99 protein-coding genes and 2 tRNA genes (2 of these 101 running past the window's edge) are annotated in these 115,343 nt (G+C 41.6%); 64 read left to right on the top strand and 37 right to left on the bottom strand.

Annotation, left to right across the window (positions count from 1 at the left end; translation table 11 throughout):
• Window positions 1-574 carry the end of an MFS transporter gene (locus tag GSQ19_RS04370; protein WP_011321573.1) on the top strand. The gene continues 686 nt to the left of window position 1, outside the view, so the window shows 574 of its 1,260 coding nt (coding positions 687-1,260); its start codon lies off the left edge, out of view; the stop codon is at window positions 572-574.
• A 50-nt stretch (window positions 575-624) separates the two neighbouring features.
• Here GSQ19_RS04370 and hisIE read toward each other — a convergent pair whose 3' ends face one another.
• Together hisIE and GSQ19_RS04380 are read right to left on the bottom strand one after the other, a co-directional pair.
• Window positions 625-1,275, bottom strand: a complete 651-nt coding sequence (hisIE, locus tag GSQ19_RS04375) for a bifunctional phosphoribosyl-AMP cyclohydrolase/phosphoribosyl-ATP diphosphatase HisIE (protein WP_011321574.1) — start codon at window positions 1,273-1,275, stop codon at window positions 625-627.
• Between the two features lie 88 nt (window positions 1,276-1,363).
• Window positions 1,364-1,558, bottom strand: coding sequence for a ChaB family protein (locus tag GSQ19_RS04380; protein ID WP_011321575.1), 195 nt, complete (start codon window positions 1,556-1,558; stop codon window positions 1,364-1,366).
• 109 nt (window positions 1,559-1,667) lie between these two features.
• On the opposite strand from GSQ19_RS04380, the gene hemL reads away from it, so the two are divergent.
• Both hemL and GSQ19_RS30505 read left to right on the top strand, forming a co-directional pair.
• Window positions 1,668-2,966, top strand: coding sequence for a glutamate-1-semialdehyde 2,1-aminomutase (gene hemL / locus GSQ19_RS04385; RefSeq protein ID WP_011321576.1), 1,299 nt, complete (start codon window positions 1,668-1,670; stop codon window positions 2,964-2,966).
• 10 nt (window positions 2,967-2,976) lie between these two features.
• Window positions 2,977-3,210 (top strand): hypothetical protein, encoded by a 234-nt coding sequence (locus GSQ19_RS30505; RefSeq protein ID WP_011321577.1) that lies wholly within the window; start codon window positions 2,977-2,979, stop codon window positions 3,208-3,210.
• Between the two features lie 92 nt (window positions 3,211-3,302).
• On the opposite strand, the gene GSQ19_RS04395 is transcribed toward GSQ19_RS30505, so the two are convergent.
• Entirely contained in the window at window positions 3,303-3,776 is a 474-nt protein-coding gene (locus tag GSQ19_RS04395; RefSeq protein WP_236577845.1) for a hypothetical protein, read from the bottom strand.
• Between the two features lie 431 nt (window positions 3,777-4,207).
• Between GSQ19_RS04395 and GSQ19_RS04400 the strand changes: the two genes are divergently transcribed.
• A complete protein-coding gene (locus GSQ19_RS04400; RefSeq protein WP_011321579.1) occupies window positions 4,208-5,782 on the top strand; it encodes a serine/threonine-protein kinase in 1,575 nt (524 codons plus the stop codon).
• A 342-nt stretch (window positions 5,783-6,124) separates the two neighbouring features.
• Entirely contained in the window at window positions 6,125-6,829 is a 705-nt protein-coding gene (locus tag GSQ19_RS04405; protein WP_011321580.1) for an FHA domain-containing protein, read from the top strand.
• A 369-nt stretch (window positions 6,830-7,198) separates the two neighbouring features.
• Here GSQ19_RS04405 and recA read toward each other — a convergent pair whose 3' ends face one another.
• Window positions 7,199-8,275 carry a recombinase RecA gene (gene recA / locus GSQ19_RS04410; RefSeq protein ID WP_011321581.1) on the bottom strand — a complete coding sequence of 359 codons (1,077 nt, stop codon included), beginning with the start codon at window positions 8,273-8,275 and terminating at the stop codon, window positions 7,199-7,201.
• 384 nt (window positions 8,276-8,659) lie between these two features.
• Here recA and GSQ19_RS04415 point away from each other — a divergent pair, with 384 nt between their 5' ends.
• Complete coding sequence (locus GSQ19_RS04415) at window positions 8,660-9,745, top strand: S66 peptidase family protein (protein ID WP_011321582.1); 1,086 nt, start codon at window positions 8,660-8,662, stop codon at window positions 9,743-9,745.
• 95 nt (window positions 9,746-9,840) lie between these two features.
• On the opposite strand, the gene GSQ19_RS04420 is transcribed toward GSQ19_RS04415, so the two are convergent.
• Window positions 9,841-10,722, bottom strand: coding sequence for a UTP--glucose-1-phosphate uridylyltransferase (locus GSQ19_RS04420; protein ID WP_011321583.1), 882 nt, complete (start codon window positions 10,720-10,722; stop codon window positions 9,841-9,843).
• 12 nt (window positions 10,723-10,734) lie between these two features.
• Window positions 10,735-13,404, bottom strand: a complete 2,670-nt coding sequence (locus GSQ19_RS04425; protein ID WP_011321584.1) for an MASE1 domain-containing protein — start codon at window positions 13,402-13,404, stop codon at window positions 10,735-10,737.
• A gap of 426 nt (window positions 13,405-13,830) precedes the next feature.
• Between GSQ19_RS04425 and GSQ19_RS04430 the strand changes: the two genes are divergently transcribed.
• Window positions 13,831-14,769 (top strand): M23 family metallopeptidase, encoded by a 939-nt coding sequence (locus tag GSQ19_RS04430; protein ID WP_011321585.1) that lies wholly within the window; start codon window positions 13,831-13,833, stop codon window positions 14,767-14,769.
• Window positions 14,770-14,897: 128 nt separating this feature from the next.
• Entirely contained in the window at window positions 14,898-15,437 is a 540-nt protein-coding gene (locus tag GSQ19_RS04435; protein WP_010997428.1) for a late competence development ComFB family protein, read from the top strand.
• A 70-nt stretch (window positions 15,438-15,507) separates the two neighbouring features.
• Here the strand turns inward: GSQ19_RS04435 and GSQ19_RS04440 are convergent, their stop codons facing one another.
• Complete coding sequence (locus GSQ19_RS04440; RefSeq protein ID WP_011321587.1) at window positions 15,508-16,326, bottom strand: L,D-transpeptidase; 819 nt, start codon at window positions 16,324-16,326, stop codon at window positions 15,508-15,510.
• Window positions 16,327-16,556: 230 nt separating this feature from the next.
• Between GSQ19_RS04440 and GSQ19_RS04445 the strand changes: the two genes are divergently transcribed.
• The 3 genes from GSQ19_RS04445 to GSQ19_RS04455 all read left to right on the top strand — a co-directional run bounded on the left by GSQ19_RS04445 (window position 16,557) and on the right by GSQ19_RS04455 (window position 18,969).
• A complete protein-coding gene (locus tag GSQ19_RS04445; protein WP_011321588.1) occupies window positions 16,557-16,751 on the top strand; it encodes a hypothetical protein in 195 nt (64 codons plus the stop codon).
• 800 nt (window positions 16,752-17,551) lie between these two features.
• Window positions 17,552-18,208 carry a sigma-70 family RNA polymerase sigma factor gene (locus GSQ19_RS04450; protein ID WP_011321589.1) on the top strand — a complete coding sequence of 219 codons (657 nt, stop codon included), beginning with the start codon at window positions 17,552-17,554 and terminating at the stop codon, window positions 18,206-18,208.
• Between the two features lie 155 nt (window positions 18,209-18,363).
• Window positions 18,364-18,969: an anti-sigma factor family protein gene (locus GSQ19_RS04455; RefSeq protein ID WP_011321590.1), complete on the top strand. Its 606-nt coding sequence runs from the start codon at window positions 18,364-18,366 to the stop codon at window positions 18,967-18,969.
• Here the strand turns inward: GSQ19_RS04455 and GSQ19_RS04460 are convergent.
• A complete protein-coding gene (locus tag GSQ19_RS04460; protein ID WP_041456514.1) occupies window positions 18,966-19,433 on the bottom strand; it encodes a gamma-glutamylcyclotransferase family protein in 468 nt (155 codons plus the stop codon). The genes GSQ19_RS04455 and GSQ19_RS04460 overlap by 4 nt on opposite strands.
• An 87-nt stretch (window positions 19,434-19,520) precedes the next feature.
• On the opposite strand from GSQ19_RS04460, the gene leuS reads away from it, so the two are divergent.
• On the top strand, window positions 19,521-22,139 hold the full coding sequence (gene leuS, locus GSQ19_RS04465; RefSeq protein ID WP_011321592.1) for a leucine--tRNA ligase: 2,619 nt from the start codon (window positions 19,521-19,523) through the stop codon (window positions 22,137-22,139).
• Window positions 22,140-22,316: 177 nt separating this feature from the next.
• On the opposite strand, the gene GSQ19_RS04470 is transcribed toward leuS, so the two are convergent.
• Window positions 22,317-22,748, bottom strand: a complete 432-nt coding sequence (locus tag GSQ19_RS04470; protein WP_011321593.1) for a nucleoside deaminase — start codon at window positions 22,746-22,748, stop codon at window positions 22,317-22,319.
• A 16-nt stretch (window positions 22,749-22,764) separates the two neighbouring features.
• Between GSQ19_RS04470 and GSQ19_RS04475 the strand changes: the two genes are divergently transcribed.
• Window positions 22,765-23,688 carry a nucleoside hydrolase gene (locus GSQ19_RS04475; protein WP_011321594.1) on the top strand — a complete coding sequence of 308 codons (924 nt, stop codon included), beginning with the start codon at window positions 22,765-22,767 and terminating at the stop codon, window positions 23,686-23,688.
• A 264-nt stretch (window positions 23,689-23,952) separates the two neighbouring features.
• Here the strand turns inward: GSQ19_RS04475 and GSQ19_RS04480 are convergent, their stop codons facing one another.
• Entirely contained in the window at window positions 23,953-24,825 is an 873-nt protein-coding gene (locus GSQ19_RS04480; protein WP_011321595.1) for an N-acetylmuramoyl-L-alanine amidase, read from the bottom strand.
• A gap of 666 nt (window positions 24,826-25,491) precedes the next feature.
• Here GSQ19_RS04480 and GSQ19_RS04485 point away from each other — a divergent pair.
• On the top strand, window positions 25,492-26,064 hold the full coding sequence (locus GSQ19_RS04485; RefSeq protein WP_011321596.1) for an ABC transporter permease: 573 nt from the start codon (window positions 25,492-25,494) through the stop codon (window positions 26,062-26,064).
• A gap of 3 nt (window positions 26,065-26,067) precedes the next feature.
• On the opposite strand, the gene GSQ19_RS04490 is transcribed toward GSQ19_RS04485, so the two are convergent.
• The 5 genes from GSQ19_RS04490 to GSQ19_RS04510 all read right to left on the bottom strand — a co-directional run bounded on the left by GSQ19_RS04490 (window position 26,068) and on the right by GSQ19_RS04510 (window position 38,014).
• Entirely contained in the window at window positions 26,068-29,229 is a 3,162-nt protein-coding gene (locus tag GSQ19_RS04490; protein WP_153228336.1) for a DUF11 domain-containing protein, read from the bottom strand.
• Between the two features lie 66 nt (window positions 29,230-29,295).
• Complete coding sequence (locus tag GSQ19_RS04495; RefSeq protein WP_011321599.1) at window positions 29,296-33,132, bottom strand: TonB-dependent receptor; 3,837 nt, start codon at window positions 33,130-33,132, stop codon at window positions 29,296-29,298.
• Entirely contained in the window at window positions 33,129-34,658 is a 1,530-nt protein-coding gene (locus tag GSQ19_RS04500) for a DUF11 domain-containing protein (RefSeq protein WP_011321600.1), read from the bottom strand. Before GSQ19_RS04500 ends, GSQ19_RS04495 begins: the two co-directional genes overlap by 4 nt.
• Window positions 34,659-34,812: 154 nt before the next feature.
• Window positions 34,813-35,355 (bottom strand): DUF11 domain-containing protein, encoded by a 543-nt coding sequence (locus GSQ19_RS04505; RefSeq protein ID WP_011321601.1) that lies wholly within the window; start codon window positions 35,353-35,355, stop codon window positions 34,813-34,815.
• An 85-nt stretch (window positions 35,356-35,440) separates the two neighbouring features.
• A complete protein-coding gene (locus tag GSQ19_RS04510; protein WP_011321602.1) occupies window positions 35,441-38,014 on the bottom strand; it encodes a DUF7925 domain-containing protein in 2,574 nt (857 codons plus the stop codon).
• Window positions 38,015-38,612: 598 nt separating this feature from the next.
• Between GSQ19_RS04510 and thrC the strand changes: the two genes are divergently transcribed.
• Window positions 38,613-39,917 carry a threonine synthase gene (gene thrC, locus GSQ19_RS04515; RefSeq protein WP_041457108.1) on the top strand — a complete coding sequence of 435 codons (1,305 nt, stop codon included), beginning with the start codon at window positions 38,613-38,615 and terminating at the stop codon, window positions 39,915-39,917.
• Between the two features lie 73 nt (window positions 39,918-39,990).
• Window positions 39,991-40,266: a MoaD/ThiS family protein gene (locus GSQ19_RS04520; RefSeq protein WP_010997445.1), complete on the top strand. Its 276-nt coding sequence runs from the start codon at window positions 39,991-39,993 to the stop codon at window positions 40,264-40,266.
• Between the two features lie 56 nt (window positions 40,267-40,322).
• Here the strand turns inward: GSQ19_RS04520 and GSQ19_RS04525 are convergent, their stop codons facing one another.
• The gene (locus GSQ19_RS04525) at window positions 40,323-40,667 is read right to left on the bottom strand and encodes a hypothetical protein (RefSeq protein ID WP_011321604.1); all 345 of its coding nucleotides are present in this window, start codon (window positions 40,665-40,667) and stop codon (window positions 40,323-40,325) included.
• 150 nt (window positions 40,668-40,817) lie between these two features.
• Here GSQ19_RS04525 and GSQ19_RS04530 point away from each other — a divergent pair, with 150 nt between their 5' ends.
• Window positions 40,818-41,855 carry a threonine aldolase family protein gene (locus GSQ19_RS04530; protein ID WP_041457111.1) on the top strand — a complete coding sequence of 346 codons (1,038 nt, stop codon included), beginning with the start codon at window positions 40,818-40,820 and terminating at the stop codon, window positions 41,853-41,855.
• 212 nt (window positions 41,856-42,067) lie between these two features.
• Window positions 42,068-42,685 (top strand): DUF2996 domain-containing protein, encoded by a 618-nt coding sequence (locus tag GSQ19_RS04535; protein WP_011321606.1) that lies wholly within the window; start codon window positions 42,068-42,070, stop codon window positions 42,683-42,685.
• Between the two features lie 46 nt (window positions 42,686-42,731).
• On the opposite strand, the gene GSQ19_RS04540 is transcribed toward GSQ19_RS04535, so the two are convergent.
• A complete protein-coding gene (locus GSQ19_RS04540; RefSeq protein ID WP_011321607.1) occupies window positions 42,732-43,226 on the bottom strand; it encodes an NINE protein in 495 nt (164 codons plus the stop codon).
• Between the two features lie 433 nt (window positions 43,227-43,659).
• On the opposite strand from GSQ19_RS04540, the gene acsF reads away from it, so the two are divergent.
• The 6 genes from acsF to GSQ19_RS04570 all read left to right on the top strand — a co-directional run bounded on the left by acsF (window position 43,660) and on the right by GSQ19_RS04570 (window position 49,761).
• Entirely contained in the window at window positions 43,660-44,736 is a 1,077-nt protein-coding gene (acsF, locus tag GSQ19_RS04545; protein WP_011321608.1) for a magnesium-protoporphyrin IX monomethyl ester (oxidative) cyclase, read from the top strand.
• Window positions 44,737-44,946: 210 nt separating this feature from the next.
• Window positions 44,947-45,780, top strand: coding sequence for a hypothetical protein (locus tag GSQ19_RS04550; RefSeq protein ID WP_011321609.1), 834 nt, complete (start codon window positions 44,947-44,949; stop codon window positions 45,778-45,780).
• Window positions 45,781-45,791: 11 nt separating this feature from the next.
• Window positions 45,792-46,499, top strand: a complete 708-nt coding sequence (locus GSQ19_RS04555; protein ID WP_011321610.1) for a hypothetical protein — start codon at window positions 45,792-45,794, stop codon at window positions 46,497-46,499.
• Window positions 46,493-47,479, top strand: coding sequence for an ATP-grasp domain-containing protein (locus GSQ19_RS04560; protein ID WP_011321611.1), 987 nt, complete (start codon window positions 46,493-46,495; stop codon window positions 47,477-47,479). Before GSQ19_RS04555 ends, GSQ19_RS04560 begins: the two co-directional genes overlap by 7 nt.
• A 22-nt stretch (window positions 47,480-47,501) precedes the next feature.
• Window positions 47,502-48,884 (top strand): hypothetical protein, encoded by a 1,383-nt coding sequence (locus GSQ19_RS04565; RefSeq protein ID WP_011321612.1) that lies wholly within the window; start codon window positions 47,502-47,504, stop codon window positions 48,882-48,884.
• Between the two features lie 613 nt (window positions 48,885-49,497).
• A complete protein-coding gene (locus GSQ19_RS04570) occupies window positions 49,498-49,761 on the top strand; it encodes a hypothetical protein (protein ID WP_041456516.1) in 264 nt (87 codons plus the stop codon).
• Between the two features lie 17 nt (window positions 49,762-49,778).
• Here the strand turns inward: GSQ19_RS04570 and GSQ19_RS04575 are convergent, their stop codons facing one another.
• Both GSQ19_RS04575 and GSQ19_RS04580 read right to left on the bottom strand, forming a co-directional pair.
• On the bottom strand, window positions 49,779-51,248 hold the full coding sequence (locus tag GSQ19_RS04575; protein ID WP_011321613.1) for a pentapeptide repeat-containing protein: 1,470 nt from the start codon (window positions 51,246-51,248) through the stop codon (window positions 49,779-49,781).
• Between the two features lie 249 nt (window positions 51,249-51,497).
• Entirely contained in the window at window positions 51,498-52,250 is a 753-nt protein-coding gene (locus tag GSQ19_RS04580) for a pentapeptide repeat-containing protein (protein WP_011321614.1), read from the bottom strand.
• A gap of 331 nt (window positions 52,251-52,581) precedes the next feature.
• On the opposite strand from GSQ19_RS04580, the gene GSQ19_RS04585 reads away from it, so the two are divergent.
• Window positions 52,582-53,766 carry an FAD-dependent oxidoreductase gene (locus tag GSQ19_RS04585; protein WP_011321615.1) on the top strand — a complete coding sequence of 395 codons (1,185 nt, stop codon included), beginning with the start codon at window positions 52,582-52,584 and terminating at the stop codon, window positions 53,764-53,766.
• 205 nt (window positions 53,767-53,971) lie between these two features.
• Entirely contained in the window at window positions 53,972-54,268 is a 297-nt protein-coding gene (locus GSQ19_RS04590) for a hypothetical protein (RefSeq protein WP_010997459.1), read from the top strand.
• Window positions 54,269-54,385: 117 nt separating this feature from the next.
• Here the strand turns inward: GSQ19_RS04590 and GSQ19_RS04595 are convergent, their stop codons facing one another.
• From GSQ19_RS04595 to GSQ19_RS04605, 3 genes are all read right to left on the bottom strand, one after another.
• Window positions 54,386-56,482: a TonB-dependent receptor plug domain-containing protein gene (locus tag GSQ19_RS04595; RefSeq protein ID WP_011321617.1), complete on the bottom strand. Its 2,097-nt coding sequence runs from the start codon at window positions 56,480-56,482 to the stop codon at window positions 54,386-54,388.
• A gap of 335 nt (window positions 56,483-56,817) precedes the next feature.
• Window positions 56,818-58,185, bottom strand: coding sequence for a DUF2330 domain-containing protein (locus GSQ19_RS04600; protein ID WP_011321618.1), 1,368 nt, complete (start codon window positions 58,183-58,185; stop codon window positions 56,818-56,820).
• The gene (locus GSQ19_RS04605; RefSeq protein ID WP_011321619.1) at window positions 58,182-59,060 is read right to left on the bottom strand and encodes a Na+-translocating NADH-quinone reductase subunit B; all 879 of its coding nucleotides are present in this window, start codon (window positions 59,058-59,060) and stop codon (window positions 58,182-58,184) included. The genes GSQ19_RS04600 and GSQ19_RS04605 overlap by 4 nt, the downstream gene beginning before the upstream one ends.
• Before the next feature lie 484 nt (window positions 59,061-59,544).
• Between GSQ19_RS04605 and GSQ19_RS04610 the strand changes: the two genes are divergently transcribed.
• The 4 genes from GSQ19_RS04610 (at window position 59,545) to GSQ19_RS04625 (ending at window position 63,313) form a co-directional block, all read left to right on the top strand.
• Window positions 59,545-60,234: a phosphoribosyltransferase gene (locus GSQ19_RS04610; protein WP_011321620.1), complete on the top strand. Its 690-nt coding sequence runs from the start codon at window positions 59,545-59,547 to the stop codon at window positions 60,232-60,234.
• Window positions 60,235-60,258: 24 nt separating this feature from the next.
• Window positions 60,259-60,468: a hypothetical protein gene (locus GSQ19_RS04615; RefSeq protein ID WP_011321621.1), complete on the top strand. Its 210-nt coding sequence runs from the start codon at window positions 60,259-60,261 to the stop codon at window positions 60,466-60,468.
• Window positions 60,469-60,761: 293 nt separating this feature from the next.
• The gene (locus GSQ19_RS04620) at window positions 60,762-61,970 is read left to right on the top strand and encodes an RNA-guided endonuclease InsQ/TnpB family protein (RefSeq protein ID WP_011321622.1); all 1,209 of its coding nucleotides are present in this window, start codon (window positions 60,762-60,764) and stop codon (window positions 61,968-61,970) included.
• A gap of 512 nt (window positions 61,971-62,482) precedes the next feature.
• Window positions 62,483-63,313, top strand: a complete 831-nt coding sequence (locus tag GSQ19_RS04625; protein WP_011321623.1) for a DUF4114 domain-containing protein — start codon at window positions 62,483-62,485, stop codon at window positions 63,311-63,313.
• A gap of 216 nt (window positions 63,314-63,529) precedes the next feature.
• On the opposite strand, the gene GSQ19_RS04630 is transcribed toward GSQ19_RS04625, so the two are convergent.
• Window positions 63,530-64,798, bottom strand: coding sequence for a tetratricopeptide repeat protein (locus tag GSQ19_RS04630; RefSeq protein WP_011321624.1), 1,269 nt, complete (start codon window positions 64,796-64,798; stop codon window positions 63,530-63,532).
• Between the two features lie 315 nt (window positions 64,799-65,113).
• On the opposite strand from GSQ19_RS04630, the gene GSQ19_RS04635 reads away from it, so the two are divergent.
• The 6 genes from GSQ19_RS04635 (at window position 65,114) to GSQ19_RS04660 (ending at window position 69,825) form a co-directional block, all read left to right on the top strand.
• Entirely contained in the window at window positions 65,114-65,548 is a 435-nt protein-coding gene (locus GSQ19_RS04635) for a DM13 domain-containing protein (protein WP_011321625.1), read from the top strand.
• Window positions 65,549-65,623: 75 nt separating this feature from the next.
• Window positions 65,624-66,343 carry a DUF4079 domain-containing protein gene (locus GSQ19_RS04640; RefSeq protein WP_011321626.1) on the top strand — a complete coding sequence of 240 codons (720 nt, stop codon included), beginning with the start codon at window positions 65,624-65,626 and terminating at the stop codon, window positions 66,341-66,343.
• A gap of 325 nt (window positions 66,344-66,668) precedes the next feature.
• Window positions 66,669-67,844 carry a GNAT family N-acetyltransferase gene (locus GSQ19_RS04645; RefSeq protein ID WP_041457114.1) on the top strand — a complete coding sequence of 392 codons (1,176 nt, stop codon included), beginning with the start codon at window positions 66,669-66,671 and terminating at the stop codon, window positions 67,842-67,844.
• 72 nt (window positions 67,845-67,916) lie between these two features.
• Window positions 67,917-68,834 (top strand): DMT family transporter, encoded by a 918-nt coding sequence (locus GSQ19_RS04650; protein WP_011321628.1) that lies wholly within the window; start codon window positions 67,917-67,919, stop codon window positions 68,832-68,834.
• A gap of 41 nt (window positions 68,835-68,875) precedes the next feature.
• Window positions 68,876-69,343: a cupin domain-containing protein gene (locus GSQ19_RS04655; RefSeq protein ID WP_011321629.1), complete on the top strand. Its 468-nt coding sequence runs from the start codon at window positions 68,876-68,878 to the stop codon at window positions 69,341-69,343.
• A 95-nt stretch (window positions 69,344-69,438) separates the two neighbouring features.
• A complete protein-coding gene (locus GSQ19_RS04660) occupies window positions 69,439-69,825 on the top strand; it encodes a peptidoglycan-binding domain-containing protein (protein ID WP_011321630.1) in 387 nt (128 codons plus the stop codon).
• Window positions 69,826-69,984: 159 nt separating this feature from the next.
• On the opposite strand, the gene GSQ19_RS04665 is transcribed toward GSQ19_RS04660, so the two are convergent.
• Together GSQ19_RS04665 and GSQ19_RS04670 are read right to left on the bottom strand one after the other, a co-directional pair.
• A complete protein-coding gene (locus tag GSQ19_RS04665; protein WP_011321631.1) occupies window positions 69,985-70,740 on the bottom strand; it encodes a glutathione peroxidase in 756 nt (251 codons plus the stop codon).
• Window positions 70,741-70,943: 203 nt separating this feature from the next.
• Complete coding sequence (locus GSQ19_RS04670; protein ID WP_011321632.1) at window positions 70,944-71,315, bottom strand: hypothetical protein; 372 nt, start codon at window positions 71,313-71,315, stop codon at window positions 70,944-70,946.
• 121 nt (window positions 71,316-71,436) lie between these two features.
• Here GSQ19_RS04670 and truB point away from each other — a divergent pair, with 121 nt between their 5' ends.
• The 4 genes from truB to GSQ19_RS04690 all read left to right on the top strand — a co-directional run bounded on the left by truB (window position 71,437) and on the right by GSQ19_RS04690 (window position 74,638).
• The gene (gene truB / locus GSQ19_RS04675) at window positions 71,437-72,318 is read left to right on the top strand and encodes a tRNA pseudouridine(55) synthase TruB (protein WP_011321633.1); all 882 of its coding nucleotides are present in this window, start codon (window positions 71,437-71,439) and stop codon (window positions 72,316-72,318) included.
• A 178-nt stretch (window positions 72,319-72,496) separates the two neighbouring features.
• On the top strand, window positions 72,497-72,865 hold the full coding sequence (locus GSQ19_RS04680; protein ID WP_011321634.1) for a Lin0512 family protein: 369 nt from the start codon (window positions 72,497-72,499) through the stop codon (window positions 72,863-72,865).
• Between the two features lie 142 nt (window positions 72,866-73,007).
• A complete protein-coding gene (locus GSQ19_RS04685) occupies window positions 73,008-73,391 on the top strand; it encodes a nuclear transport factor 2 family protein (protein ID WP_011321635.1) in 384 nt (127 codons plus the stop codon).
• 734 nt (window positions 73,392-74,125) lie between these two features.
• The gene (locus GSQ19_RS04690) at window positions 74,126-74,638 is read left to right on the top strand and encodes a hypothetical protein (protein WP_011321636.1); all 513 of its coding nucleotides are present in this window, start codon (window positions 74,126-74,128) and stop codon (window positions 74,636-74,638) included.
• 68 nt (window positions 74,639-74,706) lie between these two features.
• Here GSQ19_RS04690 and GSQ19_RS04695 read toward each other — a convergent pair whose 3' ends face one another.
• The gene (locus tag GSQ19_RS04695) at window positions 74,707-75,381 is read right to left on the bottom strand and encodes an ABC transporter ATP-binding protein (RefSeq protein WP_011321637.1); all 675 of its coding nucleotides are present in this window, start codon (window positions 75,379-75,381) and stop codon (window positions 74,707-74,709) included.
• Window positions 75,382-75,701: 320 nt separating this feature from the next.
• On the opposite strand from GSQ19_RS04695, the gene GSQ19_RS04700 reads away from it, so the two are divergent.
• Complete coding sequence (locus tag GSQ19_RS04700) at window positions 75,702-76,640, top strand: Sll0314/Alr1548 family TPR repeat-containing protein (RefSeq protein ID WP_011321638.1); 939 nt, start codon at window positions 75,702-75,704, stop codon at window positions 76,638-76,640.
• Window positions 76,641-76,743: 103 nt separating this feature from the next.
• Here the strand turns inward: GSQ19_RS04700 and GSQ19_RS04705 are convergent, their stop codons facing one another.
• Entirely contained in the window at window positions 76,744-78,999 is a 2,256-nt protein-coding gene (locus GSQ19_RS04705) for a RelA/SpoT family protein (protein ID WP_011321639.1), read from the bottom strand.
• 285 nt (window positions 79,000-79,284) lie between these two features.
• On the opposite strand from GSQ19_RS04705, the gene patD reads away from it, so the two are divergent.
• From patD to GSQ19_RS04725, 4 genes are all read left to right on the top strand, one after another.
• Window positions 79,285-79,644 carry a heterocyst frequency control protein PatD gene (gene patD, locus GSQ19_RS04710; protein ID WP_011321640.1) on the top strand — a complete coding sequence of 120 codons (360 nt, stop codon included), beginning with the start codon at window positions 79,285-79,287 and terminating at the stop codon, window positions 79,642-79,644.
• A 260-nt stretch (window positions 79,645-79,904) separates the two neighbouring features.
• Window positions 79,905-80,168, top strand: coding sequence for a hypothetical protein (locus GSQ19_RS04715; protein WP_041457116.1), 264 nt, complete (start codon window positions 79,905-79,907; stop codon window positions 80,166-80,168).
• Window positions 80,169-80,633 carry a type II toxin-antitoxin system VapC family toxin gene (locus GSQ19_RS04720; RefSeq protein WP_011321642.1) on the top strand — a complete coding sequence of 155 codons (465 nt, stop codon included), beginning with the start codon at window positions 80,169-80,171 and terminating at the stop codon, window positions 80,631-80,633.
• A gap of 118 nt (window positions 80,634-80,751) precedes the next feature.
• Window positions 80,752-82,404, top strand: a complete 1,653-nt coding sequence (locus GSQ19_RS04725) for a dipeptide ABC transporter ATP-binding protein (protein ID WP_011321643.1) — start codon at window positions 80,752-80,754, stop codon at window positions 82,402-82,404.
• Between the two features lie 113 nt (window positions 82,405-82,517).
• Here GSQ19_RS04725 and GSQ19_RS04730 read toward each other — a convergent pair whose 3' ends face one another.
• Entirely contained in the window at window positions 82,518-83,837 is a 1,320-nt protein-coding gene (locus tag GSQ19_RS04730) for an NAD(P)/FAD-dependent oxidoreductase (RefSeq protein ID WP_011321644.1), read from the bottom strand.
• Window positions 83,838-84,127: 290 nt separating this feature from the next.
• Between GSQ19_RS04730 and GSQ19_RS04735 the strand changes: the two genes are divergently transcribed.
• From GSQ19_RS04735 to GSQ19_RS04745, 3 genes are all read left to right on the top strand, one after another.
• A complete protein-coding gene (locus tag GSQ19_RS04735; protein WP_011321645.1) occupies window positions 84,128-85,945 on the top strand; it encodes an ABC transporter ATP-binding protein in 1,818 nt (605 codons plus the stop codon).
• 226 nt (window positions 85,946-86,171) lie between these two features.
• Window positions 86,172-86,254 (top strand) — tRNA-Tyr (locus GSQ19_RS04740).
• Window positions 86,255-86,314: 60 nt separating this feature from the next.
• A tRNA-Thr gene (locus GSQ19_RS04745) sits at window positions 86,315-86,386 on the top strand.
• A 561-nt stretch (window positions 86,387-86,947) separates the two neighbouring features.
• On the opposite strand, the gene hemF is transcribed toward GSQ19_RS04745, so the two are convergent.
• The 3 genes from hemF to GSQ19_RS04760 all read right to left on the bottom strand — a co-directional run bounded on the left by hemF (window position 86,948) and on the right by GSQ19_RS04760 (window position 90,434).
• Window positions 86,948-87,991, bottom strand: coding sequence for an oxygen-dependent coproporphyrinogen oxidase (gene hemF, locus GSQ19_RS04750; RefSeq protein WP_011321646.1), 1,044 nt, complete (start codon window positions 87,989-87,991; stop codon window positions 86,948-86,950).
• Window positions 87,992-88,441: 450 nt separating this feature from the next.
• On the bottom strand, window positions 88,442-89,116 hold the full coding sequence (locus tag GSQ19_RS04755; RefSeq protein WP_011321647.1) for a cadmium resistance transporter: 675 nt from the start codon (window positions 89,114-89,116) through the stop codon (window positions 88,442-88,444).
• Between the two features lie 646 nt (window positions 89,117-89,762).
• Window positions 89,763-90,434 (bottom strand): glutathione S-transferase family protein, encoded by a 672-nt coding sequence (locus tag GSQ19_RS04760; RefSeq protein ID WP_011321648.1) that lies wholly within the window; start codon window positions 90,432-90,434, stop codon window positions 89,763-89,765.
• Between the two features lie 273 nt (window positions 90,435-90,707).
• Here GSQ19_RS04760 and GSQ19_RS04765 point away from each other — a divergent pair, with 273 nt between their 5' ends.
• On the top strand, window positions 90,708-91,460 hold the full coding sequence (locus tag GSQ19_RS04765; RefSeq protein WP_158647778.1) for a maleate cis-trans isomerase family protein: 753 nt from the start codon (window positions 90,708-90,710) through the stop codon (window positions 91,458-91,460).
• A gap of 305 nt (window positions 91,461-91,765) precedes the next feature.
• Here GSQ19_RS04765 and GSQ19_RS04770 read toward each other — a convergent pair whose 3' ends face one another.
• Window positions 91,766-93,373, bottom strand: coding sequence for an FAD-dependent oxidoreductase (locus GSQ19_RS04770; RefSeq protein WP_011321650.1), 1,608 nt, complete (start codon window positions 93,371-93,373; stop codon window positions 91,766-91,768).
• Window positions 93,374-93,407: 34 nt separating this feature from the next.
• Complete coding sequence (locus GSQ19_RS04775; protein WP_011321651.1) at window positions 93,408-93,704, bottom strand: 4Fe-4S binding protein; 297 nt, start codon at window positions 93,702-93,704, stop codon at window positions 93,408-93,410.
• Between the two features lie 1,083 nt (window positions 93,705-94,787).
• Here GSQ19_RS04775 and GSQ19_RS04780 point away from each other — a divergent pair.
• The 7 genes from GSQ19_RS04780 to GSQ19_RS04810 all read left to right on the top strand — a co-directional run bounded on the left by GSQ19_RS04780 (window position 94,788) and on the right by GSQ19_RS04810 (window position 103,150).
• The gene (locus GSQ19_RS04780; protein WP_011321652.1) at window positions 94,788-95,831 is read left to right on the top strand and encodes a sulfonate ABC transporter substrate-binding protein; all 1,044 of its coding nucleotides are present in this window, start codon (window positions 94,788-94,790) and stop codon (window positions 95,829-95,831) included.
• Window positions 95,832-95,902: 71 nt separating this feature from the next.
• On the top strand, window positions 95,903-96,946 hold the full coding sequence (locus GSQ19_RS04785) for an aliphatic sulfonate ABC transporter substrate-binding protein (protein ID WP_011321653.1): 1,044 nt from the start codon (window positions 95,903-95,905) through the stop codon (window positions 96,944-96,946).
• Window positions 96,947-97,145: 199 nt separating this feature from the next.
• Window positions 97,146-98,966, top strand: a complete 1,821-nt coding sequence (locus GSQ19_RS04790; protein WP_011321654.1) for a vanadium-dependent haloperoxidase — start codon at window positions 97,146-97,148, stop codon at window positions 98,964-98,966.
• A 192-nt stretch (window positions 98,967-99,158) separates the two neighbouring features.
• Window positions 99,159-99,815, top strand: coding sequence for a class I SAM-dependent methyltransferase family protein (locus tag GSQ19_RS04795; protein ID WP_011321655.1), 657 nt, complete (start codon window positions 99,159-99,161; stop codon window positions 99,813-99,815).
• A 2-nt stretch (window positions 99,816-99,817) separates the two neighbouring features.
• Complete coding sequence (locus GSQ19_RS04800) at window positions 99,818-101,041, top strand: glutathione S-transferase family protein (RefSeq protein WP_011321656.1); 1,224 nt, start codon at window positions 99,818-99,820, stop codon at window positions 101,039-101,041.
• 63 nt (window positions 101,042-101,104) lie between these two features.
• Window positions 101,105-102,796, top strand: a complete 1,692-nt coding sequence (locus GSQ19_RS04805) for an FAD-dependent oxidoreductase (protein ID WP_011321657.1) — start codon at window positions 101,105-101,107, stop codon at window positions 102,794-102,796.
• 12 nt (window positions 102,797-102,808) lie between these two features.
• A complete protein-coding gene (locus tag GSQ19_RS04810; RefSeq protein ID WP_011321658.1) occupies window positions 102,809-103,150 on the top strand; it encodes a 4Fe-4S binding protein in 342 nt (113 codons plus the stop codon).
• A gap of 36 nt (window positions 103,151-103,186) precedes the next feature.
• Here the strand turns inward: GSQ19_RS04810 and GSQ19_RS04815 are convergent, their stop codons facing one another.
• A complete protein-coding gene (locus GSQ19_RS04815) occupies window positions 103,187-104,179 on the bottom strand; it encodes an isopenicillin N synthase family dioxygenase (protein ID WP_011321659.1) in 993 nt (330 codons plus the stop codon).
• Window positions 104,180-104,447: 268 nt separating this feature from the next.
• Between GSQ19_RS04815 and GSQ19_RS04820 the strand changes: the two genes are divergently transcribed.
• Together GSQ19_RS04820 and GSQ19_RS04825 are read left to right on the top strand one after the other, a co-directional pair.
• The gene (locus GSQ19_RS04820) at window positions 104,448-105,485 is read left to right on the top strand and encodes an NADP(H)-dependent aldo-keto reductase (RefSeq protein WP_011321660.1); all 1,038 of its coding nucleotides are present in this window, start codon (window positions 104,448-104,450) and stop codon (window positions 105,483-105,485) included.
• 113 nt (window positions 105,486-105,598) lie between these two features.
• The gene (locus GSQ19_RS04825; protein ID WP_011321661.1) at window positions 105,599-106,264 is read left to right on the top strand and encodes a glutathione S-transferase family protein; all 666 of its coding nucleotides are present in this window, start codon (window positions 105,599-105,601) and stop codon (window positions 106,262-106,264) included.
• A gap of 165 nt (window positions 106,265-106,429) precedes the next feature.
• Here GSQ19_RS04825 and GSQ19_RS04830 read toward each other — a convergent pair whose 3' ends face one another.
• Window positions 106,430-106,843 carry a four-helix bundle copper-binding protein gene (locus tag GSQ19_RS04830; protein WP_224311576.1) on the bottom strand — a complete coding sequence of 138 codons (414 nt, stop codon included), beginning with the start codon at window positions 106,841-106,843 and terminating at the stop codon, window positions 106,430-106,432.
• An 835-nt stretch (window positions 106,844-107,678) separates the two neighbouring features.
• Between GSQ19_RS04830 and GSQ19_RS04835 the strand changes: the two genes are divergently transcribed.
• From GSQ19_RS04835 to GSQ19_RS04845, 3 genes are all read left to right on the top strand, one after another.
• Window positions 107,679-108,788, top strand: a complete 1,110-nt coding sequence (locus tag GSQ19_RS04835; RefSeq protein WP_011321662.1) for an aliphatic sulfonate ABC transporter substrate-binding protein — start codon at window positions 107,679-107,681, stop codon at window positions 108,786-108,788.
• Between the two features lie 379 nt (window positions 108,789-109,167).
• A complete protein-coding gene (locus GSQ19_RS04840; RefSeq protein WP_041456524.1) occupies window positions 109,168-109,410 on the top strand; it encodes a hypothetical protein in 243 nt (80 codons plus the stop codon).
• Complete coding sequence (locus tag GSQ19_RS04845) at window positions 109,407-110,207, top strand: phosphate/phosphite/phosphonate ABC transporter substrate-binding protein (protein ID WP_011321664.1); 801 nt, start codon at window positions 109,407-109,409, stop codon at window positions 110,205-110,207. The genes GSQ19_RS04840 and GSQ19_RS04845 overlap by 4 nt, the downstream gene beginning before the upstream one ends.
• Before the next feature lie 38 nt (window positions 110,208-110,245).
• Here GSQ19_RS04845 and GSQ19_RS04850 read toward each other — a convergent pair whose 3' ends face one another.
• Window positions 110,246-111,496 (bottom strand): tetratricopeptide repeat protein, encoded by a 1,251-nt coding sequence (locus GSQ19_RS04850; protein WP_011321665.1) that lies wholly within the window; start codon window positions 111,494-111,496, stop codon window positions 110,246-110,248.
• Window positions 111,497-111,791: 295 nt separating this feature from the next.
• On the opposite strand from GSQ19_RS04850, the gene ssuD reads away from it, so the two are divergent.
• A complete protein-coding gene (ssuD, locus tag GSQ19_RS04855; protein WP_011321666.1) occupies window positions 111,792-112,937 on the top strand; it encodes an FMNH2-dependent alkanesulfonate monooxygenase in 1,146 nt (381 codons plus the stop codon).
• A 117-nt stretch (window positions 112,938-113,054) separates the two neighbouring features.
• Here the strand turns inward: ssuD and cysE are convergent, their stop codons facing one another.
• Entirely contained in the window at window positions 113,055-113,774 is a 720-nt protein-coding gene (gene cysE, locus GSQ19_RS04860) for a serine O-acetyltransferase (RefSeq protein ID WP_011321667.1), read from the bottom strand.
• A gap of 257 nt (window positions 113,775-114,031) precedes the next feature.
• Between cysE and GSQ19_RS04865 the strand changes: the two genes are divergently transcribed.
• Window positions 114,032-114,499, top strand: coding sequence for an RrF2 family transcriptional regulator (locus GSQ19_RS04865; RefSeq protein ID WP_041456525.1), 468 nt, complete (start codon window positions 114,032-114,034; stop codon window positions 114,497-114,499).
• 18 nt (window positions 114,500-114,517) lie between these two features.
• On the top strand, window positions 114,518-115,343 hold the 5' portion of the coding sequence (gene cysK / locus GSQ19_RS04870) for a cysteine synthase A (protein WP_011321669.1). The gene runs 137 nt beyond the window's last position; only the first 826 of its 963 coding nucleotides appear in the window; its start codon is at window positions 114,518-114,520; the stop codon falls past the right edge of the window.

Below are 115,343 nucleotides of genomic sequence, written 5' to 3' on the forward strand. Positions count from 1 at the left end.
AGTCAATGTCTTCTTCACCATTTATATTTCGCAAATACACAATGTTCTCCCCATCTACTTAAAAAACTTCCTCAATCTGGGAGAAACAGGGAAAGGATTTGATGAAGCTACTATTAGCGCCTTATTTGCTTGGCATCTTGTGTTGGCTATCATTTGTCAAATGCCTGTGACCAGTATTCTCAAGCGCTCTTCCCATACCCTAGCGCTGACTATTTCGGCTGTGTTTTGGGCAATTGGTTTTAGTCTTATTTGGATTACCAGCACCACCTCATCCCACCAATTGATTTGGGTGATCTTAGCCTTAGCCATATTTGCCATAGCAGGTGTTTCCTACACACCCTCTGCTGCCTCTCTAGTCAGCGACTTAAGCCCAGAATCACAACGTGGGGTGTATTTCTCCATTAACTCCCTTTGCTGGGCTGCTGGTTCCTTTATCGGTTCCCCTCTTGGTGGTTGGGCATTAGATCAACCCCAAGCAATTACCCAAAACCTATGGTTAGGTTTTGTCTTGAGTGTAGCGATCGCCCTGACAATCCTGCAATACCTCAATCATGTTTTGGGGAATGGCCAGTAGAAAAGTTAATTTTCGTTCTTTGTCATCTCCCAATCCCCAGTCCCCAATCCCTAACGCCTACGTTCTTGTAACTTCCGATAAACTGCCTTGATATCTACTTGATGGTGAGCTAAAGCCACCAAAGTGTGGTATAGCAAATCTGCCACCTCACCAGCGATCGCCTCTTGGTCATCATCCTTACAAGCCATCACTACTTCAGCCGATTCCTCACCAATCTTCTTTAAAATCTTATTATCGCCGCCTGCAAATAACTTGCTGGTATAGGAACTTTCGCTGGGGTGATTTTGGCGATCGCAAATTACCTGAAATACCTGAGATAACGTATCCCCTGGCGGGGCCACGATTTTCCCTTCCACCTGATGGAAGCAACTACGTTCACCAGTATGGCAAGCAATATCTCCAATTTGCTCCACCCCAACTAGCAGCGCATCACTGTCACAGTCATAACGTATACTTTGTACCTTTTGGGTATGGCCAGAAGTTCCGCCCTTATGCCATAATTCCTGTCGGGAACGACTCCAAAACCAAGTTTCCCCTGTATCTAAAGTCTTTTGTAAAGACTCTCGATTCATCCACGCCATCATGAGGACTGTGCCATCCAAATAATCTTGCACAATTGCTGGCACTAAACCCCGTTCATCGTAGCGGATTTCTTCGACGGGGACAACATTTTGTGGTGAGTGTGAATCGATGAAGGACATACCAGCTAAATTTAATGAGAATGATTCATGGTTTCACGATACCATTCTGTATAGAGCAGCTGGCATGATTTTTTCGAGTAATATTTTTTCATCCTTGTAAAACAACAGTCCTATCCATAGCCGACTGCATCCTGACAGCACTTAAGGCAACGTGATGAGCTTTGGCAACTTCTCCATACCAATGGATTGCCGAGTTAAAAGCTGCTCGATAAAGGTCTTGATGGGACTGCGATAGTTGAGAGCGGACTTCTAAAGGCAAGTCTTCGTTGGACTTGTATAACATATTGTTATTTTTTTGGTTCTGCTTATTTTATACGATAGAAGTTCTAGGCGATTTTTAACCCTATCCTGAGATAGAGCTTTTTTTCGTTGCCCATTGTTAGGAGAGACCCTTGGTAAATACCACTATTAAAACCACAAAATCACAAGAAATCTTCGCTGCCGCCCAAAACCTGATGCCAGGTGGTGTCAGCTCCCCTGTGCGCGCTTTTAAATCTGTAGGGGGGCAACCCATCGTATTTGATCATGTAAAGGGTGCATACATCTGGGATGTAGATGGCAACCAATACATTGACTATGTAGGCACTTGGGGGCCTGCCATTTGCGGTCATGCTCATCCAGATGTCATCGGGGCGTTGCATGAAGCTTTAGAAAAAGGTACTAGTTTTGGTGCGCCTTCATTCTTGGAAAATGTTTTGGCGGAAATGGTCATCGCTGCTGTTCCCAGCATCGAAATGGTACGATTCGTCAACTCAGGGACAGAAGCTTGTATGGCTGTATTGCGGCTGATGCGAGCTTTTACTAACCGGGAGAAAGTCATCAAGTTTGAAGGCTGTTACCACGGACACGCTGATATGTTTCTGGTCAAAGCCGGCTCTGGTGTAGCCACACTAGGTTTACCCGATTCCCCAGGTGTGCCAAAATCCGCAACCAGCAGCACTCTCACAGCCCCATACAATGACCTCGAAGCTGTTAAGGCATTATTTGCAGAAAACCGCGATCAAATCGCTGGTGTCATTCTCGAACCAGTTGTTGGTAATGCTGGGTTTATTACTCCTGATGCCGGCTTTTTGGAAGGACTACGGGAACTAACTCACGAACATGGAGCTTTACTCGTGTTTGATGAAGTGATGACTGGTTTCCGTATTGCTTATGGTGGCGCTCAAGAAAAGTTTGGCGTTACACCCGATTTGACGACTTTAGGGAAAGTTATCGGTGGTGGATTACCCGTGGGTGCTTATGGTGGTCGTCGGGATATTATGTCAATGATTGCGCCTGCGGGTCCCGTGTATCAAGCAGGAACGCTTTCTGGTAATCCTTTAGCCATGACAGCCGGGATTAAAACTCTGGAGTTATTGCAAAAGCCCGGTGCTTATGAGTATCTAGAGCGGATTACTAAAAAGTTAGCAGATGGGTTACTGCAAGTTGCCCAGGAAACAGGTCATGCAGCTTGCGGTGGTCATATTAGCGCCATGTTCGGCTTATTCTTTACCTCTGGCCCTGTGCATAACTATGAAGATGCCAAAAATTCTGACACAGCTAAATTTGGTCGCTTCCATCGCGGTATGTTAGAGCGGGGTGTTTATTTAGCACCTTCCCAATTTGAGGCTGGCTTTACATCTTTAGCTCACACTGACGAAGATATTGACCAGACAATTGCGATCGCCCGCGAAGTGCTATCTAGTATCTAAATACTAAGTAATGAGTGCTGAGTATCATAACTCAGCACTCAAAAATCAGAACTTTTTAACAGCCACAGCCATTATGGTTACAGCCTTTTATAGTTTTGTGACCTTCGGCACAGCCTTCAGAACAATAGTATTTACCCTCTTTATTGATGGCATCTTCTACGGAAATGATACACAAGCAACTCGGACAGGCACATTTCATTTGAGTTACGGTTGTCATAATTATTTCCTCCGTTTTCACTTGTGATTACACTACAATATCTGAACAAATGTTCAAGTATTGCTTAATAAAATGTAATAATTTTAGGTTATATAATACGTTTGGACACTCTCAGCAATTCAAAGAGTCGGTACAACATCCAGTATGGGAGACTCTACACTATAGCTCTTACCATGAAATTCATAGGTGAATACAGCTTTAACTTTTTTTGCACCACTAAAGCCTTGAGCATTAGTTAAATAAAAGCCTTGTTCAAAAATTTGTAGTCCAGCTAAATTAAATGGTTGCACTACCTGAGAAATCAAAATTTTATTATTATCTGCTTGTTTAAGTTCGACTTTCTGCGCGTTGATATTTAGATGATTGAGCGTCGAATTCTCTAGTCTCAACCTGACAACAGCGTGACCAACTGGGTAATTTTCTACCGCACCAGGAGGTGGTATCAATGTTTCATATACCTCTAAAAGATTAACATTCAAACTTAGAGCAGGTTGTTGGGTATTTTGCACCATAATGGTTGTTTGGATGGGTGATTCAGTTTTGGGCAAAGATGTCAGTGTAATAGAGGCTATCAAAAAAAGATAATCAAACACCCTAACCTCCATCCTTTTTATGGCTATTTTTGGAATTTTCAGTATAGCTTACTACTCCAATTGCCAACGCATCAAAGGCTAAAAGATAGTATTTCTAGTTAGTATTACTGATTTACTCATCTTATTGCAAATAATCTTGAGTAGAATGACTGAAAAAATCAAATTTTAAAATACATTTATGTATAAAAAAGAGAAATCTCAATTCTTAAAAAGTTCCACGGGAAAATATTTAGTCTCGACACTATTTGTTAGCATAAGTATAATAAATCATTCAATGATGAGAATCGCTTTACGTAACCCAGGTACAACTTTAGGAATTCTTTAAAGGAGTTCCAGCAAAAATTACCTAGTAAGAGTTGATTTTATATCTCAATAATTGAAACAGAGCATAACGCTTTCTATTATTTATTCGTGCAGCGAGTTGACAGTGCATGAGCTACTGCATTAATCCTACCTGTCCAAATCCAGAAAATGTAGCATATAGCCAAAGGTGTGAGGCTTGTGGCTCACGGCTACTGTTGCGCGATCGCTATCGGGTGCTGAAACCATTGGGTCAGGGTGGCTTCGGTGCAACCTTTTTAGCCCATGATCAAATATTGCCAGGGGAACCAAGTTGTGTAATTAAACAATTACGTCCTTCAGGAACAGCACCACACGTTTTGCAGATGGCGCGAGAACTATTTGAGCGAGAAGCCAAAACCTTAGGCACAATTGGCAATCATCCCCAAGTACCACGATTGCTAGACTACTTTGAAGAGCAAGAACAATTCTACCTAGTTCAGGAATATATCAGTGGTTCCACTCTTCAACAGGAAGTCAAACTTAATGGCACTCTGAGCGAAGCAGGTGTAAAGCAATTTTTAAGTGAAATTTTGCCGTTACTGCAATACATCCATGAGCATAAAGTAATTCACCGTGATATCAAACCAGCCAACTTAATTCGCCGTTCTCAAGATGCCAGAATGGTATTGATTGACTTTGGTGCGGTCAAAAACCAAGTCAGCCAAGCAATTACAAACCAATCGGCAAACACAGCACTAACGGCCTATGCAATTGGCACTCCTGGTTTTGCACCTCCAGAGCAAATGGCAATGCGTCCAGTTTATGCCAGCGATATCTATGCCTTGGGGGTAACGTGTGTATATCTATTAACAGGTAAAACACCTAAAGATTTAGATTACAATCCCACAACAGGTGAAGTCATGTGGGAACATTTGGTACAAGTAAGTGACCACCTGATTGGTGTGCTGCGGAAGATGTTGGAAGTATCAGTACGCAGTCGTTACCAATCAGCCACAGATGTACTTAAAGCCTTGGAAATCGAGCCATATTTGGAAAGTTTGGCTCAGGGATTGCTAGTGAAATCAGAGAAAGAGCAAACATCCCAACGTCCAGAAAATTCTGCGGTTTTATCTAGCAGTTCTCCTGTCGCAGCGACTAGTGTAGGTGGTGTAGCACAGGTAGCCGCCGCAATTAGAGCCAGAAGAGCTAAAGATGCAGCAGCCAAGCTAGCCATATTACCTAATAGCAACAGTAATGGTAACGGATTGCCAACTCAACAATCCAAAGCTGGACGTAGACTAGATAGCCAAACTTTAATAAAAGCTTATCTTAAAGGGAGACGCGACTTTGCTCTTCATAATTTAAATTTCCTTAATCTCCAAGGAGTTGACTTATCAGAAACAAATTTTCATTCAGCTCAGCTACAAAGCACTAATCTCCAAGGAGCAAACCTTCATAACAGTGATTTTGGCAGAGCTAGCCTGACACGCGCCAACCTTAAAGACGCTAATTTAAGTAAAGCTTATTTCAATCATGCCGATTTAGAAGGAGCAGACCTACGTGGTGCAGACCTGAGTCATGCCTATCTCAGTAATGCTAATCTTCGTGGCACTAATTTGTGTGGTGCTAATCTTACAGGTGCAAAAATTACTGATGAGCAACTAGCATTGGCGAAAACTAACTGGATGACGATACGTCCTAATGGTAAAAGAGGTTTATTGTAACTGGAAAATTTAGGACAGCGAATTTTGGTTCCTATTGATTTTTATGAATCATATCTTTTGTCCAAGATATCACGTTAGAATTTAGATTTTTCAATGCCAATAACTTCTAAAAAAATTGAATATAAATCAGCATTGAATCATAAATTCTCATAGCTAGAGAAAATAATTGGATTAATCTTAATTAATGAGTCATAATAAGTTTATTTGCAATAGAATACAATAGATAAAGACACATTAAGCTGATGAAATGTCTGGTTACACAAAGTAGCTGAAGAGAAGATATAAACTCCTCTGACCATTTCCTGAAATCACATATAATTAGCCGAAATTTCCTATTAACATATGTTAAAAGACCAAGATAGAGGCATAGGATTCCAGTTAAAAAACCAGGATATAGAACGGCGCTTAAGTTTATATCAGATATTTATTTCTCTGTATGAACAGCATAGTCATCTTTTGAATGATATCCTTCAATTAGACAATCTATCTCAGTCATCCTGGGCTAATGCAAAACCTTACTATATACAAGGGGTAATCGATGAATCAGCTATATATGTGATTACCAACTTATGTAATAATCAAACACAAACCCTACAGCAACCACAGTTAACTTGGACGATAGGGCGCGATCGCAATAATGGTATTTCCACCTACGATAAACTGTTGTCTCGTCACCATGCGGCAGTTCAATATATTGACAATCAAGGCTTTTATTTAATTGATTTCAATAGTACAAATGGTTCTTTTGTCAATGGAGAGCAAATATATCAGCCTGTGAGACTTAAAGATGGTGATATTATACGCTTAGGAAGTTTAACGTTTAATTTCTTCTTGAATTATAGCCGCCGTCTTCTACCAACAGTAACAACAGATTTTCTGAAGCCAACGATACCTCAAACACAGAACCATCGAAGTGAAAACTCAGAAGATACCGTACAAATTTTCATAGGGACTGATTCTCTAGAAAGTTTAAAATATGAACATCAGGATTTAAAGCCTGAGCATAAATCGGAGATTTTAGACTGTTTTTTTCAGAGACAGATATAATTTGATTCTGGTGAAACAAGATTAAGACAATCTGGTTTTGTTTCACCAATCATCCCTTTACTTATAATTTAGAATAGGAATTTATTTCAGTTTCATAGAACTTACATAAGTGTTACATAATGTATGTCGTGCAGGATGCGTCAGATATCAAAAACTTGTTTATTGACAACATCTGATCTGTCTGACACACCCTACTAATATACAAGTTGCGTAAGTCCTGTTTTATTAAAAAATCCATAAATTAAAAGATTACCCCATATGGAGTAATCTTCAGATGAATCATATCATTTTATAGATAGTTGCGGATTGCGGTAGTGTGATTACGTAGTTTAAGGAATGATATTTACCTAGTTCATCACACTATCAATATTATTCTTCCTCGTCTAAGTCAACATCTTCTTCATCTTCTTCGTTAGCTTTGGCTACCGAGTTTGCAGAAACAACAGCGCCCTTGTCCAATTTTTCACGCACTTGTTGTTTAATCTGTTCAGCAAATTCTGGTTTTTCTTCCAGATACTTGATAGCGTTATCTCGACCTTGAGAAATATTATCGCCATTGTAACTATACCATGCTCCCTTACGGAGTAAGATACCAGTTTCTTCAGCTAAATCTACTAAACAACCTAGAGTGGAAACACCTTTACCAAAAATAATGTCAAATTCCGCAATTCTAAAAGGCGGTGCAACTTTATTTTTCGCAACTTTAACTTTAACTCGGTTACCAAATTCATCAGTACCTTTTTTCAAGGTTTGAATCCGACGAATATCTAAACGCACTGAAGCATAGAACTTTAAGGCGTTACCACCAGTGGTTGTTTCCGGGCTACCGTAGGTAACACCAATTTTTTGCCGCAACTGGTTAATGAAAATTACTGTACAACCAGATTTACCAATATTGCCAGTAATTTTACGTAGAGCTTGGCTCATTAATCTCGCTTGTAAACCAACATGGGCATCACCCATATCGCCTTCGATTTCTGCACGGGGAACCAACGCTGCTACTGAGTCAATAACTACAATATCAACGGCGGCGGAGCGTACCAGCTGATCAACAATTTCCAACGCGGATTCACCTGTGTCTGGTTGGGAGACCAGCAAGTTTTGAATATCTACACCTAAGGCTGAGGCGTAGGTGGGGTCAAGGGCGTGTTCAGCATCCACAAAAGCAGCAATTCCGCCTTCTTTTTGTACTTCGGCGATCGCGTGGAGTGCTACTGTTGTTTTACCGGAACTTTCCGGGCCATAAATCTCAATCACCCGCCCCTTGGGCAAACCGCCACCCAATGCTAAATCCAAGGTGAGCGCTCCTGTGGAAATCGTTTCTACCCGCATCCGGGTAGCATCGCCCAGGCGCATGATTGCTCCTTTACCGAAGCTGCGCTCAATCTGGTTGAGTACCATTGTTAGCGCTTTTTGCTTGCCTGAAGTATCGGTATTGATAGCCATTACTGCCTCTAAAAATGTATGGATTTAAGGAGTGTGGGGTTTGGAGTTTGAGTAGAACAGATATACTATTTTAGCCGGAAAATTCTAGTATAGGGCTTCTCAAATTAAAAAGTAACTTTGACAAGATCGTAACCCAATATTCCGCAGGTGCGATCAGAAATATCTTCATGTACTTGCCAAAATTTTTACTGGCGCTACTGAACAGTATGCTACTCCATCCTGATGACTGAATTGTCTCACCACTCCTTATTCCCTACTCCCCAGTTTTGTCTCTCATGCTTCCCATCCGGACACAAACTTTTTATATTAGTGGGCGTTAGACCGACAACTAAAGTTTTCATTAATACTTTTTTCCTGTGCGCCTTTGTAAGTTAAACTCCCTTCATGAATATCAAGCGTCGGCAATTTCTGAAAACTTGCGGATTAGCTACTGTAGCTACTCAGATTCCTCTACTTACTGCTCAAGGTGAGCAATGGTCTTCTCTACAAGACACTACACCTAGCTTGCGTCTCCGGAGGAGTACGAGCAACGCTCGGTCATTGTCAAACACTATCATCAAGCCACAACGCTTACAAGTAGGCGATACGGTGGGGTTAATTGCGCCGGCTGGTACTTTTGAACCTCGATATATAGAAGTAGTCCAGCAACATCTGACTAATTTGGGATTAAAAGCTAAGGTGGGAAGACATATTTTAGACCGTTATGGTTATTTAGCAGGTAGAGATGCTGACCGCGCCCAAGATGTAAATGATATGTTTGTAGATGATTCGGTTCAAGCAATTCTGGCTATGCGTGGGGGTTGGGGTTGCAATCGGATTTTACCCTTACTCAATTACCCCTTAATTCGTTCCCATGCCAAAATTCTCATGGGTTATAGCGATATTACTTCTTTGTTATTAGCGATTAATGCCCGTAGTCGCATTCTCACTTTTCACGGGCCTGTGGCTACATCCACCTGGACACCCTTTATGCTGGAGTACCTGAAGCGTATTTTATTTAATGCAGAAGCAGTAACATTAGAAAATACCGATTCTCCTGAGGGAAAAGTACAAACAATCACACCAGGAAAAGCGCAAGGTCAACTTGTAGGCGGTAATTTGTCAGTTTTATCTGCAATGGTTGGTTCACCCTATTTACCTGGTTGGCAAAATAGAATTTTATTTTTGGAAGATGTGAACGAGGATGTTTATCGCGTAGATAGGATGTTGACGCAGTTAAAAAATGCTGGAATACTATATCGAATTTCCGGTTTTATCTTTGGTCAATGTACTGACTGTAAGCCAACTAATGAAAAATCTCAGACGTTAATAGAAGTATTACAAGACCATATCACTCCTTTAAAAATACCCTCTTGGTATGGTGCAATGATTGGTCATATTCAAGATAAATTTATCTTACCAATTGGCGCAAATGTGGAAATCGACGCTGATGCTGGAACAATAGAATTATTAGAGGCGGCGGTCAATTGAAAAATGCTAACTTGTAATTAATTGATACTATTTATAGTACGAATTAAACAGTATTTTCTACAATGAACACAAATGTACAGATGTTCAAACGCAAGCTATATAAAATCAATCAATGTCTGGCGATAAGTATTTGGTAGCCCCGTATCAAAACATTGCCCTTGCATCACATATCCTGTCATCCCTTCTGCTTGACACAATTTATCTAAACAAGTTGTTAATTGAAATTCACCGCGATCGCGTAAATTTTGGTTTATACTTTCTTCTAGAAAATCAAAGATTTTTGGTGTGAGGACATACAAACCAAAAACACATAAAAACTCATCTTCTGCCATATATTCTACCCGCAAATGCTCACGCGCATAATCAATACTGGGTTTTTCTGCAAGTTGCGTTAGTTCCAAAATGGAATTAAACTCTTGCCACAATCCTGTAACACATCCAGCTTTGTTAATTATCGCTGCTGGCATAGTAGTTAAGCCAACAACACTTTGATGAACTTGTGCGTAAATCTCTACAACTTGTTGCGCGCAAGTTTTTTTTATGTCGGATTTATAAACATGATCACCCAACATTAATAAAAACGGTTCATTCCCTACCCAATCTTTGGCACAAAACACTGCGTGGCCATAACCTTCTTGTTCTGATTGTGTCAACAAAACAACTTTCTGTCCCAACTCTTGCAAGTATTGACTATATTCTTGATTGTGTGGCGAAAGTTTCTGTAAAAGTTCTGGCGCGGGTGGATTTTTAAATAAATCAGCAAAAACTCCTATATCATCAGGCTGTACAACAATACCAATTTCTGTGATTCCTGCATTAATAGCTTCTTCCACAATGGCTAAAATTACAGGCTTTGCTCTACCATCTTGATCAATAATTGGGAATAGTTCTTTTTTCACAACTTTAGTAGCTGGAAATAATCTAGTACCAAAACCAGCAGCCGGAATCACGGCTTTTCTTACTTTATGAATTTGCATAAATTACTATTTTTAATTTTCTACGGAAACGTAACTAAATTCTGGCGGTGAAGCAGCTAAAACCTCTGATATACCCTGAAGTAACTTTTCTGCTTCTACGGGTTTAACTAAATGCAGTTGAAAGCCAGCAGCTAGTGCCTGTTTTTGGTTGATTTCTCCAGCATAAGCAGTTAGGGCGATCGCTGGAATTTTACCACCTTTTGCTGAAGGCATGGCTCGAATTAACTGCATCAACATATAACCATCTATTCCTGGCATTCCGATATCACTTAAGAGCAAATCGACTTTAGTTCTCGCTATTACCTCTAAAGCCTCACCTGCTGATGTCACGGCTGTTACTTCGGCTCCAGATTGTTCTAACATTAATGTCAGGAATTCGCCTGTATCAACATCATCATCTACTACCAAAATATACAGTCCAGCTAAACCCCAAGTATTATCTGGTTGCCCCACTTGTGGAACTATCTGCGGCGCGTTAAGCATTAATGGTAAATTGACTGTAAATGTTGCACCCATTCCTTCCCCTGCGCTTTCTGCTTTTACTGTGCCACCATGTAGTTCTGTGAGATGCTTAACAATAGCCAACCCTAATCCTAAACCGCCAAATTGTCTTGTTATTGTGCCATCTGCTTGACGAAAATACTCAAAGACATAAGGTAGAAATTCTGAACTTATCCCCTTGCCATTATCTTGAATTTGAATTTGGGCAGAATTATTAACTCTTTCTAAAGCTACCTGTATTTGTCCTGCGGGAGGAGTGAATTTAATGGCATTAGCAAGCAGGTTCCAGATAATTTGTTGTAAACGAGCAGCATCACCTGCAACCATACAAACATTGACATTTAGTGCAGTTTTAACATCAATATTTTTCGCCTCTATTGCTAGACTTACGGTCTCCAAAGCCTCTTCAATCGTATTAACTAAATTCACCGACTGGATATTTAAATTTAATTTCCCTTGCTGAATGCGAGAGACATCTAATAAATCTTCAATAAGTTGAATTTGTAATTTAGCATTCCGCTCAATTGTTTCTATCCCCCGTCGGCGCGTAGCTTCTTCCAAATTCCGCTTTTTCAGTAGAGTTGCCCAACCTAAAATCGGGTTAAGTGGAGTACGCAATTCGTGAGAAAGAACTGCCAGAAAATCATCCTTTAAACGATTAGCTCTCTCAGCTTCGCTTCTAGCAATTTGCTCACGCATCAGCAGATATTCCCGTTCTTGTTCTGCTTGTTTGCGTTCAGTAATATTCCGAAAAAATATCCCTAAGCCATCTTCAGCCGGATAGGCGTGGACTTCAAACCACATATCCCATAGTTCGTACAATACCTCAAAATGGACTGGAATATTTTCAGCTAGCGATCGCCTATATTCTCGCTCAAAGTCTGTACCTTTAGTTCTCGCCCACTGTTCCCAGTAGTTCTTACCAATCAAGTCTTCTGGTTCTAAATGTTGAATTTTTGCCGCTTGGTGATTGCAATATGTAATATCCCAATCTCGATTCACAGCAATAAAAGCATCAGTCATACTTGACAAAATATTGCTCAACCGACTGCGGAGCGCTTGTTCACGCCGAAGTAATTCATCCTTTTCTCGATGAGATTCTTCTAAACAATCATTGATTTCCACCAGTGATTCATTGAGTTGGATAAGTTTTTCTGATAATTCTGCGCGGCTTTGGTATTCCCCACGACGCACTTTTTCTACTGCTAACTCTACTTGAATACTTGACCTTTCAGTAATAGCAATGCCCACAAATAAACTCACAGCACACTGTACCAATAAGCTCAATTTGTGGACGTGTAAAACTTCTGCTTGTACTGGAAAAGTGGCTAAATACATTGCTTTAGGGTAAGCAACTAAGTAAGCAAATAGCGTTACTAATACACAGAAACTTGAAGTTAACATCCCACTAGTTACGCCAAAGCGGGTTGCAGCCCATAAAACTGGAACAAAGCCTAAAAAAGACAACTGTTGTAACTTAAATCCGTTTTGATTAGTTTCAGCCACTGTTAAGGTTGCTATAGCTAAACAAAGTAGTAATATGGCGCTGAATTCTAATAAGAGGTGCAAAGAAGGACGGAAATTTCGAGAAACAAATCCAGAATTTAGTGGTTCGGTACGGTGTAACCAGCCTTGAGATTGAAAATAGGGTGTAAAAACTAATAAGGCAGTAGGCGCAATCGCCATGATTCCAATTGCATTACCTAACCACCAATGGGGTATGTTATGACTCAAACCAGCGAGAGGCATTTTGCCTATAGCGACAAGAGATAAACTACCAATTGTCGCCAAAGTAGCGCAGGCGACGAGGGGGGCGCTAACAGTAAAAAGAGTGGCATCCTTGAGGGTATTAATGGTTCGGGAACCCTTCCAGAGACGGCGGTACAGTAACCAAGCGCTCAGAGGCTCGATGATATCGACAAAAGCTATTAATCGCTCCCAACCATGTAAACCCCAAAACGGCGACATGAGAAAAGAAGCCAATCCGGTGAGAATAATACCACAAGGGCCGAACCAAAAAGTTAAAGCGATCGCCACACCTGATGGAGGAAACCACAAAGACACTCCCGGCTGAATGCGGTAAATCAGCGCCATCCCATGAGCAATAACCAGAGCGAATAAGCCCAAAAGTGAAATCATCAGCCATCTACGCATAATGGCAATTTTCATAGAGTCTGTCATGAGTTACATCATCGAAGGGTGCTTTGTGCTTCAGCTCATGCAGTCAAGACTTTACCAGTAGGCATTATGAACTGCTACACCAGTACATATGAAAACACTTTTTCTCGTCTTTTCCATTTAGACTGGGGAGTAATACAATATGCAGCCATATCAGACTAGCGTAGGAGATCAGATATAGTTAGTCAAAGACAATCACATACTGTCAGACTACCAATATCTCATCCAATTTTCGCATTTTGCAAGTGCTTGATAGTTAAGATAATTATCATTTGCAATTTTATACATTACGCTTAGTATAGTTTAGTCCATAGAGAATTTCTAAAGACCGTAACCTTATGGTCAAAAAAATTTGCCTCTGCCAGGAAACTCTAGCAACTATCAGCTAGTCTGTTTCTCAACAGAAGTAAAAAATCTTTATTGAGTTATATGATTACCAAGATTCCGAATAGTAATTATCAACAAAACAAATGCAGTTTTGATATTAGAGGAGATAAACGCAATCATTTTTTGCCAGGCAATTTATTTATAGGTTTATGTGCTGCCTTGCCTATTACCTTGGCATTACCGGTAGAAGCTTTGCAAGTACAGGTAAATCCCAAGAATCCCCGCCTGGGGGACACAGTTTCTGTAGTGATCAATTTAGATAATCCAGACAATACCAATAACCCAACCGTATCTGTTGGCGAGAAAACTTACCCAGCTTTTGAAGTAGCACCCAATAAGTATCGGGCATTTATCCCCACGACACCCCTAGAAAAGCCAGGCACTAGAAAAATTAGAGTATTTGGTGATGGTCAAGTTCAAGAATTATCTGTACCAGTAGCTACTCGTAAGTTCCCTGTACAGCGCATCACTTTACCACCAGGGAAATCTGCTGATGGTGCGACTGAATACGAACTCAACCGTGTTGCAGCCTTTAAAGCGTTACAAACATCACAAAAGTATTGGAATGGGCCATTCCTGAGACCAAATACAGGACGACTCAGCACACTTTATGGTGTACGTCGCTACTACAACGGGAAATTTGCCAATGACTACTACCATCGCGGTCTTGACTATGCTGGTGCAGCCGGTTCGCGTGTAGTTGCCCCGGCTGCTGGTAAGGTAGCTTTAGTAGGCAGGGTAGCCCAAGGATTTAGAGTTCATGGTAACGTAGTTGGCATTGACCACGGCCAAGGAGTTGTCAGTATTTTCATGCACCTGAGTCGAATTAATGTCAAAGAAGGTGACTTGGTAAAAGCTGGACAATTAATTGGCGCAGTGGGTTCTACAGGGGCTTCTACCGGGCCGCACCTACACTGGGGTCTGTATGTTAACGGTCAGTCTATTGACCCAACCTCATGGAAAAACAAAACTTTTGAATAATAGAGGCGTAATTAATCGTTTCTATTGTTGACTTTGTATATTTTTTGTCGATAATGAGTTAGACAAAATAAGTTTGAATCGGTTCCGTCCTTACCTTGCTTGGGTGGCTTAAATTTAAGATGAGCGTTATGAGTATCGAGAAAATTGTAGAACAAGCTCTCCAGGATGGTTATCTTACGCCAGCAATGGAAGCAGAAGTTGGACGCATCTGTGATAACGCCTCAGAACTCTCGATAGAAGAGTATATGGCGTTGGATAGGTTGATGGGAGCGTTATTGACTGGTGAGGTAGTGGCGGTTCCTCGCAAGCAGTTCATTAACGTGATGGAAGAGTTGGTATTAACCGAAGCGATCGCCAGAGTAGCAGAAATTGAAGCTACTAGCGAGAGTTCCATCGATGTCGGGGATATTGCCGCTTATGCCCTCAACCGCTTACCCCCCTTATACGCCACCACAGAAGAAGGTGCTAGCTACCAGCGCATACGCGCCAAAGCAGAACTTCAGGAATTAATCGCCCAGCAGGTAAGTGAGGCAATCAACCTTAATCTTGATCAGCCAAACGACAACAGAACACCTGTGTCCACAAAAACCACTGGCAATGAAGTCTTGCGTCAAGTTAGCAGTTTATTACAAGTCTACGCCCCTAGTTTTGAGCAGAAATCTTCATAATTAGTCAGTTGTCAGTTGTTAGTCGTTACTTTTTTGGTTTTACCACTGACCAATGACTACTTACAACTGACTAATCCTGTACTATCACAGGTGTCCCCACTTCTACTTGGTCATAAAGCAAACGGACATCAGAATTACGCATCCTCAAACAGCCGTGAGAAATAGCTGTTCCCAGAAGATGAGTGTCTGGTGTGCCGTGAAAGCCGATTTTATTACGTCCATCAGACCAAAAACCAATCCATCTTTCCCCTAAAGGACTATCAACACCAGCAGGGAACACTTTGCCTGTGATGGGGTGTCGCCAGATGGGATCATGTTCCATATGTGACACATTGAAAGTACCCGTAGGTGTTTCCCAACCCCTCTTACCTACAGCAATTGGGTAACTAGCTATCACTACATCTCCAGAATAAACATAAGTGCGGCGATCGCTTAAATCAACCACCACTTCCTTCTTGGCATTTTCTAGCTTATTAGATGTTTTTCTATGTGCCGCAGGTTGAGATAATCGTAACTGGCTTTGATCTGATAAATCGGCGTTTTTTCTTGACTCTGGTGTTAATAACTGTGTTTTTTTAGGTGAGTTAGTCGCTAAAGCTACATTTTGGCTAACAGTATCCGACTTATTATGAGATTTAATAGCCGAAGACTGCGGTTGAGATAGTTTATCTGGAGTAGTGGCACCAAAAGGTGCAGGTGCGCCAAAAGCGGTTTCGCCTAAACCCCCCTTATAAACCTCTCCAGGGCGGTTTGTTGTGGTGGAGACTGGCTTTTTAAACTGACCCTGCGCTGTAGTAATGCGCCAATGCACAGCTAACGATAATATGGCTGTGCCAAAGCAAAGAAACATTACCATACGCCCTACAGATTCATTTCTTACCATTGCCATCGCCTATTGTTTATCCCTGACATATTCAGCAGACTAATTGAATATTTTTATTCTCTAATTATCAAGAATTTATAAATTCTTATCTGTTCCCTCATAACTATGCCTATACACTTGGGCAGACTAAGGATATATAGGCATTACAAATAGACAAATTCTGGAGCAGAAATTTGTTTCGCTGAAGTGTCGAGGAGAGAATTTTTAACATCGAACTTATCGGCGGCACTTTCCAAGTGCAGCAATCAATCTTTAGTGGTGTGGGTGGGAGAAAGACCATGTTAGAAAAACTATGGCTAGCAGTCACGATTACATTTGCCCTCAATTTATTTTTTCAGGTTCACGTCCCTGATCAAACCAATTCTGGTGCTATTTATCAACAAAATATAGATACATCAACAACAATTTTGGTCAAAATACCGGAAAAATGACACTTTCCAGTTACTACAGTCCCAGAAATTTCTGATACTATGTTTTCCCAGTATCCGACTGAAAAGCATTAGCGAGGTAGTTTTTTAATTTGAGTTGAGAATTACTTTTTGTATCTAGATGATGTGCATCACTCTACCTCATTATTTTTTTAGGTTGGTATTATTACTAATAATAGAGTCTAATAGAGCTAGTTTCTGTCAGCCAAATAACTAAGTTTTCTATTTCATCATAATCAACATGGCTATTGCCCAAGCAAGAAAATCGGACATATCTCCTAGATTCTAGAAGACAAACTTGTACAGTTTCTGATGTCATAAATTCATATTTATATTGGGTTTGAAAGGTACTGAAATTATGACTTATTTTTCACTAAATTAAGATGCTTTAGAAATAGTAAAGTCAATCTGGTAAAATCGCCACAAAAATTATATAAAAATTACTTTCCTCCCTTTTTATCTTTCTTATACATAGATAATTTTCTATGAAAACCAGTTGCACAGTTACTTAATTAGTAGATAACAATCTGCATATTGATTAAATAGCCTTAATCATATATTTATGATTATGTCAACTATAATCAGTCACTTGGCATTAGCTCCACAACCATATGTAATATAGCCTTGACTGGGCAGATGAACAAAAATAATCCCCAAGAACAAGATTGACCTTGTGCGTCAGACCAAATGCACCCAATATCGCAGAAGTCAGTGTTACAGTCTTAAATCCGTCACGTAATTCAGGAACAAGCGGCCCATTAGCAGGTCTAATAGATAGGGATGAATTAACGCCAGTACGATCTATGAGTCAATCGATTACTGTATCCTGGTCAACGGTTGATGCGAGGTGTTCAGAAGCATCGGTGCAAGTTGACAAACTCTCTAACCACGATTTAATTTTGCGCTGTCAATTAGGGCTGCGTCCTGATCGTGTTGCGTTTGCCGAGCTATTGCGCCGCTATCAAACCCAGGTTGATAGAGTTTTGTATCACTTAGCCCCTGATTGGTCAGACAGAGCCGACTTGGCTCAAGAAGTTTGGATTCGCGTGTATCGGAATATTAACCGATTGCAAGAACCATCTAAGTTTAGGGGCTGGTTAAGCCGGATTGCCACTAATTTGTTTTATGACGAATTGCGTAAACGCAAGCGGGTTGTAAGTCCTTTGTCATTAGATGCTCCCCGTTCTGTAGATGATGGCGAAATGGATTGGGAAATTGCTGGAGATACACCAGGGCCAGAGGAAGAACTGACAACTAGAGAATTTTACGAACAACTGCGAGAGGCGATCGCGGATTTACCAGAAGTATTTCGCACTACCATTGTTCTGAGAGAAATCGAGGGTATGGCATACGAAGAAATCGCCGAAATCACAGGTGTATCCTTGGGAACAGTCAAGTCGAGAATTGCTAGAGCTAGATCCAGATTGCAAACTCAATTGCAAACTTATCTTGATGCCTAATTTACAATATCCTTAATCTATCCTGTGGGAGAATTTAACTATTGATTAAGAATTGTGAGGAACCTGTATCATGCCCTTGCCATCATTAAAAGAATTAATAAACCTCTCAAGGTTGTCCCCCTTCTGCCCGTGGATGAATTGGTAATAATGTTAGTATGACTACTGATTCTAATTTTAATGACCGTTGTCGGCGGCAATTTTCGAGAGATTTACCACAAAAGATGGCTAGGCATACCAACGAAGCAACGGGTGCTATGGATATGGTGAAGCGCGATCGCTTTGAATTATTGAGTGCTTACCTTGATGGAGAGGTGACAGCCGCAGAACGTCGGCAAGTCGAAGACTGGTTAGCCAACGATGTGGCAGTACAGCGCCTCTATTCCCGACTATTAAAGCTAAGGCAAGGCATACGAACTATGCCCATACCAACAGCCCAACAATCACCAGAAACAACAGCAGAGCAAGTATTTGCCAAAGTTAACCGCCGTTCTCGATTAGCTTGGAAATTAGGTGGTGCGGCTGTTGCAGCTTGTGTGATTGGTGCTGTTACTAACTGGCTACCAGGGCGGCAAACTGGCATACCCCAACTAGCCCAACAACCCCAAGAACAGCCTACTCAAGCTGTCACCACGCCAGATGCACTGCCCATGATAGCCTTGAACAACCCAGTAATTGAAATTCCTAAAGCGGCTGTAGCCTCACCTACCAAATTTATACAGCCGCAGCCACAACTAGGAGAGATTCCCCCAGATATCAACTAATCTCCAAATGTGTAGTCGGCAGTTTGGTCCCGACATCTATTGTGTCTACTCCACCAACCATCAGGTAAGTGAGTACCCTTTAGCATCTCCACTTTGGCTGGGTTCATTAAGTATACCCAAGCCCATCCGAGAGACAAACCCAGGGGATTTTTTACTTTAACCTCCAGGCGATTGTAAAGATTCTCTGACATTTCTCGCTCAGGCTGATAATCTTCTAGCGTGTCTAAAGCATCTAGAATCCTTACATCAGCAAAAGAAAGTAAATATCCATGAACGGTACTTTCCCCCGTCGTCATGGCTGGATAGCCCATTGGCAAAGCAAATAACTGGCCTAGTGTAGTTGCTTTTTCGGCTGACACTACCTTGCCAGCACAATATCTTTGATAATTTACTTCACCTGGTTTGAGAGTGCCGTAAACAAAAACCCGCACTCCGCCGGAAAATTTTGTTTTTAATTGTGTCATCCCTTTTTTAACCGACTGATTCCTTTGCCTACCATCATCTACAATATGTAGGCAAACAAGATTACAGAGCCAGTAGGAGAATTTTTGGTGGACTCCCGATACAACCCCGCAATACTTGAGGAAAAATGGCAAAAAACATGGGTAGAACTTGGTTTAGATAAGACCCAAACACAAAGCAATAAACCAAAATTCTACGCTCTATCCATGTTTCCCTATCCATCGGGCAGCCTACACATGGGTCACGTCCGTAATTACACAATTACAGATGTGATTGCCCGCCTCAAACGAATGCAAGGGTATCGGGTACTGCATCCAATGGGATGGGATGCCTTTGGCTTACCAGCAGAAAACGCCGCCATTGACCGTGGTGTACCTCCTGCCAACTGGACTTATCAAAACATTACCCAAATGCGGCAACAATTGCAGCGTCTTGGTTTATCTATTGACTGGGATAGCGAAGTTGCCACCTGTTCGCCAGACTATTACAAATGGACACAGTGGATTTTCTTACAGTTCTTGCAAGCGGGGTTAGCTTACCAAAAAGAAGCAGCCGTCAACTGGGACCCCATTGACCAAACCGTATTGGCAAACGAGCAGGTTGATAACGAAGGTCGTTCTTGGCGCAGTGGCGCGATCGTTGAGCGTAAATTGCTCAGGCAGTGGTTTTTAAAGATTACCGACTACGCTGAAGAATTATTAAACGACTTAGATAAATTGACCGGTTGGCCAGAACGCGTCAAATTGATGCAGGCGAACTGGATAGGGAAATCTGTAGGCGCATATTTAGAATTTCCCATTGTCGGCAGCACTGAGAAAATTGCTGTGTATACCACCCGGCCTGATACAGTTTACGGTGTTAGCTATGTAGTATTGGCACCAGAACACCCCCTCACCAAACAAGTCACCAGCAAAACTCAACAAGCAGTAGTAGACACCTTTATTCAAGAGGTGACAAATCAAAGCGAGTTGGAACGTACCGCCGAAGATAAACCTAAACGCGGTGTAGCAACCGGCGGTAAGGCAATCAACCCGTTTACAGGGGAAGAAGTACCCATTTGGATTGCCGACTATGTACTGTACGAGTATGGTACTGGGGCTGTGATGGGTGTACCTGCCCATGATGTACGGGATTTTAAATTTGCTCAGAGATATGATTTACCCATTGATTTTGTCATTGCAGCCCCTGATGATGTAGCAGGTTTTGACTTAAGCCCGACATCAGAGACAGAAGAAGTCACACAAGTCGTGCAAATAGAATATAACCAAGCATACACAGAGCCAGGAATCTTAATTAATTCCGGGGCTTTTACTGGTATGACTTCCACAGATGCCAAGCAAGCGATTGTGAAATATGCCACAGAAAAAGGTTTTGGCAAAGAACGTATTCAATATCGCTTGCGGGACTGGTTGATTTCTCGGCAACGTTATTGGGGCGCACCAATTCCTGTAATTCATTGTCCCAACTGTGGGATAGTACCAGTGCCAGACAAAGATTTGCCAGTTATCTTACCAGAAGAAGTGGAATTTACTGGACGTGGTGGTTCACCGTTGGCACAGTTGGAAAGCTGGGTAAATGTGCCTTGTCCTACCTGTGGTAGTCCTGCCAAACGGGAAACTGACACGATGGATACCTTTATTGATTCCTCGTGGTATTTCTTGCGGTTTACTGATGCTAGGAACGAAGCACAGGTATTTGAATCAGCAAAAACCAATGACTGGATGCCCGTAGACCAATATGTAGGCGGTATTGAACACGCGATTTTACACTTATTGTATTCCCGGTTTTTTACTAAAGTGCTGCGCGATCGCGGCTTGTTGAACTTTGATGAACCTTTTGAACGTTTGTTAACTCAAGGGATGGTACAAGGTTTAACTTACTTCAATCCGAACAAGGGGGGGAAAGATAAGTGGGTTCCTTCCCATTTAGTTAACCCCAATGACCCTCGTGACCCCCAAACAGGTGAACCATTGCAACGGCTTTATGCCACCATGTCCAAATCTAAAGGCAACGGTGTCGCACCAGAAGATGTGATTGCTAAATATGGTGTAGACACAGCACGGATGTTCATCTTATTTAAAGCGCCGCCAGAAAAAGATTTGGAATGGGATGAAGCTGATGTAGAAGGACAATTCCGCTTTTTAAATCGGGTTTGGCGTTTGGTGACAGATTATGTTGCATCTGGGGTCAACCCTAAAAATAAATCTGGTGAATTGAGCAAGTCAGAAAAAGATTTACGGCGGGCAATTCACAGTGCAATTCAGTCGGTGACAGAAGATTTAGAGGATGAGTATCAGTTTAATACTGCTATTTCTGAGTTGATGAAGTTAAGCAATGCCCTTACTGATGCTAACGGCAAAGATTCACGGGTCTATGCTGAAGGTATCCACACATTAGTGGTGTTGCTGGCTCCCTTTGCGCCACATATTGCTGAAGAATTGTGGCAACTATTGGGTAATAGCGAATCAGTGCATACGCAAACCTGGCCTGCTTTTGACCCAGCCGCTTTAGTTGCCGATGAAATCACTTTGGTGATTCAAGTGAATGGTAAGAAGCGTGCTGATATTCAAGTTCCGTCACAAGCTGATAAAGCTGAGTTGGAGAAATACGCCCGCGAATCAGAAGTTGTGCAGCGTCACCTGGAAGGTAAGGAAATTAAAAAGGTAATTGTCGTACCTGGAAAGTTAGTTAATTTTGTCGTTGGTTAACTATTTGTTTGTTTCTGGAGAAAAGCATGAACTTTAGAGGTCGGCGTACTAAAGTTGTCTTTTCCTCAGTCAGTTCATCATGACTGCCGTAATACCCACCAAGGGATTACGGCATTTTTTTATTGTTAAACACAGAGGTTTGACGAAAGCTCCGTGTTTTGTGGTTATGAAAAACATCTAATTGCCGATATCCTCATTCCATAGTTCAGAATTGGCTTGAATAAACTCACTCATCATCTGTTCGCATTCATCTAAATTTAAATCAATAACTTCCACACCGTGAGACACCATAAAATCTTTAGCGCCAGGAAAAGTTCTAGATTCACCGACGATGACTTTCTTAATACCAAATTGCACCACAGCCCCAGCGCATAAATAACACGGCATTAAGGTTGAATATAATGTGGTACCTCTGTAACTGCCAATTCTGCCAGCATTACGGAGACAATCGATTTCGGCATGAGTAACAGGGTCACGGTCTTGTACACGTTTATTATGTCCTCTGCCGAGAATTTTGCCATCTTTGACAAGCACGGAACCAATGGGAATACCTCCTTCTTGTCTACCTTGTGTTGCTTCTTGAATGGCGACCTGCATAAACTCATCCATTTTTTATCTTCCTTATATGACAAAACAACTAGTGTTAATGGATCATGATGGTGGTGTAGATGATTATCTAGCAACCATGCTCCTGTTGACGATGGAGCATATTCAACTCCTGGGTGTTGTCGTTACTCCTGCTGATTGTTATGTCCAGCCTGCGGTGAGTGCTACGCGTAAAATTATAGATTTGATGGGATTTTCTCATATCCCAGTGGCAGAAAGTACTGTACGCGGGATTAATCCTTTTCCTCGGCTGTATCGGCGTGATTCGTTTATTGTTGACCATCTGCCTATTCTCAATCAAAATGAATTGATTCATACACCTTTGGTTGAGGAAACTGGTCAAGATTTTATGATCAGAGTATTGCGAGAAGCGCTGGAACCCGTAACACTAATGGTGACAGGCCCACTCACAACAGTTGCAGTTGCTTTAGACAAAGCACCAGACATTGAAGCCAAGATTGACAAGATTGTGTGGATGGGTGGCGCTTTGAATGTTCCCGGTAATGTGGAAAAAAGTTTAGAGGCTGGACAAGACGGGTCTGCTGAATGGAATGTTTATTGGGATGCAGTTTCAGCTGTACGAGTATGGCAAAGCGAAATTAATATAATTATGTGTCCCTTAGATTTGACTAACAATGTACCAGTAACATCGGAGTTAGTATACAAAGTGGGGCGACAGCGCCATTATCCCGTATCTGATTTAGCTGGACAATGTTATGCCTTAGTTATCCCACAAGATTATTATTTTTGGGATGTGCTAGCAACGGCTTATTTAGGACAACCAGAATTTTATCAACTCCGTGAATGGGAGACAGAAATTATTACTAGTGGTTTGAGTCAGGGACGGACTAAAGTTGTCGCTGGTGGGCGCAGGATTTTAGCTATGGATAAAGTGGATAAGGATGCTTTTTATGCTTATATTTTGCAGCAGTGGGCAAGGTAATACAAATTCAAAATACCCTACGGGAAGCTGAAGCTACAAAATTCAAAAAAATGGATAGTTGAGAAATTGACATCCTAAAAAAAGTCCGCTTAAGCAGGCTTCATGAATGGAAATTAAGGGAACAAAAAAATGAATTGTCCGAAATTGATAATTTGGTAGGGTGCGTCAGTGCCATAGAACCTAACTATACTCAGAAATTGTTCATACTGATGCGCCCTACATTTTGGATATTTTTTTATCTGGAAGTCTCTAAGTTGTTTGGAATTATTTTTGCGCTCTATAAACTGGACTTACTTGACGATAAGTATTGAGTAATTCTAAGAATTTATCAAAATCAAAACTTAAGGGGTCAACTCTCTGGCTCGAACGGTCTACTGCTTTGTGTGTAGTGATGCGATCTTCTGGTACTTGGCTTTGAGCAATTAACCAAGCTAAGGAGTTATACTGCTCTGGGGTATAGCCACTATGAGATTTTAGGAAATTATTACCGCGTCCATCTGGTGGTGTTTCTAGAGAAACGTGATAGGCAAAATTATTGACAGATGGTGGTAATTTAGGATTAGTTTGCACAGTTTCAATACCGTCTGCGCCATCAAAAACTGAGTTAGCAGCGCCAAATGCTCGCTTTTCTGGCGGGACTAAATATAAAACAGTGCCATCTAATTTAATTATGGCATGGTAACTTGCTTGGACGTTTTCATCTGTATGGGGCGTTTGGAAAAAGTTAACTGCGCTAGTAGCAGAGTTACTAGTTTCATGGAGAACGATAATTGGTTGATTTTTTATCGGTAAACCATTAATATCTTGGGCATAACGTTCACCATAATTACTTGGATGTACAGCCGCAATTTCTAATTTTGGTTTGTATTCAGCAAACGCTTGAGTAGTTATATATCTATCAGAAGACTGATTAGTTATAACTGGAAAATTGCCAATATCTTGGGCTTTGCTACCTTGGTTTATTCCGGACTGGATTTGTATCTGAGGATATTGTCTCCAAGTAGCTATATCTGAGTTTGATGGTGTTGCTGTATTTTGCTGTAACTGTGTAGATTTTCCTGCTAATAACGCCAATATCAAAGCGGCTAACATCAGAAAAATTAGCGTAACTCTGGTAGCCCAGTCACGGAAATTCATTTTTTTATAATTAATAATGCTGCCTTAATCAATCTTAATATACTTCTCTTGTTACAGAATAGGTTATAAGTAGAATTTTTTTGGCAATAAAAAGTATTTCTCCAGGGAGATAAATACGGAGATTTAATATTGTTTAATTGTAGTTTTTTATTTTGAATTGCCCATTTATTTACATCCCGCATCGAATCTCTTGACGATAGGCTCATTATTACAGACAGGCAAATTACTAAATGAGATGGTAAAGAGCTATTTTGGACTGCTCTGGTTTTGTTGGTTATCGAAGGTATTGCTCTCTCAACAGTAATTCGATGTATGTCTGCCTCTATAACGGTTAGCGCATCTTCGCTTTGTATCGTTGGGGACAAAAGCAAGAAATTTTTCAAGATGTACCGAAGTGAATTTCGTATTTTGGATACAACCTTATTTTATATGAAATCGAGTCTTATAAAAAGCAAATTACTGTATATTAGCTAACGAAAATTATAATACTAAATATAGTATCTACCGCAAAACAAATAAATCCTTGAGATTTTATTTATTTTTTGAGTTTTAATTGAATTTACTGATATATTTAAATCAACACTTTAATTTATCTTGATTGTTCATCTATTAGCCATTTTTTGCTTGCCGCAGTATTTCTCAGACGTTTCAAATAAGCACTGAGGCATGGATCAAAGTATATTTTTAGATGTCTTAACTAGCTTGCAAAAATTATTTGTAGGTTACATTCCCGCCGCTATATTCGGCAGTTTCATTGGATATCTTATAGGTATAAATGTTGCTGTATATCAATTGATGCGGCGGATTTTTCAGATCCCTAATAGTATTCCTCCTATTGCCGTTCTCCCCCTGACATTGGTTATTTTTCAAGAGAGTGAATCAGCTATAGCAGTAGTAATTTTTATGGCTAGCCTTTGGACGATTACTATTAATACTGCTATGGGAATTCAACATTTCCGTAGACAAAATAATAACTTTCGCGCCGTTATCTTTCATACATCTCATGCACTGAAAGTAGGAATTTGGGTAGCGTGGTTTACTGTGATCGCTATAGAAATGTTACTCGCATCTAAAGGACTTGGTGCTTTGTTGTGGAATAGTTATAAATCAGGTAATAGCAACTACATAATTGAGGGCATACTCTACATTGGTATTATTGGATTTTTGCTAGATCAGTTTATAGATTACACAGGTTATCTTCTAGCCCAAATGGTAACAGATAGCAAGAAATCTTCCTGAAGTTTACTTTACTTTGCCTCGAAAGCGTACGAATCCGTAAGATTCTGGTGGATTCCCACTACTAGTTGCAGGGGGTAGGTTAGGTAAAATAGAATTGCGAGTAATCTCTACTACCAAAGCCCCATTAGTATTGCTACCAATATTGTTGCAAAAACTGGGTGTATTAGGATCATTAGCTGGGTAGAAAGTGGCGCGATCGCTATCACCAATACTACTAAAATATACAGTAGGGTTACTAGAACCCACAGCCATCGCCATACCCTGATCTGAACCTGTTAAACCACCATCATTAGGACTCAAACCATTAAAAGCATTAGCAAGAAAAGCTACGTTATTGGGTACTAAATCACAAAATTGCACTTTCGTAGCATTACTTTGACCATTAGATAGGAAGTAAATAGTGTACTCTAACTCATCTCCCGGCTTGACAGTCCCAGCATTAATTAATCCTCGTAAATACCCAACTGGCCATTTAGAATCATTATCATCAGTGTCTCCTGGTGCAGCTACATAATTAGTAGCAGTCGTAGCCACACTACTCATCCCATCTACAATATCAGTTAAATCTTGGTTATTAATGCGAGTAATGCGTTTCACCAAAATTAAACTCGGAGCATTGTTATTACCAATAATATTTGTCTGGTCATCATCAGTATTATTACCAGGAGTAATATCCCCACCACCGGCAACAGTAGCGGTGTTAATTAAAGTAGATGGTGCATTATTAGCCACATCCACTGTTAAGGTAATTGCCGGATAACTCGCGCCTGGATTGAGTACATCGCTACGGCTACAAGTTACAGTTTGTCCGGAAATACTACAGTTCCAACCCGTACCACTAACTGCTGTGGGAGTTAAACCCGCAGGTAAGTTATCCGTTACGGTAACAGTATTGCCATCAGTTGCACCAGCCCCACTAGCATTACTAACAATAAGAGTATAAATTTGCCCTGTATCGCCCTGGTTAAAATTCCCTGTGTGGGTTTTAGTGATACTCAAATCTGGAGGAGTAATAATATTCGCAATATCAGGGGGACTAGTATTATTCGTATTATCACCGTCACCACCACCAGATACAGTTGCTGTGTTAGTCACACTAGTAGCAGTAATGCCAGAATCAATCGTCACATCGATGCTGATATTAGGATAATTCGCACCTGGATTAAGTACATCACTGCGACTACAAGTTACCGTTTGTCCAGAAATTGTACAAGTCCAACCATTACCTATTGCGGCGGTAGGAATAATTCCAGTTGGAAGAGTATCTGTGACTATAACTTGAGTACCATCAGTAACATCACCACCAGAATTAGGCACAGATATCACATAAGTACCTGTACTACCCTTAACAAAATCAGTTGGTGTATGGGTTTTACTAATTTTTAAATCAGGACTAACAATATTTAAGAAATTATTAGCCACATTACTAGGAAAGAATGTCCATTGGTCTAAACCTTTCGTATCCCCAAATGAGCCATTACAGACAGTATTGGCGTTACCTAAGTTACCACTTTGACCAAAAGCACGTTGATTTGTAGTAGTATCAAAGCCTGTAATTTGATTACTGAATCTAATAGTAGGCGCGCCCACACCACAAAGAGGATTATTATTATCAATATCAGTTTGTGTTGCTGTTGAATGAACAATAGAACCATTCTTAGTTCTATACACCCGGTCATCATAAAAACCCGTGGTGGGGCCAAAACCTGGTAAATCAGTAGGGTATGAAGCTGGAGGATTAAGTAAAGTGACTGTTGGACCACCAAAGAAATTATTTTCTGCGTCTAATACCGGAAAGTGATATTCTCCAGCATTAATTCTGATATTAAACTGATAATTAGTACCAATAGGAAAGAAATTACGCACATTATCCCTACCATCCCAACTAACAGTTTGTGTACCTGATGAGTTCATATAACCCCTTAAAACTCGGTTCTTGGGGTTTTTGGGGTCAAAATCAGTGCTACCACTACCTCTAACTACAATTTCATAAGTTCCTGTAACAGTGCTATTAAAGCTAAAAGTACCACCATTACCAACTTTGCTATTGTTACCCGAAAGATTACCCGTAAAACTGGGATTACTGACACTGGGAGGAATTGGACTAGTGGTAATACCCACACCTTGAAAATTGCCAAAGCGGTCATAACGATTAATCAAACCTAAAGCATTAGGATCAAGCAGATTAAAAAATGTGGGAAATTGCGGACGTGCTAAAGATGCACCACCTTGGATGTTAGATACGTTACCATTACTACCAACAACGTTACGGTATAAAGTTGAGACACCATCACTATCAAAAAAACCGACTTCATTACCATAAAGAACAAAACCGTTGGGGTCTAAACCTCTAATTTCTGTTCTATATCTATAACCGTCTGTGGTGACAGGATAAACAGTTGAATAGACTGGTCTGCCATTACCTGCTGTAAATAATGCTAAATAATAAGAAAATAAACGTCCGGTTGAGTCTGTAGTGGAACTGGTACTACTACGAACAGTTACATCCCAAGCTGCTACACTACTTCCTTGGCTAGAGTCAAAATTAGTACTACTAGTTAAATTTATCTCTGCTGTTACCCCACCATCACCACTAGCATTAAATCCTGCGGGGCCAAAGATAACAACATCATAAATGCCAGTAGAGGGAGCTTGATAGTAGCAAGCTGTATATCCGCTAGTATTCCCTGTACCATTAATACTTTTTGGCCCCGCTAATTCCTCGGTTCTGCTATTAATCTTGCCTCGTCCAGCTTGAGAAGTACATTGAAAACTGGGTATACTAGGAAAAGTTTCACTACCTACCTGACCTGTAACTAAATTAGGGTTATAAACATAGATATCACCAGTGGTTGTGACATTATTACTAGTGCGAGTGACACCCACAGCACTAGAACCTAGTAGGATGTATTCACCAGCCTGGGCATAAACTTTTAATAGTGTTCTTCTTGTAATTAAGTTACCTGTCTGTTCTGTCCGCCATTCTAAGTTAGCTCGATATGCAGTCCCAGGGGAAGAAGCAGGATATAAATTGCGGCTGCCTTCGGCTTGGACGGGTTGGATACCAATAGCTACAATACCTATACAAAGAGATGCAATTGTACTAAAAGATTTGATATTTTCTATTTTTTTTGATGCTTTCTGATTAGTTGGGCTGCGATTCATAATTTTATAGTTTTAACTGTTAATTGCTGTTGGTGATAACCCAGATAAAGATATAATTTTGCTGTATTATTTTTTAGCTGCTGTTACAGGTTTTTGTAAGCCAAAGCCATCAAATAATTCGTTAAGTTTTAGCGTCAAACCCAAATATAATCCCCCCGCAGAACGAGTACCGGAAAAATCTTGGTCATCAACTTTACCAAAGGCGTAACCAGCCGAAAGCCGCAGATTAGGACTTAAATAATACCCAGCCTCCACTACAAAACCCGTCTCAGTATAGTTGGCTTGACCAATCACCCGCGCCTCACCAACTAAATCCCAACTATATCCCAGGCGATAAGTAGCACGTAATTGTCCCAAGTTCACCGTACTAGTACCTACTAGATCATTTGCTAAATAAGAAGTACTGTTACGCAGTGCATACTTACCATAAAATTCCCATTGCCAATTAGGCGCATAAATCGCTTCTACAGCGAAGGTATGGTCTTGAGAACCTGTACCACTACCTAAAAGAATCGTGTCAGGAATAGTCGCCGGATTTTGGCGATACTCATAACGCAACAAGGCGTTAAATTTATCGTTGTTGGGGTCGCGGTAAGCTAAACCCAGCTTCAAATTCGCTGTATCTCCTAGTCCTGAGAGTTTTTGATTGGAAGAGTTGGCTTGTTGATATCTCACCAAAGCTGTGAGTGCAGGAGAAATTTTCCCTAAGGCGGCGGCTGTAATCACTGTGTTAGAACCACCAGAAGAAGTCCGATGTTCATAACGCGCGCTGGCTTGGAATTGAGGATTATCAGAGTATTCCAAACCTATGCTGTAACTATCACCCCCATTAAATCCAATAGAAGAAGCACTTTGACCAACAGCAAAGGGTTGGGCAAATTGTTGACCTGCGGCGGTACGGTTGAAGAAGTTACCAAAAACGTGTTCATAAGCCAAATTCAACCGCAAACCAGAAGCAATCAGCCAACGGTTATTTAACCCAATAGCACCTTGAGTAGTCAGTTCATTAGCCCCACCAATGATTGAGTAACGACCAGTAAGGGTAGTATCAGAACCGAGTTTATGCTCACCGTTAACACTTAAACTGGTGATGGAGTTACTGTAAGACTGACCGCTACTGTAAAACTGTTGAGCCAGACTGATATTCACACCAGGAACAACAGCCCAATTGAGACCGAAGATAGTGCGGTCTGGGTAGACAGTATCTTTTTGGGAAGATAGGGTGAGTTCGTTTTGGGCTTGGAATGTCAGGTTGTTTGTCAGGGGATATGTTAGACGGGAACGTAATTGATTTGATGTACTTTCTAGACCATTTGTCGCTATCCGGTCTTCCCGATTACGGTGAATCCAATCTACATCTACAGTGGCTTTACCAAAACGTTGTTGAATCCCCGCCGAAATTGTTGTCAGGGAATTATCGACTTGGCTACCTGGAATTGCTTGTGAACGTGGAGAAAATAATTCTTCAAATGTATCTAGTGGTTGAGGTGCAATACCAAAGTTGTCTTCATGGTCATACTGGACACGAATATTTGTAGTTTGGGAAAGTCGCCCTGTTAACTGTCCACCATAGCGAGTTTGACCAGGGACAAAACTAATAGTGGCGTTATTGGCAAAACCTGTATCAGCATAGCGATAATAAGCCCGACCTTGTAAACCTGAAAAAATCTGTCCTTGGGCTTCTAGACGGTAGGCTTCGCCACGTACTCGCCCCATAATGTCAGAATCATTACGAGAATGAGCATATTCGGCAATTAGCTGGTTTTGAGAACCGAGAGAGATTTTGGCATCTGCACCATAAAGTTCAAAACCACGTAGTCCTTGATTCTCTCTGACATAGGTTGCAGCGATCCAACTCTCTTGGTTGAGGGTGCGGGAAAAGTTGTATTGCAAACGACCTGCATAGATATTGCTATCAGAATTGTTGCTGTCATATTGATAGGTGACAACAATCCGCCGCACCAGAACCTGTCCCGTTGCATCAATATCAGTACGTAAGACTGGTTCACGGAAAATTACAGTACCGCGATCGTAGTCTATTTCGTAATCTGGGCCGCGACTTAATTGTTTACGTTCCAGCACTGTACCAGGACGGTTGAGTTCTTCTAATTCAATAAAAAGGTTTTCACTACCAGGAACAACTAACCGCCGGGAAAGGAAGTAATAACCACTGGTTCCATCAGGTGCAATGGTGTCTCTTTGAAAGGCTTCTAAGTTATTGCCATAGAAACCTGTAATTTGCAGATTACCTAAGTTGTAGTTGGCTTTAAAGCCGTGGAGTTGGCGGGTAACGGCAGTGAATTGCTGAGAAGACCGAGCAAATTCCTCTGTGTTGTAGTCGCCCCACATAGCATAATCAGGCGCAGTACCTGGAATACCTGTAGAACGTTCAAAACGCAGATATACACTGTCAATGGAGGGTGTAACTACGTCTACTTTAGAACTATCGCCGTAAACAGGATAGTTTTGTTCGCTAAATTGGTATGACCTAAACAGACGATTGTCACAGTTACAATCTTCGTTGAGGCTACGAGAACTATTGTATGCACCAGTAAACAACCACTCACCGATCGCACCCGTGGCAAATATGGCTGAGTTAAACTCTAATTGGGTACCATTATTTCTATCAGAGGGGAGGAAATCACGGAACCTGCTGTAATAATTTGTTCCTCTTGCTCCCAACCGCACATCTATCACCCCAGTCACCAAACTAGGGCGTAGTGCTGTGGCAAACTCCAGTTGGGTGAAGGCTTCTAAATCGTTAGCTACAGCCCGAATCCTGCCTGTTTGGGCTTGGAGAGGCGATCGCCATACCGCAGTAAATTCTCCCTTTTTCGCCTCTACCTGAAACCCTGGTTGTTCTGGTTTCAAGTCAGTTCCTACCAACTCTCCCACCGTGGGAATTAAGGTAATAATGGCATCTTGATTTGAGCGATTGCCATTTTCATCGAGGAGTTGACCGCGAATTGTCGCCGTTGAACGTCCATCAGCCGGGACACGAGATTCAACGGTTTCTACTGTGAGTTTTTTGGCTGTTCCCCTAACAACTACCCGTAGGGTTACAGGTGCTTCTGTCCCTCCTACTATTTGTGCAGCTAGAGTATTTTCCCCTTCCTTGAGACCAACGCCATACCATGTCTGCGTTACTAAGTTAGTATCAGCATCAGTTTCTGTACGTCCCAACAAAGAAGAGTCTACTAGTACCCCATTTACCCGCAACTCTACTTGACTACCAGATGGGAATTGCACTGCTACGGTAGTTGCTGGCACATCAATCACACCGTCAGGACTGGGAGTCAAGATTTTCACTCCTGTTGCAGTTGTTGGAGTATTTTCCCTCCGTCCATTACCCTTATCTGTTTCTGCAACTAATTTGCGTAAACTTCTAGGTATGGGTGTATCTGTTGCTGGTTGAAAGGTGGGAATTTCCTTTGGGGTAGTTGGCGCTGGTTCTGCAAGCCTACTTAAACCTCTGGGTAATGGGTCATCTGCTGGTTGGAATGGTGAGATAGCATTTGTTGGTGCGTTGGATGTAGGTGTTTCCTCTTGTACTTCATTGGTCTGAGTTGTGCGACCTAATCCCCTAACCCCTTTCTCTACAGGGGAAGTGGAAATATTCAAAGCCTCTGGGGCGGGAGAGGGGTTTTCTATTTCATCCTGGGTTAACTGAGTGGTTAATTCAGTTGTGCGACCTAATCCCCTAATCTCTTTCTCTAGTGGGAAAAGGGGAATATTCAAAGCCTCTCTCTTGATAGAGAGGTCAGGAGAGGGGTTTTCTAAATCAGGTGAAAATTCTGGATTTTCTGGAACCTCTGCATGAACTATTGCTGGATATAAGACAAAGCTGAAAGCCCCAGCCATTGCGCCCATCAATCGTAAATTGAAAATAGTTACAGGTTTCATGGCTTGATTACCTCCTGTGGGGTGGGAGTAACCGCAAAGTTCATCCTTACCAAACCACCAGGTTCGAGACGTACCCAACGAGATTGGCTATTGCGTTCGCGAAATTTCTCGTTGGGAGCTAGTTTGTAACCAGGAACGCTACTTAGGTCTAATACTCCCGTGTGGCTTCCGGGTAAAACGTTGGCGAGGGAGAATAAACCGTTGGGATCTGTGGTGATGCGGTTACCGTCTTGGAGGAAAATCACAGCGTTGGCAATTCCCGCTTCTCCTGGTTGTTGTTCACCGTCAAAGTTTTTGTCATCAAAGACCCGACCAATAATAGTGCCGCAGTCAGAAACTATACCTGGACGAATTTTCAGCTGGTGCGTTGCTGGGCCATCCTTAATCCTAAATCTGTTATCAGCCCGTTCAGCATTAACGATCGCACTATTTCGACCACTACCACGCAAAGAATCGGTCGTGAGTTGAGCCGCATAGGCAATGTTAATGACTTTACCAACGGGAACATCCACGTTAGAGCGAAATGTAATAGTATTACCATTACTAACAGGAGTGACAGTGACTGACTCCCCATCAATTTCACCCCGCACAGACTTAGGAATAAAATTAAAACCTAAAGGTAAAGTATCCGTAATTTCCACATTACTTAAAGCTGCATCAGATAAATTTCGTACTGATAAACGATAGATCACAGTATCTCCAGGTTCAGCCGTAGCGCGATCGCCTGTTTTGATCAGCTGTGCTTGAGTTGCCTGACACATATTTGTGGTGAACTCAAAAGCCAATAAATCTAGTCCCACTACCTCGGCATTAGGAACTAAAACCACAGTGCTTTCTACCCTAGAGTCACCAGTTAAACTGATTGGTTGACCATCTAAAGAAGTCGCAACATAACGCACGATACTGTTATTAATTGCGCCTGTACTATTGAGAATTTCAATTTTAATCCGCCGTTGTCGATAAACAGAATTAGCCGGAGGGTTAACTACAAAAATATAGGTTCTGCCCGGTTCAATTTGACCACGATTAGGGTCGAGAAGAAAATTATAAACACCAGCCGGATTATTAGTAATGAAATAAGGATTACTGTTCTCAGAATTTGGTCTTAACCCACCAGGGATATTGTTATTGGGAATATCAGGAACTTCTGTGGGTGTGAGAGAAACCAACTGCCCTAATTCTGTACCAGTGGGGTCACTGGGATTAGGTTCATAGACGCTAACAGAAAAACCAGTATAGTCTGGTAATAGCGTTCCTGCACAACCTAAAATCCTGCCTAACGGGTCAACCAAAGGACTAGGATTGACATTAGTCTTAATAGTTAATCCTTGATATCGATTATTACTAGCTCTATCTTGATAAGTGTATGTAGCTTGGTTTGTGATATTGACGACGGGAGTATTTTGCGCGGTCACTGGTGTCGTTATGGTAGTATGCAATAAGCTTCCGAAAAGAAAAGTGGCAGTTAACCTTTGATACCAGTTACTGCGGAAGTAAATTGAAGTTGTTTTACAAGGACGAATCACTGAATTTCTCCCCTCAGAAGCGCCCTGTTATTTATGAATAAAGGCATTTTATTGATACAAATATGAGCCGTCGTCATTGAAATTTGGAACAACGGCTAACTATTAATTAGATGTTTTCTAGTAGTGCTAATTCGTAGTTAAGAATTAGAATTAATTAACGCACCTGGGTTAAATAGGTCGCCTTAACCGTAGTTTTAGCTGCTACTAATGGCAGTTGCAAACGAATGTTTGTATAAGCAGTAGCTGGAGCTGGTTTAATTTCAGCTTTACCGCCAGGGAGGATAACTTTAACTGTGGGGTTCTCAACAAAACTGCGACCGCCATCAATGCTGTAAGTAATTTTGGCTTCTGTATTGGAAATATCAACTGATTTCAGCACATATACCATGCCTTTGGGAATCGGTTGGTTGAGAGTCAAATTTTTGATTGAGCGATCGCTTTTATTTTCGCCATTTAAGGTATAACGCAGCACATCTCCAGGCTGTACTACAGCTTGACCTTGTAATGCTTGCCAAGCAACCTTCTGTTTCCCCTGCTGATCCTTGCTAATAACCTGTTTTTCCGCCCCTAAGCGCAATTGCAACTGTGGTTGATTTTTAATACTTTGAGCAACTACACTTCCTGGTAAGTGATCGATAAATGGTGCGGTAGCAATCAGCGCAAATGCACCCACACCAGCGATAAGAACACCCTTCATGACAAATAACCCCGAAAAACTATTAGATATATGATTCCCATGTTTGTAATCAGGACTTAAGTCCTGACTACAAACTGTGCAGAACTTAGTTAACCTTGCGTCGGAAAGTAAACGTTCTTTGTTGACCTGGTGCTACTTGACCAGTCACACTGTTGACATACCGAGTCACATCAGTGTTGACAGTAGTTCCAGTCTGATCACTACCTGAGGTAGTAGCAGGATTACCATTGAAGAATTGGATAGTACCATTGGGGTCAGTAGCTGAACCAATTATGTTGCTGGTATCAATCTGATTATTTCCATCATTGTCTAATGCCCAGTTATTAGGCGCAGTCACACCATTTTCATTGATGACTACATTGCTGGCGTTCAGGATGATGTTACCGTTACCAGATTGTGGCTCAGAAATGTTGCTGTATTGAATCTGGTACTCAATAATGTTTCCAGGTACAGGACTCTTGTTACTATCACTCAGTTGACCATCAGGCCCAGCTACTGGTTGTCCGTTTTGATCTAGGATTCTGGAGAGTTTCCGCAGTTTCAGGAAGCCAGTATATACACGGTTGATTGTGGTGTTGCGGACGGTTTCTGTACCTAAGCCAGGAGTTCCATCATCCACAAAGGCAGTAATTGGAACTGGGAAACCTCTATCAATATCTGTAGATAATTGAGTGGGATCAGGTAGATCAATTTCCACACCGTAGTTGATGTTTGTTCCTGGTGCGACGTTGGGAATAGTTATGTATTCGCTGGCGAGATCAATAGGGGATTGATCTCCTGTTGTAGCCGGATTGCGATCGCTATCAAAGAGGAACTCAGATCCAGTCCAGACATAGGATCTCGATTCAGAAGCATAAGTAATCGTTACTAATGTACCAACAGGTAAATCAGCATTGTTTCCAGCTGGTGTATTACTTGCCGGTGGGATGGGTACTAAAGAGTAGTTACTAGGAGCGCTACCACTATTTCTGATGGTGTTGGTAAAGGCTACTGGCTGTGGATTTAATGTAGAGTTTGGTTGTGTGCCGAAAGGTACTAAAGAAGATTTGTTAGTAAAGTCGTCATTAGTTCCACCGGAGGGACCAATGGCATTAGGAGCATTGACTGGACCATTGAGAACGGCTGAAGCCACGGGAACTTCTAGCGTGAAGATGTTAGCTTCACCACCTGTACCCACACCAGTGTTATCGTTATTGCCGTCAACTCCTGTTTCTGGGGTAGCTGGACTATCAACGAAACCATCATCGACATCAGCATCAAGTAACCTATCAGGCACACCGTCATTATTGGTATCTGTACCTGGGGGTGGTGTCATGTTGCCCACTTGTCCATCAAAATTGCTGGGGTTTTGGTCTCCAGACTCATCGTATACAGGGAAGTTATTCCCAGGGGTTTGACCAAACAATTGAGCAATGTTGGCAACATTTAAAGATGTACCAGCAAAGTTGGATTCGACTCTTAAATTAATAATAAAATTATTAACGGTTTGATTGGGTGCAACAGATGTAACTGTAGCAGTGTTGTTGATAAAACCAACACGGGTGACTGTACTCAAGTTTGCTGGTGCTGTTGTCGTCCACGCCGCAGCATTAGCATCTGTTGTAATTGGTGATGTCGTATATACGGCTGTCCATCCGTTGGGAGCGCTTACTGATGCCAAATCTGTGCCGGTAGGAATGGCATCGGAAACTAAGATGTGCGGAACATTAGGTATTCCATCAAGATTAATACCTCTACCTTCCAAGGCGGCTGGAGTGATACCCTGTCCTGTAGGGTCATTGCCTTCAACTCGCAAACTCAACCCATAGGTAAGTGTGTCATCTGTAATTGAGTTAGTTGTCCCCCCATTGTTGTAAGCAGTACGTGTCTTGAGAACTGTGGCTAAAGAGTAGGTTTTAACGCCTCCACCTACTTGAACATTAATAGATGTATCACTAGCTTCCCTAGTGCCGTTCACAGGTGCGCCATCTACTTCATCAGTCACACTACCGTTGGGATTATCTACAGTGTAAACGTCACCACCATCAGGACTACGCAAAACGTTTTGAGCATTAGCAGGGGTATTACCTAACTTAACCGTAATAACGTCACCGCTTTGAGCGCCTGGCTGTACAGTAACGGGGACTCTAACTAATACCTGACCGCCGACAGCAATGTTGGGAACAATGGCCTCAGAACCAGTGATGTTAACCCAGGTTACGCCGTTGTCGATACTATATTGCAGATTGTTGAGTGTACCGTTGTTAGGTAATGTCCCGGAAACTGTGGCTGGCCCCGTTGTTGTTGCCAAGTTGGGTATACGGAACTGGGTGGGGTCGTTACCGACGTTGGTGATGGTGTAATTGAAGATTAAGAGATCATTTTCTTCAATCGTACCGCCGTTGTTGTCTACTAAACCTGTGTAGTCTACTGTAATACCTGCCACTTCTGCCACTGTTACAGTTACAGTGTTGGAAGTTGTATTCAGGGGTACATTGGGATTGTTGGGGTCTTCGTAAGTAGCAGTCGCTTCGTTTCTGATAGATGTACCCGCCTTAGTTCCTTCTGCTAGTGCAGGCGTAGTAAATGGGAAAATGCCGCTTGCTAAAAATGCCGTGGCGACTAAAGCACGGTAAATTTTTGACTTTCCAGTCTTGTGAGCCTTTTGGTGGAAATTCATTTGATTTGGTTATTTGGTTGAGTGCTGCCTGATAAATTTCGAGAACAAGTGAATCTAAGATATGCCTGAGATAAGGAAACTATCGGTGTAATTTGTATCGCAGTCACCCGGCGATACGAACTAATCTCAAAGTAATAAAGATTACCCAAATCTTTCTAGTCTAGTTCCTATAAGAAAGTGTGTTTACAGATGTAAACGGAAGTCTTATGTAGGGCGTTAACTGTAACTAGTTCTACTTAAATTTAGTTCTATTGGCTGAATTAGAGTTGAATGATGGCCGCAGAGCGATCGCTCAATAGTAAAAACTTAAGACAATCGCCTCAGATTTTAAAACAGTTAAACTACTGGGATTAAATAATATAAGTTCCCAAAAGCCAGTTTTTTACTTAAGTAATTACGGAAAAACATCTCTGTATTTATAACCAATCAAATGGTCTTAAATTAGTAATATTTTTGACTCAAAAATATAATAACTGCTTTTTCCGGAACATAAGCCCCCGGCAGATACCCGACAAAAATTATCGGGTATGTTTGACTAGTGTTTTTACCCGTGTTACTATCAACGGCAGTTGACGGACAAACAGGGAAAGCTAGTTATATGACGCAGGCAACATCTACACCCACCCAAACAAGCAATGCCACTCTTTCAGCTTTGAAGTGTAAGGAATGTGGCGCAGAATATGAACTGAAGGCTACTCATGTGTGTGAGTACTGCTTTGGGCCGTTGGAAGTGAAGTATGACTACAATGCCTTGCGTCTCTCTGTGACCCGTGAAAAAATCCAAGCTGGGCCAAACTCAATTTGGCGTTATCGCCCCTTCCTACCCGTCACAACTGACAATGTAATTGATGTGGGAACGGGTATGACTCCCCTGGTACGTTCCCATCGTCTTGCCCGTCGCCTGGGTCTAAACAAGCTTTACATCAAAAATGATGCGGTGAATATGCCCACCCTCAGCTTTAAGGATCGGGTGGTGTCCGTCGCCCTTTCTCGCGCTAGAGAGTTGGGATTTACCACAGTTTCTTGTGCTAGCACGGGTAACTTAGCAAATTCTACAGCTGCGATCGCCGCCCATGCCGGTTTAGATTGCTGCGTGTTCATCCCCGCAGACTTAGAAGCAGGGAAAATTCTGGGTAGCTTAATCTACAGTCCTACCCTCATGGCAGTGAAAGGTAACTACGACCAAGTAAATCGCCTCTGCTCGGAAGTGGCTAATACACATGGTTGGGGCTTTGTCAATATCAACTTGCGCCCATACTATTCCGAAGGTTCCAAAACTTTGGGCTTTGAAGTGGCTGAACAACTAGGCTGGGAACTACCTGATCATGTTGTTGCACCTTTGGCTTCTGGTTCATTGTTCACCAAAATCTATAAAGGCTTCCAAGAGTTTGTGGAAGTTGGTTTAGTGGAAGGTAAGAAAGTCCGCTTTAGTGGCGCGCAGGCGGAAGGTTGTTCACCCATTGCTCAAGCCTTTAAAGAAGACAGAGACTTTATTAAACCCGTGAAACCGAATACAATTGCCAAATCAATTGCGATCGGTAATCCAGCAGATGGCGTTTATGCTGTTGATATCGCTAAGAAAACTGGCGGTAATATTGAATCAGTAAATGATGCAGAAATTATCGAAGGCATCAAATTACTGGCAGAAACAGAAGGCATATTTACAGAAACAGCTGGTGGTACAACCGTTGCTGTGCTGAAAAAATTGGTAGAAGCCGGCAAAATTGATCCAGATGAAACTACCGTGGTTTACATTACTGGCAATGGTTTGAAAACCCAAGAAGCTGTACAAGGCTATGTTGGCGAACCTTTGACAATTGATGCCAAGCTCGATAGTTTTGAGCGTGCTTTAGAGCGTTCACGTACCCTCGACCGCTTAGAATGGCAACAAGTCCTCGTTTAGTAATTAGTCAGTGGTCATTAGCAACTAACAACTGACCACTGTCAACTATCAACTGACCAATCATTTATTAACTATGGCTGTAAAAGTTTTAGTCCCCACCGCTCTGCAAAATTTCACAAATAATCAAGCTGCTTTAGAATCTAGTGGTAGCAGTATTGCAGAACTCCTAGATTCTTTAGAAAAAAGCTTTCCCGGTATTAAAGCGCGGTTGTGCGATGACAATGGACAGCCACGGCGTTTTTTGAATTTATACGTCAACAGCGAAGATATCCGCTTTTTAGATGGGACAGCTACACCGTTGAAAGATGGTGATGAAGTCAGTATTGTCCCTGCTGTAGCGGGTGGTTGAGGTTTATCCATACTTTTTCCCCTAATTGTGGGGGAGAAAGTTATATATTATTAATATTAAACTTGAGTAAGTTTTTGTAACCAGTAACTATTATCATCAATGGTGAGGATGATTCTTTCGTAAGATTCATTCTGTAGCTCGATATTTAAATAGCTATCATCTCGATTTACATACCAAAACTCTTTACCTCGTTCAGTATAATAAGTACCCGCTTTGATTATCCCCGGAATAAAGCTACCTGGTGCGCGTAGTTCTTTCCAACTACTTTGAGGTTTAGCGATTGTCACTTGCTTGATATTCGCTAAGGGTATTAGCCAAAGTTTTTGGAACCGAACAGCCAGTAATTGCTCTTGCCATGTAAATTCTAGTCGTAATTTGTCCTCAACTATATTCAACAGCATTTCCACCCCTTCCTGACTATTTTTACTTCTATTGTTATCCCAAGACCTTTGTTTGTGGATATATTCAATGAAATTATTCCCGAATTTTGACTGAATATAAATTGATTAGCCAAACTTGGTAGTTGTAGTAGATAAATAAATTGAAAAATGATTAATAGCAACTTAGAACAGTTTGCCAGTGACAATTACGCGGGTATTTGTCCAGAAGCAATGGACTACATGATTAAAGCTAATCAAGGTAGTGCGCCAGCTTATGGAAATGATGAATGGACACAAAAAGCAGCAGACTATTTTCGAGAACTTTTTGAAATTGATTGCGAAGTATTTTTTACTTTTAACGGTACAGCTGCAAATTCATTATCTTTAGCTGCGCTTTGTCAGTCATATCACAGCGTGATTTGTCATGAGACAGCACATATAGAAACAGATGAATGTGGCGCACCAGAGTTTGCTTCTAATGGTTCTAAGCTGTTACTCGCTAAAGGCGAAAATGGTAAGTTAACACCACAGGAGATAGAGTCTGTAATCACGAAACGGGCTGATATTCATTATCCTAAACCAAAAGTTATTAGTATTACTCAAGCTACAGAATTAGGAACTTTGTATTCTATAGAAGAACTTTTAGCTATTAAAGAAGTTGCCCACAAGTATCAATTAAAAATTCACATGGACGGCGCGCGCTTTGCCAATTCAGTCGCAGCCATGAATAAAAGTCCAGCAGAGATGAGTTGGAAAAGTGGTGTGGATGTATTGTGTTTTTGCGGGACAAAAAATGGTATGGCATTAGGGGAAGCAATTATATTTTTTAACCGAGCCTTGGCAGAAGACTTTGATTATCGTTGCAAACAAGCGGGACAATTAGCATCAAAAATGCGGTTTATTTCTGCGCCGTGGTTAGGTTTGTTAGAAACTGGCGCGTGGTTAAAAAATGCTCGATACGCGAATCAATGTGCGGCTTATTTAGAGAATGAATTGTTAAAGATAGAAGGTGTGGAAATTATGTTTCCCCGTGAAGCTAATGCAGTTTTTGTTAAACTGCCAGAGCAAGTTATTAATGACTTAAAAGCAAAAAATTGGCTATTTTATACTTTCATAGGGGTGGGTGGCGTACGCTTTATGTGTTCTTGGAATACTACCAAAGGCAGAATTGATGAATTGATTGGAGATATTAAAACAGGATTGGGCTAAATTGTGGCGACTAGTAGCAGTTAATTTATAAATAAAAATAAGTAATACAAATACATAAGATTTTTTGACTACTGTGTATTGATTATTCTCTATTTATCTCATGACTGAATAACTAATAACTATTGACTGGCTATCCTATGTCAAAATGAAGGTAATTTATTACCTAAAGGTAAGCGATCGCTCGACAAGCTAGACAAAGGATAACCTGAGCAATGGCAGATCCAACCAATCAAAATCAACCGGGAGACGCAGTTCCCAGCACTGTTGACCAAAAAGCCCCCACTGTCGCTGAAGAAAACGCCCCCAGCACTAGCGAACCAGTAGCGACAAACCTTCCTACTGCCAACACGCCAGATCCCCAAGCAGCGAACCCGAAGACTAACCCCAATGCTGCTGCACCTCCTAAGGAAGAAAAACCAGCCGCAGCCGCTAAAGCTGCGAAGAAAGAGAAAGCCCCATCTGTGGAAGACAAGCCATTTGTAGAGTTCATGGAGCAAGACTACTTGCCGGCTTTGCAAAAGGCAATTACTGCGGAAGGAGTTAAAGATTTACAGCTTTCTTTCGCCAAGCAAAAGCTACCCATTGCTGGTTTGTCATCGGCGGAAGAATACTGGCAAGTAATTGGTAGTTGGCAAAACGGTCAACGCCAATTTAATGTGTATTTCCCTGATGAAGATATCCAGGGCAAAAAAGGTTTTTCTTGCAATGAAGGCAGAAGACCAAGCACCCTAGAGTCATTTTTAATCGATGAGCGCAAAATTACACTGGATATGTTGGTATCTCGTCTGGTGTATCGCTTAAACGGTCAGAAGTGGTTGGGGAGAAACTAGGTTTTTTTAGATTACCGACTTCTTCAAGCAGTCGGTAATCTGAGTCCTAGTTAAGTTCATAAAAGTGATAGGTGACGGCTCCAGTAATGGGGTCGTTGTCTATTTTGACGTAACCTGATTTCAGCATTTCCTTGAGCGTGGCTTCTACTTCTGTAAAGCTGGCTCCCGTGGCTTTGACTCCTTGAGTCACAGTTAAACTACCGCCTTTGGTTTCTGCGGCTTCAATTAATTTGACTATCAGTTGGTCTTTGGTTAAACGCTGGGTTTGGGATGTAGTGATTGGCTGATTTAGGGGTACACCTAAGGGAGACACACCAGCTTTTAGTCTCAGTTGCTGTTCATATTCGTCAACCATACCAGGCATGAGAAACAAATCCACAAACTGCCCGATGCCAAATACGCCCCCTGTGCATAGCCACAACAAACCAGTGCCAATTTTGCCGTTGTAGAGCCGATGTAGTCCTCCTAAACCAAAAAACCAGGCCGCACTCAAAATGTAAGAGACAAGCACACGGTCTTTCTGCTGATGATTAACAGTCATGTTGTGGTTAACCCCTTGGATTTACGCTTGTTTTCTGGGATAGTGTCTTGTTGCTGTTTTGTTTGAGAGCTGCATATCAGCTACGCTGGGAAAAATGCGATCGCCTAATGCACAGAAATATTTGATAATTCTACTAACTCAATTGTAGTTAAGTACCCCCACTCGCCTTTGTTCCCTGCTCTGGCAAAGACGCTACGCCAATGCTGAGAGTGAGGATTTGCCCGATACGTTAACCACCAAATTCCCCCCATCGATTCCGCAAATGTTGAACTATTGTTGCAACTCTTAACGTTTTGCCTACCAGTTTACCTCTGCACCTTGGTAGACTGAATTTTATACAAACTAATTATTGTCGGCTGTTGCGCTTTGTGAGAGCCTAAACTTGGTTCTTCGGGTGTACTCAAGATAATCAAGACAAAAGAGCAATTAGGACATGGTAGATTCCCTAAAAAAACCAGGCTTTGAAGAAATCCGTCCGGGCGTTAAAGTCCCGGCAAAAGAAACTCTATTAACACCCCGGTTTTACACCACTGATTTTGATGAGATGGCACGGATGGACATCTCCGTCAATGAAGACGAGTTACTAGCCATTCTGGAAGAATTCCGGACTGACTATAACCGCCATCACTTTGTTCGGGATGCCGAGTTTGAAAAATCCTGGGATCACATTGACGGGGATACTCGCCGCTTGTTCGTAGAATTTCTCGAACGGTCTTGTACAGCAGAATTCTCCGGCTTTTTGCTTTACAAAGAACTCGGTCGCCGTTTGAAAGATAAAAGCCCAGTTTTGGCAGAGTGCTTTAACCTCATGTCACGGGACGAAGCGCGTCATGCAGGCTTTTTGAACAAAGCGATGTCAGACTTTAACCTGTCTCTTGACTTAGGGTTTTTAACTAAGAGCCGTAACTATACCTTCTTTAAGCCAAAATTCATTTTCTACGCTACCTACCTTTCAGAAAAGATTGGTTACTGGCGCTATATCACCATTTATCGCCACTTGGAAGCACATCCAGAAGACAGAATTTATCCAATTTTCCGGTTCTTTGAGAACTGGTGTCAGGATGAAAACCGTCACGGAGATTTCTTTGATGCCATCATGAAATCTCAGCCACAAATGTTGAACGACTGGAAGGCGAAACTGTGGAGTCGTTTCTTCCTGTTGTCGGTGTTTGCGACGATGTATCTCAATGATATTCAACGTAAAGACTTCTACGCTTCCATCGGTTTAGATGCACGAGATTACGACATCTACGTGATTAAGAAGACCAATGAAACCGCAGGTAGAGTATTTCCAGTAATTCTGGATGTGGATAGCCCAGAATTTTACGAACGCTTAGATATATGTGTTGAGAATAGCGAAAAATTGAGTGCGATCGCTAGCTCTAATACTCCTAAGTTCCTGCAATTCTTCCAGAAATTACCAGTATTAGCATCTACTGGCTGGCAATTATTACGCCTGTACTTGATGAAACCAATTGATGCTGTTTCTGCCCAAGGCGCAGCGCGTTAAGTTGTAACATTTTTTTCAATGCTCAGTGGTTCTGTTTTACACAGAGCCACTTTTTTTATGTCAAAAATCTACTAGAAGACGCGATTCATCGCGTCTCTACAAATGGTTTATACGTAAGTCCTCATCTCATCAATATCACCCTCAAGGGTACTGTCAGTATATGGGGATCAGCCGTTAGGTTAGTTATGTAGTTTCCCAGTAAACAATTGTATGACAGACCTAATAGACCCATCTCAAATTATTGTTAGACCAAGACCAACTTTACTTTCAACTTTTGAATTGTTGGTGAAACCAATTGCTCCTGTTGGTTCTGGCCCTAGTGTTGTAGCGCGTACGGTTATCCAAGGTTACTTTTTAACCATTGCCAATACCAGTAACTCAGATATCAAAGTACGGTTACAATTTACTGCCACAACCCCAGAATTAGATTTAACTAATACTGTTACTATCACCGATGTTCAAGGTGTAAACGACTTTTCTGACCTCACCCCTATTGTTGGTGATCCCAAAAGATTTATCTTTAATTTAGGTATTGGTGCTAACGACACAGCTTTATTTACCCTGTTGCCTGATGTCAGCAAACCAGAGGTAATCAAAGCTAACTCTCTGGAAGTCCGGGGCTATGTGGAAATTGCTTTAACATCTCCATCTGGTTCTGTGAGGTTGTTGCTGACACCAGAACACCGTGGTACATTTGTACCGCAAAACTTTGATGCTGTTCGCGCTCCTGATTTTGACCAATTAGTTTATGCTTTGCCTACATCCACCGGACAAAGTGAGTTTACCCTGACAGGCCCTGCCAAACCTAACAAGGAATTCAAGTTAGAAATTAAAGAGATTGAGAAACTAGTTGAGAACAAACTGGCAGAAACATTACCAGTAACACCCCAGGCACAAATACCAAATGACCTACAGCGAGTTATCGGTCTGATGGCTCAACGTCTGGATGAGTTAGAACAACGTACTGTCAGTAACGGCAATGGACGCGCTTTTATCCAAGCGGAGGAACGCCCTAGCGTTGGTCACCACGTAGTTAATCAATAGGGGCAGTATTCATGATAGTAATTGTCGCCAGTCGCCACGATAAAGCCGCCGAGGCACTGGCTCTTCGTTGGATGGCTTATGATGCCAAACTGTTAACAGTTGAAGATTTTTCGGTAGCGGGATGGCGACATTACTTAGATTCTCCCCTTGATTCTACAGCTGTAATTGGTGGGCAGGCGATCGCAGTTGCCAAAATTACTGGCGTTCTCACCCGCCTACCTTACCTTCCTGAACAGGAATTACTGCACATTGCCCCAGAAGACCGCGCCTATGTGGCAGCAGAAATGAATGCTTTCCTCGTTTCTTGGTTATCTGGGTTACCATGTCCCGTTTTAAATCGACCAACGCCAACATATTTACTAGGGCCTAATTGGCGACCACAGCAATGGGCTTATGCAGCCGCTCAAATTGGTATACCTGTGCGTCCGGTCAGACGACAAGTGACATTATCTGCGCCTATCCAGGCTCAAGTTTTAGAAAAACCACCTGTAACTGTGACCGTTGTGGGTCATCGTTGTCTTGGCCAGGTAGATGATAACCTGGCGAATCATGCCAAACGCCTCGCTTGTGCGGCGAAGGTTGACCTGTTGACAGTGCAGTTTAGCAGCAGTGAAGCTAACGCAGAGTTTTTAAATGCTGAGTTGTGGGCTGATATTTCTCACCCAGAAATATGTGATGCCATTTTGGAACATTTGAGTGGAGGGGATGGCAAATGTTGATTTTGTTGTGGGGACTTCCTGAGGATTCACCTTTAGCCGCCGTTTACTCAGAATTGATAAGTCTGGGCATTCCCACCATACTGCTGAACCAACGAGATATTTTAGCAACAGAAATTGAATTATTTGTGGGGGAATCAGTGCAAGGTGTGCTTCGGACTCCACAGCAAACAATTGACCTGAGTGCAGTCACGGCTGCTTACATTCGCCCCTACGACTCACGTCGCCTACCCCAAATAGAACAAGCTGGTATCCATAGTTTAGCTTGGCAGCAGGCGATCGCGATCGATGATACTTTGTTATGTTGGTCGGAAATAACCCCAGCCTTGGTAATTAACCGTCCCGCCGCGATGGCTCCTAATGGTTCCAAACCCTACCAACTAGAGCAGATTCGTCAGCTAGGCTTCCAGATTCCGGCAACCTTAGTGACTACAGACCCCAAGGCTGTGCAAGCCTTTTGGCAACAACATGGCAATATTATTTACAAGTCCATCAGTGGTATTCGCAGCAAAGTCTCCCGCCTCAACCCAGAACATCTAGAACGCCTGGCCAATGTATCCTGGTGTCCGACTCAGTTCCAGCAGTATATCCCTGGTAGAGATTATCGAGTTCATGTAGTGGGTACAGAAGTTTTTGCTAGTGAAGTGATTTCCCCAGCCGATGATTATCGTTATGTAGCCCAAAATGAAGAGTCTACAGTTATCCGCCCTGGTGAAATTCCCCAAGAGGTAGAAGCAAAATGTCTGGTCTTAGCTCAAGCCATCAACTTACCCCTTTGCGGTATAGATTTACGCCAAACACCAGAAGGTGAATGGTACTGCTTTGAAGTCAATCCTTCCCCTGGGTTTACCTACTATGAATATGCTACCAGTCAACCGATTAGTAGAGCGATCGCTCATTTACTCGCAGCAGGTAAAATAGATACGGCAATTACTGAAAAGCACGGGAGCAAATTACCAAAAATCACCGTCAGCAACACTTAAAAACCATCCAGATGTCATACCAATGCTTAAAGGTTTGAGAAGCCAACTACCACTGCTGTTAACATTCTGCTTATTCACAAGCCTGCTACCTGCTTCTGGCTCAGTTTTATGTTCTGCTGTTGCCTATGAGGGATATGAAACAGCAGGTAGTCAAGGTACTGATGGGCGGGAGGGTAGAAATGGCCGTGATGGAGACAATCAAACTATCTTTGTTGATGGTTCACCAGTAAATCTTGACCTATCTGGTGAAGACGGTGAAGACGGTGAAGATGGTGAACGAGGCGACAGACCTGATTGTGGGAAGCAACCCAACAACCCCAGCTATGACATTCATGCACGTCATGGCGGTGCAGGTGGGAATGGTGGCGCAGGTGGAAATGGCGGTAACGGTGGTTGGCTGACTGTTTACTACGCAAATTTGGCAGACTTGCGAAAAATTTTTGTGCGTGCAACTTCTGGAGACGGTGGGCGAGGTGGTCGGGGTGGTAATGGTACGGCTGGTTGTAATTGTCGGCGACGCAATTGGGAGATAGAAACCTGTAAAGGTACTCCGGGTACTGCTGATTATAAATGTACAAAGAAACGCTACAGGTGTTACGACGGCCAAGATGGGCGTGATGGTAGTGATGGAAAGAACGGTGAAAGAGGGCGTTTAGGAATTCTCAGTATTGTTAATAGCAAGGAACCTTTAGCTGCTGACAATCCCACCTTGACACTAAATTTGGCGGAAATTCCAGGGAAAAAGTTAAATCTATCGAAAAACAAATGGAATCTGCGACCAGGCTCAACTTCTTTGCTTGCACCTGGTTCTGTTATTGGTGATGAGTACCGAGAATTTACCCAGCGTTTAGAACAAACTGTGCAAATAGTCTGGCAAGAGAAACAACCCATCAGCAGTTTTGCTAATCAAAGCCTGACTGTAAGTTTAAATGACGATAAACAAGTAGAAGTCAATTTCCCGGAAGATTTGTGGTTAGCTGGTAGCACCAGTAGCCAGGCTAACTTGACAACATTCACTGTCAACCATGCTATTCCCAGACAAGATGTGACGCGGTTAGCTGTGGCAGAATTTGCCGATGCGGGAGAAAAGCTGAACTTAAAAATCGTTGATTTAGCTGGGAAATCTGATGCACTTGAAACTCAGTTTCGCGTCAAATTCAGGACAAAAGATAACTCCGGTGGCTTTTCTGACTACAAAACTGTATATGAAGGTGATATCCCCAAAGAACTTGTCACCCGTGACTATAATCGTTTTACCTTGGCTTTGGGTAAGTTAAAAATTCCCTCTGATGCCCTAACTCCTGGCATAAATGTTGATATTGAAATATTAGCTACCCGTTCTTTGGCTGGACGTTCTGCCAAGCAGAGGATTAATTGGCAAGGGGCAATTCGTCGAGAAAGATAGAGCGGAAAGGGATACTCCTGAGGAATATAGGTCACAAGTCACGACGAAGAGGGAAAGAGGTTTTTTCTCTCATTCGTAGTGTGAGCAAATCATATTAGATACTTAATTAATTGGGTAATTTCCCTGAACTTCATACTTTCTTTACAGGAATCACCAGAAAACTGGCTTTTCTTCACCTGAAAAACAAAGTAGCTGCTTACTAGAGGGATTACACTGAGTCTGGATAAAATTTAACCAAACCACGTTGATAAATTCTATGTACAAATAATATTACCTAAGTTGTGAGATTCTGATTCTTCTCTGCGCTAGCTTGATGAGCTGAGGAGATAAATTAGAGATTCATCTGACTTATGTTGATGGGAAAGTCACTAGCTTTTGAAAATGATCCGGATAAGAATTTCATAATCCATAAACAGGATACTATGAAGAGTTTATATTTGTATACTGATTTTTATATTAAGGATGGTAGACTTACTGAGGTGCAACTCTTTTAGATAAATTGATTGTGGTGTTCCATTACATAGGAAATAATTCTTATCACTACGTAAGTGTGAAGGATTGATCAGTACTGAAATTTCGTAATCTACTCATGCTCAAATACTGAGAAAATATTATGAGAGACCACTTGCATAATGAAAAAGGCAAGTTTTACTGGAAAATCCTCCTGAAATTGATGATATATGGTACTTGTTCAACAGTACTATTCACGGCTAGTATCGTAATTGTTAAATCCCTGTTTTTCTACTTTAATTCTATTACCAAGTCTAGTTATCCTACTTCAGTTCCTTGGATAGACAGCCAGTATGAATGTGAGTATACAGGTAGGACTTGGAATGAAAATCAGTGTTGGGATAAAGAACAAAGTCCTTGGTTTTGAATACCTTGCTTCTATAGTTAACTGGATTGTCGCCAATGTATTGGTATTTCCACATTATCAGGTAAGCGAGTCGTGCGATCGCCTATGGCAATACTAACTTGTTGAGGTTTTAAATTTTTGACTCCTGTGAGAATTGCTCCGGCTAATTTAACATCACAAAAGTTAGTATCAGATAGGTTAGCCCCTACGAGATTGCACTGAGAAAGATTGGCTTGATAGAGGCTGGCTCTTTGTAAATTTGCTCCCATCAAATTGGCTTTACACAAATCTGCTTCCGTCAAACTGGCCTCAGTGAAGTCAGCAAATAACATCTCTGTTTGTTGTAACTTAGCTGCATTTAAATTCGCTTCAGCAAGATTAGCACCGTTGAGATTTGCACCCTGTAAATTTGCGCCAATGAGACCACAAAGATATAAGTTAGCCTTACCAAGTTTGGCTCCTTGTAGGTTAGCTAAGAACAGCTTTGCACCAGAAAGATTAGCCAATTTCAATATTGCGTGTTGCAAATTGACTTTATAAAGATTAGCACCTGGCAAGTTAGCTGCACGCAGACTTGCACCCATAAGATTAGCACCGCGTAAATTTGCACCACCAAGTTCCGCACGATTCAAATTTGCGCCTTGTATGTTTGCACCTTGCAAATTTGCTTTCAAAAAATTAGCCTCAAACAGAATAGAACCAGCCAGTTCTGCACCCTCAAGATTTGCTCCACTGAAATCACAACCCCGCAAATCTGCTCCGCGAAAATCACAACCCCGTAAGTCCGCTCGTTGTAAATTTGCTCCCAATAGTTCTACTCGCCTGAGATTAATATTACGCAAATCAAGTCGTTTATCTCCCTCCTCTTGTAAGTAGTTACGTCTACCCACAACCGTCAGAGCCACTTGAATATCCCTACGGATTTTTGGTGATTCTTCATGAACATTCAAGCGCAACTGTGTTGTTCGGCGCTCGCCTTGCTTATACCGACCCAGGGGGGTTAGCTGTGATTCATCTTCCTTTTGCTCTTGTTCTTCTCGAACAGAAGCATTCTCTCGAATAAATGCTGTCAGAATTTCGATAACTGTCCAGTGTTCTTGGGGAAAATCTTGGGCGACTTTTTCTAACACATAAATTGCCCCTGTGCGGGTTTCAATTTTGTCGTGTCCAAGCTGGGTAACAGCAGTCATCAGACGTTCTGAAATTAATCTATCTTCAGATAGTTTGGCATTTTGAATGCTGATTTCTAAATTTTTTTCAGCAGCCAAAGCACTTTTAATAATGACATCTACGCGCTTGGCTGCATAGTAAGCATTAATCATTACACCCAAGCCCAAAAAAATGATGGCAGTAATTGTTAGTGCTTGATTTCTAGATTGTAATTTTTGCTGTATGGTCAACCCTTGAGGATTGGAAGATGCAAATAAAATCACAGCTATAGTAACGGCAAATATCACGGTTATGCCAATCAACCAACGCCATAATTTGTCTGTCTTATTAGCAGGCATAATCGTATCATTCCTTACCACACACAATTAATACTCATGTGTTTTTCAGAAAATAATACACCATTTAAATCTAAATTTAAATATGGTACTGAGTGCATTAATTGATGCGTTGATAAGTAGAGGAATGGGTAATTTAATAATTATTTAAGAATTTAGAAGTCAGAATCCCGTTGAGAATGAGAAAGTAAAGAATTTACATCTGATTCATTCTGATATATTGATTCTGGATGGAAAATGTTTACAGAATTATTATCTATTAGAAGTGTCGGCCGTAGTAAATTTTGCTTCTCGTAGATTTGCCCCGTTAAATATTGCCTCATGTAAAATTACTTCCTGTAAATTAGCTAAATATAAATTTGCTCCTGCCAAATTTGCCCCCGTGAGATTTGCACCGACTAGGTTTGCAGCACTAAGGATGGAGCCAGATAAATTTGCCCCAGCTAAGTTAGCACCAGAAAGGTTGGCGGCGGTTAAAATTGCCCCACAGAGATTGGCTTGTAATAAATTTGCACCAGCGAGATTAACACGATAGAGATTCGCGTTTTCTAGATTGGCTTTGCTGAGATTCGCTCCCGCTATATCGATATGGCTCAAATCTAATTGTTGATTTTCTGGGTCTTGCGTTGTATCCCTATGAGCAATCACAGTTAAAGCAGCTTGAATTTCTGCATCAATTGATGATGTTAGCTGTGCGGACGAGATATTATTAGCACAATTGTGGATAAAATTACTGAGAACTTCCATGATTAGCCAGTGCTGTTTTGGATAATCATGGGCTATTTGCTTTAACTCATAAATGGCTTTGAGCCTGGTTTCTATTGTTTGATTGTGGTGCAAGTCTCTTATAGCTTCTTGTAAGCGTTGGGTGATGCTATTCCGCTCACCACAGGCGATCTTTTTTTGACCAGAAAAAACTATCCTATCAATGAGATTCTCTATTAAATTGTTGTGTTGTATCTTTCCTGCAACTGTACGATAAACATTAAAAATCATGGTTAACATAATTAAAGATAATATTTAATATCCATCATGAACGGCGGACACCAGGACAGATGAAAAAACCCGTCTTTATTTCCCTAAGTTCCCTGCGGGACGATTATCCGTAGCTTGCTTCGCTGCCTGCCCAGCTTTACGGCCAACTAACCCTGCCTTTTTTCAGTTAGAAACCACCTGCTATTTTGCATATATTTTTTGATTTTTAATATTCGTAAATATAATTATAATTATCGAAAATACAGAACAAATATTACTTCTTCTGGCAGAAGATATCAATTACAAAAGCATCTGTTACTATAAATGAAATATGTACTAATATGTTTTTTTACTTTAACAAATGCTGCAAAATTTACAGCCACTTACGCATAATTTAGTACTAATTGGTGGAGGTCATACTCATGCTATTGTACTCAGAATGTTTGGCATGAAACCTCTATCTGGAGTACGTTTAACTTTAATTACTCCGTCCGTTGAAACACCATACTCTGGAATGTTACCAGGACATATTAGCGGTGTTTACAACCATGATGAATGCCATATTAACTTGCAAAGATTAGCTAACTTTGCTCAAGCGCAATTGTATATTGATACAGCAGTTGACCTGGATTTGAAAAACTACAAGGTGATTTGTGCTAGTCATCAGGCAGTAGATTTCGACTTGCTGTCTATCGATATTGGAAGCACTCCAGCCACAATGTCTGTATCCGGTGCAGCAGAATATGCAGTTCCGGCTAAACCAGTGTCGCAATTACTAGAACATTGGTATCAGATGCTAGATAGTGTAGTTCAAAAACCGCAAATCAACAGGAGTATTGCGATCGCCGGCGGTGGTGCAGGTGGTGTAGAATTGGCACTATCAATGCAGGCGCATCTACACCGCATCTTCAAACAAGCCCAACAACCCCTAAGTAATCTGGAAATTCATTTATTTCATCGCCAAGCCGAACTGATGTCCCATCATCACCCATCAGTGCAACGTCAAGTCAAACAAGTTCTCATGGCACGGGGTGTTAAGCTTCACTTGAAGGAAACAGTTTCTCACATTGCACCCTCTACCGACACCCAAGACGAAGAACTATTAGAAGTTCAATGTGAATCTGGCATCAAAGTAAATTGCCATAAAATTTTTTGGGTAACCCAAGCCTCAGCCCCCCAATGGTTAAAAGCCACAGGATTAGCCACCGATGAGAGGGGCTTTATTTTAGTTGAGGACACATTACAATCGCCCACACACCCAGAGGTATTTGCAGCTGGTGACATCGCCACAATGATTCATCATCCCCGCCCAAAAGCAGGGGTATTTGCTGTACGCCAAGGTAAACCCTTATTCGACAACCTCAGGCGGAAATTAAGGGGACAACCGCTCAAACCCTACAAACCACAGCAACAATATTTAAGTTTAATTGGTACAGGTGACAAACGAGCGATCGCTACCAAAGGTTGTATCACTTTACCACCCCATCAATTATGCTGGCAATGGAAGGACTGGCTTGACCGTCGCTTTATGCAGCAATTCCCATGAGAAAATTCCACAACTGACGCATCAAGGTTTGGAGAAGGGTATAGGGGTGTAGGGGTGTAGGGGAGCCAGTTGCGTGGGCGGGTTTCCCGACTTGAGCAAACTGGCGTGTATAAATGTTTGAAACCCTTACATCCTTACACCCGGTCTCAACAGAAAATCTGAGTGCGTAAGTCCTACATATAAGACAAGGTTTAAAATGGCTGATATGAGAGCCAAAATTGAAAATCAAGTCCTATTTCTGCATCATGAAGACTTACCAGAGTTTAAAAAAGGCGGTTCTGTAGTTAGAAACTCCTATTTTTGGGCGCTACGTTCAATTGCTGGTAGAGCCTCCCGTTATCGTGACTGGGAATATGAGCCAGAAGTGTGGCTAGCACTAGCGCGAATGCTGTTGTCTTTCTCCGAGTCGGGATATTTGGGTTATCGAGAAACTATATTAGAGTTTCCTTTATCACAAGGGGAAATTCCTGATTTATTACGAGATGTCGCTACCTGGGAATAAGGAGAACAGCGTAAATATAGAGGTTTGCAGTTGAGTCCAATATAGACCCAACCCTCAACCTCTTCCTTACACAGCTTTAAAGCCTCTCGCCTTGTAGGAGATAAGTTTGCAGAGAAGTTAAATACTAGAACTTAAACCCAAGCGAAAAGTAAACCCAGGACTATAAATACGATTCACTCGCTCATATTGTTCACCTAGTAAATTTTCTAAGTAAACTGTTAGTCCTAAAGTACGAGTTAAGGGGATGCGACCACTCAAATCTAAATTGACAAAAGATGAGACGAAATCTGTAGTTGTCTCACCTGGTCGGTTGAAAAAGGCTCTACGAGCGCCACTATTGTAGGTAACATACAAATTAGCCTGCCAACCTGAGTTTTGATAACCTACACCAGTTTGCAATACAGAATAGGGAATCATCCCCAACTGTAAACCTCTTTCTGAACCTGTCTTAATTTGGGCATCTGTATAAGTGTAGTTGAGAAAAGTTGACCAGTTATTAGCAACTTTTAATTGCAGTGCGGCTTCTAAACCATTGGTATCGACTAAGCCAATATTTGCCCATCTTCCAGCCACAATTCCTAAGCGATTATTCAGACTGCTGCCAAAATAGGTAAACTGTCCTGTTAAATTATCAGCAAGCTTGACATCTACCCCCGCAGTCCAAGAGGAACCTGTTTCCGGCTCTAAATCGGGGTTTGGTTCCCAACCATGAACTGTATCATAAACGTACAACTGGTCTAAACCTGGGTTGCGCTGTCCTCCAGCCCAACTACCACGCATAGCAATTAATGGTGTAATGTCGTAACGTAAGCCCACACTAGGGTTAAGATAATTGCCAAACTGACCATCAAAACTTTGTCTCAGTCCTAAATCTAACTGAAAACTATTGCTCAGATTCCATGTATTCACAGCAAATAAAGCTGTATTTAATACATTTCTATTTTCAGATTCGTTAAAAGCCGTCCGATTCGGACTAGAGCTTAAAACATCACCACTTAAATCAGTATTTTTTAAATCTAGTCCCCAACGCAATTTATTATTTGGGGAAATTTTCCAATCATGATCAATCCTACCAGTGAATTGTTGTGTATCTAAAACACCAGTGCGATAAAATTCTCTACCTGCAAAAACTGTAGGGCCATAGGTGCTGAAATAATTTTGGTTATAACCAAAGGTAGTGGTCAGGTTGGAGTTATCGCCATTCCCAAGGCGAGTTTTCCAAGATAAACCAATATTTAAACCATCATGGTCTAATCTATCTCTTTGTAGGGGAAATCCGAAATAAACTAAGCCTCTACGACTACTGAGTTTAGTAATATCTAAACTTAACGAGTTTCTTTGATCTAAATCTAAGCCAATATTGCCAAAGTAGGTGCTAGTAGAGGTATCTGCATTCGATAAAAACCCTTGGGAGTCACGATTGGCTGCACCTACAGGCACACGATAACGGTTATCAACAAAATATCTCTCAAAGCTAAAATTATAATTTGCCGCACCAACTGAACCACTATAACTAAACTGTTGATTATTCAGATTGAGTGAGCCAAATTCTAAACTACTCGTCAATTTAGGTTGTGCAAAACCTTTTTTGGTGATGATATTCACCACTCCCCCAAAAGCAGAGGAACCATATAAAGCAGAGGTCACGCCGCTAGATAATTCGACACGCTCAATAGATTCTACAGGAATACTATTAAGGTCAGTTGCACCATGATATGTGTTGACATCATTGTTAATTGGTCTGCCATTGATGAGGAATACAGACTGATTAATTGAGGCTCCCCGGTAATAAGTACCCGTGTGTATATCTGCACCATGACCAACATCATTAATAGCAAAACCAGGCATTCTTTTTAATACATCAGCGACACTGGTAGCGCCTTGTTTTTGAATTTCTTCTTGGTCAATAACGTAAGTGGGAGTAGATACTGGCAGAGTTTCTGGTTCGGCGATCGCTTCTATGGTAATGTCTGCATCATCACTAGAAGTTTCCTCAATTTCTGGCTGTTCCTTAGGTTCACTGTCTGAATTTAATTCTCCTGGTGTCGATTGAGTTAATAATTCAGCATTGGTCGTGGGTAACTCAATTTCACTCAAATACGGAATATCAGAATTATCTACTGTTTGAGTAATTTCCGTATCACTACCCAAAGCCGGAAATGCTAAAAATAAACTAGGAAAAGCAACGGGCAGCCAAAAAAAGCTCTTTTTCACTTCGTCTCACACCAAGTAATAACAATTACTAAGTATTATTGTTACTTTTTTTGTAAAATTGTGTCAAAAGACACGCTGTCGTATTTCCCCTAGTTTATGATGCAAAGCTTTTCAGTTGTTAGTTGTTTTGCCACTGACTTTAGACTATTAGCTGAAAAGGAGCTTTCCTAATGCGCGAATTTTGAATTGGTCAGGGCTTACGCACCCAAGTTGTCTGTTGAGACTGGGTATAAAGGGGTAAGGGTTTTAAAAATTTACACCCTTACACCCTTGATGTTTGGTTGTTATGCGTAAGTCTTATTAGCATAAATAAGTACAGTACAATAAACCTGTACTTATATTCCTAGCCAGGAGAAGAAATTTTCCCACCAAGGAAGTGTGAGATTACTTACTGTCAATTTCATTTTTTGACGGATGTCTTTAATATTCCAGTTAGTTAGCCTAGCTAGAGTTTGGGCTTCTTGTTCAAAACGTTTTGGCAAAGAGCGCTTATATTCTCTACCAGCCTGACACTTTGCTTCTCCTGTGAATGGATGTTGCAATACATATCTTCCTTGAAAAGATTCACGGTTAGATGTTTCCTGAAACATCAAATCTTCGGGGAACTTGTCGCGGGTATAGCGGACGTGTAGGCGAGAGATAAAGACGTTACTTACAGGAAATCGGCGAAAGCTAGGAGAACCTGGACTAGAAGCATCTCTATCTAACCAAAACACACCAGCCTGTTTTAATTCATCTGGAGTTAAAGGATCACCAGAACAGGGGTCACAACTACCCATGTCCCAGGCATATTCTAGGAAAGCGACTTTCTTACCTTCTTTGGTGTATGCCGTTTGGAAAGTGGACTTGTAAAAGTCGCCAAATTCTGATTTCACAAATAAGGGGATGTTGGCGTTAGAGGGGATTTTTACTGTCCGATAATTGGTGATTTCCGCCTGACCTTGAGGTGAGAGGACATAGACAATTAAATCTTGCTCTGTAGTAGCGTTAATCATGCCTAAACGAATAGGTAGCATGAACCTAGAGGACTTGTAAGCAATTTGCAGTGGGCGGAGAAATTGATAACCAGATTGTTCAAATCTATCTAAATTGACCTTGGCAACAAAGAACTTCATTGAGGAGCGAATATAAGGCTTAAGTAGCTGTTTTGCACCTCTAGGAATTTTGTAACCATTGCGGTTGAGCCAAGTTTCCAAGCCACCGGATTCTTTGGCGCTTAAAACCACAATGTCGTATTCTCCAACATTAAAGCGTGCCTCCACTGTCACACCCAAACTACGATCGCCCCTTCTTCTTGCAGCCCCAGATTCATTGAGGGCGGCGCTAGGTGCAGGTAGTGCCTCTAGTGCAAAATCCTCGACAGCGCAAGGATTAGAGTCGAAATATTCCACCAAACGCGGCGCACTAAAAGCATCCAACCGCTCAATAATTTTGGGTTCAGCCACACGCACCTGCTCTTTTTTAATGACCGTCGGTACGGGTACAACCATCGCAAAATCTTTAACTTCGCCCTGGTAATCATTAGCCATAGTCAACACAGTGCGATCGCCATCCCGTGCCAACACCACCTGAGACGCTTTGTTATACAATTTGGCATCAGCCTTAGCCACATAAAATCCACAAAATGCCCAAGCCGCAGGTGCAAAGCACAGCACGGCCACTATTACCAACAACAATGGAACAAGTAATTTAAATCGCTTCATATTATTTTTGAATCTTGAATTGATAACTCCCTCATCCAAGAAAACCTTGGTGCAGACCACAGAAAATCTACCAAGATGGTCAAGGGTGCAAAGGCGAACAATACCCAAAAAACTGCGGTGGGAACAAAGAAATAGTTCCGCAAAATAAAAGTGAAAATGGCAATGCTGAATGCCCAAACTATTCGCCCAATTCGGGCATTAGGAATTGATCGGGGGTCTGTAATCATAAATAAGGCAAATAGCAGCAAAGACCCACTCATCAATCGATGCCAGTAAACATCCCAAGTCCAGCCCAACCAGAGATTACGCACGGCTTCTAGCAACGAGTAGCTTCCTAAAAAAGCAGCTGTTGTATCCCAGCGACCGATACGCCGTAAAATCATGCCACCAGCACCAGCGAATAACAGCCCATACCACCACTCTTCACCCCACTGACCAGGAGAAACCCAAGCATCAGGAGTTAAAGCTAAGGCAGAGATGATGCCAAAATTAGCCGGGTTGAAGAAATGTTTATTGTTGACTTGAAAGACAAATTTACTAGCGATCGCACTAGCTGCGGCTAACGCCATTGTTGTCCAATGATCAGCACGCAACAATAAGCTTAGTCCCAAAGAAGTAATCAACGCACTGCGGAGATTTAGCTCAGGGAATGGGGAATAGGAAGTAGGGCTGGGAGACATTTTCTCTCCCTTGCTCCCAGGCCCCAGCCCCCAGCCTTGTTTCACCAGCGACAATAGCCATTGTGTTAATAGACAGGTGGCGATCGCTACTGCTATTAATTCCGGTTGCAATGTCCAGTCCCTTGTACTAATCCCTAGTATGAGAAACAAGCTCAGAAAAATAATTTGATAATCTCGTATATCTTTGAGCAACATTAACCCTTTATTCAGGGATTTCCCCTAGATTTTCCCTTAATCTAAGCGAGTGCAACCCAAAATCACACTGCCGTTACAAATTTTGTTACAAGTCGAGGTTTGTTTGAGGAGTGATGAATAAGGAGCCATTATTTCTTAATTTTGAATTTTGTTGGCGTAGCCTACTCTTCTCCTTCGGAGACGCTAACGCGTAGCTTGCTTCCCCATAGGGGTACGAGAACGCTACGCGAACCCGCAGGGTATTTTGAATTTTGAATTGGTATCACTCACCCATTAGGTAGAGAGCTAGAATGTAGAGTCGCTTCGTTAGTCAGAGGATATTTAATTTCAGGCTTTTTACAATTAGATCAGGTTAATCAGCAGTAAAATGTTTGAGGCAGAAAGTCAAGGAAAGATGCGACTTAATACTTAAACAGTGAATTTATTACTCATTACTCCTTACTTTAAACCCAGTTGTTCGCTAAACTACCGGGAGTGTGAAACCATGCTATTTAAAGACCGGACAGTAGCAGGTCAAGTTTTGGCTAAAAAATTAGCAGATTATGCTAATCGCTCCAATGTGTTGGTGTTAGCCTTACCTAGAGGTGGTGTACCTGTTGGTTTTGAAGTGGCTAGGGCTTTAAATGCTCCCTTAGATGTGCTGGTAGTGCGTAAGCTGGGTGTACCGGACAATGAAGAATTAGCAATGGGGGCGTTAGCGAAGCTCCCCGGAACGGGGTTCGCTTCTGGTGGTGTACGGATACTAAATCAAAGTATTGTCAATGATATTCAAATCTCTGATGAAGTAATTGCCAGAGTTGCAGTCCAAGAAGAAAGGGAACTCGAAAGAAGGGAAAGTATGTATCGAGGCGATCGCCCTTTTCCCAATTTGCAAGGACAAACCGTGATTTTAGTAGATGATGGTTTAGCCACTGGTGCAACTATGTGGGCTGCCATAATTGCTGTCCGACAACAACAACCCAAAGAAATTGTGATTGCTGTGCCGGTTGCTGCACCTGAAACCTGTGATGAGATGCAAAACAAGGTGGAAAAAATCGTCTGCGCCAATACACCTAGTCCATTTTATAGCGTAGGTATGTGGTATGAGAAGTTTCCACAAACTACGGATGATGAAGTTAGAGAGTTATTAAACAAAGCTAACAATAACCATGAGCCATTATTGTCTGGGAATTAGAAACGCTGTTTCTTAATAATCAACATGAATAATGAATTAAGGCAAACTGCATCCCAACTGCTAGCAGCAATGCTATCCAATCCCCACATTTACACCCAAATTAGTGAAGAGGGTGGCTATGGACAAATGGAACAGGAATTAATTATAACGGCTGTAGAGATGGCAGAAAGTTTAATTCAGCACATTGACAATGCTCATCCTCAAACTGAGTCTAAACTACAGCAAAGAAATTGACCACTATATTCTCCTTGAAAATACTGCTTGATTCCCTATCCTCTTGTGGATAGGGTTTTTAATATTAATGCGGACAAATTAATATTATAGTTTTACAAAATTCATAATGTTTTAGCTGAAACAGCAAGAAGCCTCACGTCTCACCCGGAGGGGAGCATGAGATGAATTGCGCGTGAGTTGACGACAGTCCTCTGACTGATATTGAGCGTCAGCGAAATTAAGGAAGAGGGTATGGAGGAAACGAGCAAAATATTGTTTTATAATAATTTATAGTGAATTGATTTTAGTCTAAAATGCTCAAGGTCGTCAAAATCAGGTTATATCCACATGCCCAACAGCAGCAGTCATTGGCTCAAGCTTTTGGCAGTTGTCGTTGGCTTTGGAATTACTGTCTGAATTTGATAAACCAAGCATACAAAGAGACAGGCAAGGGGTTGTCTGGATATCAAGTTAAAAAGATAATCCCTCAGTTAAAGAAAGAACATGAATGGCTGACAGCAACCTATTCGCAATGTTTACAGCAGGTGTGCTTGAATCTTGGCGTGGCTTTCAATAACTTCTTTGAAAAAAGAGCTAAATATCCTAGATTCAAATCAAAGCATGGTAAGCAGTCAATACAATACCCTCAAAATGTTAAAGTTGCTGATAATTATTTAAGTCTGCCCAAAATAGGCGACGTATCAGCAACAATTCATAGACCCATTGAGGGAAAAGTTAAAACTGTAACCATATCTAAAAACTGTTCCAATCAATACTTTGCGGCTATTCTGTTTGATGATGGCAAAGACAAACCTTCTGCAAATACAGACGGCAAGGCAATAGGCATTGATTTGGGATTAACTCACTTTGCTATTACTAGTCAGGGGTCTAAGTTTGACAATCCTAGAATACTTGACAAGCATGAGAAGAATCTAAAGCTCAAACAGCAACAGCTATCTAGAAAACAGAAAGGCTCTAACAACCGTATTAAAGCTAGAAACAAAGTTGCTAGAGTTCACAGAAAAATAACTAACTGCCGTGAGGATTTTCTACACAAGCTATCGCGTAGGATAGTTAACGAAAACCAAGTTATTGTGGTTGAAAATCTCAATGTTAAAGGCATGATGCGAAATCATTGTTTGGCTAAATCCATCCATCAAGTAGGATGGGGTATGTTTTGCACAATGCTGAAATATAAGGCAGATATGGAAGGGAAAATTTATCAGGAAGTCGATAGATTCTTCCCTAGTTCAAAAACCTGTCATGTGTGTCTAAATCAAGTTGGCAGTTTACCGCTAGATGTAAGATTCTGGACTTGCGAGAACTGCCATACAAAACATGATCGGGATGTGAACGCAGCTATTAACCTCAGAGATGAGGGACTACGGATTTTGACCTCTGGAACGGGGGATAAAGCCTGCCGCCCAGATGTAAGTCGCAGTAATAGAGGACGTAAGAAATCTACTACTACGCTTTCTGCTGGACAGGAAGCCTACACTGTACCGCAAGGTCAGTGTAGGTAGTTCACTGAAAGCTTCATTAAATAAGTGCAGAGATAAAATTCTTTATAGGATGGCTAGAGCAATATAGCGCTTCTCGTTTGTATGCAATACATTTTGATCTTTCTCCTATAAGAAGAAAGGCTTTGAGTCCTACTCCCCTTCTCTACAAGGGAAGGGACTGGTGATTAGGTCTGTATTTAACTCAATTGCAAACCGCGATAGTGCCACCAATCATCTTGTCAATGCTGGTTTACGTACTCCAGCCAAACTACATGAAAATTTTATATTTAAATTTGTCTATCTACTTAATCATCGACCCTTATCATAATCATTTCTGTCAAAAGTTAATACTGATAAATCAGTATTAATACGTTAAATAAATCTTTTTTTGAATTTTTCATTGAGACTTAAATAAAAGTCCCAACTATGAAAAATATTTTGTTAGAAGTAAACATACACACCAACAATCGTTGTCTAACTCTCAAATTAACAAACCTGATTCTAGTAGAACATTAAACATATTTATTCTGCACATGAAAGCTAACTTACTAACCGCTTTAGTTACTACCGCCGCCACCATTGCAGGCTTGTGCTACAAAATTGATACTGCATCTGCATCTGGTTTTACATGGAATAATTCTTGGACTCAACCCACTGTTGAAAGTAAGTCTGTCACTGGTTTTAATGACACACCTTTTCAACAATTCGTACAAGCAGAAGGTATTGCGCTACCAAACAGTGGACAGTTTATATTAGACCCCACAAAGCTGAAGCTAAAATATGACCATGACGTTTCGGTTTACTTCATCAACGAAGGTGCAGGTTACAGAAACCAATTAGCTTTTGAGGCCACAGGAAGTACTAACAGTTCAGGATTAGTTTTTAATGACATTGCCTGTGAAGGTACAGGGTGTGTTGGTGCTTGGGGTGGTAATACTTTACAATTGGGAGATGGAGTTAAGCTGGGCAATTTTACCGCAGGTACTCAACTCGATTTATGGTTGCGTGCTGATGGTTTAAGCCGTGGTGACTCAGCAAATATCTTCGGAACTAAAACCTCATCTAACGCTGATGGACTACAACACGTAGTTGCTTATAGTTTTAACAATTATATTTTGTTGGGCTTTGAGGATTTGTATGGAGCTTTGGGTGCTTCCGGACAAGATGTAAATACTGGTAGGTGGAATGAAAATTCTGATCGCGATTTCAATGATGTGATCGTTGTTCTTGATATCGGTGAGAGAAATGTACAAGCGTTAGTGAGTGCTACCACCCCTGAGCCGTCTGTTACTTTGTCGATGCTACTTATCGGATCTGTCAGTGTATTAGGGTTACGCCGTCGCCACAAGCCCACTGCTCAATAAATTAATCTAGAGTCTGTTCTGCGTTCCTATCACATCACACTGCTGGAAACAGCAACTATCAGTGCAGTCATCCACCAAAGACACTAAAAATGGTAAATGCGTTTTCACCCATATTTATGATATGGGTGAATTTATGTTTAAAATTACGTTATTAGGGTGTACTCTGCAAATTCAAAGTCAAAATATCTGTTTTTTATTGCAAATTGCGAATTGCTTTTATCTGCCACGATCGCGTTCTAAATCATCAATCACTTTCTGCATATACCATTCTTCCGACATCCCTGGTTGGTAATCTTTTTGCTGCTGAATTAATCTTTGAGCAATTTCCCAATACCCACCAACCAACCGCAGGAGTTTTTGACGCAGCACATTCGACTTTTGTTGTTTATATTCGGGAATAGATGTCTGAATTTGTTTGAGGCTATCTTGGGTTAGTTGGTAATTTTCCCAGTCTTGTTGTTCACAAAAGATACTGGCTGCACGTTGATAGTCTTCAACGGCGTTTTGCATTTCTTCGAGAAAAGTGTAAGCTATGCCGCGATTGTAGTAAGCTTGGGCATCATGGGGGTTAATCTGCAACGCTTTGCCATAGTCTTGAATAGCACCCAGATAATTACCCATTGCACGATAGGTATTTCCTCTGGCAACATAACCTAAGGTGTCTTCTGGCTGTATTTGAATGGCTTGATTAAAATCGGCGATCGCACCTCGATGATCACCTAATAGAGAACGTGCTTTACCTCGGTTACGGTAAACGACTGCATCTTGAAAGTTTAATTGTAATGCTTGGTTAAAATCGGCGATCGCTTCTCGATAATTTCCCATTTTGCACCGTACCACTCCCCGACAGCAATAGGCTTGAGCATCTTGAGGATCGGCTTGTAATATCCAGTTTAAATCGGCTATGGCTTCTCTGGTGTCTCCCTGTTCGGCTTTGTCTAATAGCTGGGTAAAATATTCGTTCACAGATGTGATGGGTGCAATGGGAGACTTTGTTGGCTGTATGGTGGATTGTTTCGGTGGCTGTAACTGTTTAATTTTCTCTAGACACAGACGACAATTTTCCTGGTCTTTCTGCTGTAGGTATAATTCCGCAGCTTGTTTAAAACTAGCGATCGCATCTTGAATGTATCCCTGTTTGCGCCGCACTGTCCCCCGTAAGTGATGAGCCGCAGCATAATTAATATTTAGCCGAATCGCCTGTTCTACATCTTCCAGCGCCCCTGGTAAATTTTTCAGAGCTAGCCGTGCTAATGATCGACAGTAATATGCTTCCACACTTTCAGGGTTTATCCTGATAACTTCAGTGTAATCTGACACAGCCAAAAGGATTGCTCCTGAGTCATAATATGCTAAACCCCTTTGTAAATAAGCTTCCGCAAAATAAGGAGTAAGTTTTAAAGCACGGCTAAATTCCTCAATGGCTCCAGCGTAGTCTCTTTGTTTAGCTTTTTCCAGTCCCTGGTTATAAAACTCGTTATTCATAGCATTTATCTATGTCTTACCTTGCCCATGACAGAACTATGAAAATCAGAACTATCAATACTGGTATATCACTTGATTAGCCAAAAGGAACAGCCAAGACCCATAATGTATTTTCAAAAATGGCTTGTTTGCAGTTCACTACAGCTAAGTATTCTTTTCGTACACAAAGAAATTCATCAATAGTTTTTATTCAGTTTGCAAATCAGATGCCTATAGTAAAAATAATTCTTAACTAATTCTCAGCTTTAACTCATTTTTTTGCTGACAAGAAGCTATATATTATCCTTAAATTGCCAATTTAAGGAAATTTAACCTATGAGATATAAATATTTAATCATTATTGGGTTAATTAGTATTTTAAGTGTTGGTTGTACAAATCAGACTGTTACTGAAACACCAACAGCAACAACTGTAGCTACTGCTGACGTGAAGCCAGGTAATTTCCAAGCTGGAGAACATCCAACTCAAGGACAAGTTTCCGTAGTGAAAGAAGCAGGGAAGAACTACCTGGAGTTTGATCAAAATTTCAAAACCGATCAAGGCCCAGACTTATATGTAATTCTGTATCGTTTTGAAAAACCACCAATATCCGGAATTAAAGAAAAAGATTATGTGAGTCTTGCTCGTTTACAAAAAACAACTGGCAATCAACGTTATGCTTTACCAAATAATGTTAATTTGCAACAATTTAAATCTATAGCTATATGGTGTCGAAAATTTAATGCTACTTTCGGTTATGCCATTTTATAAATTTGCAGAAGTACTGTGAATCAAACAAGAAGTTAAAGACGATTCAGTACTCAGAAATCATCACTCAAAAAATATATGGAAATAGCCGATTTTTTAGGTCTGATACATCCAGCGATCGCCGTCATTTTTGTATTTCCTTTAATTGGCATTGTCAGTAACTTTGCCTGGCAAACACGCCAACGTCGTTTTCAGACATTAGCGGGAGGTAAAAGCAAGATTCCTCCTATAGTGGGAACAGAACATAGGCGCATAGGCGAATGGTTAAGTAGTGCAGTTGTAGGTATATCTTTAGTTGGCTTAGGGTATGCGATTGGTAAAAATATTATTAAAAATCAACTATGGAATAAGAATTTAACCCAAGTTATTTTTATTCTTATCATGTTTGTTTTAACTATAGCTTCCTTAGTCTTTCTCTATCAGGCAAAACAAAAGCTCTGGCGTGGTATATTTGCCACTTTAACTGGTGTTGGCTTAGTAGTTATTGGTTGTCAAGATGGAGTATTTCGCCGAACAAATGAATGGTATTGGTCGCATTACTATATAGGTATAGCTGCATCACTGCTAATGATTTTTTCTGTAGCTATTGTGCAGGATATTTATCAAGATAAAACCCATCGCTGGCGGATTATTCACACTATTCTCAATACCATTGCTTTATTATTATTTATTGGACAAGGTTTTACAGGTACACGAGATTTATTAGAAATTCCTTTAAGTTGGCAAGAACCATACGTTTACCAGTGCAATTTTGCTCAGAAAACTTGCCCAAATCCCCCATCCCAAGAATCAAAATAAAGTCGGCGATCGCACAGAGTTTAATTCTATATCAGAATCTCGAATTACCCTGGTTACGCTGGTGGGATAATCAGGGTAATTTACTCATGACAGGGTGAGAGCAGTCACAGTTTGCACAAGCAATAGCGGAACGTCTTGCAGTAAAGTTAAAAGAATTAGGTGTCAATCCAGACGATTTATAGCAAGTCATAAATTATACAAATTAAAACTGGTATTACGAATTATTTGCTCAAATTGCCCCCAATCGGATGATTCTACAGAACAAAGCGAGTAACTAACACATATTGTAGTATCATTGTAACTCGTGCTTCTCATGGTAGAACCAATGACACCTAGATTTAAATACACCAAGGCTAGTCAAGAGAATATTCAACAGCTGGGGAATATTCTTGAACAGTGCTTTGTCATGTCCTTTGGTGACAGTGAAATTTATGTCAAAGGTATTGGCTTAGAAAACTTTCGCGTTATTTACCGTGAACAGAAAGTTGCAGGTGGACTGGCAATTTTACCGATGGGTCAGTGGTGGGGGGGTCAGCGTGTACCAATGGCGGGGATTGCGGCTGTGGGTATTGCTCCAGAATATCGTGGTGATGGAGCTGCGATCGCGCTCATTCAGCATACCCTCCAAGAAATCTCTGAGCAAGACATCCCTATCTCGGTTCTCTATCCAGCTACACAACGCCTTTATCGAAAAGCAGGGTATGAACAAGCTGGTAGTTCTTGCGTGTGGGAAATTCCCACCGATAGTATTCAAATTCAACACGCCTCTTTACCCTTAGAACCCGTAGTTCTCAAAAATAATCCCATCTTTCATGAGTTGTATCAACAACAGGCGCAACTGACGCACGGATACTTAGATCGACATCCTGCCATTTGGCAAGGATTAAATCGCACACTTGATACAGAAACTCTCTATAGTTATTTAATTGGTGACAAAGACAAACCACAAGGTTACATCATCTTTACTCAAGAACGAACCAGAGATGGCTCAATCCTCAGAATTAGAGATTGGGTAACGCTTTCAAATCCTGCTGTCCAAAGTTTTTGGACATTTATTGCCAATCATCGCTCCCAAATTGACAAAGTAACGTGGAAAAGTTCTGTCATCGATGCGTTGACATTGCTGCTACCAGAACAAAGTGCCACAATCAGGAGTCAAGACCGTTGGATGTTGCGAATCGTCAATGTTTGCAAAGCACTGGAGGCGCGGGGTTATCCACTAGGAGTAGAAGCGGAGTTACATTTAGAAGTACAAGATGACCTTTTAGCTACCAACCAAGGTAAATTTATCTTATCTGTTGCTAATGGCAAAAGCGAAGTAACAAAAGGTGGCAAAGGTGAATTGCAGCTAGATATTAAAGGATTAGCATCCTTGTACACCAGTCTATTTACACCCCGTCAGTTGCAGCTCACAGGAAAACTCCAAGCGACAGAAACCGCACTCCTCAAAGCTACGCAAATCTTTGCAGGTGAATCCCCTTGGATGATTGATTTCTTTTAAGTAGGAGCATAGGGGATGAGCTTTTCCTATTTCACCTAGATACTTTACTAGATTTTTGAATTACGAATTATTATGCACCACAGTTCTGGTCGCTGGCGCTTAGGCCTGGCTTTATCTCTGCTAACTGTTTTTTTGTGGGGAATTCTACCACTAGCGCTAAAGGTGGTACTGCAAGCACTTGATGTATATACAGTTATTTGGTTTCGCTTTTTGGTATCATTTGCCTTGCTGGCTGTGTATTTAGGGATGCGTGGTAACTTGCCAAAGCTAAAACAGTTACAAGCTAATTCTTGGAAGTTATTAGCGATCGCCACACTCATGTTAGCCTCTAATTACTTTCTGTTTATGCAAGGTCTAGCCTTAACATCACCTGCAAATGCCGAAGTAATTATTCAATTAGCTACTCTCTTGTTAGGTTTTGGTGGCTTAATTTTTTTTCAAGAAAGATACAATTTCTTTCAATGGCTTGGTGTTGGTATATTAACTTTAGGTTACGTTTTATTCTTTCGTTCTCAACTGACTAACGTTATTACATCCCATGATACCTATGTTTACGGCAGTGCCTTAGTAGTTTTAGGCGCAGTAGTTTGGGCTATTTATGCTTTAGCACAAAAGCAATTATTACAGTCCCTATCTTCTGCCCAAATCATGCTAGTTATTTATGGAGGATGTACATTACTCTTCACTCCTTTCACTAAGTTTGATGCAATTAATCAACTCAGTAATCTTCATTTATTCACATTACTTTTTTGCGCTTTAAACACAGTAATTGCCTATGGTGCTTTTGCTGAATCTCTAGAACATTGGGAAGCCTCACGGGTAAGTGCAGTTTTAGCTCTAGCACCGATTTTGACTTTACTCGCAGTGGAGTTGATATCACTCATTGCACCTGATTTAATTCCCCCAGAACCTCTGACAACTACAGGAATTGTGGGAGCGTGTTTAGTGGTAAGTGGTTCAGTGGCGATCGCCTTAAAAAAAGCCTCATAGTCTAAAATCTACAACAAACTTGTTTACTAGTTAATAATCTTATGATTATCGACCCTAACAATGTGCCTATGGAAAGAGGCACAAATTACCCCGATGCTTTCAAAGCGATGGTTGCAGGACGGATACGACAAAGGTTGGGCAACTTTGCTGGGTTGAAGAATTTTGGAGTCAACTTAGTGCAGTTAGAGCCAGGGAGTTTTTCTGCTTTAAGACACTGGCATTCTCATCAAGACGAGTTCATTTATATATTGGCAGGTGAACTGACTTTAATTACAGATGCTGGAGAAGAAATTCTGACACCAGGAATGGCGGCTGGATTTCCCGCAGGTGAAGCCAATGGACATCATTTAGTCAATCGCTCTGCGGTGGTTGGGGTGTATTTAGAAGTAGGCGATCGCACCCCCAATGACCAAGGTTTTTATCCCGATGTACCAGATTTGATGACACCACCTAGTCCTGATGGCAAATCCAGACAATTTATTCACCAAGATGGAACGCTATATGAATAGGGTAATGGGAGATGAAAAAATTCTTCCGTAAATAGCCCAATCAATCATGTAGTTTTCCTATGTAATAAATCACCTACATACAAAGGAAATTTTTCATGACTAACACTAATGCTCAAGAAGCCTCTAAAGTTGCGGAACCTCTACTCCGCCAAGGTGACTCTGGTGCGGCTGTGACTGAATTACAACGGTTGCTGAATGCCAAGGGTGTAAAGGTATCAGTTGATGGGATCTTTGGTGCAGGAACCCAAGCCGCAGTGGTCAAATTTCAGCGCGCCAACGGTCTGACTGCTGACGGAATTGTTGGCTCAAAAACTTGGGTAGCTTTACGAAAGGTTCCTACTCCCACAATTCGTTTAGTAGATGTTGCTCTCAACTACGACCCAACCCAATTTCCCCATCAAGTATCTGCTTTGGAATGGCTGCAAAGTCAAATTCCCGCAGCTACACTCAATGAATTTGCTCGTCGTTGGCGGAATCAGTAGGTTGAAAAGTAAGAGTTTGATAGACGCTAGAGGACACCAAAAAATAAATGATCCGAAATTGATAGTTTGGTAGGGTGCGTCAGTATGAATAATATTTGAGTATAGTTAGGTTCTATCTCACTGACGCACCCTACATTGTGGATAATTTTTGATAGCCTATCAAACTCCTACTTTTTCCTGTTTGATTGCACTCAGATATTCTGCTAAGGCTTCTGAGCCACCAATTAATACACCATCAATAAATACTTGCGGAACAGTTGTTGCACCTGTGACAGCACGCAGAGAACGAGTTGTAATTCCTTTACCCAAGGTAATTTCTTCGTACTCTATACCATTTTCTTGTAGCGCGGCTTTGGCACGAGCGCAGAAAGGACAACCAACTTTAGTAAACAAGGAAACTAATTTTGGCTTGGCTGCTTGAGGATTAATGTATTTGAGCATTGTTTGAGCATCAGACACCTCAAATGGATCACCTGGTACATCTGGCTCAATGAACATCTTTTCAATTACGCCATCTTTCACCAGCATGGAATAGCGCCATGAACGTTTGCCAAACCCCAAATCCGCCTTATCTACTAACATTCCCATCCCTTCGGTAAATTCCCCATTACCATCAGGAATCAGAGTGATATTTTCTGCTTCTTGGGTTTTTGCCCATTCGTTCATCACAAAAGCATCATTTACTGAAATACAAACGATTTCATCAACACCATTCTCTTTAAACACTTTAGCCAACTCGTTGTAACCGGGTAGGTGAGTAGATGAACAAGTAGGCGTGAATGCACCAGGTAAAGAGAAGACGGCGACTGTTTTACCTGCGAATAAATCATCAGTTGTTACATTCACCCATTCGTTATTTTGACGAGTCCGAAAGGTGACTTGAGGAACTCTTTGACCTTCTCGATTGGAAAACATATATTTAACCCCTGCTGACAAAATTTTACTTTTGATTGTCTCCTCTCTTAAGCGTAGTCATTATGACTATATTTGTCAACAAGGAAAATTTTTGTAGTTACACCATGATATTTATAGTTATTGGTGTAACGCACACCTGCAAACCTCTTCCTGATGGGAGCAACGAGTCTATAATATCCACAAACTAAGACTTTTACAGAGTTTCAACTAGCCTTGCGCTCTTTCAAAACCTGATCTAGTAATTGCCTAGCGGGTTGTGCTTTAGTCAAAGCTGCTTGGTGGTCACTATAAGCGCGCACCAAGCGAGCTAGACCACTTACACCAGTCTTAAGCTGCTCCAGTTCTTCACCGGACACCAGTTCGCCATCAAGCATCCGCCCGATCAAAGGTTTAATATCTCCCACTTCCTGACGAACTTTTTGCAGCTTTTCTACAGAACTCAGTAGGGATTTTAAGGAGTTCAAAATATTATCAATATCTTGGGGATCATCCACAGCTTCAGGCAAATTTTCCACCTCTGACACTGTCGTTAATTCCTCTACAGCTTCACTTTTAACCCCATTTGGCTTTATCATTAACGCTTCCTCAATAATTTGTTTTAGTCTAGCTTGAAAGTGCTATGCAGGGGGTGGAGAACAAAAACACTAACCCCTAGTCTCTGGTTTATTTTTTATTTTTGAATTTTGAATTGTTACTATGCAAGGTTTTATTAATTTAGACAAACCATTTGGGTGGACTTCCCACGACTGTGTAGCACGGTTAAGAAAAATGTTACGCCTCAAACGAGTGGGACACGCAGGAACATTAGATCCAGCAGCTACTGGGGTGTTACCTATCGCAGTTGGCAAAGCTACAAGGTTATTACAATATCTGCCCAGTGACAAAGCTTATAAAGCTACAGTCCGTTTTGGTGTGCAGACGACAACAGACGATTTGCAAGGTGAAATTATTAGTTCTCAACCTTGTGGGGGATTGAGTTTATCTGAAGTAAAAACTTCGCTTTCCCAATTTATCGGTAAGATTGAACAAATACCACCCATTTACAGTGCAATTCAAGTAGAAGGGAAACGCTTATATGATTTGGCGCGTAAAGGTGAAACAATAGAAGTGCCAGCGCGGACTGTAGAAGTTTTTAGTATAGACGTTTTGGATTGGCGGGAAGGAGATTTTCCCGAATTGGATGTGGCGATCGCCTGTGGTAGTGGTACATATATTAGAGCGATCGCTCGTGATTTAGGTGCAATTTTCCACACAGGTGGAACTCTCGCCGCTTTGATCCGCACTCACAGCAGTGGCTTTAATTTAACAGATAGTCTCACCTTGACGGACTTAGAAACTCAACTGCAAGCTGGGACTTTTGAACCAACCCCCGCCGATGCAGCTTTGCAATATTTACCGTCAGTTACCCTACCTAGCATCTCTGCACAAAAATGGTGTCAGGGACAGCGAATTGAATTAAATTTAGAAACTGTTGGTAAAGTGCGCGTTTATCAAGCAGAAACCAATATTTTCTTGGGTATTGGAGAATTACAAACTGGTGTGTTAATTCCTCAAATGGTGTTTGAACCGATTTCTTAAATAGGACTTACGCATGAAAACGAAAGATCAAGGGTTTGGAGAAGGGTTTAGGGGTTTAGGGGTTTAGGGGTAAATCTTTCTTTTCCTCACACCCTTACACCCTTACACCCCGTCTCAACAGAAAATCTAGGTGCATAAGTCCTATTAAAGTGAGAATGGTGTATTTCAGGAGGTCACTGTGGCTCTTAAACGCTTGATTATCGAAATGGGGATGGGAGTAGATCAGCATGGACAGGAACCGACGGTAGCCGCAGCTAGGGCTGTCCGGAATGCGATCGCTCACAACGCCTTACCGGGTGTGTGGGAAGTCGCTGGTTTAAGTCATCCCAATGAAATGATTGTGGAAGTCCAGGTAGCAGTACCTTATCCAGAAAAAGTTAGAGAAGAAGAAGTGTTAGCGGTTTTACCCTTCGGACGCAAAAGCTTGAAAGTAGAATTTGGGGGTATGGTAGTTCAGGGACGCGCTATTGCTGAACTCAACGACAAAAATGACGAAATGTTAGTAGCGATCGCATCAGTAACAGTTTTGGTAGAAACTAATCAATAGTTTAGAAATTACGCACCCATATTTTCTGTTGAGACCGGGTGTGAGAGTGTAAAGGTGTAAGGGTTTCAAACATTTATACCCCTAAACCCCTAAACCCCTAAACCCTTCTCCTGTTAATAGTTAATATTTATTCCTTACTCCCATGTCACAAGAAGCGATCGAACAAGTTGTTACTGCTTACTTTGCCAATATCACAAGTATGAATCCAGAAGGCTGGATAGATAATTTTGCCGAAGATGCTATTAGTCATGATCCGGTCGGTGAACCACCGGCAAAAGTTCATGAGGGATATCGTCAATTCATCGGACAGTTACAGGCGGTATTTGAAAAACTAGAAGCAACAATCGAGCATATCTTCATTGCTGCTAATGAAGCAGCTGTTAAATGGACGATGGCCGGAATCAGCAAAAGTGGTAAGCCTGTGAAGTTTGCAGGAATTACCATCTTTGAGGTTAACGCTGAAGGAAAGATTCAAACAACCCGTGCTTATTGGAATCCTGCGCAGATGATTGCACAGTTACGCTAAAACAACTAATCACGCGCAGGAATTCAATTACTACCAAATGTGAGCAGGATCAGGAAGGAAAATAATAATTAATCTTTTCTTTATCTTCTCTCCATTCCCCATTAGCAATTACCAATTCGCAAAAAAGCCTCTGGTGATTGTATTAATTTACCAAAGGCTTTTTCTGCAATAGTTCATCATGACGACTCTTGCTCTTCTTCGTAAAACCAAATTTCTGCCAACAGACTCAAGCCCAGCAACCAAATAAAGCAGACAACTGTAATCCAGAGTAGTACTAACATAGCGATCGCCTCCAAACAACAATTTTTTTACCCGCTACTCCTCAGCATTCCAAATTACATTCAGTCCGACTAACTACATACTACACGCTTGGTATCATTGGTAAAGGGTGTAATTGGTTGAGTTTTTTTAATTATTGCTACCTTAATGTTAAATAAATCCCTGAAGAGTTATTTTCACAAATCCTGTTATCTTGAATGTATCACCTTAGATTATTCACATAAGTATAAGTTTTCATTTACTTTACTTACAAATTTATACATCGTAGAGTAAATATAGTTTGGATTATTGGGACTTATATCAAATTTATTTTGATGTTTGTTTATTTAGCTTCCTAAATAAGCAACTTCAGTTAATATTAATCAGGTTTTATTCTTTAGTTGCTCATCCTGACCTAGTAGATCATCTGGTATTAATTACATCTCATTCAATAGCTTTTAGCCCTCATTGCTCCCATGCTGACCCATCACCGCAAGCCCGTGTGCTTATCACTTATATCAACTGACCTACCATTCTGGTCTGTTGTAGAAACTGCTGGAACACTATATCAAAAAGACCTTGATAGGTTCCATTTATTACTGACTACACCGCCGCTTATCACCTGTGAATTAGCAAGTCCTGATACTCAAGAAGAACAACTTGCTTCACGTACTAGTAAAGCTTATGCCCCTGCTAGCCCTAGAGTTTTGTGGTTAGAAATTTCTCCCTATCGAGTAATTATGACCATGCAAGGTAACGATCAAGTGAGTTATCGTCACTTCTGGGAACAGGGCGTTTATGGCGTAAGTCGTTATTGGTTGCCAACCGAGTCGTTACAACCCAGTGATCCCATCCGCTTACGGAACTATACCAATAGCTTGACTCTCAGTGGAAACGAACTACCAGAGCATTTGCGTGTGGAATATGAATTGTGGGCTGAAAAAGTCCAATTAGGGCGCTATATTCTCAATCTAGAAATTCAACATTAATCACACAATACTGAATGATGAGTGCGACTCAACCGAAAGAGCGCCACTCATCACGTCAAATCATGGACTCACGCCATAGGCTGGGGTTCTTTAACTTTCGCTTCTAATGTCGCTGGCTCTACTGATATTAATTCACCGTGGTTTAATGTCCAGCAGTAGTCAGCGATCGCCAACAAATCACCAGCATCATGTGTTACTACTAATAATGTCCAATCTTGTTTAAGTTTGGCTAATAAGTTCACTAGTTGCCGACGCATTGACCAATCTAATCCGGCTGTCGGCTCATCTAGTAATAATAAGTTGGGTTGGCGAATTAATTGTACCGCCAAGGCTAACCGCCGTTGTTGACCCCCACTTAAAGCATAGGGTGCAGCCGAAAGCGATAAATGCTCTAGTCCCACTTCACCTAATGCTTGTCTAACTCGCTCTGTCCCTAATTCAGGATGCCCTATGCGTAATTCTTCTAAAATCGTACCACCGCAAAAGTGCCGTTCGGGAAACTGAAACACCAAACCTGCTAATTGTTGTAGCTGTTCGGCTATGAGTTCTTGTTCTCGCCAGAAAACTCCACCAGATGTTGGTTCGGCTAGTCCAGATAAAATCTCTAATAAAGTACTTTTACCAGAACCGCTTGGGCCAATAATCAAACCCAGCTTTTGGGGTGGTAATTCTAGATTGACAGACTTGAGGATAGCTGTTGGGCAAGCGGTGGGATAGTAAACCAGATTTCGGAGATAGAGCATTTGTTAAGATTACCAAACGTTGGCAAAGAACTCACTAACTAAGATTAACTACAACTAGAAAGGCTGGAAACTTCGCTCAGGATTTATAGATTGTTACTCAATTAAAACCTCAATTTACCAGCAAAGATCATCCTGATGGTTCCATTGTGACAGATTCCCCAAAAGCGGTGATTACAGTAATTTTGGGAACTTGACATGATGACTCAAGTCTAAGTGTGAGGAGTATATTATCTGCTATACACGCAAATCATAACTAAATAATTCAGTATTTTAAGTAACATAGACAACTTTTTCAACCGCAATTATTCTGAGGCTGATTCATGCTCAAAAATTTTCCCTCTCCTCACTCAATAATATTTTCTCAAGTAAATAAGCTAGCTCAGGCAAGTTTTGGGGTGGCGATCGCCTTAACTTTGGCAAGCAATCCATCATGGGCTGGCGATCCCTTCCGCGCAGAGAAACCGCGTAACATTGGCGACAATACAGAACAAGCTTTTAAAGCAGTTTTTCAACGGGGTGATTATCCCACCGCAGAACGTCACCTTAATCAAGCAATCTCCAGTGAAGCCAATGAGCCTCTAGCTTACGCTATGAAAGCATCTTTAGCATACATTAATGGAGATTTGGCAGGGCTGAGTAATTACGGCAAGAAAACCCTGGAAACAGGACAGAAATTAGTTGCAACTGACGAATTACGGGGCAATATTTACACAGCTGTAGGGCATTTTTTAGAAGGAGGGGCAATTATTAGCCGTGAAGGTACACTCAGAGGCGCACCTCAAGCTTTGGGACGGCTAAGACAAGTATATGAACATCTGGATAAAGCAGAAGCGATTTCTCCGCAAGATCCAGAATTGAATTTACTCAAGGGTTATATGGACTTGATGCTGTCTGTGAGTTTACCCTTCGCCAATCCAGATGAGGCGATTAATCGGCTACAAAGAAATGCTGCGCCTCAGTATTTAACTAATCGAGGTATTGCGATCGCCTATCGTGATTTAAAACAGTATCCTCAAGCTCTAGATTATGCTAACCGCGCCATCAAAGAAGCTTCAGATAACCCTGAGTTGTATTATCTCAAAGCGCAAATTCTCCAAGGACAAGGTAGCCAAGAAAAAAGCCAGCAATTAATTCGAGAAGCAATCGCTAATTTTGACAAAGCCTTAACTAAAAGGTCTCAGCTTCCCATTTCATTGGTAAAGCAAATTGAAAGCGAACGCAATAATGCTGTTAATAACCTTAATAGTGCGAGGCGGTAATTGGTAATTGGGGACTGGGGATTGGGGACTGGGGACTGGGGATTGGGGACAAATAAAAGTCTGTTTCATCACCAATTACCGATTACCCATTACCCAGTCCCCATCACTCATCAATTTGTCCTACACGGCGAATATTGAGAATATCGCTCATTTTTTTGATTTGGATGAACACTTGTTCTAGTTGTGGGCGATCGCGTATATCTATACCTAAGTCTATTAATGCTGGTTGATTAACTGCTGTTTTTACCTGGGCGTAACGTACGTTGATCCCTTGGTCACTCAGTCGAGACAAGATATCTTTTAATACTCCCACCCGGTCTAGGGCTTCTATTTGAACATTGACTGGGTAAGTTTGGGGACGACCTCTATTTTCTGCGACTGGGTTCCAACTAACGGGGACTAGGCGATCGCATTCCACTGTCTCTAAATTATGACAGCCTTGGCGATGGATGGAAATTCCCCTACCCCGTGTTACTGCGCCAATAATTGGTTCACCGGGGATTGGTGTACAACAACCAGCGAGGTGATATACCAATCCTTCTACACCCACAATTGGTGAATCTGTTGCACGGGTGATGGGTGTGGGTGCTTTGGCGGTAGATGGTTCTTTGGGCAATAATATGGGCGTATCTACTACCGGCTGTTGGGATTTAACCACTTCTCGCCAGCGATTTAACACCAAGTTGAGTGTGACTTCGCCGTAACCCATACCTGCGAGTAAATCTTCAGCACTGTGATAATTACATTTTTCGGAAACAGTCCGCATTGCATCCGACTTTAAAAGACTATCTAAGCCAGTTTTCCCCAATTCTTTTTCTAATAATTCTCGACCACGAGCCACATTTTCTTCCCGGCGCGATCGCTTGTACCATTGTTTAATTCGATACTTGGCGGCGGAAGTTCTCACAAAGTTGAGCCAATCTAAGCTGGGATGGCTATTCTTTTGAGTAATAATTTCTACAATATCGCCATTGCTTAGTCTAGTTGATAAAGGAACCATGCGTCCGTTAACTCGCGCCCCGGCACAGTGATTACCAACTTCTGTATGAATATGATAGGCAAAATCTATAGTTGTAGCCCCAGGACTTAAAGGAATTACATCGCCTTTGGGCGTGAAGACATAAACATCATCTTCAAATAAGTTATCTTTAACGCTATCGAGATATTCTTGTGCGTCTTTGAGGTCACTTTGCCATTCCAACAATTGACGCAACCAAGTAAACTTTTCATCTGATGTTGTTATCAGGCTGTTAGAACCACCAGTTTCTTTATACTTCCAATGGGCGGCGATCCCGTATTCGGCGATGCGGTGCATTTCCATTGTCCGAATCTGCACTTCCAAAGGACGACCAGTTAAACCGATAACCCCTGTGTGCAGAGATTGATAACGGTTGGGTTTGGGTAAGCCGATATAATCTTTAAATCTGCCGGGGATCGGGCGAAAAGCGTCATGTACTACAGCTAAAGCCCGGTAACATTCCTCATTGGTTTCGACAATAATCCGCAGTGCTGCTAGATCATAAATTTCATTAAATTCTTTTTGCTGTCGGTGCATCTTTTGGTAAATACTGTAAAGATGCTTAGGGCGACCACTGATATCTAGACAGCGAATTCCTGCTTGCTGGAGGCGATCGCGTAAAATTGCTGTAGCTTTGGCTAATTTCTCTTCCCGTGCGTCCCGCTTTTCGGAAACATACTTTTGCATTTGCCGAAAAGCTTCCGGCTCTAAATTCTTAAAGGCTAAATCTTCTAATTCCCACTTAATTCGCCAGATCCCCAAGCGATTGGCTAAAGGTGCAAAGATATCTCGTGTTTCTTGGGCTGAACGTCGACGGCTATCTTCTGACATATATTGCAGAGTTCGCATATTATGCAAACGGTCTGCTAACTTCACCACAATTACCCGAATATCTTGCGCCATCGCCAAAAACATCCGCCGGAAGTTTTCCGCTTGACTTTCGGTTTTGCTTTTAAAATTGATTTTAGAAAGCTTGGTGACACCTTCCACCAACTGCTTGACTTCCGGGCCGAAACGCTCTTCTATTTCCTCAATTGTGACATCTGTATCTTCGACTACATCATGAAGAAATCCAGCTGCTATCATAGCAGGACTACCCCCTAAGTCCCGCAGCAGCCCGGCTACAGCGATGGGGTGACTAATATATAGTTCTCCAGATTTGCGATATTGTCCGTGATGCAGTTGGTAAGCAAAATCAAATGCCCGACAGATTAACGTGTTATCACTACACATTCGGTCATTTTCTGCCTTGCTGCCATATGTTGATGAATCCCGCAAACATTGCTTCAGCCATTCTGGAAGGCTAAGGTCGGTTGGGGAACTAATAGCGATGCTGCTCATACAATAGAAGAGGTGATCGGTGGATAGTTGAGAGGTTGACGCAATTAACAGCACTTTTGTTGGTCATGCTGTTACCCTGGTGAGGGCAGTAAACGCTGTGTGAGATACCCTATGAGACTATAGTAATGGTCTATTTCGGGTTGGAAAAAACATAAATGGGAAAAAATATATATTGCAAACGCAGCCTCAATACAATACTTGAGGCTGGTGATGCTGATAATAGCCTGATTAGATTTATTGTATAAATAATTTTCTTGACATTAATACTATCGTAAATAGCACTAGATGTCTTTAAATCTTGAAAAATATCAGAGCCTAGTAACATTACTACTGGAGTTCCGTCAGGGAATCAACACGAATCAAATCGTCGTCACAGAAGCACGCCAACGCCTAGCTGGTTTAAAGCAACTCTTTGGGGAGGAAATCGCACCTTTAGCTGAGGAGGATGCACGTATACAGCCCTACAAGACAGAAATTAGCAAACAACTGCGTCTATTAGAGGTAGATGTGATGTTTTTACAAGGAGCGCGACAACCATCTACAGCCAAAACAAGATTAGAGACGATAAGCGATCGCCTCCATACTCTAATTCAATATTGCCACGCCATACTGCAACAAACGCCACCAAACGAAAAAGAGTTATAAGTTACACATATTTGGGGTTTGAGAATACTGAGACTAAGGGTAACTTACGCAGGTCTGGTTAACGTTGCAAAAGGTGAGAATCCTAAACAGTTATAAGCTTACCAGAATAAATTATATTCATTATCTCGGCTTGGCAAGTTTAGAATATATAGTGTCATACACAAGAAACCAATGACCTAAACTCTTAACTTGCCACCAAAATTAGAACAGTATCCCGTACAGCAAGCCCAAGCCTAAAATAATCTCCAATTATGGCACTTATGGCACAATTACAGCTTCAAGAAATACTTAATCAAATTAATCAGATGGATGTAGAGGAGCTACAGCAGTTAAATCAAGCTATTCAGAAATGTTTGGTTATAAAAAAAGAAACCACTAATCAAACAGCATTTCATCAAGCATTATTAAATTCTGGCTTAGTGAAACAAATCAAACGTCATTCGTGTTTTACGCCAACTCAACAGCAACTGATTCAGGTAGAGGGAAAACCTATTTCTGAAACAATTGTTGAGGAACGCCGCTAGATGGCGATTTATTTTATAGACAGTAGTGCATTAGTCAAGCGTTACGTTAATGAGATTGGTTCATCATGGGTATTAGGTTTGTTTGAACCTGCTTTGAGTAACGAAGTTTTTATTGCAGCAATCACAGGTGTCGAGATTGTCGCCGCAGTTACAAGACGATCTCGTGGCGGAAGCATAAGTTTTGTAGATGCAAAATTAGTATGTAATCAGTTTCGCAAAGATTTGCAAACCGAGTATCAAGTTGTCGAAATTACTGAAAATGTAATTATTTCTGCTATGTCCTTGGCTGAAACCTATGGTTTACGTGGTTATGATGCTACTCAGCTCGCAACTGGACTGGCCGTGAATGCACTAGGAATTGCTAACGGTTTGTCTTCTGTCACTTTTATCTCAGCAGATAATGAGTTGAATCTAGCAGCCTCTAGTGAAGGATTAGTTATTGAAAATCCCAACACTCATCTTTAAGGTGAAGTCACCTAGATTTAGAATTTTGATTGCCTCGAACAGCTATTTAAAGAATTTGATACACTAGCTTAAATTTGAAATTATAGAAGCTGGTAGCCCTGGGCTGATAACTAAATTTATGAATAAAGAATTATTTTGTATAGAAAATCTGCGTGTCGCCTATCCACAGCGTAGTGGAGAAGAACTACAGTGGGCGATTGATGATGTATCTTTTACCTTGCAACCAGGGGAAAGAATGGGGTTGGTAGGTGAATCTGGTTGTGGTAAATCGACCTTGGGAAGGGCGGCGATGCGTTTGTTACCACCTTCTAGTCTGGTGGAAGGGCGGGTGACTTTTCAAGGAAAGTCGGTATTTGATTTAACACCCAATGAATTGCGGAAATTTCGGGGGGAAGCTGTAGCTTTAATTTTCCAAGACCCGATGACGCGCCTTGATCCTTTGATGACGATTGGGAATCACTGTATCGAAACTTTGCAAGCCCACGCACCGGAATTATCAGCCAAAGAAGCAAAGGAAAAGGCGCTGGCGACTTTGGAAAAGGTGAAGATTCCGGCTAGTCGTTGGGGACAGTACCCCCATGAGTTTAGCGGAGGAATGCGCCAAAGGGTAGCGATCGCTCTCGCCCTCCTCCTCAACCCCAAGTTAATTGTCGCTGATGAACCCACGACTAGCTTAGATGTCACTGTCTCGGCTCAGATATTACAAGAGTTAACCCGCCTATGCAGTGAAGAAAACATGGCGCTGTTACTGATTTCTCACGATTTAGCAATGGTAGCTGAGTATTGTAGCCGCATCGGTGTAATGTATAACGGCAAAATGGTGGAAATGGGTACAACTGAATCTGTATTTAAAAACCCCCAACATGAATATACGCGATCGCTCCTCAAAGCCGCTCTGCATATTCAAGCAGTAGATGAAGGTAGTAGCGAAGCCTCCCAGTCCCCAATCCCTAGTCCCCAATCGCCAATCCTACGAATTACAGAACTAAAGCAGTATTACACGATAGAGCCTAACTTTGTAGAACGACTATTTAAGGCGGAAAGCCAAACTATTAAAGCTGTAGATGGGATTAACTTGGAATTATATCCAGGGGAAATTTTAGGGTTAGTGGGTGAGTCTGGATGCGGTAAGAGTACGCTTTCGCGGACGATATTACAGTTAATTCGTCCCACCTCAGGCAAAGTAGAGTTTTTAGGCCAAGATTTAACCAAGTTATCGCGTCAAGAAATCCGCGCTTGTCGGCGACAAATTCAAATGGTGTTTCAAGACCCCCATGCTTGTCTGAATCCAGCCATGACGGTGGGAGAAAGTATTGCTGACCCTTTATTAATCCATCACCTAGCTGATGCGGCTAAGGCGAAAGAACAAGTGTTGTGGATGTTGCAAAAAGTCGGCTTAACGCCACCAGAAGTTTATTATCAGCGCTACCCCTCCGATTTATCTGGGGGACAACAGCAACGGGTGGCGATCGCTCGTGCGTTGATTACTCGTCCTAAAATGTTAATCTGCGATGAACCTGTGAGTATGTTAGATGCTAGTGTGCAATCGCAAGTGCTGGATTTGATGTTGCAACTCAAGGAAGAATTTGAGTTAACTTATTTGTTTATCACCCATGACTTGTGGTTAGCAAGATTTTTGTGCGATCGCATTGCTGTCATGCACGGCGGTAAAATTGTCGAACTTGGGGAAACAAAGCAGATTTTTGCTCATCCCCAGCATCCATACACCCAAACTCTCTTAGCGGCTGCACCCTTACTTGCAAGAGCGTAGTCATACCGTTTCTTCATGAAGATGTGCTTTATTCTGGACTGTAGAGACGCGACTCATCGCGTCTTCACTAATGATGTGTTGCTGGGAAATCAGTTAGCCATAGATAGTCACAGCTATTGTTGATTCACCGTTTTTGGTTCTACAAAAGCTTCTCGACCTGTAATCAATCTGGAGCGACGATTACGAGTGATATAATTCCACGCCCACTGAAATACTACTAGTAGTTTAGTGTCAAACTCGATTAAGAAGTAGATGTGAATTAATAGCCAGAATACCCAAGCAATAAAACCTTGCAGCTTAATTAAGCCCAAATCTACGACAGCTAGGTTTTGCCCAATCATTGCCAAACTGCCCACATCATTATAACGAAATTCTGGCAAAGTTTGACCTTTTAGGCGTTTTTTAATGAGTTTGGCTACATACTCTCCTTGTTGTGTAGCTACGGGTGCAACACCGGGTAAGGGTTTACCATTTTGATGGGAGAAGTTGCCTAAATCTCCCACAACAAAAATGTTTTTGTAACCTCTAACAGTTAAGTCTGGTTCTACAATTACACGTCCGGCGTGGTCACATTCTACACCTGTGCGTTCTGCTAGGACTTCTCCCATTGGGGAAGCTTTTACACCTGCTGCCCATAATATAGTTTTTGAGGGAATTTCTTTAACTTCATCGCCATTTTTGAAAGTAACGATGTCATTTTCAATATTGGTCACCCGCGTTTTAGTTTGGATAATTGCACCCAACTTTTGCAAAGATTCTGCTGCTACTTGGGATAACTCTGGCGCAATGTGGGGAAGGATGCGATCGCCCCCTTGCAGTAGTAAAATTTTTGTTTCTGAGGTGTCGATGCTGCGAAAATCTTCTTTGAGGGTTTTGTATGCTAATTCGGCGATCGCACCCGCTAATTCTACACCAGTCGGGCCGCCCCCTACAATCACGAAAGTCAGCCAAGCACGGCGCTTTTCGGGGTCTGTTTCTTTTTCTGCTGCTTCAAATGCGCCAAATATCCGGCGACGCATTTCTATCGCGTCTTCCACGGTTTTCAAACCGGGTGCAAGGTCTTTCCAGTGGTCTTTCCCAAAATAAGAATGGTTAGCACCTGTGGCGACGATCAATGTATCATATGGTACTACTTTATCATCCAAGATAACGTGTTGTGCTTTGGGATTAATATCCTTTACTTCTCCCAGCAACACTTGTGTATTCTTACTTTTACTGAATACAGCTCGTAATGGTGAGGAAATGTCGCCAGGTGATAGGGTACCTGTAGCAACTTGATATAAAAGTGGCTGAAATAAGTGAAAGTTACGTTTATCGATAAGAGTAACACTTACATTTGCTTTCGCAAGAGTCTTTGCTGTATAAAGTCCACCAAAGCCACCACCAACAATTACAACCTGATGTGGTGCCTTTTTTTCATGTAAATCTACCATAAAACATAATCCTGTGTTAAGAGCGTTGTAACTTTTCTTAACAAAGATGTAGCAGAATTATGCTTAAGGTTGCCGTTTATTCAGAACAATTGAAAAAATCATGAAAGTAGCGAAAGTTATCTTTAGAACTTACCCATGAAAACGAAAAATCAAGAACTTGAACAAACCCTAAATCCTGTCTTTCTCCCCCAAATGGGTGATTTAATTCTCTAAACCATTGACTACATTTGTAGCACTAATGTAGTATAGATTCTCCAAGCTAACGCTCGCGCTCTTGGACAGTGTGCATCATGGCTAAATTTAAAGATATTGTCAATTACTTTCGTGACGACTGGAAACTGAGTGCCTTCACTATTGCAGCGTCTAGTGTGTACGAAATTGTGGATTTACTTGTTCCTTATGCAATTGGGCAAATTTTGAATGTTTTGTCCAATCAACCTTTGGATAAACCCTTAGAAGGTGCGATCGCCACTCTATCACAATTAACTAATTACCCAGTTAGCAAACCTCTATCTTTGGGCGTATTAATGGGTTTAATTTTTCTGGTTACCGTAGTGAGAGCGCCGACTCAACCTTGGTTAACCAGTTGGTTTCACTGGGATATAGCCTTAAGGTCACGTCGGAATAAAACTCAATCAGCGATTGAGAAAATTCTCACACTTCCCTTAGAATTTTATGATGTCAATAATCCCGGACGCATTGCCGGAAGAGTAGCTAGAGGTATTTCTAATCACACTTGGACATATCCAGAAATAGCTGGACAGTTAATTCCCAAACTGTTTCGTGTCTTAGGAATTTTTGTATTTATCATATTGATTGAATGGCGAATTGCCATTTTATATCTGATTTCCTTCGTCATTATTCTCGGCTTTAGTTTGAAACAGTTACAGAGAATAATTTGGCACGAAAGTCTTCTAGATAAATACGCAGAAAACACAGAAAGCCGCACATCTGAACTAATCACCAATATCAAAACGGTGAAAGCTTTTGCTACAGAATCGAAAGAACTAAAACGACAAAAACAGCGTTTAGATCGTGAGTTAAAAGTAGTAGATTATCGTATCCACAAAGGCTATGTTAACCTGCTGACTTGGCAAAAAACCGTGATTCAGTTTTGTGTATTTAGCATCTTGGGTTTAACATTAGCCGCAACAGTAAGTGGTAGGGTTTCCCTTGGTCATTTCGTCATGACTTTAACCCTATCTAGTATGGCGTATTCTGAGTTAGAACCGATTAGCACATTAGCAGAAGTGTTTGCTCGTCGCTATTCCTCCATGCTGCGGTTTCACGAGTTTCTGCAAGAGCCGACTGGATACGATGCAGCTAGTCTTTTGGAAAAAGACGACACATCCTCACCCTACAAATTCACTGGCAAAGTTGAATTCTCTCGTATCAGTTTTGGTTATGATGCTAGCCGGAAAGTGTTACAAGATATCAACTTATTAATTGAACCATACCAAACAGTGGCATTAGTGGGGCGCTCCGGTTCTGGTAAGTCTACCTTGGTGAAACTACTTTTGCGCTATTTTGAACCCCAGGATGGGCAAATTTTGATTGATGGTCAAGATATTCGCACCTTGAATGTTGGTAAGTATAGACGCAGACTGGCGATCGTTCACCAAGAAGTAGACGTTTTCAACGGTACTGTTTTAGATAACCTCACCTACGGTAGACCTGAGGCTACTTTTGAGCAGGTGAAAGAAGCTTGTAGAATTGCCAGAGTTGACGAAGTAATGCAGCAATTACCCCAAGGTTATTACACTGTTGTCGGGGAACGTGGGGTGAGGTTATCTGGTGGACAAAGACAACGTTTGGGGATTGCTAGAGCCTTGCTAGTAGAACCCGATGTGCTGATTTTTGACGAAGCCACCTCTAGCCTAGATTATGAGTCTGAACGTGCAATTCAATTGGCGATGCGATCGATTCAGGGTACTTGCACTACAATCGTCATTGCTCACCGTCTCAGTACAGTCCGCGAAGCAGATAAGATAGTAGTTCTAGACCAAGGAAAGATTGTCGAAGTTGGTAACCACGATGAACTTTTGCGTCAAGAAGGGATTTACCGCCGCTTGCACTCCCTCCAAGAAACTGGGGAACTCCTAGATTAGATGGGTACCGGTTTGTAGTGTTAAGCTATTACGCCTTTAAATTACTTAGTCGTTCTTGCTGGGGCGAAGTACAAGCTTCGTCCCAAGTTTTCTCCCTTGCCCCCTGCTCCCTGCCCCTTTTCCTCTTTTGACCACAAACCCTTATTTCTTCTATTCCAAAAAAATTTTGCTTACCCACTTGCCATTTCTAAAATACGCTGCTATTATTGTAAATCGTGGGACATACGGGTCGGTGTCCGAGTGGTTAATGGAGACGGACTGTAAATCCGTTGGTTTACACCTACGCTGGTTCAAATCCAGCCCGGCCCACCTTCAATTTTAGATTTTGAATTATAACCTAGTTCAAAATCTAAGATTTAAATAACTTCCGCCCGTGTGGCTCAGTGGTAGAGCACACCCTTGGTAAGGGTGAGGTCACGAGTTCAATCCTCGTCACGGGCTTTCAAGAAATGTTGTAGATTAACTCAGTATTACTTGGCATAGTTTGGTTGAACTTATATAAGGTCTTATTTCTGTTCGGTTTTGGCTTGAATCTCGCTTTGACCTTGTTCCCCCATATCGATCGCCACAATTTATTTAGCTAGTAATCTGTCTACATACTGTCCTAACTGTGATTCCCCACACTGATTTGGTGCAGCGAGGGTTTGAGAGATTTGGCGTTTGTGGGTTAATAAATGTTTTTGTTGTCGCTGTTGGTTTAAAAGTCTGTAATTATTGTTGACAGTTGACTGGGATAAAATCTCCCTTACCTAGCAATACGGTTCAGTTAAGAGAATAGTAGGTTGGGTGGAGCGATAGCGGAACCCAACAAAGTCTTGAGAATGTTGGGTTCCGTTCCTCCACTCAACCTACACCAGTCTAAGTTGTTGCTTTAACTGAACTGTATTGCCTTATCTAGGGGAGAAGAGAAGTTGCTAAGAAGGTTCCTCTCCAAGCAAACTTCGGGGAAGAGAAGAATTCCGAAAATAATCCTCCTTCCTCCCCTACTTCCCCCGCCTTCTTCTACGCCCAATCTCTAGGCTGGAGAAAAACTTCTGTTAGTTCCGCTTCTGGGCTTCCAGCTTTCGGTTCGTAGCAATATTCCCAACGTGCTAAGGGTGGTAAAGACATGAGAATCGATTCTGTCCGTCCCTTAGTTTGCAAGCCAAACACAGTTCCCCGGTCGTAAACTAAATTAAATTCAACATAACGACCACGGCGGTATAGTTGGAAATTACGTTGGCGATCGCCGTACTCAGTTGCTTGCCTGCGTTCTACAATAGGCAAGTAAGCAGGTAAGAAAGCCTGACCGCAAGACTGGACAAACGCAAAAATATCCTCCCAATTCCGCGTCACATTTCCCACTTTCTGGCTGTAAATTGCGGCTGGACTATCTGCTTGAGTGCCAATGTAAAGCTTACCGCTAGCATCTTGATAGTCGAAGAAAATACCGCCAATACCTCGCTGTTCTTGGCGATGTCGTAAATAGAAGTATTCATCACACCAGCGTTTAAATGCTGGATAATACTCTGGATTATGGACATCACAAGCATTTTTTAGCGTCTGATGAAAGTGAACCGCATCCTCTTCAAAGGCGTAGTATGGGGTTAAATCCGCCCCACCACCAAACCACCAAATAGGGCCAGCTTCAAAGTAGCGATAGTTGAGATGTACTGTTGGTACATAAGGATTGCGAGGATGCAACACCATTGAAGTTCCTGTGGCAAAAAACTCATGTCCGGCTGCTTCTGGACGTTGCGCCAAAATTGAAGCAGGTAGGCTATTTCCCCACACTGCGGAAAAGTTCACGCCACCTTGTTCAAACACCCGTCCTTCTCGAATCACGCGGGTACGTCCTTCTCCCCCTTCTGCTCGCTCCCAATAGTCTTGGTGAAAGCTTGCTTTCCCGTCAATTTGCTCTAACGCTGTGCAAATCTCATCCTGTAAGTTCTGCATGAATTGCTGCGATCGCTGCCGTGAATCCTTGGGTATTGTATTGGTAGGTGATATCAGCAATTCTGTGTGATTTGGAGATTCTTGCAGAGAATTATCGGAATGACGACCCATGTTAAAACCTCTGAAACTTTGAGTAGGGGTAATTACTATTGCTTAATAACTATAGAGTTATTAAGTTAGAATAAAGCAGAGAATTTTCAAAACTTAATAAATTCACTCAACCCAACTCCTCAAAGCTTTTCCGCTTTTACTTTGTATGAGGCATTTCCAACTTTGTTGAAGAAATATGAAGAGTGTTAGCCAAAGAATCACGCTGATCATAACTTGATGGCGATGATTTTATAGTAGAGGAAATTGGCAGCACTAATATATAAAGTTGAACAAATGACTCCCACCCAAGTACAGCAATTGCTAGCAGAGTAAATAACTTTGTTGTGTCATCTTATTCTCTATTTTTAAAAGTTGGTGACGACCATGCGCTTATATGTTTAATTGCTAAAAGTTTCGGATTTTTTTACTTAAAGTTTGACAGTGATCTGTTTCAACCTCAACTTGAATATATTATTGGAAAAACATTGCCAAATTAGGTACAAGTTGATAAGTTCCGCTTTTAACGATGATAGATAACCCCAAATATATTAAGATAAACGGAAACACCTTCCGACCATAGCGAATTAGCACCGAAGCCATGAAAGGGTTGCGAGTGAGGTTGTAGGAGAGAAAACACCACATTCCAATTGCTAAATAGCAAATACATACAATTACTGCCAAACTAGGAACATTGCTGCTAGCAAATAAAGGGACATAAATACCAATATTATTTCCACCATTAGCAACGGTAACGGCAGATACACGGTAGGTTTGAGGATCTTTGAGGGTTGCGAATAATGTTTTTTTATGGCGTTGGGATTTGACTGAATAATCAAAATTGACTGATACAGCTTGTAAACTATCTTCTTCCTCTTCCTGATTCATCAGATGGCTGATACCAATTATTATTGGCAGAATCCCTAGTAATCCAACCCATGCTTCTGGAAGGACTAGACCACCGAAAAAACCAGGGAGACTAGCTGTTACCAATATAGTAAATCCCACAAATTCACCAATAATAATATGTTTTGGACGAAAGGCATGATTTACCTTGCCAAAAAAAGCTGTCAAATATAAATTATCATCAAATGTTGTTGCAAAAGCCACAGATATTGCAATCAATGATGTACCAATTAGCCAATCCATAGTCTTTTACCAGAATGGTTGAGGGGAATTATTTCCGTAAATAATTTGAAGTACAAATGTAATTGTGGTCTTCGACAGTTAAGCTTATTAGCTTATAAACTTAATATTATGTTTTGGCTTAGATAAGAGCAAATACTCTTTTTTCTTAAAACGATAAATTGAATTTATTGAATAAAAAACCAGGTAATTCTCATACCTGGTTTTGATCTAAGGAAGATATTAATGTTTATGAAAAAGAGTCAGAAGACAGAATACCCTTTCAGGGAAGCAAGCTACAGAATTCAGAATTCCCCATACCTGAAGTCAGGGGTTTCAGTAAGGACAAGAGTTTTTTCTTCTCCACGATTAAAAACGTTCTGCTTTAAACCTTGATTCTCCATCCAGTCGCACAGAATCCATGCTGAATTCTGGCTCCTGAATTCTTCTTCGGTAATACTTAAATATCCAACTTTTTAAAAAAGCCGAGTGTCCTGTTATTGACGGAAGAATGGGAGAAACGCTACCAAGCGATCGCCTACCATAACCACATGGGGAGGAGAAAGATTTTCTGTGAGTAAAATGTGATGCAAAGCAGAACTGCAATAAAACAGATGAAACTCCTGCTAGGACTGAGTTTAATTAGATTTTGGCTAATTGGTCATGTGTCCTATTTTTGCCCTGCACCAATAGCAACAGGTTCACCAATAATTTTGGCAAATCTTTGTAAATAGAAGTCCACAGGATTTGCTACCGCTTGAATCGAGGAGCGATCGCGCACCAGATCCCACCATGTCTGCAAATGAGTTGTTTCTGCTGGTAGTGTGAACTTGCGGAAATGTTCTAAGAGTGGTAAACGTTCAAACCAGGGATAGAAGCTGATGTCAACTAGGCTGAACTGATTTCCTAAGAAGTAATCACCTTTACTTAATCCTTCTTGTTCAAGATATAGCAGCGCCTCAGTAAACTCTTTTCGTCCTTGTTCTTGTTCCTGATGATCTTTACCACGGAGAAATTTGTTAAAAGCCGGGACAAGCCGAGTATTGGCGTAGTCTATCCAGATACGAGCGATCGCTTTATTTGCAGGGTCATGGGGTAACAATGGTGGTTCAGGGAAAGCTTCTTCTAAATATTCATTAATAATCGCAGATTCATAGATAATTACATCCCCGTGTTGGATAGCTGGAACTTTGCCATAGCGGGAAATTTGTATGTACCCATCTGGTTTGTTTTGTAGGTCAATTTCTATAGGGGTGAAATCAATACCTTTTTCCAGTAAGGCTACACGGGTACGTTGCGAGAAGGTAGAAGCTTTAGCGAAGTACAGTTGTATGTTGCTCATAAAATCCTTTCCTGGTAATTACCGTGAATGCAGACTATGTAAAATTGCACAACTCAAAGCAGAGCAGTAAAACAGAAGCTAGATGTGTTGATTAGTGCAGTTAAATAATTTGACTCACAGGTATCTACGTCTATTAATTGATATATTACACTTTATCGGTCGATTTAACGTAATTTAAATATTATACGGTCTTTCAAAAAATATGTATACCTAATTATTAGTGTACCTAAATAAATGTTTAGACATAATCAGGCTGATCAAGAAAGAGGTATCATGATGTACTCGAAAGCTGACTCTAATAGGCAGATCCGTCTTGGCTTGCTAGTCCCAGCAGGTAACACCACATTTGAGCCTGACTTTCACGCTGCTTTTTCCAGTCAAGTCAGCATTCATAGCCATCGTGTGATTGCTAAACACCTGCATGCCTATGAGAGCTATGAATCAATGGATGACATTAATGAAGAGGCTGTCAAAGAAGTAAGTAAACTAGCTAAAGCCAGAGTGCATTTTGGAGCATACGGTTTCACAACAGCAACATTTTACCGAGGGCGAGTTTTTGCTGAACAATTACGACAACGTTTGACACAGGCGCTAGGAGTACCCGTTGTTATTCCGGCTCTAGCTCTATTAGAAGCATTGCTACATCTCCAGGTGAAGAAAATTTCTGTAGTCACTCCTTATCCAGACTGGAACAACCAAACGCTAAAAACATTTTTAAATGAAGCACCTTTGGAAATAATTACGTTTAAAGGTGATGAACGCCCAAAAGAAGTAGCAAAAACTAATTACCTTTGGCATCAGTCGCCGGATGAAGCCGCAGCTTTTATCAAAGAAGTATCTCACCAAGGTGCAGACGCTATTGTGTTGCCCTGTACAGCATGGAGAACATTTGAAGTAATAGAAGAATTAGAAGCAGATTTAAATATCCCCGTAGTTACGGCAAACCAAGCCACAATATGGAGTTTGGCAAGACGAGCTGCTATTGAATCTTCACTTTGCCCCAGGGGAACACTGTTTAATATTTAGTCACAGATAAACAACGAATTGATGTCAACCATAGTCGATCCTGTCATCGACAAAGCTTGTCCAGCAAAGTAGAGGCGATAATTACGCGACCTCAAAACAGGTAGCTCAAGATTCAACTTGAATCCAAATTTAGATAATAATTTCATGAACTTAAGTACAAAATTTCACAAGTAAAGACTCTGCGCCCCTCCGCGCTGACTTTGTGTACCTCTGCGTTTAAAACTTGTTGCAACGCAAAGAAACACAGAGATTAGCGCAAAAGTACGCAGAGGGTTTCTCAAGATAATTGGCTATTGCCGCAAAAATTACACTGTTACTAATTCCTGGGTTGCAACTAATGACTCAGGTTTTACCCAAATCTTATCCAACCCACCACTAAGGAGCCGATATTGCTGGTTGGGATCTTGTTGCGGGTAATCCATGCGTTTGTGCATTCCTCTAGTTTCTTGACGTTGCAAGCCACTGTTGTACATCCAACGAGCAGTAGCTACCATTGCCGCAGCTTCCCGCGATCGCACAATTTGCTGATCATCTGGTGTATGACTGTTGCGGATTTCTTGCCAGAGGTCATCTAGCCTTTCTAGGGATGCGCTTAAACTGGTAGCAGTGCGGAAAAGGTTGCGATCGTAGGGGAAAACTTCAGCTTGAGTTGAGGCGATCGCTTCATCTGGTGAAAATGTACCATTACCTTCACCATGTAATCCCGCTTCCCCCACACCCTGTACACTGCGTTGACTAGCGTATTCACCCAAACTCAACGCATAATTAGCAGCAGATTGTCCAGACCAATAGCCAGAAGACATTGCCCAAGCTGCATTATGACTACCTCCACCCGTAAAGCCACCACAAATTAATTCTCTAGTAGCCGCATCTCCTGCCGCATAAAGTCCATTCACTGAGGTAGCACAGGTATAATCTGCAATCCTAATTCCACCAGTACCGCGCACAGTTCCTTCCAAACGCAGAGTTACAGGGAATCTTTGCGTAAAGGGGTCAATCCCAGCGCGATCAAAAGGAACAAAGAAGTTAGGCTGAGATGCGCGCATCCAGGCTTTTGTTTGCTCATCCATGTTTTGATCCAGACACGCATAAACTGGCTGAGTCAGCAATGTTTTGGCAATCACAGAACGACCATGCTTAGAACCTGCACCCTCAATTACCGTCCCATCTTCGTATGTGAAAGAAGCCCAATCATAATAACGAGTCTTCGTTACAGAAGAAAAAGCCGGGGAAATTGCATAGGCATTAGAAAATTCCATACCAGAGAAATCAGCACCCGCCTCAGCCGCCATCAATAAACCGTCCCCTGTCAGAACATTGCAACCAAGTGCCTTACTCAAGAAAGCACAGCCACCTGTAGCAATCACAACCGCCTTGGATCGGACTGTCCAACGTTCCCCAGATTGACGATTGATACCCTTAGCCCCAGCCACAGAGCCTTCTATATCTACCAACAACTCTAAAGCCGGACTGTGGTCTAAAATTTTTACACCTGCTTGTTTAATTTTTCTCCGCATAAACCGCATATAATCCGGCCCTTGCAAGGAGCGACGGATCACCTTTCCATCAGCATCCACACTGAAAGGATAACCCTCATCTGCCAGAGAGTTAATGTTGTCATAGGTGCGATCTAAGACCCTAGTCATCCAATGACGATCCGCCAGAAAGCCTCCCATCGCTTCCCGACTCGCCATTGCAGCTTCTCGCTGTTCTGGATCTGGTGGAACATACCATACACCATTTCCAGAGGCGGCGGCTGCACCACTTGTACCGCAGTAACCCTTGTCTACTAAAACAACTTTTGCCCCACTGGTTGCAGCACTCCAAGCAGCCCAAGTACCAGCCGGTCCACCACCAATGATTAATACATCGGTAATTAAATCTATATGAGAAACATCTTGACGGATATTCATGAAATTTACTCCTTAGATATAGTAAGCAGATTTGTCATTTTTTAGTAGCCGATGTGCGCTCTTTACCCCAGCCGACATTTTTTCGATAACTGCCAAGTAACCCAGATGCGATCAAAGCTTCTTCATCCACTGGTACTGATTCCTCAGCGTTAGGATCAACATACAGTGCATCTACAGGACAGTACAGTTCGCACATATAACAGGTTTGACAATCGCTCTGGCGAGAAATTTTCGGCGCACTCCCTGGTACTGCATCGAACACATTGGTAGGACAAGCAGTAACGCAAAGATTACATTTAATACACCGTGATTCACTGACTAATTCAATCACATTGCTACTAACTCCCTCTTGACAACACCTTTAGCAAGTCATTGCTCTGACACTCACAAGCTCTCACTCCTGAATTTATAAAGAGGAGTATTGTTAAGTCCGCCAGACATAACTAGCCCAATTCATCCGTGCATAAGTTTTAGAAGACCTGAAAGGCTTATTTATCAGGTAATACAAAGACCGCATACAAATACTAATCACCGACCGATTTATCGGAGATTGACTTAGCAGTATTGCACGGTGCTAGAGAAAATTCAAGTCTTTCGCCATTAAAATATATGATTAACTAAATTTATTAAATGCTAACAGTTAGTAAAGCTAAGCTTAATTTGATACTTCGTACTTGATTTGGATGCGTAGGCCGTCGTAGACATCGCTCAAACCTACCTTAACATTCTCCGTCAACCCCCCAGTGCTTGGACATAGGAAATAGAATTGCGTCCTTGGGGAGAAAAATCTTGAACAAGAATTAGTATCATTCCTACTTGATTTTTATAGTTGTTTGTGAGAAAGTCTATTTTAATAAAATACAGTAAATCGATAGATTTATTGTAGTTAATATTTATTGGCAGACAGGTAATCATAGAATAAGTGTTGTTTAACACTTATTTGTCACTGGATATGCCTTAAAAATAGAAAACAGGGAAAGAATATTTTTATACGTTCCTTGTGAATTCTATTTATGAACTAAGAGTGCAAAAGTCTTCCTTTGGGACTTTGGGTGAAACTCTTAAATAACATTGTCAGCAACACCAAATTATTTATGCAATAAGTCTATTAATGATACCAATTTGAAAAGAGAATGCGACAAATAAAGTAGAGACGCGATTCACGCGTCTTCACCCAATGATGTGTTGCAATCATTAATTGAATTGGTATGAGTAGCGTCAACTGATGCTGTTGTGACTACCAAAGTTAGCATCTGTAAAATCACAGAATTGATATCAAATTCATTTGCTCACCTATTTTTTATTGATAGGTGTAGTAACTTATTTTGTTCAGATGTATAAACTTGGTTTTACCAGGAAAATTGTCATGTCTCAAGCCAAATTAAGACCAACAAATAACTAATAGGAATTTACCATGCACCAACCATTTGAACCACAAAGACGAAAAGTTTTACAAGGATTATTAACATATTCAGCCTTAGGATTATCTGGTTTTGCTGCCCCGATAATTGGAGACATATTACAAGCCAATGCTCAGACAAAACGGTCAGGAGTTAATACTAAAACAGTTCGAGTGGGTTATCAAACTTCTGGAGATTTAGTCAAAATCAAAAAAGTTTTAGAACCACGACTCAAATCTATCGGTGTGGATATAGAATGGACACCATTTCCGGCGGGACCCCAACTGTTAGAAGCTATGAATGTAGGTAGGGTTGATATTGGTTCAGTGGGAGAAACACCACCAATATTTGCTCAAGCAGCAGGTGCGCCACTGGTGTATATCGCTGGACGCAAACCTAGCAAGGGTGAAGGTAGTGCGATCATTGTCAGAAAAAACTCACCTATTAAGAGAGTTGCAGACCTCAAAGGTCAGAAAGTAGTTTTTCAAAAAGGATCAGCATCACACTATCTACTTGTCAGTGCTTTAAAAGAAGCAGGTTTGAAATTTAAGGATATTCAAGCCATCAGTTTAGCACCTGCGGAAGCTCGTGATGCCTTCCTGCAAGAAAAAATAGATGCGTGGGTAACATGGGACCCCTTCTATGCTTTTGTGCAGAAAAATGCTGGCGCTCGCACTTTAAGAAATGCGGCTGGAATTGCTACTCAAGGTGGGTTTTATCTATCACGGCGCGAATTTGCTGTCCAAAATCCTGAAGTGGTGAAGGTAATTTTAGATGAGATAGACAAACTAGGACGATGGGCAGAAAGTAACCCTAAAGAAGTAGTGAAAATTCTGGCTCCTGAACTGAAGCTGGAACCGTCACTTTTAGAAACTGTGGTGCGCCGACGCACTTATGGATTAAGAAGACTTACTCCTTCTCTAGTTGCTGAACAACAGCGCATTGCAGATTTATTTTACGCAGAGAAGATTATACCGAAGAAAATTGATATTAGACAGGCATTACTTACTTCTCAACAATATGCAGCGATCACGCCTCAGCGTATTAGTGGCCGATAGAAAAATTTTGGCATTTTGTAGTTTCTATCCCCTAGCGATCGCCCTTTACTTCAAAGATATATACCATAGCAATGAAAATACCATTTCTTGATCAACGGCGTAAATTCTTTAAACAGCTTGTACAATATTCAGCATTAGGATTATTTACTTTCTCAACACCCCTAGTAGGTAGCTTATTACAGAGTACTCAAGCCCAAACCCAACGAGGATTTGTTGCCAAAGAAATCAACTTAGCTTATCAAACTTCTGGTGATATTGTTAAAGTCCGAAAAGTTGTAGAGCCACGGTTTAAAGCTTTGGGTATCAAAGTGAATTGGGTAGGGCCATTCCCAGCCGGGCCGCAATTGATAGAAGCAATGAACGCAGGTAGAGTTGATATTGGTACTGTGGGAGAAACACCGCCAATATTTTCCCAAGCCGCAGGCATCACAGAAGTTATCTACATTGCTGGACGCACTCCTAGTCGGGGTCAAAACCAAGGTGTTGTAGTCAGAGCTGATTCTCCGATTAAAAAATTAGCTGATATTAAAGGGAAAAAAGTTGCTTTTCAGAGGGGATCAAATGCACATTATTTACTAGCAAAAGCTTTACAAGAAGTGGGCTTAAAAATTAGTGATGTGCAAATTGTTGGTTTAACTCCATCAGAAGCTCGTGATGCTTTCATTCAAAACAAAGTGGATGTTTGGGTAGCTAGTGACCCATTCTTAGCTCTGGTGGAAAAAATTATTCCGATTCGCAATTTGAGGAATGCAGCCAAAATTAACACATTGGGTGGATTTTACCTGGGTAGACGTAGATTTGTCACTCAAAATCCTGAATTGGTAAGGGTGTTTTTAGAAGAAGCAGACAAGGTAGGCGAATGGGCAGAAAAAAATCCCACTGAAGTTGCTAAGGCTTTTGCACCGGAACTGAAATTGGAAGTATCAGTTTTAGAAAAGGTAGCACGCCGACGTACTTATCGCTTAAGAAGACTCTCACCTGCGATTATTGCTGAACAACAACGGGTAGCTGATTTTTACTTTCAAGAAAAAATAATTCCCCGCAAAATAAACATTCAGGATGCACTACTACCGCCACAATTATCGGCAGCAATTACACCCAAGCGTCTGAAATGATTGCGATCGCATCCCTAATCTAATGAATTGATTGAGTGATTGGTGCAAAATTTATTTTCACGAACAAATTGTCAGCATTTTTCTCAACCGTCGTCTTGCCAGGTTCCTGCTAACAGTACTTTTTACTGTTCATGCTAATGGATCAGTGAAGCAAAATCTCATCCGAAAATTTTATTTCCTCACAATAGAGATTCATCCTATGCAACCCGATCACGATTTTGATCAAGCTTCTCAAGAGCAGAATGAAACAACAAATCCTCAATCTCGTAGTAGTGGAAAAAGACGTGGTAGACTTTTTGGGCGAGACGGTGTTAGTAGACGTTTATTTCTTGGTCACGCTGGTTTGTTTACTGCTACTAGCGTTGTGACTGGGATGATCGGTTCGTCTTTCTCAGGTTCCAAACAGGGAGATATTGCACAAGCTAGAGAAATTGCTCAGGGTAGATATCGTGTTCGAGATTTTAACTATATAAAATTTCGTCAGCAAGCCTTTCAAGTCCGTCTCCAAGCAGCGCAAAATAATCGGCAAATTGATATCCCACCCCATCCTACCAATGGCGATGAGGAACGCTATGCCAACAAAATTGCTACAGACACGAGGGGATTACCACACGATCAAAGAGGCGAAGTTGATCTGCAAGCTTATGATTCTTTGATTAGGGCATTAACAACACAGAACCCAGATGATTACGAAAGGATTATTTTGGGTGGTACAAGGAAGTTAGTGAATCCTCAAGGGCCGTTGGCAATTAGTTTAGAAGGCATCAATGCTTCTCAGATAGCAGTTCCACCGCCACCAACCCTAAATAGTGCAGAACAAGCGGCAGAGGCGATTGAACTCTACTGGCAGGCTTTATTAAGGGATGTGCCTTTCAGTCGATTTGCTCAAGATCCGAATGTCGCCGCAGCGATCGCCGAACTTAATAGCCTACCGGAGTTCCGGGGGCCAAAACAGAACGGTTTTGTCACTCCGCAAACTTTATTTCGTGGTAGCGTTATCTATGTTGATCAGCGCGATCGCTCAGGTAGGACAACAAAATACGTTACTCCTCCAGGAGTGCTAGATGGCCCCCACATTTCCCAATTTCTGTTACGGGAAATTCCTTACAATACTCAATTCATTTCACCCTTGATTCGTACTGCTCTAGCTGGTAAGGAGAATGATTTTCTCACTAATTACAATGAATGGCTAACTGTCCAGAATGGAGGTAGTTCTGGCAAGTCCATTAAGTTCGATCCCACACGCCGTTTTGTTTTTACTGTTCGTGATCTGAGCGAACTATCACGTATTGGTGGGGCTTTGTTCTTTGGAGCTTTGTTAATTCTCAATAGCATTAGCGCACCGTTAAATCCAGGAAATCCCTATATCAACTCCAAAACTCAAGTTGGTTCTGCTGCTACCTTTGCATCGGCACATTTTCAAGCCTTACTCAACTTAGCTCCCTCGCGGGCAATCAGAGCTTCTTATTGGCAAAAGTTTTACGTACATCGACGTTTACGACCAGAAGCTTATGGTGGATTGGTTTATAACAACATTGTCAATGGAACTAGTTATCCGATTAATTCCCAAGTCTTCAATTCCACAGCCTTAGCTCGCACCTTCAGCACTTTTGGTACTTATTTGTTACCCCATGCGTACCCAGAAGGCGCACCATTCCACTCTTCTTACACTGGTGGTGCTGCTTCGATTGCGGGTGTGCAAGCTACGTTGTTGAAAGCCTTTTTTAATGAGAATTTTGTGATTCCCAATCCTGTAGAACCTGATCCCAATGACCCCACCAAACTAATTCCCTACAGTGGCCCAGCTTTGACAGTCGGTGGTGAGTTGAATAAACTGGCGACGAACTATTACATCGGTCGTGGTCATGGCGGTATTCATTGGCGTTCCGATGGTGCAGCTGGCTTAGCGTTAGGTGAGGAAGTTGCTATCAGTATTCTTAGAGATGAAAGACTGGGATACAACGAACGGTTTAATGGTTTTACCTTCACCAAATTTGACGGTACAAGAGTGACTGTCTAAATCCAAGGGACTTTTTCTCACGGTCGTCGCTGTTCTCCATACTCCAATTAGCAACAAAAACCAGTTAAGGGATGAGACTTGATTTTATCTAAATACTTGTGATACTCTGCCTTCATCCATAAATCACAGTTACTTGATAGATTAACCGTAGTTTTTGAATACACAGTGTGCATCAAATGGGAATTAGCCCTTATGCCGAAAGATTGGTATGAATGGCACGACCTCTACAACACTGAGCCAAAATTGCAGCAGCGTCTAGAAATCGTGCGGGAATATATTGCTTATAGCTTAAATGCCTTACCAGATGGGGCTATTCGGATAGTGAGTGTCTGTGCGGGTGATGGGCGAGATTTACTAGGAACTTTAAAAAACCACCCCCGGATAAATGACGTATACGCACGACTTGTTGAACTCAACCCCCAGTTAGTTGAACGTGGACGAGCAACTATAGAATCATTGGGTTTAGCCAAGCAAATTGAGTTGATCAACGGTGATGCAACTCTCGCTACTAACTATGTAGGAGCAGTACCCGCAGATATTGTGATTGTGTGCGGTGTCTTTGGCAATCTGGCTGAGGAAGCAGAACTCAATCGCTTACTAGATAACCTGAGTTTTCTGAGTAAACCAGGTGCTTTTGTGATCTGGACTCGTGGACACTCTAATGGTATTCCCTACTCTGACAATGTGCGGAAAATTTTAAGTGCATCTGGATTTGAGGAAATTAGCTTTAACCTAACAGCCACGGGAGATATGGGCGTAGGTCTTCATCGATACATCGGTGAAAATTTACCTGAACCCAAAGAGCAACAGTTATTTGTGTTTTCGGGCGTTCCTAGAGCAGCGAGGTAAAAATGTCTATTCAAAACACGGTATCAGGTTGGGAAGAACTTTTAGCAACTGCTAGAAACCATACTTCTGCGCGTCGGGTCAAAAGGCCAGGGCAATCTCCTTCTACTGCACCCATCCCCAGTAGTTTACATAAACTCCCGCCAAATACAGAACCACCAGTCCTGCTTTACCGAGATACTAATTCCTGGTGTCCTTTCTGCGAGCGAGTTTGGTTCGCACTGGAAGAAAAAGAAATTCCCTTTGCTACAGAGTTTATTGATTTAAGTAACAAACCCAAATGGTATACCGATTTAGTTCCGACAACGCTTGTCCCAGGGGCAAAAATTGAGGGGAAATTAGTATATGAATCCAAAGATATTCTCTTGGCTTTAGAAGAAAAGTTTCCTCATCCTGCCTTATTACCAGAAAATCCAGAGGAAAACGCTGTTGCTAGACAGTTGGTTGAGGAGGCGGATACTAATGGTTTTAGGAGTATTGCTTTCAAATTCCTGAGAGAAGCGCCTGTAGATGTTGATGAGTTGGCAAAGTTACAGGCAGAGTTTGAAGCTCAGTTAGATGAACTTGAGCAAACTTTGGCGAAGTATCCCGGCCCTTACTTTGTTAGTACGTTTAGCTTGGTAGATATTATGTATAGCCCCCATCTGGATAGATTGGCGGCTAATTTACCTGTGTATCGGGGGTATCACATCAAAGGAAATCCGCGTTTTCCTCGGATTAATGCTTGGTTTAACGCACTGAATCAGCGTCCGGCTTATCACAGGGTGAAGTCGGATAATATTACCAATAATTTACTGTTGCGTCGCCGATGGGGAGTGGAACCCATTGGTAATCCTTTACCTCTGGATGTGGCCGATAGTGAGAAAATTCAATATAGAGCCGAAGCGGCTGAGAGATTGAGCGATAATCGGGAAGTGGCGATCGCAGATATTATCAAAAACTCTGGAGTCCAAGCTTTAGCCGCAGATGGTGACTTTACCACAGTTAAAGAGGCAGTTGATTTTCATTTGCGACAACTGGCTGATTATTTACTTCATGGTAATGGTGAAACTTTAGCCGGTGGTCGGACAGGTGGTAAAAATAGCACTGTTGATCCTATTTTCGCTGCTGTGGGAGCGATCGCTTTTGCATATTTGAGAAATCGCATTTGCGCTCCTCGTGATATGAGTGCTGGTGCAGCAACGGCGTTTCGAGCGGCAATTGATAAATTGTTGGCTTCTGTTTATTAATTTTGTGGGCGTTGCTGATGATCAAATTACCTCGCGCAGAGGCGCAGAGAGTAAGAGAGTTTCATGCTCGAATTTAGCAAAGCTCAAATTTATCAGGAGGGAAGGAAATTGCTAACAGCCTATAGGGAAGATGAACTACAACTGAGCGCTGATGTATTGGTAATTGGCGGAGGCCCTGCCGCAGCATGGGCAGCCTGGTCAGCCGCATCCCAAGGAGCCAAAGTCATCATTGTTGATAAAGGTTTTCTGGGTACGAGTGGTGCGGCGGCGGCCAGTGGTAACGGCATCATGGCTCCTTCTCCAGAGAATTGGGAGAAAGTTGGAGCCGAGCGTTATCGCATCGGGAAAAACCTCGCTAACTTACGTTGGATTGAACGGGTTATCGAAAAAACTTGGCTGAGTTTGCCTCTGGTGGAAAGTTGGGGCTATCGTTTCCCTAAAGAAGATGGGGAATCTGTGCGTCAGAGTTATTATGGCCCTGAATATATGCGGGTGCTTCGCAAAAACCTCTTGCGTGTTGGTGTGCAGATTCTTGATCAAAGTCCTGCCTTAGAGCTTTTATTAGCTGATGACGGCTCGGTGGCAGGTGCAAAAGGTGTACAGAGACAACATCATCGTAGTTATACCGTTCGTGCTGGTGCAGTAGTCTTGGCTAATGGCGGTTGTGCATTCTTGAGCAAGGCGTTAGGTTGCAATACTAATACAGGTGATGGACTGCTGATGGCAGTAGAAGCTGGTGGTGAACTCTCTAGTATGGAAGCTTCTAATCACTATGCCATCTCGACGGCTTTTAATGCGACGGTAACTAGAGGTGTTCCCTTTGGTTGGGCTAGTTATAGCGATGAAGCAGGTAATGATCTCGGTGGTTATGCCAATGGTCGTCGTGATCCTTCTTTCCTACCTAATGCCCTGCTCAAAGGCTCCGTTTATGCTCGTTTAGATCGAGCTACGCCTGAAGTTAAGGCAGTGATTGAAAAATCTCATTTCATCGCTTTTCTACCTTATAAAAAAGCTGGTATTGACCCCTATACAGAACGAGTGCCTGTGACACTGGTTCTGGAAGGGACAGTCCGTGGGACAGGTGGAATCAGGATTGTGGATGATACTTGTGCTACAAAGGTTCCTGGCTTATATGCGGCGGGTGATGCAGCATCGCGGGAGTTTTTAGCCGGTTTAGCTTCTGGGGGTGGCGGCCCCAATGCTGCCTGGGCAATCTCGACAGGGCAATGGGCAGGAGCAGGGGCAGCTGCTTTTGCCAAGAGTTTGGGCGCTCATCCTCATGAACGGGTGGCGCGTCCGGCTGGTCAAGTGGGATTGCGCTCATCTTCTCCTACTTCCGCAACATTCGATAACGAGGCGATTGTGCATGGTGTACAAGCCCAGATGTTTCCGTTGGAGAAGAATTACTTGCGGTCTGAGCAAGGACTTTTAGATTCCCTTGCTAAATTAGAAACGCTGTGGCAGCAAGTAAAAGGAAACCCCAAACAAGATACAGTCCGTGATGTAGAATTTTCTCGTCGAGCAGCAGCTCTGACGGCTGTAGCACGATGGGCATATTTTAGCGCGTTAAACCGCGAGGAAACACGCAGCGAACATATTCGCATAGATTATCCCGAAACCGATCCAAATCAGCGTTATTACCAAGCTACAGGCGGTTTAGATAAGCTTTGGGTGAGGCGTGATTGGATTACGGATGCTCCTACTAAACAACCAGTAATCACTACTCCCACCACATCATCTGTATCAAAGTTATAGCAGGAGCAGGTCATGATTGAGCTTGTCAGCCATAAACTCTGTATCAATTGCAATTTGTGCGTCCAAGTTTGTCCTACTAATGTCTTTGACTCTGTACCTGACCAACCACCCATAATCGCCCGCAAGGAAGACTGTCAAACTTGTTTTATGTGTGAGGCATATTGTCCTGCGGATGCGCTCTATGTTGCACCCCAATCTCATACAGATATGGAAATCAATGAGGATGATTTAATTGAAAGTGGCATCATGGGTGAATATCGTCGCCTCTTAGGCTGGGGATATGGTAGAAAAAGCAATAGTGAATTGGATACAGCTCATAAACTGCGCCAATTACCCCGTCCTTATCAAAGTTAATTTGGGTATCTAGGGACTAGATTTTAACTCATCACTCTAAAGCACTTTTTGACGTAGTTCTGGAAAGACTTTAGATACTTTTTTCAAGAGATAATCGCCATAAGTCCCACGAAATTCGTGAACACTAGCTTTATCCCAGCGATCGCTTTGATCATCTTTTACTACTACATCCTTCAGATCAATGGGTTTGACTTCAACGTTAAAGTTAGGATCAAAGAAGAACGGGAACGAAAGGCGATTACTTGTTGATAGGTTGCGAACGCGGTGGGGTGTGGAGCGATATAGTCCTCTTGTCATGCGATCGAGCATATCCCCAATGTTACATACAAAGGAGCCAGGAATAGGAGGAGCATCTATCCAACCAGACTTGGATTTGACTTGCAATCCGCCGATGTTATCTTGCTTGAGAATAGTTAATACTCCGTAATCTGTATGTTCGCCAACGCCCCATTCAGATTGAGATCCTAAATTAGGAGGGTAATTAAAAATGCGAAATAATATCAATGGATCTTTCGTATAACGTTCTGCAAAGTAAGACTTGTCTAAATCTAGACTCAAAGCTATACCAGCCATGAGGATGTGTCCGAGTTTGGTCATTGAGTCTATATATTCAAGTACAGTTTCCCTAAATTGGGGAATATTAGATGGAAAGAGATTGCGACCGTGCATTGGTGTACCAGCTTTCACCAGTGGGTGATTGTCTTTTAGTTCGGAACCAAAATAAATACCTTCTTTTAAGTCTGGTCTACCTGATGTTAACTCGTTACCCACAGGGAAATATCCTCGCCACGCTCTACCACCAAGAGCCATAGAAATTTTCAGTTTAGTTTCTTGATCCTGGGCGAAGAACTCTTGACTGAGATGTTCTAACTGCGTTTGTAGTTGTTCATCTACTCCATGTCCAACAATATAAAAAAAACCGTAATCTTGGCACGCTTGTTTGATCTGCTGTGCAACGACATCAGAAGAGTTATTCCTTTGGCAAGTTAACCCACTAATATCAATGATAGGAAGTTGTAAGACTGTCATATTTTGTTTCTCCTTAGTGTGCGTACACGAATAACTAGAATTATATTGATACCAGAATTTTGAATATGGCGATCGCTAATCTTTTTAGAGGATCAAAGTAGGCGTTTGTCCACATTATCTTGTGAATTTTCTTGTAAATACTGGTAATTTGATTGATTTACCGTAGTATTGATTATATAATTCTCATTGATTCACAAAAGAAAAATTATTGAGTAACACAAACTGAACAATAAAAGTTGTCAATTCAATAAATAAATCATCCCAAAATATGCAATATAACCAATTAGGCAATAGCGATCTACAAGTTTCTGATATTTGCCTTGGCACAATGACCTATGGGCAGCAAAATACTATAGAAGAAGCCCATCAACAGCTAGATTATGCAATTGCTCAAGGAGTTAATTTCATCGATGCGGCTGAGATGTATCCAGTACCGACCAGCGCTGAAACATACGGATTAACTGAGACTTATATTGGAGAATGGTTAAAAAATCAACAGCGAGAGCAACTAATAATTGCTACTAAAATCGCGGGGCCTGGTCGTGGCTTTAAATGGGTACGTGATGGAGCAAAAGCCATTGACCGTAATAATATCAAACAAGCAGTGGATGATAGTCTGCAAAGATTGCAGACAGATTATATTGATTTATATCAAATTCATTGGCCTGATCGTTATGTACCCCGTTTTGGACAAACAGTTTTCGATCCCACTCAGGTAGGGGAAACAATTCCCATCACTGAACAGCTGGAAGTTTTTGCTGATGTCATCAATGCCGGAAAGATTCGCTATATTGGCTTAAGTAATGAAACTCCTTGGGGTGTAGCACAATTTAGTCATGCGGCTAAACAATTGGGATTACCTAAAGTTGTCTCCATTCAGAATGCTTATAACTTGCTCAATCGAAATTTTGATGGCGCACTTGCAGAAACAGTTTATTACGAAAATATTCCTTTACTAGCTTATAGTCCTTTGGGATTCGGCTATTTAACTGGTAAGTATCTTAACGGTAAACCAGAGAAAGCAAGAGTTACTTTATTTGAAAACTTTGGTCAGAGATATTTAAAACCAAATGTTAGCAAAGCAGTAGCAGCTTATGTAGATATTGCCAAACGCCATCAACTGAGTCCTGCACAACTAGCGATCGCATTCGTGCGGAGTCGTTGGTTTGTTGCTAGTACGATTATTGGTGCGACTACACTAGAACAACTCAAAGAGAATATAGAAAGCATCAATGTAGTTCTTGATAAAGACATCTTGGCGCAATTGGATGCAGTTCACACTCAATATCCAAATCCAGCACCATAAAACAAGATACCCAACTTCTCGAAGAAGTTGGGTATCTCTGAATAAAGCAAAGGTGTAGAAAATTATGGCGATGCTAATAAACCAATCTTTCCTATTCATACAGGAATATCAACATGGCTGAAATTAAGATATACAGTGCGGTAGTTTGCCCTTATGCTCACCGTTCGCGTTTGGTACTTCAAGAAAAAGGCATTGACTTTGATTTGATAGAGATCAATTTGCAGAACAAGCCAGAGGGATTTACAGATATTTCTCCTTATGGAAAAGTACCAGCGCTAGCACATGGTAATCACCGAGTTTGGGAATCAGCAGTAATTAACGAATATCTGAATGAGGTATTTCCTCAGCCGCCTCTTTTACCTAGTAGTCCTATTGCTAAAGCCCAGGCTCGTATCTGGATTGATTTTGCTAATACTAGATTCGTTCCGGCTTTTTCTGCTTTGTTGCGTAGTCCTGATATTCAACAGCAAGAAGCAGCTAAACAAGAACTGTATAAACATTTAGAGTTTATCGAAAATGAAGGTCTAGGGAAGTTATCAGGAGACGGCCCCTACTGGTTTGGTGAATCAATTAGTCTGGTTGATTTCACCTTTTATCCCTGGTTTGAGCGTTGGCCTGCACTGAAGCATTATCGAGGTTTGGCGCTACCAGAGGAATTTACTCGTCTACGTCGCTGGAAAAAAGCTGTAAAACAACGTGATTCAGTTGTGGCGATCGCTAATAGTAAGGAGTTCTACATTGAGCGATATGCTAGATTTGCTACTCCTGTCGCTGCATAGTCAACCCTGGAAGAAAGTCAAAGGTTAAAGACATTTTCGCTTTCCCTAAGTGTTCGCCACTCAAATATTCTGGGTGGCGAACAACTAAAAATAGTCAGGCGGGATATTGCTTTAATTAGGATAACTAGTCTGCTATAAATTGGGTAACTCAATCCTGGGGGGAGATTAGCTAGACAGCAGAGCATCTTCTGTTACCAAGCTTGATCTGCGGAAATAGGAAGCGGAATTTAGTCCCATTTTATGGCAAGATTCTGCACACTTGCGGCAAATAGCAGCACAGAACATCATTGTGGCATCACCGCTCATCTGTTCGCAAGCGATAGCAGTGCGATCGCAAATTTGGGCGCACAAGCTACAGGTGTTTCCCATAAACTCAGAACCGTCATTAATCATGTTGACGCACATCATGCACATTTCTGCACAGTCCCGCATCATGGACATCATACTCATATCCATGTATCTACCATTCTGATTCTTGCAATACTTAATAGTATCAATGCAAGTCGTTTGACATTCTATGCAGTTTTGTTTACAAGCTTCCATATCAGCAAGTATAGATTCAGTTGTCATCATAGAAATAGTCTCCTTGCTTTTGCAGTAGGTAATGTGGCTGACTTAATTAGCAAGGTAACCCTTTATTTTTGGGAAAGCAATAGTTTCTAAATTTCTAGTAATTTGAAGGCCGCTATATCTATGTACTTGACGTAAATTACTCGGCTTGCCAATATTTCATGAGCTTACCATTGGCTACAATCCTCATTAATTAAGGACTTGGACTATTCTGTTAGTTACAACGCACTACTTTGTTGAAGTTCAGGTATCCCTTAATATGCAAAATTTCCCATCCGTTGATTTGATTTGTCATCTTCCTAAATCAAAAAAAGTTGACAAACAATATCTTTTTCATTTACTAGCTGTTTCAGCCTGAAACCCTTATATAGTAAAGATTATAGCTATATAAATCATTGAGGTAAATGATTATTTGAAAAAAAGCTATAAGTACATTTTCCTATAGCTCCTTAATGTCATAGTTTCATGACTTTGAGGCGAAAGCTGAAAATAACTTCATATCTAAATTTCTTTACATAATAGACTTGCCTTTTATTGTTAACCATGCAACACTGCTATATTATCATTAAACTACTTAACTTCTACCGACTAACAGGAGTTAGTTCTAGGAAATCTTGTTACTACTAAAATAGTTATTTTGTAAAAGTGCTTACAGAGTAAGGTTTTAAGGTTAAGTAGACTCAACAAGAATTAAATAAAAGTAGCGTTGATTGATAAATCTTGCTTGTTTGTAACACTCATAATCCCAAAGTTTTAGCCATAGTAATCCTCTCATCGGTTGCGTAAGGTGGTTTATCCACCTTATTTACTTAATTTTACATTTTGAAATATTTGGTTCTAAAAAATGAGTCAATTAATAAAAGATTTTGCAAATATATCTCAAGCGTGGACAAGTAAACGCACTACTCGTCGTCACGCCTTATTTGCCTTTGGCTGTAGCCTAGTATTGTCTACCACACTATTTAGTTGCAGTCCTTCACAAAATAATAACCAGCAACAAGCATCTTCTTCCGCATCTAATGTAGCAAATACAAATGCTACTAATAAAGTGGTGAGGATTGTCCGTTCCAAACAATTGACAGCTTTAGCGGTTCTAGAACAAAAACGTATTCTAGAAGAGCGACTAAAACCTTTAGGTTACAAAGTAGAATGGCCTGAATTTGCTGCTGGCCCTCAGCAATTAGAAGCTTTGAATACAGGCGCACTGGATATTGCTTCAACTGCTGAATCACCTCCTATCTTTTCCCAAGCAGCAGGGACACCTCTAGTTTATTTAGCTGCTAATTCTTCTGATGGTAAAGCAGTGTCGCTATTAGTTCCTGCTAACTCTAATGTTAAAAGTGTTAAAGACTTAAAAGGCAAGAAAATTGCTTCTCAAAAAGCATCTATCGGTCACTATCTTATAGTCAGAGCTGTAGAAAGAGAAGGTTTAAAACTGAGTGATATACAGCCAGTTTATCTACCACCTCCGGACGCAAATGTGGCATTTAGCCAAGGTAAAGTGGATGCTTGGTTTATTTGGGAACCATTTGTGACTAGAAATGTACAACAGAAGGTTGGCAGAGTTTTAACAGATGGTGGTAATGGTTTACGGGATACTAACAACTATGTCTCTACAACCCGTAAGTTTTATCAAGAAAATCCAGAGTTAATCAAAATATTTCTGGAAGAACTGCAAAAAGCCCAAAATTGGGCAAAAAATAACCCCAAAGAACTGGCTAACTTACTTGCTCAAACTACTCAACTTGACCCGCCTACATTAGAAATTATGCACAGTAAGTATGATTTCACACTCATACCAATTACTGAACAAATTATTAACAAACAGCAGGAAGTTGCTGACAAATGGTACCGTTTAGGGCTGATACCAAGAAAGGTGAATGTCAGAGATGGCTTTTTAACTCCAGAACAATATGCGGAAATTACTCCCCAGGAAGTGCTGGCAAAAAAATAGTATTGGGGAAGGTTTCATAGTTAATAGCGCTGCGTGTGTCAGTGGTTTTAAATCTAGTTTAATATCTGCTTTCTGGGCGGTCGTTAGCTGTTTTGCCACTAATTACTAACAAAAACTCTATTCGCTTTTGGGTAGAGTTTTTTATTATGTCTAGTCTACACTTACGTTAAGCTAATGCGCGCCTTAATTGCATAACTACTAATCAGGCCTGTTAACTATCAACGGTCAACAGCTTTCACGATGGATTGTGCAACTTGCTAATTTAGGAACATTGTATTATTGTCAAGCATTTGACGAAATTAGACAATATGCCATACAATCTACAGTAAGCACATCAAGTTACTGTTGTTTACTCATTTGGTTGAAGGGAAAAATCGAAATGGCATTAGCCCAGCATATCAGTATTCAGGACGATACAAGAGTAAATCTTTCTTTTTCAAGTAAGATATCTCAAACAGTTATAACTTTGTATGGTCGGTTATGGTGGCATACGAAAGCGTATACTACTGTTTTTGGTATGATTTTTTTAGTATTAGCTAGTTTAGGATTTTTATCTATTTATTGGTTTGGGAAAAAGCTGACTCAAGGACTTCAGCCTGGAACTGTTGCCGAACAAAAATGACTATAGATAAAAGGTTGTGTTTAGTATCTTATCTAGCTCCTAATTGGTGGCAGTTCTATCAAGCGATCGCCACTTATTTAGGTCGGGTTGTACAGATGGAAATCCAACTACAGCCAGGTGAATGTGATCCTCTAGAAGACCCCTTATTATTACAAGACCAACTAGACCTAGCTTTTATTTGTGGATTACCACTAATTCGCTATAGTCAAACAGTTACAACTCAATTGCAGACATTGGTTGCCCCTGTGATGGAATCATCGCGCTATGGTAACCATCCTGTTTACTTTGCAGATGTCATCGTCAATGCTCAAAGTAAGATTGCAAAGTTTGCAGATTTGTCAGGAAAAACATTTTGCTATAACGACCTTGGTTCTAATAGTGGTTACAATTTACTCTGTCATCATTTAATTCAGCAAAGATATCCAGAAAACTTCTTTAGCAACACTCTACAATCAGGCTCACATCAGCGTTCAATTCGCTGGGTAGTTGAGGGATTGGCAGACTGTGCAGCGATTGATAGTGTGGTATTAGAACAAGAATTCAAGGATTTTCCCGAATTATTACGGCATTTGCGTGTAGTGGAAGTACTGGGGCCTGCTCCGATGCCGCCTTTAGTAGTAGCACAGCGTCTAGGTATATCTTTGATTGAGCAAATGCGGTTAGCACTACTCCAACCAGATGCAGATTTGCAAAGAGTGATGGAACGGTTTGGAGTTAGGCGTTTTGCAGCCGTGGAGTTAAAAGATTATCAGATATTAAATCAGATTTATAGCGATCGCCTCCACGTTACACTTTGAAAATGTAAAAGCTCACGCAGAGGCAAAAAGATTTCACATCAGGCGGTAATACCATAAACCCAACTCTGCTGTTGAGACGACGACACAGCATCTTGATAAACTTGCCCAAATAATACTCGCTGTGCATGACTCCCGCCAATTTCATGCAGACGCGACAAAACAGGCTGGAGTTCTGCAACGGTTGTATGAAAATCTCCTTGGGCATGAGCTACCATACCCCTGGCGGCGGGTAGGGTTATTTCTAACCAACGCCGTCGTTGGAAAGGATTAATACTCAAGGCGTGATACTGCATACTCAAAAGCATTTGCTTTACCCAATCATGGTGTCCCGCTTTGGCGAGTGCATAGACATAATGCAAGTCTTGAAATGGTAAAGCGTGTTCATCAATGCGACTGTAAAGATAAGGACTGATACCTTGCCAACGGTTGCCCACATCTACACCGTGTAATTCCAGCCGCAATAATAAGGAAATTGCTCCTACTTGGTCTTTGGGGGATTGTTTATTAGCACGTCTCCAAATGTGCGTATCATACAGGTTAAGAACTTCTCGATAGTTTTCTAACTGCAAATAATATAGGGCAATGTGCCACCAGTTATGAGTGTAGAGCATAGAGTTGCAGTTCTCCCAGGTATCTGCAAAACTCTCCATCCAAGCTATTCCCTCATCAACTCTTTTCTGTGTTTCCATAACATGAGCGATCGCATGATGCGCCCAAGGATCATACCTATTTATGGCGATCGCTTGATAAGCCATGTTTTCTGCTGCTTCAAGTTGGTGACACTGTTCTAAACCAAAGGCCGCCATGCCATATAAATAATGATTTTCCGGATTGCTAGGTAAAACCTTTTGGGCAATTTGCCATAATTTTTCTTTGTCACCCAAATAAAAATAGTGATATTGTCCCTGCTGCACAGAAATCAAATCACAGGGGGATTTATCGGTGATTTCTTCATGAATAGCAATTGCTACCTCAATCTCTTGATTTGCCCAGGCGGAAATTGCTTGTATATATAATTGTTCTCTGGCAGTAGCTTTGGCGAAATGCTGTTGTGCTGTTCGCAGATATGGTTGAGCTTGCTGCCAAGATTTACGGTTTTCTTGGGTGAGATAATAAGCAGCAGCATAAGCATGAGCTAATGCACAAGTGGGATCTGCTGCAATTGCTTGTAAAATTGCTGTCTCTGCATCACTACCATAACCCAACATCTGCTGGGTAAAACGGTTAATGGCTGCGATCGCTTTGGCTGAATCTGTGGTTACTACTAGCCCTTGTGCATCTTTAAGCATAATTAATTCCTTGCACCAAAATTTGTAGAGGTGCTGATAACATCTCTAACTAAGTTTTTATAAAATACAGTAAATCGGTCGGATTAGCGTTCTTATGACCAAGAGTATGCCACACTCACTACAAAACCGCAAGCATTAAACTACTTAAAGTTGATAGGATAACCGGACTTAATTCTATCAAAGTCTTGATTTACCTCATGGGCTGTGCGATAGTCTGATAGTATTTTATTAATACGGTAGCTCGATAGATTTACCGTATTAAAGCAACAGTAAATCTTGCTCTGACATAGAAATCATGCAGCTACATTGGTTTATTCCCACTCACGGTGAAGGACGCTATCTAGGTACTGCCATAGGCGGGCGCGTAGTCAACTTTGATTACTGGCGGCAGATTGCTCAAGCTGTAGATCACTTAGGTTTTACAGGTGCATTATTACCTACAGGCCGTTCTTGTGAAGATGCTTGGATTTTGGCATCAACCTTGGTAACACACACCAAACAGATGAAATTTTTGGTGGCGATACGTCCGGGGTTGATGTCACCGGGAGTTGCAGCCAGAATGGCAGCAACTTTTGATCGCATTTCTGGAGGACGTTTGCTAATTAACGTCGTTACAGGTGGTGATCCAGTGGAATTGGCAGGGGATGGATTGCATCTTACCCATGACGATCGCTACAGACTAACAGATGAATTTTTGGCAGTGTGGCGGGAGATTGCTGCCGGAGAAACCGCTAACTTCCAGGGCGATTATCTCAATATTCAAGACGGCAAGCTGTTATTTCCCCCAGTCCAGAAACCTCATCCACCTCTGTGGTTTGGCGGTTCTTCCCCCATTGCTCAAGAAATCGCTGCCAAACACGTAGATGTATATTTAACTTGGGGCGAACCACCAGAACAAGTTGCCCAAAAGATTGCCTCTGTACGCCGACTAGCAGCAGCACAAGGAAGAACATTAAGTTTTGGGATTCGTCTCCATGTCATTGTCCGGGAGACTGAAAGCCAGGCTTGGGATGCAGCCAACAATTTAATTCGCTACGTAGATGATTCGGCGATCGCCCAAGCCCAACAAGCATACTCTCGCATGGATTCCGAAGGACAACGCCGGATGAAAGAATTACACAACGGCAGTCGAGAAGCTTTAGAAATTAGCCCGAATTTATGGGCGGGAATTGGTTTAGTGCGCGGCGGTGCGGGGACTGCCTTAGTTGGTGACCCCGATACAGTAGCTCAAAGAATGCTGGAATATCAAAAATTAGGTATCGATACCTTTATCTTCTCCGGTTATCCCCATCTAGAAGAAGCCTATCGAGTAGCAGAGTTACTCTTTCCACGGTTACCCCTACAGCATCAACCAACAGTAGCACCACAACTATTGAGTCCCTTTGGCGAAGTTGTAGCCAACCAAGACTTCCCTAAACAGCAAATCGCCACTGTAGATTAAAAACTCCGCGCCACCACCGTAAGCGTAGCGTCTTCGTGAGGAGAAGTTTAGAATCTCTTTCCTTGCGAGACGCTACTCTAACTTCTCTGTGCGTTTAAAAACCCTCAAAGACAGCATTTAAATTCCTGCACCATCCAAAAACTCTTCAATGACTAAATTACTCTCAGCTTTAGTCTCTTGGAGGTGTTGATTGTCCACCTGGTTGATGGATACATGAAAATTACCTCCTAACTGTTCTACCTGCTGTTCTAAATCCTTCACACGTTCAAAGAGGGCGCGGATAGCCTCTGCTTCCATATCACGGACTTTTCCATGGGCTAAAACATGAGCTTGATCAACCCGAATCAAACGCCCTGGAACGCCTACGACTGTCGTATTGCTGGGAACATCGCGCAAAACTACTGAACCTGCACCAATACGAACGTTGTTACCAATGTGAATATTACCTAATACTTTTGCACCCGCTCCTACAACTACATTCTCACCCAATGTAGGATGACGCTTACCGCTTTCCTTTCCTGTGCCGCCAAGGGTAACACCTTGATAAATCAGTGCATAATCACCAACAATGGCGGTTTCACCAATAACTACACCCATACCGTGGTCAATAAATACGCCTTTACCAATCTTTGCACCAGGGTGAATTTCAATTCCTGTCAAAAATCGACTGATACTCGAAATCAATCGTGGAAATAAGGGAATTCCAATCTTATACAACCAATGGGTAAGGCGATGAAACATCAAGGCTTGAAGGCCAGGATAACAAAATAAAATTTCTAGCCAATTACGGGCTGCGGGATCGCGTTCATAAATTGTGCGTAAGTCAGTTAAAAGCATATTTTTGCCCTGAGAAATGATGAGTTAGTTTGAGATTGTGGTGATATTTATTACATAAATGAATAAGTGATAACTAAGGAAATTAGGTTTTCATACACTGATTCAGGCTTAAATAAAAAGCTTTATGGACAAATAACGGTAAGCTGATAGACTTATAGTAATTTAATGAATCTTCGCAGAACTGTATCTCATAGAACATTGTTTTTAGCAATTTTCTCGTTTAAAGTACAATAAGTCTATCAATTAACAGTGGTATGATGACGCAGAGCTTAAAAAAACAAAACTATACCCTATTGGATCTGTCTGCCAAAGTGGAATATGCACTATTGGCACTTTTAGAACTAGCTAACCAATATGTTCAAAAAACACCCACAACCATGAGTGACATCTCTGCTAAGCATCCGATTCCAGAGCGCTATCTAGAGCAGATTCTTTCTAGTTTGCGGCGGGCTGGCGTGGTGCAGAGTCAACGCGGTTCTAGAGGTGGCTTTGTTTTGACCCGTGAACCTCGGCAATTGACCTTGTTAGAGGTCGTAATTATGTTGGATGGAGAGCAAAAAGAAAAAGAATCCCCTTCTGAAGAAAATTTAGAAAAAAGCTTGGTGTGCGAGATTTGGCAACAAGCGGATGTAGCTGCACAAAATATTTTGAGCCAATATACTATCCAAGACTTGTGTGACCAACGAGAAGCACGTTTACAGAAAGGTCAGATGTATTACATTTAGCGATATAAGAATACTGTTATGAAAATTGCCAGAAATATTACAGAGCTAGTTGGACGCACGCCATTGGTGCGGTTAAATAATATTCCTCAAGCAGAGGGATCTGTAGCCGATATAGTGGTGAAGTTAGAAAGCATGAACCCATCTGCGTCGGTGAAAGACAGAATTGGCGTAAGTATGGTGGAAAGTGCAGAAGAGGCAGGTCTAATTCATCCAGGTAAGACAATATTAGTAGAACCAACTTCAGGAAATACGGGTATTGCTTTGGCAATGGTGGCTGCTGCTAAAGGCTATCATTTGATTCTGACCATGCCGGAGACGATGAGTACAGAAAGACGGTCGATGTTGCGAGCTTATGGCGCACAGTTGGAATTAACTCCAGGTCTGGAAGGGATGCGGGGAGCGATCGCCAGAGCCGAGCAGATTGTAACAGAATTGCCTAATGCCTATATGTTGCAACAGTTCCGTAACCCAGCGAATCCCAAAGTACATCGTCAAACTACTGCTGAAGAAATTTGGTCAGATACCGATGGACAGGTAGATATTGTGGTGGGTGGAGTCGGGACTGGCGGAACATTAACTGGAGTCGCTCAGGTACTTAAAGAACGTAAACCCAGTTTTCAAGCTATTGCTGTAGAACCAAGCAATAGCCAAGTGCTTTCCGGAGGAAAATCAGGAGCGCATAAAATTCAAGGTATCGGTGCAGGATTTATCCCGGCAATTTGTCGTCTGGAATTGATTGATCAGATAATTGCCGTTTCGGATGAGGATGCGATCGCCTATAGTCGCAGATTAGCAAGAGAAGAAGGTTTATTATCAGGTATCTCTACAGGTGCAGCGTTGTATG

The organism is Trichormus variabilis 0441, from assembly GCF_009856605.1.
In the GTDB taxonomy this organism is placed as follows: domain Bacteria; phylum Cyanobacteriota; class Cyanobacteriia; order Cyanobacteriales; family Nostocaceae; genus Trichormus; species Trichormus variabilis.

Bases quoted from the DNA above. Each gene is read 5' to 3' on its own strand.
- GSQ19_RS04625 (WP_011321623.1), top strand. From the start codon at position 62,483: ATGAAAGCTAACTTACTAACCGCTTTAGTTACTACCGCCGCCACCATT.
- GSQ19_RS04845 (WP_011321664.1), top strand. From the start codon at position 109,407: ATGACTATAGATAAAAGGTTGTGTTTAGTATCTTATCTAGCTCCTAAT.
- GSQ19_RS04575 (WP_011321613.1), bottom strand. From the start codon at position 51,248: ATGCCTGCTAATAAGACAGACAAATTATGGCGTTGGTTGATTGGCATA.
- GSQ19_RS04380 (WP_011321575.1), bottom strand. From the start codon at position 1,558: ATGTTATACAAGTCCAACGAAGACTTGCCTTTAGAAGTCCGCTCTCAA.
- GSQ19_RS04690 (WP_011321636.1), top strand. From the start codon at position 74,126: ATGCTGACCCATCACCGCAAGCCCGTGTGCTTATCACTTATATCAACT.
- GSQ19_RS04735 (WP_011321645.1), top strand. From the start codon at position 84,128: ATGGCTAAATTTAAAGATATTGTCAATTACTTTCGTGACGACTGGAAA.
- GSQ19_RS04640 (WP_011321626.1), top strand. From the start codon at position 65,624: ATGGAAATAGCCGATTTTTTAGGTCTGATACATCCAGCGATCGCCGTC.
- GSQ19_RS04470 (WP_011321593.1), bottom strand. From the start codon at position 22,748: ATGGATGAGTTTATGCAGGTCGCCATTCAAGAAGCAACACAAGGTAGA.
- GSQ19_RS04440 (WP_011321587.1), bottom strand. From the start codon at position 16,326: ATGGCAATGGTAAGAAATGAATCTGTAGGGCGTATGGTAATGTTTCTT.
- GSQ19_RS04850 (WP_011321665.1), bottom strand. From the start codon at position 111,496: ATGCTTAAAGATGCACAAGGGCTAGTAGTAACCACAGATTCAGCCAAA.
- GSQ19_RS04510 (WP_011321602.1), bottom strand. From the start codon at position 38,014: ATGAATTTCCACCAAAAGGCTCACAAGACTGGAAAGTCAAAAATTTAC.
- GSQ19_RS04485 (WP_011321596.1), top strand. From the start codon at position 25,492: ATGGATCAAAGTATATTTTTAGATGTCTTAACTAGCTTGCAAAAATTA.
- GSQ19_RS04685 (WP_011321635.1), top strand. From the start codon at position 73,008: ATGTCACAAGAAGCGATCGAACAAGTTGTTACTGCTTACTTTGCCAAT.
- GSQ19_RS04585 (WP_011321615.1), top strand. From the start codon at position 52,582: ATGCTGCAAAATTTACAGCCACTTACGCATAATTTAGTACTAATTGGT.
- GSQ19_RS04825 (WP_011321661.1), top strand. From the start codon at position 105,599: ATGGCTGAAATTAAGATATACAGTGCGGTAGTTTGCCCTTATGCTCAC.
- GSQ19_RS04525 (WP_011321604.1), bottom strand. From the start codon at position 40,667: ATGCTGTTGAATATAGTTGAGGACAAATTACGACTAGAATTTACATGG.
- hisIE (WP_011321574.1), bottom strand. From the start codon at position 1,275: ATGTCCTTCATCGATTCACACTCACCACAAAATGTTGTCCCCGTCGAA.
- GSQ19_RS04755 (WP_011321647.1), bottom strand. From the start codon at position 89,116: ATGGATTGGCTAATTGGTACATCATTGATTGCAATATCTGTGGCTTTT.
- GSQ19_RS04670 (WP_011321632.1), bottom strand. From the start codon at position 71,315: ATGATAAAGCCAAATGGGGTTAAAAGTGAAGCTGTAGAGGAATTAACG.
- GSQ19_RS04730 (WP_011321644.1), bottom strand. From the start codon at position 83,837: ATGGTAGATTTACATGAAAAAAAGGCACCACATCAGGTTGTAATTGTT.
- GSQ19_RS04415 (WP_011321582.1), top strand. From the start codon at position 8,660: ATGAATATCAAGCGTCGGCAATTTCTGAAAACTTGCGGATTAGCTACT.
- GSQ19_RS04620 (WP_011321622.1), top strand. From the start codon at position 60,762: ATGCTCAAGGTCGTCAAAATCAGGTTATATCCACATGCCCAACAGCAG.
- GSQ19_RS04835 (WP_011321662.1), top strand. From the start codon at position 107,679: ATGAGTCAATTAATAAAAGATTTTGCAAATATATCTCAAGCGTGGACA.
- GSQ19_RS04450 (WP_011321589.1), top strand. From the start codon at position 17,552: ATGAGTCAATCGATTACTGTATCCTGGTCAACGGTTGATGCGAGGTGT.
- cysE (WP_011321667.1), bottom strand. From the start codon at position 113,774: ATGCTTTTAACTGACTTACGCACAATTTATGAACGCGATCCCGCAGCC.
- patD (WP_011321640.1), top strand. From the start codon at position 79,285: ATGTCTTTAAATCTTGAAAAATATCAGAGCCTAGTAACATTACTACTG.
- GSQ19_RS04605 (WP_011321619.1), bottom strand. From the start codon at position 59,060: ATGTTGCTCAAAGATATACGAGATTATCAAATTATTTTTCTGAGCTTG.
- thrC (WP_041457108.1), top strand. From the start codon at position 38,613: ATGACGCAGGCAACATCTACACCCACCCAAACAAGCAATGCCACTCTT.
- GSQ19_RS04400 (WP_011321579.1), top strand. From the start codon at position 4,208: ATGAGCTACTGCATTAATCCTACCTGTCCAAATCCAGAAAATGTAGCA.
- GSQ19_RS04580 (WP_011321614.1), bottom strand. From the start codon at position 52,250: ATGTTAACCATGATTTTTAATGTTTATCGTACAGTTGCAGGAAAGATA.
- GSQ19_RS04555 (WP_011321610.1), top strand. From the start codon at position 45,792: ATGATAGTAATTGTCGCCAGTCGCCACGATAAAGCCGCCGAGGCACTG.
- GSQ19_RS04635 (WP_011321625.1), top strand. From the start codon at position 65,114: ATGAGATATAAATATTTAATCATTATTGGGTTAATTAGTATTTTAAGT.
- GSQ19_RS04650 (WP_011321628.1), top strand. From the start codon at position 67,917: ATGCACCACAGTTCTGGTCGCTGGCGCTTAGGCCTGGCTTTATCTCTG.
- GSQ19_RS04615 (WP_011321621.1), top strand. From the start codon at position 60,259: ATGAATAATGAATTAAGGCAAACTGCATCCCAACTGCTAGCAGCAATG.
- GSQ19_RS04490 (WP_153228336.1), bottom strand. From the start codon at position 29,229: ATGAATCGCAGCCCAACTAATCAGAAAGCATCAAAAAAAATAGAAAAT.
- GSQ19_RS04540 (WP_011321607.1), bottom strand. From the start codon at position 43,226: ATGACTGTTAATCATCAGCAGAAAGACCGTGTGCTTGTCTCTTACATT.
- hemF (WP_011321646.1), bottom strand. From the start codon at position 87,991: ATGGGTCGTCATTCCGATAATTCTCTGCAAGAATCTCCAAATCACACA.
- acsF (WP_011321608.1), top strand. From the start codon at position 43,660: ATGGTAGATTCCCTAAAAAAACCAGGCTTTGAAGAAATCCGTCCGGGC.
- ssuD (WP_011321666.1), top strand. From the start codon at position 111,792: ATGCAGCTACATTGGTTTATTCCCACTCACGGTGAAGGACGCTATCTA.
- GSQ19_RS04760 (WP_011321648.1), bottom strand. From the start codon at position 90,434: ATGAGCAACATACAACTGTACTTCGCTAAAGCTTCTACCTTCTCGCAA.
- GSQ19_RS04655 (WP_011321629.1), top strand. From the start codon at position 68,876: ATGATTATCGACCCTAACAATGTGCCTATGGAAAGAGGCACAAATTAC.
- GSQ19_RS04455 (WP_011321590.1), top strand. From the start codon at position 18,364: ATGACTACTGATTCTAATTTTAATGACCGTTGTCGGCGGCAATTTTCG.
- GSQ19_RS04420 (WP_011321583.1), bottom strand. From the start codon at position 10,722: ATGCAAATTCATAAAGTAAGAAAAGCCGTGATTCCGGCTGCTGGTTTT.
- GSQ19_RS04715 (WP_041457116.1), top strand. From the start codon at position 79,905: ATGGCACAATTACAGCTTCAAGAAATACTTAATCAAATTAATCAGATG.
- GSQ19_RS04630 (WP_011321624.1), bottom strand. From the start codon at position 64,798: ATGAATAACGAGTTTTATAACCAGGGACTGGAAAAAGCTAAACAAAGA.
- GSQ19_RS04590 (WP_010997459.1), top strand. From the start codon at position 53,972: ATGAGAGCCAAAATTGAAAATCAAGTCCTATTTCTGCATCATGAAGAC.
- GSQ19_RS04800 (WP_011321656.1), top strand. From the start codon at position 99,818: ATGTCTATTCAAAACACGGTATCAGGTTGGGAAGAACTTTTAGCAACT.
- GSQ19_RS04700 (WP_011321638.1), top strand. From the start codon at position 75,702: ATGCTCAAAAATTTTCCCTCTCCTCACTCAATAATATTTTCTCAAGTA.
- GSQ19_RS04435 (WP_010997428.1), top strand. From the start codon at position 14,898: ATGAGTATCGAGAAAATTGTAGAACAAGCTCTCCAGGATGGTTATCTT.
- GSQ19_RS04560 (WP_011321611.1), top strand. From the start codon at position 46,493: ATGTTGATTTTGTTGTGGGGACTTCCTGAGGATTCACCTTTAGCCGCC.
- recA (WP_011321581.1), bottom strand. From the start codon at position 8,275: ATGGCTATCAATACCGATACTTCAGGCAAGCAAAAAGCGCTAACAATG.
- GSQ19_RS04805 (WP_011321657.1), top strand. From the start codon at position 101,105: ATGCTCGAATTTAGCAAAGCTCAAATTTATCAGGAGGGAAGGAAATTG.
- GSQ19_RS30505 (WP_011321577.1), top strand. From the start codon at position 2,977: ATGAGTGCTGAGTATCATAACTCAGCACTCAAAAATCAGAACTTTTTA.
- GSQ19_RS04600 (WP_011321618.1), bottom strand. From the start codon at position 58,185: ATGAAGCGATTTAAATTACTTGTTCCATTGTTGTTGGTAATAGTGGCC.
- GSQ19_RS04535 (WP_011321606.1), top strand. From the start codon at position 42,068: ATGGCAGATCCAACCAATCAAAATCAACCGGGAGACGCAGTTCCCAGC.
- GSQ19_RS04780 (WP_011321652.1), top strand. From the start codon at position 94,788: ATGCACCAACCATTTGAACCACAAAGACGAAAAGTTTTACAAGGATTA.
- GSQ19_RS04565 (WP_011321612.1), top strand. From the start codon at position 47,502: ATGCTTAAAGGTTTGAGAAGCCAACTACCACTGCTGTTAACATTCTGC.
- truB (WP_011321633.1), top strand. From the start codon at position 71,437: ATGCAAGGTTTTATTAATTTAGACAAACCATTTGGGTGGACTTCCCAC.
- GSQ19_RS04425 (WP_011321584.1), bottom strand. From the start codon at position 13,404: ATGACAGACTCTATGAAAATTGCCATTATGCGTAGATGGCTGATGATT.
- GSQ19_RS04790 (WP_011321654.1), top strand. From the start codon at position 97,146: ATGCAACCCGATCACGATTTTGATCAAGCTTCTCAAGAGCAGAATGAA.
- GSQ19_RS04865 (WP_041456525.1), top strand. From the start codon at position 114,032: ATGACGCAGAGCTTAAAAAAACAAAACTATACCCTATTGGATCTGTCT.
- GSQ19_RS04430 (WP_011321585.1), top strand. From the start codon at position 13,831: ATGATTACCAAGATTCCGAATAGTAATTATCAACAAAACAAATGCAGT.
- GSQ19_RS04705 (WP_011321639.1), bottom strand. From the start codon at position 78,999: ATGAGCAGCATCGCTATTAGTTCCCCAACCGACCTTAGCCTTCCAGAA.
- GSQ19_RS04520 (WP_010997445.1), top strand. From the start codon at position 39,991: ATGGCTGTAAAAGTTTTAGTCCCCACCGCTCTGCAAAATTTCACAAAT.
- GSQ19_RS04720 (WP_011321642.1), top strand. From the start codon at position 80,169: ATGGCGATTTATTTTATAGACAGTAGTGCATTAGTCAAGCGTTACGTT.
- GSQ19_RS04405 (WP_011321580.1), top strand. From the start codon at position 6,125: ATGTTAAAAGACCAAGATAGAGGCATAGGATTCCAGTTAAAAAACCAG.
- GSQ19_RS04695 (WP_011321637.1), bottom strand. From the start codon at position 75,381: ATGCTCTATCTCCGAAATCTGGTTTACTATCCCACCGCTTGCCCAACA.
- GSQ19_RS04770 (WP_011321650.1), bottom strand. From the start codon at position 93,373: ATGAATATCCGTCAAGATGTTTCTCATATAGATTTAATTACCGATGTA.
- GSQ19_RS04725 (WP_011321643.1), top strand. From the start codon at position 80,752: ATGAATAAAGAATTATTTTGTATAGAAAATCTGCGTGTCGCCTATCCA.
- GSQ19_RS04795 (WP_011321655.1), top strand. From the start codon at position 99,159: ATGCCGAAAGATTGGTATGAATGGCACGACCTCTACAACACTGAGCCA.
- GSQ19_RS04810 (WP_011321658.1), top strand. From the start codon at position 102,809: ATGATTGAGCTTGTCAGCCATAAACTCTGTATCAATTGCAATTTGTGC.
- GSQ19_RS04815 (WP_011321659.1), bottom strand. From the start codon at position 104,179: ATGACAGTCTTACAACTTCCTATCATTGATATTAGTGGGTTAACTTGC.
- GSQ19_RS04505 (WP_011321601.1), bottom strand. From the start codon at position 35,355: ATGAAGGGTGTTCTTATCGCTGGTGTGGGTGCATTTGCGCTGATTGCT.
- GSQ19_RS04665 (WP_011321631.1), bottom strand. From the start codon at position 70,740: ATGTTTTCCAATCGAGAAGGTCAAAGAGTTCCTCAAGTCACCTTTCGG.
- GSQ19_RS04785 (WP_011321653.1), top strand. From the start codon at position 95,903: ATGAAAATACCATTTCTTGATCAACGGCGTAAATTCTTTAAACAGCTT.
- GSQ19_RS04645 (WP_041457114.1), top strand. From the start codon at position 66,669: ATGACACCTAGATTTAAATACACCAAGGCTAGTCAAGAGAATATTCAA.
- GSQ19_RS04610 (WP_011321620.1), top strand. From the start codon at position 59,545: ATGCTATTTAAAGACCGGACAGTAGCAGGTCAAGTTTTGGCTAAAAAA.
- GSQ19_RS04660 (WP_011321630.1), top strand. From the start codon at position 69,439: ATGACTAACACTAATGCTCAAGAAGCCTCTAAAGTTGCGGAACCTCTA.
- GSQ19_RS04550 (WP_011321609.1), top strand. From the start codon at position 44,947: ATGACAGACCTAATAGACCCATCTCAAATTATTGTTAGACCAAGACCA.
- GSQ19_RS04570 (WP_041456516.1), top strand. From the start codon at position 49,498: ATGAGAGACCACTTGCATAATGAAAAAGGCAAGTTTTACTGGAAAATC.
- GSQ19_RS04495 (WP_011321599.1), bottom strand. From the start codon at position 33,132: ATGAAACCTGTAACTATTTTCAATTTACGATTGATGGGCGCAATGGCT.
- GSQ19_RS04460 (WP_041456514.1), bottom strand. From the start codon at position 19,433: ATGACACAATTAAAAACAAAATTTTCCGGCGGAGTGCGGGTTTTTGTT.
- GSQ19_RS04475 (WP_011321594.1), top strand. From the start codon at position 22,765: ATGACAAAACAACTAGTGTTAATGGATCATGATGGTGGTGTAGATGAT.
- GSQ19_RS04840 (WP_041456524.1), top strand. From the start codon at position 109,168: ATGGCATTAGCCCAGCATATCAGTATTCAGGACGATACAAGAGTAAAT.
- GSQ19_RS04480 (WP_011321595.1), bottom strand. From the start codon at position 24,825: ATGAATTTCCGTGACTGGGCTACCAGAGTTACGCTAATTTTTCTGATG.
- GSQ19_RS04820 (WP_011321660.1), top strand. From the start codon at position 104,448: ATGCAATATAACCAATTAGGCAATAGCGATCTACAAGTTTCTGATATT.
- GSQ19_RS04765 (WP_158647778.1), top strand. From the start codon at position 90,708: ATGATGTACTCGAAAGCTGACTCTAATAGGCAGATCCGTCTTGGCTTG.